111 protein-coding genes, 2 riboswitches and 1 other annotated feature (2 of these 114 cut by a window edge) are annotated in these 115,343 nt (G+C 44.4%); of the genes, 101 read left to right on the top strand and 10 right to left on the bottom strand.

Annotation, left to right across the window (positions count from 1 at the left end):
• The 4 genes from BUB11_RS05185 to BUB11_RS05170 form a co-directional block, all read left to right on the top strand.
• Positions 1-7, top strand: partial view of a lytic transglycosylase domain-containing protein gene (locus BUB11_RS05185; RefSeq protein WP_073028375.1) — the 3' end only. It extends 653 nt beyond the left edge of the window; the window shows 7 of its 660 coding nt (coding positions 654-660); its start codon lies off the left edge, out of view; its stop codon occupies positions 5-7.
• A 274-nt stretch (positions 8-281) separates the two neighbouring features.
• Positions 282-977, top strand: a complete 696-nt coding sequence (locus BUB11_RS05180; protein ID WP_073028374.1) for a GGDEF domain-containing protein — start codon at positions 282-284, stop codon at positions 975-977.
• A gap of 27 nt (positions 978-1,004) precedes the next feature.
• Positions 1,005-1,451 carry a hypothetical protein gene (locus BUB11_RS05175; protein ID WP_073028373.1) on the top strand — a complete coding sequence of 149 codons (447 nt, stop codon included), beginning with the start codon at positions 1,005-1,007 and terminating at the stop codon, positions 1,449-1,451.
• A gap of 206 nt (positions 1,452-1,657) precedes the next feature.
• A complete protein-coding gene (locus tag BUB11_RS05170; RefSeq protein ID WP_073028372.1) occupies positions 1,658-2,251 on the top strand; it encodes an adaptor protein MecA in 594 nt (197 codons plus the stop codon).
• Between the two features lie 143 nt (positions 2,252-2,394).
• Here the strand turns inward: BUB11_RS05170 and BUB11_RS05165 are convergent, their stop codons facing one another.
• A complete protein-coding gene (locus BUB11_RS05165; protein ID WP_073028371.1) occupies positions 2,395-2,598 on the bottom strand; it encodes a hypothetical protein in 204 nt (67 codons plus the stop codon).
• Between the two features lie 222 nt (positions 2,599-2,820).
• On the opposite strand from BUB11_RS05165, the gene selA reads away from it, so the two are divergent.
• From selA to mobB, 7 genes are all read left to right on the top strand, one after another.
• Positions 2,821-4,236, top strand: a complete 1,416-nt coding sequence (gene selA, locus BUB11_RS05160; protein WP_073028370.1) for an L-seryl-tRNA(Sec) selenium transferase — start codon at positions 2,821-2,823, stop codon at positions 4,234-4,236.
• A gap of 226 nt (positions 4,237-4,462) precedes the next feature.
• Positions 4,463-5,533 (top strand): selenide, water dikinase SelD, encoded by a 1,071-nt coding sequence (gene selD / locus BUB11_RS05155; protein ID WP_200797879.1) that lies wholly within the window; start codon positions 4,463-4,465, stop codon positions 5,531-5,533.
• Positions 5,534-5,569: 36 nt separating this feature from the next.
• Positions 5,570-7,144: a bacillithiol biosynthesis cysteine-adding enzyme BshC gene (gene bshC, locus BUB11_RS05150; RefSeq protein ID WP_073028368.1), complete on the top strand. Its 1,575-nt coding sequence runs from the start codon at positions 5,570-5,572 to the stop codon at positions 7,142-7,144.
• A gap of 111 nt (positions 7,145-7,255) precedes the next feature.
• Positions 7,256-8,323: an LCP family protein gene (locus tag BUB11_RS05145; RefSeq protein ID WP_073028367.1), complete on the top strand. Its 1,068-nt coding sequence runs from the start codon at positions 7,256-7,258 to the stop codon at positions 8,321-8,323.
• A 265-nt stretch (positions 8,324-8,588) separates the two neighbouring features.
• The gene (locus tag BUB11_RS05140; protein ID WP_073028366.1) at positions 8,589-10,526 is read left to right on the top strand and encodes a flagellar assembly protein A; all 1,938 of its coding nucleotides are present in this window, start codon (positions 8,589-8,591) and stop codon (positions 10,524-10,526) included.
• 119 nt (positions 10,527-10,645) lie between these two features.
• Complete coding sequence (locus BUB11_RS05135; protein ID WP_073028365.1) at positions 10,646-11,860, top strand: molybdopterin molybdotransferase MoeA; 1,215 nt, start codon at positions 10,646-10,648, stop codon at positions 11,858-11,860.
• Position 11,861: 1 nt separating this feature from the next.
• Positions 11,862-12,389, top strand: coding sequence for a molybdopterin-guanine dinucleotide biosynthesis protein B (mobB, locus tag BUB11_RS05130; RefSeq protein WP_073028364.1), 528 nt, complete (start codon positions 11,862-11,864; stop codon positions 12,387-12,389).
• An 88-nt stretch (positions 12,390-12,477) separates the two neighbouring features.
• Here mobB and BUB11_RS05125 read toward each other — a convergent pair whose 3' ends face one another.
• Positions 12,478-13,392, bottom strand: coding sequence for a Na/Pi cotransporter family protein (locus BUB11_RS05125; protein ID WP_073028363.1), 915 nt, complete (start codon positions 13,390-13,392; stop codon positions 12,478-12,480).
• Positions 13,393-13,637: 245 nt separating this feature from the next.
• Between BUB11_RS05125 and BUB11_RS05120 the strand changes: the two genes are divergently transcribed.
• The 36 genes from BUB11_RS05120 (at position 13,638) to ftsZ (ending at position 50,592) form a co-directional block, all read left to right on the top strand.
• Positions 13,638-14,129: a GNAT family N-acetyltransferase gene (locus BUB11_RS05120; protein WP_073028362.1), complete on the top strand. Its 492-nt coding sequence runs from the start codon at positions 13,638-13,640 to the stop codon at positions 14,127-14,129.
• A gap of 371 nt (positions 14,130-14,500) precedes the next feature.
• Positions 14,501-15,994, top strand: a complete 1,494-nt coding sequence (locus tag BUB11_RS05115) for a TldD/PmbA family protein (RefSeq protein ID WP_073028361.1) — start codon at positions 14,501-14,503, stop codon at positions 15,992-15,994.
• A complete protein-coding gene (locus BUB11_RS05110) occupies positions 15,991-17,310 on the top strand; it encodes a metallopeptidase TldD-related protein (RefSeq protein WP_073028360.1) in 1,320 nt (439 codons plus the stop codon). The genes BUB11_RS05115 and BUB11_RS05110 overlap by 4 nt, the downstream gene beginning before the upstream one ends.
• Positions 17,311-17,334: 24 nt before the next feature.
• Positions 17,335-18,096, top strand: a complete 762-nt coding sequence (locus BUB11_RS05105) for a histidinol-phosphatase (protein WP_073028359.1) — start codon at positions 17,335-17,337, stop codon at positions 18,094-18,096.
• 21 nt (positions 18,097-18,117) lie between these two features.
• Positions 18,118-18,606, top strand: coding sequence for a hypothetical protein (locus tag BUB11_RS05100; protein ID WP_242947477.1), 489 nt, complete (start codon positions 18,118-18,120; stop codon positions 18,604-18,606).
• 90 nt (positions 18,607-18,696) lie between these two features.
• Positions 18,697-19,392: a hypothetical protein gene (locus BUB11_RS05095; RefSeq protein ID WP_073028357.1), complete on the top strand. Its 696-nt coding sequence runs from the start codon at positions 18,697-18,699 to the stop codon at positions 19,390-19,392.
• A 156-nt stretch (positions 19,393-19,548) separates the two neighbouring features.
• Positions 19,549-19,908, top strand: coding sequence for a YlbF/YmcA family competence regulator (locus tag BUB11_RS05090; RefSeq protein WP_073028356.1), 360 nt, complete (start codon positions 19,549-19,551; stop codon positions 19,906-19,908).
• Between the two features lie 142 nt (positions 19,909-20,050).
• Complete coding sequence (gene bshA, locus BUB11_RS05085; protein WP_073028355.1) at positions 20,051-21,181, top strand: N-acetyl-alpha-D-glucosaminyl L-malate synthase BshA; 1,131 nt, start codon at positions 20,051-20,053, stop codon at positions 21,179-21,181.
• A 234-nt stretch (positions 21,182-21,415) separates the two neighbouring features.
• On the top strand, positions 21,416-22,339 hold the full coding sequence (locus tag BUB11_RS05080) for an AAA family ATPase (protein WP_073028354.1): 924 nt from the start codon (positions 21,416-21,418) through the stop codon (positions 22,337-22,339).
• A complete protein-coding gene (locus BUB11_RS05075) occupies positions 22,314-23,669 on the top strand; it encodes a vWA domain-containing protein (RefSeq protein ID WP_084110162.1) in 1,356 nt (451 codons plus the stop codon). The genes BUB11_RS05080 and BUB11_RS05075 overlap by 26 nt, the downstream gene beginning before the upstream one ends.
• A 91-nt stretch (positions 23,670-23,760) precedes the next feature.
• A complete protein-coding gene (locus BUB11_RS27730; protein ID WP_200797867.1) occupies positions 23,761-23,916 on the top strand; it encodes a hypothetical protein in 156 nt (51 codons plus the stop codon).
• A gap of 113 nt (positions 23,917-24,029) precedes the next feature.
• A complete protein-coding gene (locus tag BUB11_RS05070; protein WP_073028352.1) occupies positions 24,030-24,200 on the top strand; it encodes a DUF362 domain-containing protein in 171 nt (56 codons plus the stop codon).
• A 254-nt stretch (positions 24,201-24,454) separates the two neighbouring features.
• Positions 24,455-24,883: a Fur family transcriptional regulator gene (locus tag BUB11_RS05065; protein WP_073028351.1), complete on the top strand. Its 429-nt coding sequence runs from the start codon at positions 24,455-24,457 to the stop codon at positions 24,881-24,883.
• Positions 24,884-25,043: 160 nt separating this feature from the next.
• A complete protein-coding gene (locus BUB11_RS05060) occupies positions 25,044-27,209 on the top strand; it encodes a glycoside hydrolase family 2 protein (RefSeq protein WP_073028350.1) in 2,166 nt (721 codons plus the stop codon).
• Positions 27,210-27,385: 176 nt separating this feature from the next.
• The gene (locus BUB11_RS05055; protein ID WP_073028349.1) at positions 27,386-28,453 is read left to right on the top strand and encodes a methionine synthase; all 1,068 of its coding nucleotides are present in this window, start codon (positions 27,386-27,388) and stop codon (positions 28,451-28,453) included.
• 531 nt (positions 28,454-28,984) lie between these two features.
• Entirely contained in the window at positions 28,985-29,182 is a 198-nt protein-coding gene (locus BUB11_RS05050; RefSeq protein ID WP_073028348.1) for a DUF1858 domain-containing protein, read from the top strand.
• A 391-nt stretch (positions 29,183-29,573) separates the two neighbouring features.
• Positions 29,574-30,107, top strand: a complete 534-nt coding sequence (locus BUB11_RS05045; protein ID WP_073028347.1) for a LysM peptidoglycan-binding domain-containing protein — start codon at positions 29,574-29,576, stop codon at positions 30,105-30,107.
• 309 nt (positions 30,108-30,416) lie between these two features.
• Complete coding sequence (gene lpdA, locus BUB11_RS05040) at positions 30,417-31,799, top strand: dihydrolipoyl dehydrogenase (protein ID WP_073028346.1); 1,383 nt, start codon at positions 30,417-30,419, stop codon at positions 31,797-31,799.
• A gap of 527 nt (positions 31,800-32,326) precedes the next feature.
• Positions 32,327-32,758 (top strand): division/cell wall cluster transcriptional repressor MraZ, encoded by a 432-nt coding sequence (mraZ, locus tag BUB11_RS05035; protein WP_200797878.1) that lies wholly within the window; start codon positions 32,327-32,329, stop codon positions 32,756-32,758.
• 16 nt (positions 32,759-32,774) lie between these two features.
• A complete protein-coding gene (gene rsmH / locus BUB11_RS05030) occupies positions 32,775-33,707 on the top strand; it encodes a 16S rRNA (cytosine(1402)-N(4))-methyltransferase RsmH (RefSeq protein WP_073028345.1) in 933 nt (310 codons plus the stop codon).
• Between the two features lie 29 nt (positions 33,708-33,736).
• Positions 33,737-34,228 (top strand): septum formation initiator, encoded by a 492-nt coding sequence (locus BUB11_RS05025; RefSeq protein WP_073028344.1) that lies wholly within the window; start codon positions 33,737-33,739, stop codon positions 34,226-34,228.
• 53 nt (positions 34,229-34,281) lie between these two features.
• Positions 34,282-36,336, top strand: a complete 2,055-nt coding sequence (locus BUB11_RS05020; protein ID WP_073028343.1) for a penicillin-binding transpeptidase domain-containing protein — start codon at positions 34,282-34,284, stop codon at positions 36,334-36,336.
• Between the two features lie 98 nt (positions 36,337-36,434).
• A complete protein-coding gene (locus tag BUB11_RS05015; protein ID WP_073028342.1) occupies positions 36,435-37,925 on the top strand; it encodes a UDP-N-acetylmuramoyl-L-alanyl-D-glutamate--2,6-diaminopimelate ligase in 1,491 nt (496 codons plus the stop codon).
• Positions 37,906-39,321 (top strand): UDP-N-acetylmuramoyl-tripeptide--D-alanyl-D-alanine ligase, encoded by a 1,416-nt coding sequence (locus tag BUB11_RS05010; protein ID WP_073028341.1) that lies wholly within the window; start codon positions 37,906-37,908, stop codon positions 39,319-39,321. Before BUB11_RS05015 ends, BUB11_RS05010 begins: the two co-directional genes overlap by 20 nt.
• Positions 39,322-39,341: 20 nt before the next feature.
• Positions 39,342-40,343 carry a phospho-N-acetylmuramoyl-pentapeptide-transferase gene (gene mraY / locus BUB11_RS05005; protein ID WP_073028340.1) on the top strand — a complete coding sequence of 334 codons (1,002 nt, stop codon included), beginning with the start codon at positions 39,342-39,344 and terminating at the stop codon, positions 40,341-40,343.
• Positions 40,344-40,658: 315 nt separating this feature from the next.
• A complete protein-coding gene (locus BUB11_RS05000; protein ID WP_084110161.1) occupies positions 40,659-41,006 on the top strand; it encodes a PAS domain-containing protein in 348 nt (115 codons plus the stop codon).
• A 52-nt stretch (positions 41,007-41,058) separates the two neighbouring features.
• The gene (murD, locus tag BUB11_RS04995) at positions 41,059-42,432 is read left to right on the top strand and encodes a UDP-N-acetylmuramoyl-L-alanine--D-glutamate ligase (protein ID WP_073028339.1); all 1,374 of its coding nucleotides are present in this window, start codon (positions 41,059-41,061) and stop codon (positions 42,430-42,432) included.
• A gap of 18 nt (positions 42,433-42,450) precedes the next feature.
• Positions 42,451-43,545 carry a stage V sporulation protein E gene (gene spoVE, locus BUB11_RS04990; RefSeq protein ID WP_073028338.1) on the top strand — a complete coding sequence of 365 codons (1,095 nt, stop codon included), beginning with the start codon at positions 42,451-42,453 and terminating at the stop codon, positions 43,543-43,545.
• 96 nt (positions 43,546-43,641) lie between these two features.
• A complete protein-coding gene (gene murG, locus BUB11_RS04985) occupies positions 43,642-44,751 on the top strand; it encodes an undecaprenyldiphospho-muramoylpentapeptide beta-N-acetylglucosaminyltransferase (protein WP_073028337.1) in 1,110 nt (369 codons plus the stop codon).
• Positions 44,752-45,023: 272 nt separating this feature from the next.
• Complete coding sequence (locus BUB11_RS04980; RefSeq protein WP_073028336.1) at positions 45,024-45,899, top strand: hypothetical protein; 876 nt, start codon at positions 45,024-45,026, stop codon at positions 45,897-45,899.
• Complete coding sequence (murB, locus tag BUB11_RS04975) at positions 45,814-46,722, top strand: UDP-N-acetylmuramate dehydrogenase (RefSeq protein ID WP_200797866.1); 909 nt, start codon at positions 45,814-45,816, stop codon at positions 46,720-46,722. Before BUB11_RS04980 ends, murB begins: the two co-directional genes overlap by 86 nt.
• A 23-nt stretch (positions 46,723-46,745) precedes the next feature.
• Positions 46,746-48,035: a UDP-N-acetylglucosamine 1-carboxyvinyltransferase gene (gene murA, locus BUB11_RS04970; protein WP_073028335.1), complete on the top strand. Its 1,290-nt coding sequence runs from the start codon at positions 46,746-46,748 to the stop codon at positions 48,033-48,035.
• A 98-nt stretch (positions 48,036-48,133) separates the two neighbouring features.
• The gene (locus BUB11_RS04965; RefSeq protein ID WP_073028334.1) at positions 48,134-48,859 is read left to right on the top strand and encodes a cell division protein FtsQ/DivIB; all 726 of its coding nucleotides are present in this window, start codon (positions 48,134-48,136) and stop codon (positions 48,857-48,859) included.
• Between the two features lie 19 nt (positions 48,860-48,878).
• A complete protein-coding gene (locus tag BUB11_RS04960) occupies positions 48,879-49,208 on the top strand; it encodes a small basic family protein (RefSeq protein WP_073028333.1) in 330 nt (109 codons plus the stop codon).
• 192 nt (positions 49,209-49,400) lie between these two features.
• Complete coding sequence (locus BUB11_RS28690; protein WP_282433978.1) at positions 49,401-49,523, top strand: hypothetical protein; 123 nt, start codon at positions 49,401-49,403, stop codon at positions 49,521-49,523.
• 7 nt (positions 49,524-49,530) lie between these two features.
• A complete protein-coding gene (ftsZ, locus tag BUB11_RS04955; RefSeq protein WP_073028332.1) occupies positions 49,531-50,592 on the top strand; it encodes a cell division protein FtsZ in 1,062 nt (353 codons plus the stop codon).
• Positions 50,593-50,857: 265 nt separating this feature from the next.
• On the opposite strand, the gene BUB11_RS04950 is transcribed toward ftsZ, so the two are convergent.
• Entirely contained in the window at positions 50,858-52,483 is a 1,626-nt protein-coding gene (locus BUB11_RS04950) for a methyl-accepting chemotaxis protein (RefSeq protein ID WP_073028331.1), read from the bottom strand.
• Between the two features lie 828 nt (positions 52,484-53,311).
• Here BUB11_RS04950 and BUB11_RS04945 point away from each other — a divergent pair.
• The 35 genes from BUB11_RS04945 to pyrE all read left to right on the top strand — a co-directional run bounded on the left by BUB11_RS04945 (position 53,312) and on the right by pyrE (position 88,241).
• Complete coding sequence (locus tag BUB11_RS04945) at positions 53,312-54,226, top strand: sigma-E processing peptidase SpoIIGA (protein ID WP_073028330.1); 915 nt, start codon at positions 53,312-53,314, stop codon at positions 54,224-54,226.
• Between the two features lie 4 nt (positions 54,227-54,230).
• Entirely contained in the window at positions 54,231-54,956 is a 726-nt protein-coding gene (gene sigE, locus BUB11_RS04940) for an RNA polymerase sporulation sigma factor SigE (protein WP_073028329.1), read from the top strand.
• Positions 54,957-55,013: 57 nt separating this feature from the next.
• Positions 55,014-55,787, top strand: coding sequence for an RNA polymerase sporulation sigma factor SigG (sigG, locus tag BUB11_RS04935; RefSeq protein WP_073028328.1), 774 nt, complete (start codon positions 55,014-55,016; stop codon positions 55,785-55,787).
• Between the two features lie 198 nt (positions 55,788-55,985).
• Positions 55,986-56,261 (top strand): YlmC/YmxH family sporulation protein, encoded by a 276-nt coding sequence (locus BUB11_RS04930; protein WP_073028327.1) that lies wholly within the window; start codon positions 55,986-55,988, stop codon positions 56,259-56,261.
• Positions 56,262-56,458: 197 nt separating this feature from the next.
• The gene (pgeF, locus tag BUB11_RS04925) at positions 56,459-57,265 is read left to right on the top strand and encodes a peptidoglycan editing factor PgeF (protein WP_073028326.1); all 807 of its coding nucleotides are present in this window, start codon (positions 56,459-56,461) and stop codon (positions 57,263-57,265) included.
• A 59-nt stretch (positions 57,266-57,324) separates the two neighbouring features.
• Positions 57,325-58,011, top strand: a complete 687-nt coding sequence (locus BUB11_RS04920) for a response regulator transcription factor (protein ID WP_073028325.1) — start codon at positions 57,325-57,327, stop codon at positions 58,009-58,011.
• Between the two features lie 6 nt (positions 58,012-58,017).
• On the top strand, positions 58,018-59,391 hold the full coding sequence (locus BUB11_RS04915; protein WP_073028324.1) for a sensor histidine kinase: 1,374 nt from the start codon (positions 58,018-58,020) through the stop codon (positions 59,389-59,391).
• A gap of 107 nt (positions 59,392-59,498) precedes the next feature.
• Positions 59,499-60,431 (top strand): biotin/lipoyl attachment domain-containing protein, encoded by a 933-nt coding sequence (locus tag BUB11_RS04910; protein ID WP_073028323.1) that lies wholly within the window; start codon positions 59,499-59,501, stop codon positions 60,429-60,431.
• 65 nt (positions 60,432-60,496) lie between these two features.
• On the top strand, positions 60,497-61,195 hold the full coding sequence (locus tag BUB11_RS04905; protein ID WP_073028322.1) for a YggS family pyridoxal phosphate-dependent enzyme: 699 nt from the start codon (positions 60,497-60,499) through the stop codon (positions 61,193-61,195).
• A 23-nt stretch (positions 61,196-61,218) separates the two neighbouring features.
• Positions 61,219-61,674, top strand: coding sequence for a cell division protein SepF (locus BUB11_RS04900; RefSeq protein WP_073028321.1), 456 nt, complete (start codon positions 61,219-61,221; stop codon positions 61,672-61,674).
• Positions 61,670-61,942 carry a YggT family protein gene (locus tag BUB11_RS04895; RefSeq protein ID WP_073028320.1) on the top strand — a complete coding sequence of 91 codons (273 nt, stop codon included), beginning with the start codon at positions 61,670-61,672 and terminating at the stop codon, positions 61,940-61,942. The genes BUB11_RS04900 and BUB11_RS04895 overlap by 5 nt, the downstream gene beginning before the upstream one ends.
• Position 61,943: 1 nt before the next feature.
• Positions 61,944-62,741 carry a YlmH family RNA-binding protein gene (locus BUB11_RS04890; RefSeq protein ID WP_073028319.1) on the top strand — a complete coding sequence of 266 codons (798 nt, stop codon included), beginning with the start codon at positions 61,944-61,946 and terminating at the stop codon, positions 62,739-62,741.
• Positions 62,742-62,753: 12 nt separating this feature from the next.
• The gene (locus tag BUB11_RS04885) at positions 62,754-63,215 is read left to right on the top strand and encodes a DivIVA domain-containing protein (RefSeq protein WP_073028318.1); all 462 of its coding nucleotides are present in this window, start codon (positions 62,754-62,756) and stop codon (positions 63,213-63,215) included.
• Between the two features lie 86 nt (positions 63,216-63,301).
• Positions 63,302-63,775, top strand: coding sequence for a hypothetical protein (locus BUB11_RS04880; protein WP_073028317.1), 474 nt, complete (start codon positions 63,302-63,304; stop codon positions 63,773-63,775).
• 45 nt (positions 63,776-63,820) lie between these two features.
• Positions 63,821-64,029: a binding site (T-box leader), on the top strand.
• A gap of 166 nt (positions 64,030-64,195) precedes the next feature.
• Positions 64,196-66,982 (top strand): isoleucine--tRNA ligase, encoded by a 2,787-nt coding sequence (gene ileS, locus BUB11_RS04875; protein ID WP_073028316.1) that lies wholly within the window; start codon positions 64,196-64,198, stop codon positions 66,980-66,982.
• A 39-nt stretch (positions 66,983-67,021) separates the two neighbouring features.
• Positions 67,022-67,132: riboswitch (glycine riboswitch) on the top strand.
• A gap of 3 nt (positions 67,133-67,135) precedes the next feature.
• Positions 67,136-67,212: riboswitch (glycine riboswitch) on the top strand.
• 178 nt (positions 67,213-67,390) lie between these two features.
• Positions 67,391-68,545, top strand: coding sequence for a glycine cleavage system aminomethyltransferase GcvT (gcvT, locus tag BUB11_RS04870; RefSeq protein WP_073028315.1), 1,155 nt, complete (start codon positions 67,391-67,393; stop codon positions 68,543-68,545).
• 155 nt (positions 68,546-68,700) lie between these two features.
• The gene (gcvH, locus tag BUB11_RS04865; protein ID WP_073028314.1) at positions 68,701-69,087 is read left to right on the top strand and encodes a glycine cleavage system protein GcvH; all 387 of its coding nucleotides are present in this window, start codon (positions 68,701-68,703) and stop codon (positions 69,085-69,087) included.
• A 1-nt stretch (position 69,088) separates the two neighbouring features.
• On the top strand, positions 69,089-70,429 hold the full coding sequence (gcvPA, locus tag BUB11_RS04860; RefSeq protein ID WP_073028313.1) for an aminomethyl-transferring glycine dehydrogenase subunit GcvPA: 1,341 nt from the start codon (positions 69,089-69,091) through the stop codon (positions 70,427-70,429).
• Positions 70,426-71,889 carry an aminomethyl-transferring glycine dehydrogenase subunit GcvPB gene (gcvPB, locus tag BUB11_RS04855; RefSeq protein WP_073028312.1) on the top strand — a complete coding sequence of 488 codons (1,464 nt, stop codon included), beginning with the start codon at positions 70,426-70,428 and terminating at the stop codon, positions 71,887-71,889. The genes gcvPA and gcvPB overlap by 4 nt, the downstream gene beginning before the upstream one ends.
• A gap of 252 nt (positions 71,890-72,141) precedes the next feature.
• On the top strand, positions 72,142-72,873 hold the full coding sequence (locus BUB11_RS04850) for a 2-phosphosulfolactate phosphatase (protein WP_073028311.1): 732 nt from the start codon (positions 72,142-72,144) through the stop codon (positions 72,871-72,873).
• Between the two features lie 190 nt (positions 72,874-73,063).
• Complete coding sequence (gene pduL / locus BUB11_RS04845; RefSeq protein ID WP_073028310.1) at positions 73,064-73,642, top strand: phosphate propanoyltransferase; 579 nt, start codon at positions 73,064-73,066, stop codon at positions 73,640-73,642.
• A gap of 395 nt (positions 73,643-74,037) precedes the next feature.
• Entirely contained in the window at positions 74,038-74,388 is a 351-nt protein-coding gene (locus BUB11_RS04840; RefSeq protein ID WP_084110159.1) for a DUF5665 domain-containing protein, read from the top strand.
• 35 nt (positions 74,389-74,423) lie between these two features.
• Complete coding sequence (locus tag BUB11_RS04835; RefSeq protein WP_073028857.1) at positions 74,424-75,086, top strand: TraR/DksA C4-type zinc finger protein; 663 nt, start codon at positions 74,424-74,426, stop codon at positions 75,084-75,086.
• Between the two features lie 374 nt (positions 75,087-75,460).
• Positions 75,461-75,937 (top strand): signal peptidase II, encoded by a 477-nt coding sequence (lspA, locus tag BUB11_RS04830; RefSeq protein WP_073028309.1) that lies wholly within the window; start codon positions 75,461-75,463, stop codon positions 75,935-75,937.
• Positions 75,938-75,989: 52 nt separating this feature from the next.
• On the top strand, positions 75,990-77,027 hold the full coding sequence (locus BUB11_RS04825; protein ID WP_200797877.1) for an RluA family pseudouridine synthase: 1,038 nt from the start codon (positions 75,990-75,992) through the stop codon (positions 77,025-77,027).
• Between the two features lie 180 nt (positions 77,028-77,207).
• Positions 77,208-77,768, top strand: a complete 561-nt coding sequence (gene pyrR / locus BUB11_RS04820) for a bifunctional pyr operon transcriptional regulator/uracil phosphoribosyltransferase PyrR (RefSeq protein WP_073028856.1) — start codon at positions 77,208-77,210, stop codon at positions 77,766-77,768.
• A 190-nt stretch (positions 77,769-77,958) separates the two neighbouring features.
• Positions 77,959-78,894, top strand: coding sequence for an aspartate carbamoyltransferase catalytic subunit (locus tag BUB11_RS04815; RefSeq protein ID WP_073028307.1), 936 nt, complete (start codon positions 77,959-77,961; stop codon positions 78,892-78,894).
• A complete protein-coding gene (locus BUB11_RS04810; RefSeq protein ID WP_073028306.1) occupies positions 78,881-80,191 on the top strand; it encodes a dihydroorotase in 1,311 nt (436 codons plus the stop codon). Before BUB11_RS04815 ends, BUB11_RS04810 begins: the two co-directional genes overlap by 14 nt.
• A gap of 128 nt (positions 80,192-80,319) precedes the next feature.
• Positions 80,320-81,426, top strand: coding sequence for a glutamine-hydrolyzing carbamoyl-phosphate synthase small subunit (carA, locus tag BUB11_RS04805; protein WP_073028305.1), 1,107 nt, complete (start codon positions 80,320-80,322; stop codon positions 81,424-81,426).
• Between the two features lie 2 nt (positions 81,427-81,428).
• A complete protein-coding gene (carB, locus tag BUB11_RS04800; protein ID WP_073028304.1) occupies positions 81,429-84,602 on the top strand; it encodes a carbamoyl-phosphate synthase large subunit in 3,174 nt (1,057 codons plus the stop codon).
• A gap of 2 nt (positions 84,603-84,604) precedes the next feature.
• Positions 84,605-84,775, top strand: a complete 171-nt coding sequence (locus BUB11_RS27995; RefSeq protein ID WP_207650026.1) for a hypothetical protein — start codon at positions 84,605-84,607, stop codon at positions 84,773-84,775.
• Between the two features lie 213 nt (positions 84,776-84,988).
• Positions 84,989-85,816: a dihydroorotate dehydrogenase electron transfer subunit gene (locus tag BUB11_RS04795; RefSeq protein WP_073028303.1), complete on the top strand. Its 828-nt coding sequence runs from the start codon at positions 84,989-84,991 to the stop codon at positions 85,814-85,816.
• A complete protein-coding gene (locus BUB11_RS04790; RefSeq protein ID WP_073028302.1) occupies positions 85,803-86,723 on the top strand; it encodes a dihydroorotate dehydrogenase in 921 nt (306 codons plus the stop codon). Before BUB11_RS04795 ends, BUB11_RS04790 begins: the two co-directional genes overlap by 14 nt.
• 88 nt (positions 86,724-86,811) lie before the next feature.
• A complete protein-coding gene (pyrF, locus tag BUB11_RS04785) occupies positions 86,812-87,537 on the top strand; it encodes an orotidine-5'-phosphate decarboxylase (protein ID WP_143187565.1) in 726 nt (241 codons plus the stop codon).
• 98 nt (positions 87,538-87,635) lie between these two features.
• Positions 87,636-88,241, top strand: a complete 606-nt coding sequence (gene pyrE, locus BUB11_RS04780) for an orotate phosphoribosyltransferase (RefSeq protein ID WP_073028301.1) — start codon at positions 87,636-87,638, stop codon at positions 88,239-88,241.
• 105 nt (positions 88,242-88,346) lie between these two features.
• Here the strand turns inward: pyrE and BUB11_RS04775 are convergent, their stop codons facing one another.
• Complete coding sequence (locus BUB11_RS04775; protein WP_073028300.1) at positions 88,347-88,979, bottom strand: DUF6789 family protein; 633 nt, start codon at positions 88,977-88,979, stop codon at positions 88,347-88,349.
• A gap of 183 nt (positions 88,980-89,162) precedes the next feature.
• Here BUB11_RS04775 and BUB11_RS04770 point away from each other — a divergent pair, with 183 nt between their 5' ends.
• The 5 genes from BUB11_RS04770 (at position 89,163) to BUB11_RS04755 (ending at position 93,236) form a co-directional block, all read left to right on the top strand.
• Complete coding sequence (locus BUB11_RS04770; RefSeq protein ID WP_073028299.1) at positions 89,163-90,656, top strand: alkaline phosphatase family protein; 1,494 nt, start codon at positions 89,163-89,165, stop codon at positions 90,654-90,656.
• 113 nt (positions 90,657-90,769) lie between these two features.
• Entirely contained in the window at positions 90,770-91,456 is a 687-nt protein-coding gene (locus BUB11_RS04765) for a DUF1287 domain-containing protein (RefSeq protein ID WP_084110157.1), read from the top strand.
• A 71-nt stretch (positions 91,457-91,527) separates the two neighbouring features.
• On the top strand, positions 91,528-91,707 hold the full coding sequence (locus BUB11_RS26845; RefSeq protein ID WP_143187548.1) for a hypothetical protein: 180 nt from the start codon (positions 91,528-91,530) through the stop codon (positions 91,705-91,707).
• A 195-nt stretch (positions 91,708-91,902) separates the two neighbouring features.
• Positions 91,903-92,292, top strand: a complete 390-nt coding sequence (locus BUB11_RS04760) for an iron chaperone (RefSeq protein WP_073028297.1) — start codon at positions 91,903-91,905, stop codon at positions 92,290-92,292.
• 65 nt (positions 92,293-92,357) lie between these two features.
• On the top strand, positions 92,358-93,236 hold the full coding sequence (locus BUB11_RS04755) for a pentapeptide repeat-containing protein (protein WP_073028296.1): 879 nt from the start codon (positions 92,358-92,360) through the stop codon (positions 93,234-93,236).
• Between the two features lie 68 nt (positions 93,237-93,304).
• Here BUB11_RS04755 and BUB11_RS04750 read toward each other — a convergent pair whose 3' ends face one another.
• Positions 93,305-95,134 (bottom strand): Rqc2 family fibronectin-binding protein, encoded by a 1,830-nt coding sequence (locus BUB11_RS04750; RefSeq protein WP_073028295.1) that lies wholly within the window; start codon positions 95,132-95,134, stop codon positions 93,305-93,307.
• Positions 95,135-95,434: 300 nt separating this feature from the next.
• Between BUB11_RS04750 and BUB11_RS04745 the strand changes: the two genes are divergently transcribed.
• From BUB11_RS04745 to metK, 8 genes are all read left to right on the top strand, one after another.
• Positions 95,435-98,173, top strand: coding sequence for a calcium-transporting P-type ATPase, PMR1-type (locus BUB11_RS04745; RefSeq protein WP_073028294.1), 2,739 nt, complete (start codon positions 95,435-95,437; stop codon positions 98,171-98,173).
• Between the two features lie 207 nt (positions 98,174-98,380).
• Complete coding sequence (dapF, locus tag BUB11_RS04740) at positions 98,381-99,214, top strand: diaminopimelate epimerase (RefSeq protein ID WP_073028293.1); 834 nt, start codon at positions 98,381-98,383, stop codon at positions 99,212-99,214.
• 423 nt (positions 99,215-99,637) lie between these two features.
• The gene (locus tag BUB11_RS04735) at positions 99,638-100,516 is read left to right on the top strand and encodes a YicC/YloC family endoribonuclease (RefSeq protein WP_073028292.1); all 879 of its coding nucleotides are present in this window, start codon (positions 99,638-99,640) and stop codon (positions 100,514-100,516) included.
• 13 nt (positions 100,517-100,529) lie between these two features.
• Entirely contained in the window at positions 100,530-100,805 is a 276-nt protein-coding gene (gene remA / locus BUB11_RS04730; RefSeq protein WP_073028291.1) for an extracellular matrix/biofilm regulator RemA, read from the top strand.
• An 11-nt stretch (positions 100,806-100,816) separates the two neighbouring features.
• Positions 100,817-101,425, top strand: coding sequence for a guanylate kinase (gene gmk, locus BUB11_RS04725; RefSeq protein WP_073028290.1), 609 nt, complete (start codon positions 100,817-100,819; stop codon positions 101,423-101,425).
• Complete coding sequence (rpoZ, locus tag BUB11_RS04720) at positions 101,422-101,628, top strand: DNA-directed RNA polymerase subunit omega (RefSeq protein ID WP_073028289.1); 207 nt, start codon at positions 101,422-101,424, stop codon at positions 101,626-101,628. The genes gmk and rpoZ overlap by 4 nt, the downstream gene beginning before the upstream one ends.
• A complete protein-coding gene (gene coaBC / locus BUB11_RS04715) occupies positions 101,628-102,842 on the top strand; it encodes a bifunctional phosphopantothenoylcysteine decarboxylase/phosphopantothenate--cysteine ligase CoaBC (RefSeq protein ID WP_073028288.1) in 1,215 nt (404 codons plus the stop codon). Before rpoZ ends, coaBC begins: the two co-directional genes overlap by 1 nt.
• Complete coding sequence (gene metK / locus BUB11_RS04710) at positions 102,843-104,033, top strand: methionine adenosyltransferase (RefSeq protein ID WP_073028287.1); 1,191 nt, start codon at positions 102,843-102,845, stop codon at positions 104,031-104,033.
• A gap of 152 nt (positions 104,034-104,185) precedes the next feature.
• Here the strand turns inward: metK and BUB11_RS04705 are convergent, their stop codons facing one another.
• The 4 genes from BUB11_RS04705 to BUB11_RS04690 are packed head-to-tail and all read right to left on the bottom strand — an operon-like array spanning position 104,186 to position 106,902.
• A complete protein-coding gene (locus BUB11_RS04705) occupies positions 104,186-104,902 on the bottom strand; it encodes a hypothetical protein (RefSeq protein ID WP_073028286.1) in 717 nt (238 codons plus the stop codon).
• Positions 104,899-105,633: a hypothetical protein gene (locus BUB11_RS04700; RefSeq protein WP_073028285.1), complete on the bottom strand. Its 735-nt coding sequence runs from the start codon at positions 105,631-105,633 to the stop codon at positions 104,899-104,901. Before BUB11_RS04700 ends, BUB11_RS04705 begins: the two co-directional genes overlap by 4 nt.
• Entirely contained in the window at positions 105,614-106,516 is a 903-nt protein-coding gene (locus BUB11_RS04695) for an ATP-binding cassette domain-containing protein (protein WP_073028284.1), read from the bottom strand. The genes BUB11_RS04700 and BUB11_RS04695 overlap by 20 nt, the downstream gene beginning before the upstream one ends.
• Complete coding sequence (locus tag BUB11_RS04690; protein WP_242947456.1) at positions 106,513-106,902, bottom strand: GntR family transcriptional regulator; 390 nt, start codon at positions 106,900-106,902, stop codon at positions 106,513-106,515. The genes BUB11_RS04695 and BUB11_RS04690 overlap by 4 nt, the downstream gene beginning before the upstream one ends.
• A gap of 306 nt (positions 106,903-107,208) precedes the next feature.
• On the opposite strand from BUB11_RS04690, the gene BUB11_RS04685 reads away from it, so the two are divergent.
• Complete coding sequence (locus BUB11_RS04685; RefSeq protein WP_427846297.1) at positions 107,209-108,471, top strand: phenylacetate--CoA ligase family protein; 1,263 nt, start codon at positions 107,209-107,211, stop codon at positions 108,469-108,471.
• Between the two features lie 2 nt (positions 108,472-108,473).
• Entirely contained in the window at positions 108,474-108,875 is a 402-nt protein-coding gene (locus tag BUB11_RS04680) for an amino acid-binding protein (RefSeq protein WP_073028282.1), read from the top strand.
• 308 nt (positions 108,876-109,183) lie between these two features.
• Here BUB11_RS04680 and BUB11_RS04675 read toward each other — a convergent pair whose 3' ends face one another.
• Positions 109,184-110,407, bottom strand: a complete 1,224-nt coding sequence (locus tag BUB11_RS04675) for a solute carrier family 23 protein (RefSeq protein WP_073028281.1) — start codon at positions 110,405-110,407, stop codon at positions 109,184-109,186.
• A 350-nt stretch (positions 110,408-110,757) separates the two neighbouring features.
• Between BUB11_RS04675 and priA the strand changes: the two genes are divergently transcribed.
• The 4 genes from priA to BUB11_RS04655 form a co-directional block, all read left to right on the top strand.
• The gene (gene priA, locus BUB11_RS04670; RefSeq protein ID WP_073028280.1) at positions 110,758-113,037 is read left to right on the top strand and encodes a replication restart helicase PriA; all 2,280 of its coding nucleotides are present in this window, start codon (positions 110,758-110,760) and stop codon (positions 113,035-113,037) included.
• A gap of 76 nt (positions 113,038-113,113) precedes the next feature.
• A complete protein-coding gene (gene def / locus BUB11_RS04665) occupies positions 113,114-113,566 on the top strand; it encodes a peptide deformylase (protein ID WP_073028279.1) in 453 nt (150 codons plus the stop codon).
• A gap of 121 nt (positions 113,567-113,687) precedes the next feature.
• Complete coding sequence (gene fmt, locus BUB11_RS04660; RefSeq protein ID WP_073028278.1) at positions 113,688-114,659, top strand: methionyl-tRNA formyltransferase; 972 nt, start codon at positions 113,688-113,690, stop codon at positions 114,657-114,659.
• 136 nt (positions 114,660-114,795) lie between these two features.
• Positions 114,796-115,343: the 5' portion of a zinc metallopeptidase gene (locus BUB11_RS04655; RefSeq protein ID WP_073028277.1), read on the top strand. The gene runs 139 nt beyond the window's last position; the window shows 548 of its 687 coding nt (coding positions 1-548); the start codon lies at positions 114,796-114,798; its stop codon lies off the right edge, out of view.

Here is a 115,343-nt window from a genome sequence, read left to right as displayed (position 1 = left end):
AGCGTAGAAAATAGGCTCCTAGTTGACAATCTCTTTAAAATTATATAGAATTCCAATTAAAAGTTAAAGATAAATAGCACTTATGGTTAAATCGGTTTATTAGGGAGCGTGAAATGACACTGCTCCTTTTTGGTTTCGAGATCCACAAAAGAAATTATTAGTAAAAGAGAAGGAGATAAGGGCTCTTTAGCGAACTATATTGTTAAAATCAAAGAATAAAACTAACTTTTAATCAAATGGATAGACACATCTGTGTTAAATCGTTTGGAGGCGATAGAATAATGGTCAAAAGATCTAGATCTACGCTGACACATACGAGGTATAAGCTTCGTGCATTTCTTTTTGCAATAGGTTATTTTATAAGTTTAATTATTCTGCAAGGGATAACGAATTACTGGGTCAGAACAGCGGGAGTTATCTTTATTGCGGCTGGCACGATGTTGGTAATCCATAGAATTGCCTATGACCGTCGCAGGCTTTTAGAATTGGCGACGCTTGATGAGCTTACGGGCCTAGGTAACTTTAAGGCGTACAAGGAACGGATACGATGTGAATCGCAACGAGCTCTTAGAAAACAAAAGCCACTGACGCTGATTCTGGTTGATTTGGACAGGTTCAAAAACTATAATGATACTTTCGGGCATCGTGCAGGGAACGAATTATTGCATTCAACGGGGCAGATCTTTAGGGACGCTGTTCGCACAATGGATGGGGTATATCGTTTCGGAGGGGATGAATTTGCTTTTGTATTGCCCGAAACAAATTATGAAGAGGCTCGTCAAATAGCACAAAGAGTTCGACATTCGTTTGAAACCCTTCCAAATCGTGGAAGGGTAACATTAAGTATGGGAATGGCCATTTATCGAGATGAACCAATCGAAGAATTTTTTGATAGAGTAGATCATTTGCTCTATACTGTTAAAGCAAATGGAGGGAACTGTTGTCTAGTTGAAAGCAGAAAGCATAAGTTTGGGTAAATAACTGGGTTTGTAAAGGGGTAAGAAATGGCAGACTATTATAGTTATCTATGGAGTACGACTTGGCCTAGTTTGATCGTACTCTTTTTGATATTTGCAATGGTACTATCCAGATTGGTTTGGAAGTTAGTTATTACGTGGCGAAATGCCCGTGATGTCTGGGGATTCTTGCTCTTGGCGCTGAAAGTCTCAATCTGGGTTGGGGTATTAGGTGTATATACAGAACTATTTCTGTTTTCTCAGCCAGATTGGTTTGATAAACCTGGTATTATCCAAGGGTCGGTTCAGGGAAAGGCTTTTGACTCTGGTTCAAGCTCCTACAGTTTAGATATCCGCAGCGGAGCGCAACAAATGCAATTCTACGTTGACTTTTTTGTCTATGAGAGAGTGAAAGTTGACGATCAAGTTGAGCTTATGTATTTACCGACGCGTCGAGAAGTCATTCGTTGTGAGCTTTTAGGCAGCTTGCTATAGAATGAATTTGCTAATAAGATAGAGGTATAAGTCGGGAACTGCATATTGTGATTGTGAGTGCAGGGGGTACTATACTATTGGGAAGAGATAATCTTCATTCTCATAGATTTCACAGGAAAAGTATTGGCGTAATATGTTATAATGGGAATAAGATAGAGTATGTATAATCTAAAGTAAGAAACGATGCGGAAAGGAGAGTGGGGGATGTGCGTGTCCAAAAAGTTAATGAGCATACCATCCGCATCTTTATCTCTTTGACAGAATTAAGTGACAGGGATATCACGATGACTGATCTTTTTCAACGGTCAGCTAAGACGGAGCAATTGTTTTGGGAACTCATCGCGCAAGCCAGAGAAGAAGTCGAATTTAATTTAGATCAACCTTTTTGGATTCAAGCAACCGTGGCAACGAATGATGAGTTTGTAATCACGATCATGAAGCAAGAAGATCAGGTTGAGGGTTCTGTTAAAGAGAAGGCGGGTCGAAAAACCCCTAAAGGTCGGGTTACAGAATTGGTCTATGTATTTGCAGATTTAGAAGATGTGATTTCGGCAGTTGCACGGTTACCGGAATTTGCCCAACTTCGTTCGGGACTTTATGAGTTCGAAAAGGAATACTATCTTGTACTCAACCGAATGGGAACGGGTAAGAAAAGGTTTTTGGCAGAGGCAATCCTTGATGAATACGGTGAAATCGTTGGCACGACCGGAGTTTTCCTATCTGAACACGGCAAAGGAATAATCCTTGAAAAGGCCGTTCAAACGCTTAACGCTGCTTTCAATAAGTCGACACAAAGCTAGACACTCTAAAGGGAAGCGATTTGCTTCCCTTTTACAATATTGTTTATTTATGGATGGCGGGTTGGTTGCCGCTTCGAGCCTTGGCTGTGACCGTTCAGGTCATCCATGACCGTCGTCGGATAAGTGGCAATCAAGAATAATGTTTATCCATAGGAGAAGATAGCAGGTATTAGGCGCAGACAGTTTATGCAAACTGTTTTGCCTTTGAATTTATGTACTCTCATAGTTTTACCGCAAAAGATACAGGGAGAGAATTGCTCGTTTGTTTGGGAGCGCGACTTAAAGGGAAGAATAACGGCTTGACGCGCCGGCTGCATGAGTGTGCGAGCTGAGTTGATGTTAGACATTGAATACCTCCTTGAAATAAGAAGTCTGAGGTCAGAGGCCGGAGGCCCGCAGACGGGGACTTCAGCAAATAAGTAAGCTTGTTTCTTATGGTTAGGTAAAACTCAGTGCTTAGGTTTCCTTTATCATATGCTAATCCTACTGTCGAAATCCTAAAAAGTGTGCGGGCCAGATTACGGGAAATTGGTCGATAATAATGGAGGTCCATAAGGAGTTGGCAATTAGTGCAACAAGAGATACATAGACGATTAAGGGCACTACCAGCTGTTCATGAAGTGCTTTCTCGGCTGGAGGACGACATAGAATTCAGTCCGTTTATGACGAATGAGAGGTGGTTGCCTCGTATGACTCAGTGCGTTCGACAGGTTTTACAAAGCGCACGGGAAAATATTAACCGAAGTTTAGCAGATTCGTATGAGGAGTTTGAAGCTTCCCTTTGGACATCTTTGAGAGACAAGCTTCTGAAGAAACTGACAAGTACTGAATATAATTTACAGCGGGTTATCAATGCGACTGGGGTTGTCTTGCATACCAATTGCGGAAGAGCACTGCTTGCGCCAGAAGTGGCGCGTTTTGTTTCGGAACAAGCAGAAAGGTATAGCAACCTTGAGTTGAATATCCAGACTGGTGAGCGGGGCTCACGCTATGTCCATGTTGAAGAGCTTCTTTGCCGTCTCACGGGTGCAGAAGCTGCCATGGTTGTTAATAATAACGCGGCCGCAGTTTTATTGATGATGAATACTTTTGCCCAGGGGAAAGAAGTCATTGTATCGCGAGGGGAATTGGTGGAGGTTGGCGGATCATTTCGCATACCTGAGGTGCTAAAAGCAGGGGGGGCCAGGTTGGTGGAAGTGGGAGCTACCAATAAGACTTGGAGAAAGGACTATGAAGCAGCCATCGGGCCGGATACTGCTCTGCTCCTGAAAGTACATACGAGTAATTATCGGGTTGAAGGGTTTACTCATGCTGTTACAGGAGCAGAGTTAGTGGAACTCGGTGAAGAGCGGGGTCTGCCCGTAATGGAGGATTTAGGAAGCGGCAGTTTCTTTGACGGGGCAAGTCTGGGCTTTCCAACTGAGCCAACTATTAAACAAGCCGTTAAATCAGGTCTGTCTCTCGTAACTTTTAGTGGAGACAAATTGCTTGGTGGACCGCAGGCTGGAATCATCGTGGGAAAGAGAGTTTTTGTTGAACGATTAAGAGCAAATCAATTAACTCGAGCTTTGAGAGTTGATAAATTAACTTTGGCAGCCCTCGAAGGGACTCTTCGCTTATACGAGAATGGGGAAATAGAAGATATACCTGTCTGGAGAATGCTCTCTGCCCCGTTGGATACACTACATAAAGCAGCGTCTGAGCTGGTTATGGCACTTCAGGCGAATCAGAAGATCGCTGCCGAGTTAAAAGAGGATGTTTCTCAGGTGGGTGGCGGGGCTTGGCCGACGGTAGGGCTTCCGACATGGGTGTGTGCCATTCGGCCGGCAGAAGGGAACGTTATTGAATTAGAGGAGTTTTTAAGACTGGGTCCGGTAGCAATACTGTCTAGAATTCACAAGGATCGGGTACTGATCGATGTAAGAACATTGTTGAGTGGTGACAGTGAGGAGATTGTTCTGCGGTTAGGGCAATGGGGAAAGTGAAACGAATTGCACGATCACCACAGCTTCAGGGAGTCTTACTTTGTGGTTGGCTGGATGGTTCTCTTTGCAATATCATTTCACTTGGCTAGGCTGCGATTGTAAGGAAGTGTCTTGTAAGTTGGCGTCGTGTTGACGCAGTATTATATCTGGTTATAATTAATGAATGATATGTCCAAAGATGATTTAGTTTAATGAAGTAATAGGTGGTGCAAAGATGGATCTTAATATGACGCAAGAAAAGGTGACGGATAAGGTCAGGCTGACTCAGTTATCTACGAAGGCTGGCTGAGGATGCAAGATAGGTCCTTCGGACCTGGCGCAAGTTTTGCGCTACTTACCCCCTAATCTAGAGGATGCTAACCTTATAGTAGGCATGGAGACTTCGGACGATGCCGGGGTTTACCGTTTAAATGATGACCAGGCTATTGTTCAAAGCGTTGATTTTTTTACTCCGGTGGTAGATGATCCCTATGCTTTTGGGCAGATTGCTGCTGCGAATGCTTTAAGTGATATTTACGCAATGGGAGCTAAACCGTTGACTGCGATGAACTTAGTTTCTTTCCCTGTTAAAAAATTGAGTATGGAAGTTTTGGCTAAGATTTTGCAAGGTGGAAGCGATAAGATTCGAGAGGCGGGTGCGGTTCTTGTAGGAGGGCACTCTATTGATGATCCTGAGCCAAAATACGGATTATCGGTCACTGGAATTGTGCACCCAGACCATGTCCTTTCTAACGCCATGGCTGAGCCAGGGGATATCCTAGTTTTTACAAAACCGCTGGGAGTTGGAATTATCACAACTGGGATCAAACGCGGAATAGTCTCACCGGAGGCCGAAGCGGAAGTCATTAAAGTTATGGCTGCGTTGAATAAGGGGGCTGCTGAAGCAGCAATATCCGTTGGAGTTCATGCGGTTACAGATGTGACTGGCTTTGGGCTGTTAGGTCATTTGCATGAAATGCTTGAGGCCAGCGGTTGCAGTGCAGAGGTCTATGCTGGTGCTGTACCGGTCCTGGACAGTGTCTGGCATTGTATCGCGCAAAAAGCCATTCCGGGAGGAACTCAGGCCAACCGCCGTCATCTGGAGAATAAAGTGGATTTCGAATCGGAAGTTGCGGAAGAGTTGCGAATTGTGCTCTTTGATGCAATTACTTCGGGAGGGTTGCTAATGTCTGTTCCTGAAGAACGTGTCGCTTCATTGCTTCAACAATTAAAGGAACATAAGACCCTTGCAGCAGCTGTTATCGGCCGAGTTAATAAAGGTGAGCCGGGGAGAATTGCGGTTTCAAGTCGTGCATGATAAAATACCGTGTACTAAGGTAGCGGGGGGATAAAGATGAGAGATCTAATGCAAACCATAGCTACTTGTTTTGAACAAGTAGCTTTATTTTTTCCGAGCGGAGATCCTAAAATTCAGAAGAGTTTTGAACAAAGGGCAGTTTATTTAGACTCCAGAGATTATTCCAGAGAGATTTTAGCAGATACTCTGAAGGAGTATCATAGGAATTTAGGGGCGAATTCCGAAACCCTGCAGATGATTGAAGAACTGAGGCAGAAAGAGACTCTTACAGTGATCACGGGACAGCAAGCGGGAATCCTGACGGGGCCATTGTATACTTTGTATAAAGCCATGACCACTATCCAATTAGCTAAAGAGCAACGTGAAAAACTGGGTCGTCCGGTTGTCCCAGTTTTTTGGGTTGCGGGTGAAGATCATGACTGGCAAGAAATTCGCGAGACCTATCTCTTAAATTCTGAGGGAAAACCGATTTCTTGCTTGCTGCCGGGTGATGGGGGCGGGGAATCTGTGGGGCATCAAAAGGTTCCTGACTGGGAAACAATCGAAGCCCAACTTATAGAGATGCCAGATAGTGAATTTCGATCCTCCGTCTTGAAGCAATGTCGTCAGTTAACTGAACAAGCAGAGAATTTAACACACTGGTTTGCCCTGACCTTACAGTGGCTGGTCCACAAATGGGGTCTGATTTTCTTCGATCCTATGATACCGGAATTTAAGCGCTTAGCAGCGCCAATGTATGAGCAGATCTTAAAAATGCATGCGGATGTAAGGGAAGCTTTGGCCGAACGCACGAATAGATGGGTTGAGCTTGGATTTAATCCACAAATACAACCAACTGGCGGGGAAGTTAATTTGTTTCTTTCTGTACCTGAACGACGTGCGATTCTATATAGTGCGGAATCGTTTTATTTGCGCGGGCAAAAAGAGCCAATGGATTTGGATACCCTGAATGATTTGCTATCCCAAGCGCCTGAGAAGTTTTCCCCTAATGTAGTAACCCGCCCTGTGATTCAGGAATATTTGTTTCCGACTTTGGCTTATGTACCCGGGCCGGGGGAATTGAATTACTGGGCTCAGCTTGGGGGAGTATTTGCCAAGCTTGGCTTCGTAATGCCGATTCTTTTTCCGCGTTTGTCTGCTGTAGCGTTGACAGCTTCTTGGCAGAAATATCTGAAAAAGCAAGGATTAACTCTAGCGGATGTTAACCATGGTTTACAGGAACAGCGAAATCGCCTCGTGCGAGAACAGGATACGCTGGATATTGATGACCACTTTCAACGTATGAGGGAACAAATTGCAAGGGGCTATGCAGAACTGAAACCACTGCAAGAGGTTCATGCCAATGTCAGTGATTGGTTGGATCGAAATGAGGCGAAAGTCAAGTTTCAATTAGACTATTTAGAGAAAAAGGTTTGGCAGGCACAACGCAAACGATGCAGTGATGTACTTAGCCGCTTACAACAGCTTGAGGATGGAATTGTTCCTAATCATTCCAGGCAGGAACGGGTTTTAAATCCCTTTAGTTTTGTTATGCGTTATGGGCTTAGCTTTGTGGACCGAGTGGCAGAAATTCCAATTGGCGATTTTTCCGAACATCAAATACTTCTCTAAAAGTTATTTCATACATTTTAGAATTGAATTAGTTGTTTTCTTAAAGTATTTCTAAAGATTTTGTGATTTTTCTTTTTTAATGAGTAAAGTTGGGTATAATGATAAAAGAGGATGTTACATAATGGAGTTGGTGATGTGCGGCGGGCGTTTAGGTTAATCCTGATGGTTGTTACATTAACGGTAGTTATTGCAGCTGGGGCTGTAGGGTATATGGTATTTTCTGAATCGGGTAAGATATCAGGTGGAGATTTATCTGATCTTAACGATGATGGATTAAAAAATCGGGTCAGCGTATTACTTATCGGGGCAGATCAGCGCCCTGATCAAAAGAAGTTTAGTACGGATACGATTATACTAGCCAGTGTCGATCCGAAAACACAGCGTACAAGCTTACTTTCGATTCCGCGTGATACGAGAGTTCTCCTTTCAGGGCATGGTTATAAGAAAATTAATGAGATTGTCTCCTTGAAGGATTTATCTACTCTGGAAAGCACCGTGGAAGAGCTGACTGGGGAAAAAATTGCAGGGTATGTACAGACTAACTTTGAAGGGTTTAAGAAAATTATTGATACCTTAGGTGGAGTTACGGTTAATGTAGAGAAAGATATGTACTATGAGACGGGTGATGATGAGGATGGGTATATTAATCTGCGTAAAGGCGAACAGCGTTTAAATGGCTCTAAGGCCCTACAGTATGCCCGTTTTCGCCATGACGCGTTAGCCGATATATCGCGGACTGCCAGGCAACAAGTAGTACTAAAAGCAGTAGCTAAGGAGATGTTTCAGCTTAGCACAATCCCAAAACTCCCCTTTCTCGTTCCCCAATTAATGGATGCTGTTAACACAAATTTGTCGGCCAAAGACATTCTTACCCTGTCTAAAGTTGCCGTTGGTTTTGACAGTTCGAATATGGTTTCCCAGACGTTGCCGGGGTCATTTCTTGACCTTGATGGGGTAAGCTACTGGAAAGTCGATCCGGTCGAGGCTAAGAAAGTGGTTAAAGATTTATTCCAAGGGAAGACGACAGATAAAGTAATTGACCAGGAGAATGTGGATTTGTTAAAGCCGGTCCTCCCCACACCTACTAAGCCTCTGCCCCAAGTTCCTGGGAACAGCCAGGATCCGAATGGGTTAAAATCGCCGGGGCATCAGGTATCTATAATGGTAAATAACACCTGATTTTTTAAGGGAAGCATAACGTTCACTAGGCCGGGCTGTAGATAATCTTTTTTATTACAGCCCGGTTTTACTCTAGAATTCCCTAAATTACGGCAATTCTAAATTCATGGAGTATAGTTTAAGGTTGAATATAGAAGCTTAAAGAAAATCACCTAACTATTTTGCACAATATGTACATTAATAGGACTAAAGACCTATAGGGATAGGACGAAATTATGATATTATTTAAAAAATGAAAACTTTTCGAAAAGTGGGGTGTAGCATCATGCCAGAAAAAGTCGTTCAGGCGCGATCCCTTGAAGACATAAAAAAAGAATGGGCACTTAAACTAAATATTTTGCCGGAAGATATCACGCTTGAAGTGATAGATAAACCCAGTTTCTTTTCTCGTCAGTGGAAAGTTCGCCTAATTTGGGAGGAAGTTCAAGTACCAGTATTGGGGCCGAGTCAAACAATTTGGGATGGTACGAAGTATAATATTGTTCTTGGTGAAGGGGTTAAACAGTTTACCCCATATTGGGAGGCCGGGGAAGTTTGGTTTAATGGGGTTCGTCAAGAACAGCCATTTCGTGTGAGCTTTGGGGATCAAGTGGAATTCCATCCGCTGGTCCAACCAGGGGTGTTGACTTGGGAAATGGATGTTCGTTTTCAGGGATTGTCTGTTGTGGCGAAAGTTAAACATGAATTGCCGGGACATTATATCCTTGCTGAAAATCTCCCTCCTGCAGAGGAGATTAATTTGGTTCAGTTTCTTACCTGGGAAAGCTTGCCGGCTCAGGGTGAGATCTGGGATGAGGCTAGGTTAAATGCAGACTTGGAGCAATTGAAGGTTGTTCATGGACGGCGCCTCAGAGTTTGGGAGGAGATTTTAGCGGTCAAAGGCGTGCAAGAGGTTGTTGTTGCTGAAGCGACCCTTCCGATTCCGCCCGAACACGCAAGATTAGAGGACTTTGTAGGTGAGCCTGAAGCGCATTCCGGTCAAGAGGGAAAAAAGATTGATTTTTTTGCTTCGAAGGTAAAATTGGTTGAGGAGGGCGCTGTTCTCGCACGCAAAATCCCTAGCAGCCCTGGGATACCAGGCCAAGATGTATTAGGGAAGGTACTTCCTGCGGCTGCAGCCAAGGATTTTCAATTCCGTCTCAAAAAGAATGTCTATCTTTCACCCAATGAACTTGAAGTGGTGGCTAAATGTGCGGGACAACCTGTACGTCTTGATGAGAAAACGTACTCGGTTGAGCATGTCTATATAATGAATAAAGATGTTGATCTGGCCACTGGAAGCATTGAATTTCCGGGAGATGTGTTCGTGAATGGGAATGTTCAAGATGGGCTCCGTGTTTTTGCCGGGGGAAAGATAGAAATTAGAGGATCTGTTTCCCATGCTGAAATAAGGGCGGAAAAAGGGGCTGTGATTCATCAGAATCTTTTAGGTGGAAAGATCGTAATTGGTGAAAAATTCGTGGTGCGTTCAGAACTTCTTCGCCTTGTCTCAGAAATGCAAAATCGACTAAGCGCTTGCTTACAGCGTACGGCAGAGTTGATTAAGTCGCCGGGGGCTGTTAATCTAAAACAAGGACAGTGTCTCAAGTTAGTGATGGAGAAACAATTTCCTGAACTTCCCAAACTGTCAAATCGCTTAGAGAAATTTGTGACAGATAATAAGGATGACGAAGTGATCACAGAAGGACTTAGTGTTTCTATTAGAACAGCGAAACGTTTTTTGACTGGATTAGGGCCGTTAGAAGCTCAATCTATACCAATTTTATTGCGAGTGAATCAGGCTTTTGAACAATTTACTCAAAGTTTAACCATCGAGATTTCAGATAAGCTCAGTTTTGTTGTTAGTTATGTACAAGGGGCAACCATTGAGTGCGGGGGATCGTTTGAGTGTCAGAAGGGGACCTACAATTCGGACATTCGTGTAGAAGGGGATGTTACGATTGAGGGTGTTTGTCGAGGGGGTAAAATCTTTGCGGGAGGCAAGGTCCAAATCCGCGAACTTGGGGGTTCAGAAGTTAGTTCAACCTTTGTTCAAATCAGTCCCGAAAGCCGTCTTTACGTCAAGTATTGCCATTCGAATGTTGTAATCGCGGTCGGTAAAGAAATTATCCAAATTGAAGAGCCCTACCGCAACTTAGAGATCTATCGCGAAAATGGCAAGGTTCAAATTGAAAAGATAAGGGCCAATCCAATCCCCAATTAAGACCTGTCGCTTTGACAGGTTTTTTTTTGACAATGTTTTGAATTATCGTTACACTTAAAGAGTGCTTTGAGTTAATAATTAAACTTGTAACTACTTGTAGCGGAAGGAATCGAAGAGGCATGAAAATAATGATTGAATTAGAAGAGGCTTTGGAGTTAGTCCTCGCTCGCATCCAGCCGGTGGAAACAGAGTATATTTCCCTTGCAGACGCTAATCGGCATGTGTTAGCTCAGGATGTTATATCACAAATTGCTATGCCTCCGTTTGCTCGCTCACCACTGGATGGGTATGCATATCTAGCCATTGACGTTGACCCTCGACCACTTCAGCTTAACGTTGTAAGTGAAATTCCAGCAGGAACTTTTTCTGAGCGAGTTATTACCAGGGGTGAGGCTGCCAAGATATTTACCGGTGCACCGATTCCACCTGGTGCTAACTGTGTAGTTCGTATGGAAGACACTGAGTTGATGGGCGATAAAGTGACGATTTCTCGTCCGGTGTTGCCAGGTTCTAATATTGTACATAAAGGGGAAGAAATCCAAGAGGGGGATATTCTTCTTAAACGAGGGTTTTATTTAACTCCGCCTGCTATTGGGTTGTTGGCTGCGGTTGGCATAAATCAACTCAAGGTATACCGTCGTCCGCGGGTTGGGTTACTCTCTACTGGTTCGGAACTGATGGATGTGGGGCAACCATTGTACCTGGGCAAGATCTATAACAGTAACAGCTACACTTTGCGTGGAATGCTTCAGGAGGCTGGGTGCGAGGTTCTCGTCATTCCCATTGTTTACGACCAAATAGAGGACACGCTGGATGCCTTAGAAAAAGTTTCGGAGGCTGATGTGATCATATCTACAGGTGGGGCCTCTGTTGGAGATTATGATATTATGCGCCATGCTCTTGCCCAGTTTGGGTGTGATATGCTGTTTTGGAAATTGAATTTAAAACCAGGGACCCCGGTTTCTGTTGGACAAAAAGGAAAGCAGCTCTTTTTCTCACTATCAGGAAATCCCGCAGCAGCGATGGTAACGTTTGAACTCTTGGTTCGTCCGGCGCTTCGCAAATTAGCAGGACGTTCCACCCCCGAAGAAGCGGAATTCCAGGTTAAAATGGCTGGTTGCTTTGGCAGGCCTGGGAAACAACGACGCTTCCTGCGGGCTCAGGCGGTGTTTAAAGATGGAGTAATATGGGCGGACCTGGCTCCTGCTCAGGGATCTGGAATCCTTCGTTCTATGATTGGCAGCCATTTACTAGTGGATGTACCAGCAAATCATGGACCCGTTGAGGTTGGAGAACTCTTAATGGCACGCTGGATTGCGGACTGGGAGAGCTAAGATGGATGCAAAAGAGGAATGTTCACAAATTCCTGTTATTTCAATTGTAGGCGGCAAATCTAATTCAGGGAAAACTACACTCTTAGAAAAGCTTATTCGTGAAGCTAAACGCCGCGGATGGAGGGTAGCGACCTTAAAACATGATGTCCATGGGTTCGAGATGGATCAACCAGGCAAAGACACCTGGCGCCATGACCGTGCTGGGGCGGATGTTGTGGCAATCAGCTCTCCCAAAAGGATTGCCGTTTTAGAACGCGTCTCAGACGATCAGCCCCTCGAAGAGGTTCTGGCCCGAATTCAGGGGGTGGATGTAATTTTTACTGAAGGATATAAGCATGCTGACAAGCCAAAGATTGAGGTTTATCGCTCAGCTGTTCATCAGGAGCTCTTTTCTAAACTTGAGGAACTTATTGCCATAGTCAGTGATGTTGAGTTTGATAACGGGATACCCTGCTTTGGGTTAGATGATGGCCGAGGAATTTGTGACTTAATCGAGAGTAAATTTGGTGTCAAGGGAAGCGCTGGGTGAATTTATTCACTTTTCAGGAAGGTCATGGTCAGGTTATATGGGATACAGGCTGCCGCCATCGCTTGAACGCTTTGGTGAGCAGCTATTTTTAAGGGAGCACTTTTTTGAGGAACCGGGTTGACCAGGGCAATAAAGGAAAGGCCAATAGGGAGGACAAAAGATTAAAGATGGTATGAGCATTAGCAACCTGCCGCGAGAGGCTTCCTCCCATAATAGTGAGTCCATAGGCCATAGGTTCAACAAAAGGTAAGAATAGCAGTACTCCAAATACGTTAAGTAAGACATGGAACAATGCCACCCGCTGAGCGGCTCGGGAGGAGGCCAGAGCTGCAAAAACAGCGGTAAAACAGGTGCCAATATTAGCGCCAAAGATGAAGGCAAGCGCGGTAGGAAGGGTGATCCATCCGTCAGCAGTGAGCAACATAACAATCCCTGTTGTGGCGTTGGAGGAATGTAGCAGGGCGGATACTGCTGTTCCGGCAATTACCCCTTGGAGATGGTTGTCACCCAGCTGTTTAAGGAAATTCTGAATCACAGGTAAGTCGACGAGCGGGGCCATCCCCACTTGGAGTAAGCCTAATGCGAAGAAGAGAACGCCTAAGCCAAAAACCGACTGGGAAAGAAACCGCCAATGAGACGGAATAAAAAGGAAGCCAAGAGAGCCAAAAACCATGATGTAAGGGGTTATCTGGTCTAAGGGAAAAGCAAGGAGCTGGGTCGTTAAAGTAGTGCCGATATTGCTGCCTAAAATCAGCGCGAAGGCGTTGCCAAAAGGGAGGAGTCCGGCATCAACGAAAGATACAGCCATGACGGTTAAGGCAGTGCTAGATTGAAGAAGAGCCGTGGAAATTGATCCGCTCCAAAAACCACGCCAGGGAGTTGCGGTCATCCACAGAAGTGCTTGGTGGAGGCGATGTCCGGCAAATGATTGAAGCCCTTGCCGCAGGATTTTCATTCCCCAGAGAAGCAGGCAAAGGCCCAACGCTAGGATAGCAATATACAGTGGTGTCCCCTCCTTTTCATCTCGTCCCTTTCTATTTCCGTGCTCTCCTAAATATATTGAGCAAGAAAAGTGTCAAGAACTTACTTAGCCAAATCCTTTTAGCACGAAAACTGTCCGACAAATAAAAAGAGCACTATTTTACTAGTGCTTCTGTGGGAATACCTGTCTGAGTGAATCAAGAATATTGTTTGTAGGTGAAAGCGATACAGGGGATGATTGCATAAGTTACCCTAAGAGGTGATTATATGCGAGTTCGTCAAGGAAATGTTCGTGATTGGCCTTTTATTTATGCTCTTGGGAAAATTGGGATTCCAGAGAGTATTTCCCCATGGCGCAGGCAGTCAATGGAGGTAACACTCAAGTACAGAGAGGAATATCTTAGAGGGTTTTGGACCTGGATTGAGCAGTCTGAATCTAAAGTGTTCATTGTTGAGGAGCCGGAACAGGACGAGGATACTAGTGCACGGGCAATCGGATATTTGGTTCTTCATGGTTCATCGCGGGAAGAGTTAACCGGGATCACTCAAGGGTGGATTATGGATATTGTGGTCCTTCCGGAGTGGAGGGGTAAAGGGGCCGGCCAAGTGTTGCTTAAGGCTGCGGAAGACTATTGTCGAGAACATGAAATCCCATACCTAGGCCTTGCGGTTAGCAGTCATAATGTGAAAGCACTTCGACTTTACGAGAATTTCGGTTTTGCAGAGGAACGCAAACTATTGGTTAAAAATGTAGAATAAAAAAAGCTTGCGACGGATTTACTGTCGCAAGTGAAGTAAAGAGAGGAGTGGGGATAAAAAGTAAAAAGTGAGACTATTAAAAATCATGTCCTGAGGCTTTAGTATTTATACTAGCCTCGGGATATATTTTTCCCCAAGGATCACTTAGGGGTTGGCCCGATTTCGAAGTTCGAAGCTCGACACCAAGCAGTACAATCAGAAGGAAAAATGGTTTTTTTTATGGGTAGTTAAAGTTAGCTTCTGTTTTGAAAGCTTTTAAAGTCTTTTTGAAGAGTTTCCTTTCTTCTCTCCGTGGTATAATATCCATAGTGAGTAGTAAAGCTGGTTATTAAGCATAATTGTACCAGATGTTTAATATAGGAGGGTTACTTTTGGAGCAAAAGGAAATCAAGGTGTTGGTCCAATCTGTTTTGGAAGAGACAAAGGGAATAGAGGGCTACTTTATAGTGCGTGCTCAATCTCGTCGAGAATGGAGCATGCGTTTAAGTAATGGGCGGTTTGAAAGGGTATCAACAGGGGAAGACAGCGGGTTTGGAGTCCAAGCTTTTACGGAAAAAGGGGCATCGGGCTTCGCCACTTCGGATGTTTTCGAAGAAGGGGTTGGCCGCAAACTCGTGGAAAAAGCGATTCAATTGGCTCGCAGAAATGAAGAAATAGGGTCGAAGAGAAATCGGCAGATTTGGGAAGCTCCTCAGGTTCAGGAGGAGGTAGAGAATTCCGCTCAAAAAGGATTTGAAGAAATTCCTTTAGCTGAGCTTGAAGAGATGGTGATGAAGCTTCATGTTCGTTTGCGGAGCTCTTTCCCTGAGGGAGTGTGGCAATCGAGTTATCGCCAGGTTGAAGAGACGTGGTGTATCGGAAGGTCGGATGGGACGTTGGTGTCTTTTGTCATTCCTCGAGCAGTGCTGATGCATCAAGGAACGGTGCGAAATCAGGGTAAGGCTCAGAGTACGTTGATTCACCGCAGCGGAGTGGATGCGACTCTGCTTATTGAGGAACTCGAAGATCATGTACTAGAGAAAAAGGCGATGGACCGGGCTGAATTTGCAATGGCAGTCTGTGGTGCACCCCAGTTACCGAGCGGTCATTATCCGCTGATTATTGATTATGGGTTGGCAAAAGGGCTGGCGCACGAGGCATTTGGACATGCCGTAGAATCTGATCATATGAACGAATCTGTACTTGGTGAAGCAGGAAAACTGAGGCAGGGACTGCGTGTAGCAAGGCCGGGCGTGAATATTATCGATGGTCCGCTCGTTGGGGACTGGGCGAATCAACCTTATTCGGCCAATGGCCTTCCCAGACAGACTGTGACAATAGTGCGAGATGGAGTGTTAGAAGCCGGGCTGGGGGATATCTTTTCGGCTGTAGAAGCAGGAATGCCGATAACAGGAGCTGGGCGTGCGGAGAGTTACGGGCATATTCCATTGCCTCGCATGAGCAATATCCGTTTGCAAGTTGACCGCATGCTTCCGTTGACACCAGCTGAGCATCTGATGGATGAAGTGAAAGCTGTCAGGGAAACCCTCCTGGAGCACGGCGAGTTACGTGAAGGGGAAAAGAATTTACTACTGTTAGGATATCGCGGCGGGCAAGTGAATCCCAAAACAGGGGATTTCGTCTTCCAATGTGACGGGATTATTGATGTTGCAAACCCTGATCTGCCGATTTACCAGCCTTCGATTTTTAGTGGAAAAATTCTTTCTGCTTTAGAGGCAATCCGTGGCGGGTTAGGTGAAGGGTGTTACGATGCTATAGGTACTTGCGGAAAGGGTGGGCAATCCGTGGCATCAAGCGGCGGAAGTCATCGATACCTGCTCATGGATGCGGATCAACAAGTGAGTTTAGGAGGTGAACAGGCATGAAACTTATAGCGCAGTTAGAGGATCTGCTCTACCAATCCCAGCAGTCGCCGAAGAAGGAGGAGCTCAGGCTCTCAGCTTGGCGGATTGTGGTTCATGAATCAGAAGTGGTGGCCTTGGGAATAAAAGATAATTCGCCGGGCAGTGTCTATACTCCCCCAAGTTATCGTCAAGGGGAGAGCGGGGATGTTTTTTTAGTATGGGCGGATGGGACATGCAGTCAGGCTATGGTTCAACTTCCGTTTTCAAGCAGTCAGGAATATTGGACTAAGCAATTGGAACAATGGAGACAGGCCTCCTATGAAGACCCGGATGCTGTACATATACCATTTCCGGAATCCTTACCCCTTGTTGCGGTAGAGGACAGAGCTATTAAAACGATCATTTCCGGAGATGACAAGCTTATATTTGACCAAGTAAATCGTTGGCTGAGTGATAAACCTTCACAAGCTAAAATGCAGGGAAGTATCCAGGCGGCTTGGGGTTATCGGCATGTTCGTACTTCAACTGGGCTGGCTGTTACCTATCAGCAGTCTCAATTTATGTCCTGGTTTTCCTTTGATAGTCTGATTGGGAGTGGGTTTGCTAAGCGCCGACTAATTCTGCCGAAAGAACAGGAGGAGTTATGGGCTCAGACGGTGAATCAATACGAATGGATGCAGAAGGAAGCAACTCCTGTCGGACCTAAGACTCAAGTTATTCTTGCACCTTCTATGACGGAAGACATGCTCAGGCAGTTTGTACTTCCAAGTTTTTCCGGAGATCGAGTGATTGAGGGACAAGGGGCTTTTTCGAAAGAGAGTTTTCTAGATCACACACAAGTATTTCACGAACAATTCTCTTTAATAATCGACCCGCTCCGTCCGTTGGAATTGGGGTCTTATCTGGTTACGCCTGAGGGGGTCCCAGCAAATCAAACAGTATTGGTGCAGGACGGCCAATTACAGACTCCTTTTCTGAAAGTTAAAGATGCCGTGCGATGGGGGGCTAAACCAACGGCTGTTCCGCAAGGGACGGCGGGACTGTACCTTAAGCACCAGGCTGAGGCTCCTTGGGTTGAAGCTTTGCAGGGGATTGACGATGGAGTTCTTGTCTTGTCTGTGCTGGGGTTACATACGCAGGACTCGGTTTCTGGCTCGTATTCTCTTAGTTCCCCTCACAGCTTAAGAATTTTAAAGGGTCAAATCGCAGGAAAGACGGATGTAAAATTATCCGGTAATTTCTTTGCGGATTTGGCAGCGCCAACCACAAAGACGGCATTGTCTGACCTCGATACGCATCCATATCTAATTATAAGGACCGGAGTACAAACTCTTTAGAGACAGGGGAGGAACCGTTTAGAGATGTTGGATTTACATGTTCACCTTCTCGGGCATAACGATCGGGAGGCTAACCGAGAAAATATTCGGGCCTTTTTGGATGAAGCGACCCGACGGGGGTTAAAAGAAATCGGGTTTGCGGATCATGACTATTATTGGGATCAAATGAACTTTCCCTTAATCTTGGAAGTTGCCAGAGATTATCCTAATTTAGCCGTGCGAATTGGATTTGAGGCGGAATATCGCCCTCATGAAGAAGAAAGAATTAAGAACCTGATAAATCAGTTTCCCTTCGATTTTGTGATAGGGTCGGTCCACGAGTTTGACGGCTGGATCTTTGATATTCCGGAAGAAGAACACATGCATCGCAAGAAAGATGTTGATGACTTTTATGCCAGGTATTTTGAAGTAGTGACGCTGGCCGCTAAAAGTGGGTTGTTTACAACGATCGGGCACCTAGACCTTATTAAAGTATTCGGAGCCCGGCCTGGGAAGGATATCTTAACTTTAGCGGATGAGGCGTTAACGGCGGTTGCTGAACAGGGTTTAGTTCTGGAAGTTAATACTAACGGCCGATATAAACCAGTTCAAGAATTTTATCCAGAAAGACGTTTAATGGAGGAGATTCAGCGGCGAGGGATTGGGTTCACCTTAGGGTCAGATGCCCATTGTGCGGAAAATGTGGGACGGGATCTGGATGAAGTGAGTCTGTTGTTACGTCAGATTGGTGTTCAATCGGTCGTTGGATTTGCCAAATTCGATAAAGTAAGTTATTCGCTAGATTAGGGGTGACACACTTTGGCAGATGTGCTTGATGAGAAATGGCTCATTGAAGAAAGTGCGGCTCAGGCTTTGGTGGAAATATTAAGCAGACAACAAGGAGAAAATTATAAAGTTTTCATGCATTCAGATCGGCCGGACATTGTGATTGAAAATCAAATAGATGGCACACGCCTAGGTGTGGAGGTGACTCACCTTTTTTACGATTCTGAGGAAGCACGGTATGTGTTTGGACGATCTCGTGAACCAGATCATCCTCCGGCTCCCGAATACATTGAGGGGTACGTGCGAAGGCTTAATGCTTTGTTACAACAAAAGAGCGAGAAAGCTAAAGGATACAATCATGAGTACCCTTTAGCCCTCTTAATTAGGGTAGTTTCTCCGCTGTTTCACATGTGTAATTTCCAGGTTTACTCCTCAAGTATTGTTGTGCCTCCTTCTGATTTTCAGATTATATGGTTGCTGTTTTATGACTTTGTGCAGAGGCGTTGGACCCTGTTAAAACGATTACGCTAAAACTTGGGATGGACTTGGATAGACTTCACACTTCGGTGAAACACTAAATAAGTATATATGTGTTGAGTCGGTTGTGAAGGAGATAAGAAAATGCCTTGGATAGAGATTGCGCTTTCTCCCCGTTCAGAATGGAATGAAGACGGCCTAAAGGATTGGGCCTTAGCTCTAGGCACCTTTCTGACCGAAAAAGGAACTGGGTTAAATCCACAAATCCAAATGTTGCCTGGTTATAATGTGGTTCAATTGGGGGATGCGGGAATTGGAGATCTAACTTTAAGCAGCGCTGAAAGGCTTGTTATTTTAGACGGTCTGTCCTTAAAGGGAAATGTGGAGTGTGATTTTGCTCGTTTTGTCGTTCGTTTCGCCTTACAAATGGGAGCTTTGGGGGTATGTGTTTCTAATGCCAGTCTCTCTGAAAAGAGCTTTTGGCAGAAACTTGGCGGCGTTATCCAACCGGACCCGGTTCCTTTAGAGGGGGCGATTAGTCACGATAAAGTAGGGATAAGGCAGCTCTCTAAGTTCAGTTTATCAGTTACCTATGAAAGTGAGCCAGTGTTGTGCTTAGAACCGATAACCTGCAATGCTCATCCGCCCGGACCTATAAGCCTCGCCCAACGCCGTTTGGAAAAAATGTATGGCGGATGTCCACTCGGGTTTGCCAGTCGAGCGGCTGTGCATAGTCCCTGGATTATTTCCCGAGAACAATGGACAGACTTATTGTCGTTTAGCCGGTTACAGGCTTTTGACTTGTTGGAACATATTGTGAATAAGGCTCAGGATGTTTGACTTTCTAGATTTTGTCAGAAAATAAATCCCCCCCTTAGCACGTTGGCGTAGGTGGGGGAGTGTTCAAATTTGTCTCTTCCAATAAAATTCTATATAATGAGATATTAAGAATAAATACATAGATAGATAGGTACGGACAGAGGAGAGGGAAGGGATATGGCTACTACTGATTTGGCCCACGAGTTAGCTCGTACACTTAAGGAGTCTGATCAATTCAAGCAGTTCCTTAAATCAAAAGAAAAGGTTATGAGTGATGCTAATAATCACAAGATGGTTCGCGAATTCCAATTGAAACAATGGGAGATCCGCGAAGCTCAAATGTTAGAGCAAGAGGTTAGTGAGGAAAAGCAGCAAGAATTAGAACGATTATATAGTTTGGTAAGCATAAACCCGACTGCCAGGGAGTATTTGGAAGCTGAATTTGAAGTATCTTGCATGGTTAATGATATTCAAAAGATTATTGGCGAGGCAATTCAAGATGCAATGCCCATAGGTTTTGAGGAAATTAATCCCTGAACAGAAGAGATCTTGAAGTTGCTCGATAGCAAGGACTTCCTTTACGTTAGGATGGCGTAATGGTAACGCGGGAAGTCAGACTTGGAGTACCTTAGGCATCCAAGCCCTTTGGAGCATGCTAATTAAAAGAGGTGCGAATGAGTTGAAAATCGGAATGGTTTGTTACCCGAGCTATGGTGGGAGCGGTGTGGTCGCAACCGAGCTAGGGTATGCACTGGGCGAACGAGGACATGAAGTCCATTTTATTTCCTCGGCTCGACCTTTTCGTTTACGTCGGTTTCATGAGAAACTTTTTTATCATGAAGTAACGGATGTAAGCTATCCAGTATTTAAATATCCTCCCTACACACTTTTACTTGCTAATAAAATCGTAGAAGTAGCTAATTATGTAGGGTTAGATTTGATTCATGCCCATTATGCAATTCCACATAGTATTAGCGCATATTTGGCCAAACAAATGATGATGAAGCCAATTCCTCTGGTGACAACTCTGCATGGTACAGATGTTACATTAGTGGGTGCTTTTGAAGAATTTAAGCTCTTAACTTGTTTGGCGTTGCGGGTTAGCGACCGTATTACAGCTGTATCCGATGCGCTGGCGAAAGAAACAGCTGTTGCTTTTGGGTCGCTGGAGCAAAGCATTGAGGTTATTCCAAATTTTATTGATCCTAAGATGTATTTACCAAAGGGGGGACTGATGTCAAAATGCAAGGATCATTTTGCCCCTTTAGGAGAAAAGATATTAACACATATTTCAAATTTCCGAGAAGTTAAAAGGGTTGTAGATGTCGTTAATATTTTTGCTTTGGTGGAAAAAGTAGTTCCCAGTCGCCTTTTACTCGTTGGAGATGGGCCAGAGATGGCTAGGGTTGAACGGGAGGTCGTTAAATTAGGGCTTGAGAAAAAGGTTCTGTTTCTTGGTAAACAGGAAAATGTTCAGGATATTTTACAGATGGCCGATGTTTTTCTACTCCCTTCGGCACAAGAAAGCTTTGGTCTCGTTGCGCTTGAGGCGATGGCTTGCGGGGTTCCGGTAGTAGCCAGTCGGGTTGGAGGATTGCCTGAAGTTGTGCGGCATGGGGAAACAGGCTTTCTGGCAGACGTAGGAGATATCCGAGGGATGAGCGAGGCGGTTCTTAAACTGTTGACCGATCAATTACGGTATATGGCTTTTTCTGAACAAGCTACAACTTGGGCCAGAGAATCATTTCCAATTGAACGGGCCGTGAAAAGCTATGAATCGGTATACGAAAGCGTAGTTCTTGGTTCGTAGTTCGATACTGGAAGTCTCATATTGCAGTTTGAAGTTTTATTATATTAGTTAGTAGTTATAGAAGGAGCATGTCCTAGGGCGATGTTTCTATTAATACTGGACACTATCGTCTAAGGCGGCTTTCGTTCTGAAGCCTGATCAGCTTTAGCTGAAGGAATTCAATGAAACTGTTGTTCATGCTAGAGTTTCGAATCACGAATATCGAACATCGAATATCGAGTTTGGGGGGATTAGATGCAAAATCGAAGGACGCTGGATCAGTTTGAGAATGAGTTAGAAGCCATTGGTTACATTACCGAACGGAATGATCGAATTGCGCTTACGGCCTACTTAGCGACTGAGTTAGGCAAACCGCTTTTGATCTCTGGACCGGCTGGGGTAGGCAAGACAGAAATTGCCAAAGTGTTAAGCCAAGTATTAGATGCTCCTCTGATTCGCTTGCAATGTTATGAAGGGCTGGATGAGACGAAAGCACTTTACGAATGGAATTATCAACGTCAACTCTTAAAAATCCAGATGGGCCGTGAGCATCTTCAAGAGGCAGACCTCTTCTCTACAAACTATCTGCTTCCTCGCCCGTTGCTGCAGGCACTTTTAAGTGAGAAAAGGAGCGTCCTTCTGATCGATGAAATTGATAAGACGGATTCTGAGTTTGAAGCATTTCTCTTTGAGCTTTTAGGAGAGTTCCAAGTGACAATACCTGAGATGGGAACAATTAGGGCTAAAGAACGCCCCATGGTTGTCTTAACCTCAAATGGAGAAAGGGAGCTCTCAGATGGATTGAAGCGACGCTGTATTTTTTTGTATGTAGAGCCGCCTTCGGTCAACAAGGAAGTCCGCATTCTCAGAGCCAAAGTTCCGGATTTGCCGGAACAATTAGCGTTAGAAGTGGCTCGAGCTGTCAATGTTCTTCGGGAACGCCTCTCTCTAAATAAAATCCCTTCTGTCTCGGAAACAATGGACTGGGCAAAAGCCCTGCTCGTGATGGGTAAGACTGGTCTCGATCCGGCCTGGGTCGATGCCACATTAACCTTGTTGCTTAAGAGCCAGGATGATGTAGAGCTTTTCTATCGTGAGATGGGAGCAGAACGCCTCCTTTTTGAGTCGAGTAAAATGGCACAAGGAGAAAGGCATGTACATGGACATCAACAGCGATAGAAAAGTCAGTGAATTAGATCGTCATTTAGTGGAATTTGCGCAGTTGTTAAGAACCGTGGGACTTAAAATTAGTCCTTCTGAGATTTCTGATGCAACGGAAGGTTTATCCCTTATCGGTTTAGTGGATCGAGATAAAGTTGAGGCCATTCTGCAAGCGACACTTGTTAAGAACGTTCAACATATTTCTGCTTTCCAAGAAGCCTTTCGGGCTTACTTTGCTACTTTGGATCAAAAAGAGGCCTGGCAGAAGGAGGCAACCCAGCAAACAAACCAATGGAAACAACAGATCGAGAGTACTTATCAAGATCTGCGCTTTCAGGACAATGAATTGGATATTAGTGAGGAACAGCGGGCAGTTTATGCCAGCTTGCCCGAAAAGGATAAACAACGCTTGCGCGATTTTCTGGAGAAATCGTCGAATGGGACACGGAGCGGGGTTCCGGTGGATCATTCTTATCAGCCTATGGTGGAACGGGTTCTCCGGGGTTCCTTGGAGTATTGGCGCAAGAAATTAAACGAAGATGTGCCAATTCTTTCCCCAGGTTCGACGAACGGGGTTCTTTCTGAGGTGGAACGCGCGTTGCGTGACCGGGAAGTTGAGGTTCTCAGCAGGGATTTGAAGAAGATTTCTCCAGAAGAATGGCCAGAAGTTATCCGTTTAATTCGTCGTCTCAGTCAACGTCTCGCCAGTCAAGTTACTCGTCGCTATAGGGCAGCTCGGCGAAGAGGCGGCTTAGATATGCGCTCTACTTTGCGAAAAAATCTGCGCTATGGCGGAGTGCTTGTTGATAGAAGCTATCGAAGCCGCCGCAAAGGAAGGCCCAGAATTGTGTTGCTGTGTGACATATCAGGATCTATGCACAAATACACAGAGTTTATCTGGCAATTCGTTTATGGACTTTCGACCGTTGTAAGTGGAATAAAAACATTTGCCTTTGGGGAATCGTTGATTCCTTTGAACGGCAAGTTCAGAAAGGGTCAGACATTTGAAGCAATGGTTAAGGAAGCGCTCTTAGTATCAGGGAAAGAGTGGGGAGGCGGGACTAATCTTGCTAATGCTTTAGAAACTTTGCAGAAGAAGTATCCAGATACGTTTACAAAGCAAACCTTGTTGCTTATCGTCAGTGATGCACAGACCCTTGAAGGTGAAAAGGCTGCGGCCTTACTAAGCGGGGTTCGCAGACATGTTCGAGAGGTGTTGTGGCTAAATACTCTTCCTGAACGCCGCTGGTCGGAAACTCCTTTTGTAAACGCGTTTCTTCCTTTCTGTCAAATGTATGAGTGTTTCACCCTCGGCCATTTAACCCAGATTTTAAACAAGCAATTCTAGACAAATTGCTTGTTTATTTTTCGGTTAAAAGGAGCATACTATAATTAAAGTATTTGTACAGAAACACACAAAGGTGTGAGGGGGTAAATTTATGTTGGAAAAATGTCGTGCTTGTGGTTTTGAACATGAAGATTTAGGGCATATTCTTTTCCGTAGAAATCATGTAAGTAATCGAGTATTGCCTTATTGTTCTCATTGTTTGCGCAGGCTTTATCAAGTGCCTTACAGACCGGGACGTGATCTTTAATCCAAGAATAATTTGTTATGTAATGGGAGATGCTAATATTTTTTTAGCTTGCCTTTTTTCCGCGGCTTTGGTATATTGATTTTGAAGTTCGGAGAAGAGGGGATGTTTTTGCTATGGCATACGTTATTAACTCAGAATGCATAAGTTGTGGTGCGTGCGAAGGGGAATGTACAGTATCTGCAATCAGCGAAGGTGACGGTCAATACGTTATTGATGCAGAGCTTTGTATCGACTGCGGTTCATGTGCTACTGTCTGTCCAGTTGAAGCACCAAATCCTGCTTAATATTTACCTGAATCTTATTTTGAGCAGTATCAAAAAAGAGGAGAGTTATTTAACTCTCCTCTTTTTTGATTGCTACCTTATGGGGCATTGGAATGTGTAGGCTTATCGTCGGAAACTTAGCCTGAAAGGCTATTAATTAAGAAAAACTATTAAGAACTTCTCTAAACAGCAGTTCTTTGGTTGACAAATTTATTATATTGACTTAAAATCTAATTAAAAGTGATTTCAAAATACCTAAGAAAGAGGATACGGACATGAATGCAATCGGAATTCTCAAACAATTAAAAGACAAAGGTGTCCGTTTTACACCGCAGAGACAAGCAATTTTAGAATTCTTGCTTGAAACTCAGTCCCATCCCACGGCTGATGAAATTTATCATCACGTAAAGGCAAAATTTCCTGGGGTTAGCTTGGGGACGATTTATAATACACTAAACATGCTAAAAGAGCATGGACATCTTTTGGAGTTGTCTTATGGGGATATGGCTAGTCGTTTTGATGGCAACCCCAATAACCATTATCATATCGTTTGTTCAAAGTGTGGTAAGGTAGCAGACTTTCATGGACCTCTAATAAATATGGAAAAAGAAGTAATGGAGAAATCCGGTTTTCTTATTTTGGGACATCGTATGGAGTTTTATGGGGTTTGCCCGGACTGCCTCAAGGATGAGCAACTTAATTAAGGTGCACACTATGCAAAAACTCGTTTGGTAAACGTGGTCCTTCGTTAGGGCTGGTTTGCCAAATGAGTTTTTTTATTGCTCGCAAGGGTTTTAGTAATCTTTCACGAATATCTTATTTATCAACGGTATTAATTGAACAAATGTTAGAAGGGGCCGTTTTATGTTTAATCGTCGCTTCATGTTTTTTATTGTCTTATGGTTACTAACATTGGGAACTCTGTGGTGGAGCTGGCAAGGTTCTATAGGAGAGTCTCTTTATGCTGAGCAAAGCGGTATAAGTTCTGCACGTTTTACTCAGAATTTAAATGGGAATTGGAGTCGGTTTTCGTCATTGCGTCAGGCCTGGACAACGGAATCCGAACGTTCCCAAGGAATAACTAATCAATCCTTTTTAACTAAAGGAAGCTCTCTGGCCCTTCCCTCAAGTGCGAGATTTTCGGTCGTAACTAAACGGCTTCAAATCCCCGGGGAGTGGAGTTCGCGGACTATGTTGCTTACTTTTAATGGAGTTCAGGGGCATGCGAATGTTTACTTAAATGGAATCTCCAACAGTCAGAAAATTGGAGAATTTGAAGGAAGTGGAGGCGCGAACGAATTAGAGATCTTCCCTAAGGCATTTCGCTATGGAGAAGATAATATTCTCTTAGTAGAGCTCACGGGAAGTGCCGAACAGCGCGCTACATTATTTGGTTCCTCTTGGCCAAAATCTGGGTATATTAAGGGCGATATTCGTTTAGATGCGGTAGTAGAAACGACAATTGTACCCCCGCAAGTAAGTGTTAACTGGTTTGAGAATGCCGCGCAAATAACTGTATCTACGGATTTGTTGCATCGAGGGTTTGCGCAGGAAGGACCTTGGACGGTTTACGGTGTGATCTCAGATGGTTCTGCAGGTTTAGCTGAGCAGACACTAATAGTAGATCCCCAGGAAAGCGCTGATCGCCAACCTGTGACATTAACCTTTACACTGCCGGATGCCCGGCGTTGGACGATTGAAGATCCTTTTCTCTATCAACTACATCTAACGGTCACGAACAATAAAGGAGACCTTGACGATTTGTCATTGCCTCTGGGTCTCCGTACGGTCTCTCTTGAATCTGGAAATTGGAAATTGAATAATCAAACTATCATAATCTCAGGAGAGGCCTTGACTCCTCAAGAAGAATATCGTCTTCGTAACTCTGGGGAGTTGGAGTCGTGGTTAATATCAGAACGGCAAAAAGGAAAAAACCTTATCTATTTTATTGGGCAACTTCCAGATGAGATTTGGTTGAGAACTGCTGATCGCGTAGGGATAGGAGTTTGGGCTGAATTGCCTGTCGAGTTGGTACCGTCTAAGAGACTTCCACAGCCGGATGTTTTTCGGAACGTAATCAAAGAGAAAATGTTTCATCCATCTCTTTGGGCCTGGACGGTAGGGAAAGGTTTAGATTCTGGTGAATTGGCCCAAACGTATTTTCAACAAGCCGAAAAAGAAGTTCAACCCAATTTAGCCTTTGCCCTAAAACTAATCCCCAACCTTCGCTCAGGACTGTCAGAGGAACAATCGATTTTTATCGAAGGTCCAATGATTAAAGGGGTTTGGGGAGAAGTAAATGTTGGAACTCCTTCTAGCGCAGGTGTTCGTTGGGATAAGGAACAAATTTTCGCTGGAACTTGGGCTATTCTGATGGTTTTTCTAGCCTGGATGAATATTCGGTCGGTAACTTGGCGCTACAAGGAGATAGGAGACAAAAAGCCTAAACGCCGTTTGCGCAATGCATGGCTATGGAATGGATTGTTTGTGATTGCCCGTGTATGTATGGTGGCAGGGCTATTAACTTCAGGACTATTTCGGATTCCGATTCACGTTAATCCCTGGTTTTCGCATTTATGGCCCGGAATTCAATTGTTGCAAGCACAATCCCCTTGGCTTATATGGGTGATGTTTGCGGAGTTAATTATTTTCATTCGACTGCTCCAGATTGGAGTAGTTATCCCTCATTTACCGGATACACCACATGAAGTTGGTCTTATTTATTGGTTGGAAAGGCGTTACCGTTGGGCCGTATTTATAGCAATTGGCTGGGCTTTGATGCCCTGGGGGATTCCATATTATGTACCGATTCTTGGATACATCCTTCTTGTCTGTCTATTTATGCCTATTCGTATTCATGATATCCACCGGATTGGAGGGCATTATCGGCAGTTCTTATGGGTGCCGGGAATTATTGTTGCTTCCTTATTTGTGTGTGCTCTCTTTTACCTTGCGGATTGGTTCTTTCTTTGGAATATGTTAAAACCTCTGACGGAATCAATAATCCAACAGTTACAGACGTTATGGTAAAATAATTCATATACCTATACTGATTTTTGCCTCCCGCTTCTTTCTGGAGGGGGGCTCCTCAGATACCGGGCAGTGAATCTCTATCAAAGCTTAAGATGAACAAGTTAACTTTGGTTTTCGTACTATAATGGGAGCAGCAGAGTTTTAATTTATTTTAGATGGGCAGGTTGAATTAAATGAAGAATGAAGGATTTATACCTCATTTTTTAGCAACGGGCGTAGGAAGTGTTCCTCAAACTAACAGTGAAGAGGCTTTAGATTTAATTTGGAATAGTGTTCCTTTTGCGCCGCATTGGCCTCAGCTTCCTAACCTGGGGGCTGAGAGTTCTTTTATTGGACAGTACCTCAATGCCTTGATTGAAACTGGAGTTATTGGCCATGTCACGAATCCGAAGTTTCAGATAGAGGAGACAGATTGGCTAGAGCGTATGACTGAATTTTATTCGCTTTATTTACAGGGCATTGAGGGAGATGAACAAGCCTTGGATCGCTTTGGCTTCAGCTCACAGGGGGGAGAAGGATTCGAAGCTTTCTATCGCAGTCTAGAACGTTCAGGGACACGAGAAGCTGTAATACTTAAGGGGCAACTCAGCGGGCCTCTGACGCTGGGAATGCAAATCACGGATAAAAATAGACGATCAAGTTATTATGATGAGAGTTTGCGAGATATGTTGGTTAAGACCCTTACTTTGCATGCTGAGTGGCAAACGAAACGACTCCGAAAGTTTGGTCTGCCTGTGATTATGACAGTTGATGACCCGGGGCTTTATGGTTTTGGTGCTTCAACTCATGTAACTCTAAATCGAGAGAACCTGATAGCCGAGTTAAACTCGATTTTCGAGGGGATTCTCCGCCAAGGGGGGATTCCTGGCGCACATGTCTGTGCAGGGATGGATTGGACCCTTCTTTTTGACTCGAGGGTGGTAGTCGTGAATTTTGATGCTTATGACTATATGCAGAGCATGATGGTTTTAGCTGAGCCTATCAACAGATTTTTGATGCGCGGGGGTGTCCTTTCTTGGGGTATTGTTCCTACTAATCCAGTCGCCTGGGAAGAGACCGCGGAAAGTTTGATAATTCGGTTGGAAGATAATATTTCGGAACTTGTGAAGCGTGGGGTTGATGAAAGTCTGCTTCGTCAGCAAAGTATGATAACGCCGAGCTGTGGGACGGGTACGCTCCAGAAAGAGTTGTCAGAGCACATTTATGGGCTTTTGGCTGAGATCCAGGGGGGGCTTGTGTGACACAGCGCTCGGTGCTTACGACGCAGAGCAAACTAACCGTTTAAGCGACTGGCTTTGGGGAGCGGGGCGGAACACGGGTGAGTGTTCCGCCAGATGAGCCGGCAGTGTGCGATGCCGTCCATGGCGCACCCTGCACTAGGCACGTCCTGTGCCGTCGTCCTACGACCATGGATGGTCTAGTGTCCCTGTAGCCCACGAAAACACTGTTTTCGCACGGATTAGCCTTTTTGCAGGACGGCGGGACCCTGTACACTGCCCCGCGTTTGGGGTCGGTCGCTTAAACGGAAGTTTGCGTTTCTGCTTACGTAAAGACGTCGCGCTCGTGTCACACTGCACCTGGGCCTGGGGGCGAGGAACGTGCTAGGGAGAAGGCACATTTCATGTGCGCCTTCATTCCTCTGGCGTACTGCCCGTGTCGACGTCACGCTCCTGTGCTAGGAGAAAAATGTTTGCATGAAGTTGCATATCCGACAATTTTGCTTTATAATAAAGCCGAGTATTTCACTAAGGAATACGGAGGAGGAATTTTATATGCTAACAAAAGAAATGACTGTGGGCCAAGTATTGAAGCAATATCCTCAAACAGTTCAAGTTTTCTTGGAACTTGGGATGCATTGCTTAGGATGTCCGTCTTCCGCGATGGAGAGTGTTGAAGGGGCAGCTTTAACTCATGGGAAAAATCCAGATGAGTTAGTTGAAAAACTTAATAAGACAATTGCTGCTGTATAGAATATCCTTACATTTATGCGGGGAGAAATATACTTCACGTTAATTTTAGTTAATGAAGCTGGTCTAATTAAGGACCGGCTCTTTTTTTGTCTCAGTAGAAACAATCTTTCCATAGTTTTGGACAGGATTTTTTAACCTAAATCATTAATGGATTATTATTATAGGTTAGAGTACAAGTCGGTTTACAAGGAATTGCTTTTGTTTAAATTAAGATACATGCTAAATTCATAGCTTTGGGTAAAGTTGAATGCATCAAAAAATAAATTTGCTTTATTTGATGTACATACACATTATAACATTAATGCCATATATTGTTATTAGTTAAGAGCAAGAAATTAAGCCTATGATGATTGAATAAATAATCTTGCTATATTGAAGGAGGAAAATTGATATGGAATTACGTTCCGTTGCTTATAACCCTACTTTTACACCGGGTATGCAAGGTATGCAAGGTATGCAAGGTATGCAAGGTATGCAAGGCATGGAAGGTATGGAAGGCATGCAGGGTATGCAGGGTATGCAGGGCATGCAAGGTATGCCGGGAATGCCTGGTATGCAAGGAGGTATGATGCATGGTGGTCCTTGTATGTATCCGCCTGGAGGGTTCGTTAATCTAGATGTTGACATGGATCCTGGTTTTGTTTCGCTTGATCTTGAAGGCCCAATGCCTTGTTCACCATGTGGTTCACCTGTGATGCAACAACGGCATCATCATCATGAACATCATTGTCCTGTGCCAACGCCTACTCCCTCACCTGAAGTTTATGTTGTGAAAAAAGGGGACACCGTTTGGAAAATTGCTAAACGCTATGGCACGACAATGCAAGCTATTATTCTTGCAAACAATCTTCGTAACCCGGATCTTATCTATCCAGGGCAAATCCTGTTTATACCTGGAGCATCTACTGAAGAGTTTTACGGCTAATTGCAAGCATTAATAAAAATTGCGATGTTATAAGGATCTAAACTCTGAGTGCAAACTTGGAGTTTAGATCCTTTTATAATGACGGAGAAGGTTTCTTTGATACATTCGTATAACCAACTATTAACTATTTAATCGGCGGGCATGATATCTTAAGGTGACTTGGTATCACGACCCCTTGGAGATGAATGCATACGATCGAATTGTGATGGACATATTTGTTTTGAGGTTTCGTGTCATTCGTATGATTAAGCAGGTAAAGTGATTGATTGAATAGAATAATGGATAATTGAATGGAAGGAGAGAGGTAACGTGGATTATCAGGTTGGTATACTTGGTGGAGGACCTGGAGGATATGTATGTGCTTTAAGAGCTGCCCAATTGGGTTTATCGGTACTGTTGATTGAGGGTGACCGATTGGGTGGTACGTGTTTGAGCCGTGGGTGTATCCCCACTAAGGCTTTGGTGAAGAGTGCAGATTTATGGCGTGAGATAGGACGGGCTGAGGAGTTTGGCTTATTTGTGGGTGAAAAACGGATGGATTACGGGGCTGTAGTCGCTCGAAAAGATCAAGTTGTCAATTCGCTTGTTACTGGTGTGGAGAAGTTGATGAAAGTTGCGAATGTTCGTGTGGTGAAAGGTTGGGGGGAATTCAAAAAAACGGGGCAGATTTCAGTGACGACCGAAAGTGGTGTGGAACATTTTGATGTGGAAAATGTTATTTTGGCTACCGGATCTGTACCTGTTCGTATCCCCATTCCAGGGTCTGATCTCCCAGGGGTAGAAACTAGTGATGAGATTCTTGAGGGGACAGATCTGCCCGAACGCCTGGTTATTATTGGCGGAGGGGTTATTGGTTTAGAATTTGCTTCAATTTATGAGGCTTTTGGAGTGAAAGTAAGTGTAGTGGAAATGCTTCCAAGTCTGTTACCTACGATTGATGAGGAAATCCCAAAGAGGTTAACTCCTTTGTTAAAACGCAGTGGAATGGATATTTTGACGAAGACGGCGGTAAAGCAGATTCGCCAAGAAGGGGAAAGCCTGGTCGTTCAGATTGAGGATGCTAAAGGAGTAAGAGACATTCCTGCCGATCGTGTCCTTTTATCTACGGGTCGCAAGCCGAGTATGAGGGGGATTGACGCAGATAGTTTAGGTTTGGAATTAGACAGAGGAGCTATTAAGGTTAACGCTCAGATGCAAACGAATCTTCCCAATGTTTATGCCATTGGTGATGTCGTCGGGGGAATCATGTTAGCCCATGTGGCTTCTGAAGAAGGAATTATTGCAGTAGAACACATCGCTGGACATTCAGTTGAAATGAGTTACAGAGCTATACCTAGTGCAATTTTCACCCATCCTGAAATTGCTGTAGTTGGCTTTACTGAGCAGGAACTCAAAGCTTCAGGAAAGGATTACAGTGTAAGCAAGTTTCCTTTTTCCGCTAATGGTAAAGCCTTAGCCCTAGGTGAAAGTATTGGAATCGTTAAAATTCTGGCAAATGCTGAAGGAGTGGTTATAGGAGCAAGTATCATGGGACCGCAGGCGAGCACCTTAATCGCTGAATTAGTAATTGCAGTAGAAAAAGGACTTCGAGCCGAGGATATTGCACGGACAGTCCATGCCCATCCGACATTGCCGGAAACCATTATGGAGGCAGCGCATGGAATTGACGGTAAACCATTGCATTTAGCTTAGTCTTTTTGGACTTAGGCTAATAGACTATCTTTAGAAAACATATGTTTGAACAAATCCTTCTTTGGATTTTGGTTAGAGATTAATGAACTCGTTTCAACTAAAGTTGAACAACGAAACATGAACAACGAAACTCGGTGGGGAGTCTGCCCCGCCGAAGCGACTGCAGGGTCTCGCTTCCACTTGTAAAAGTGGGAGTGTTGAGATTAATTGAGTACTTATTGATCATGTTGCAGTAAATACTTGAGCCTTTTGACACACTTCAAATTTGCGGTGTGTCAAAAGGCTCTATTAATTTTCATGCCTTTTAATCGATGTTCAGCTTTAGCTGAACGAGTTCACTAGACGAAAACAGCTATATTGCCTATCTTATTAGGTGGTCAACACTGATTTAATAGGACCTTCCTCCTGTTTTTATGTTTTTTATTTGAAAATGGGAATTTTGTAGCAGGATTATCATCACGAATGGAGAATAGTGGGATGAAGTGGGGTAAAGTGGGGTAGAAAACCACGTCAGTGGGGTGAACGCTATGTTTATGGGGGAATACATTCATACGATTGACGGAAAAGGACGGTTGATTATACCAGTTAAATTCCGGGAGGCCTTAGGTGAACAATTTATTGTGACCAAAGGCTTAGATCACTGTTTGTTTGTTTACCCTCGTGCAGAATGGAACACCTTGGAACAGAAACTGCGTGAGTTGCCGTTTACTCAACCTGATGTGCGTGCGTTTGTTCGTTTCTTTTTTTCCGGGGCAACGGAATGTGAACTGGACAAGCAGGGAAGAATTCTATTGCCAGCTAATTTGCGGGATTATGCGCAATTAGAGAAAGATCTGGTTCTGGTGGGAGTATCAAGCCGTGTCGAGATTTGGAGCCAGACACTTTGGACAGAATACAGTCAGCAAGCAGAAAGTGCTTATGCCAGTGCTGCTGAATCCCTGGTCCAGCTTGGAATATAGAAAGGAACGGATTAATTTGGAGTTTCATCATGTAACAGTGTTGTTAAAAGAGACGGTAGATTCAGTTGTTACGGACCCCGCGGGCAGATACGTTGATTGCACCCTAGGTGGTGCCGGACATAGTCAAAGGATTTTATCAAAGCTTGGACCTTCTGGGAAATTGGTCTGTTTTGATCAAGACGGGCAAGCCATTCGTCATGCAGAAGAAGTTTTTGGGCAGGATGAGCGGGTTACCTTAATTAATCGAAACTTTGAGTCCTTGGAGGAAACTCTAAGAGAATTAGACTTACTTCCGGTTAATGGAATCATATTTGATTTAGGAGTCTCGTCTCCTCAATTGGATGAAGCCGAACGGGGTTTTAGTTATATGCAGGATGCCCCATTGGATATGCGCATGGATCCTTCGGGTATTCTGAATGCACGTGAGATTGTAAATTCGTGGACTGAAGAGGAATTAGCGCAACTTATTTGGGACTATGGAGAAGAGAAATGGTCGAAACGGATTGCGCAATTTATTGTCCAAAATCGCAAGGAACGGCCGTTGGAAACTACAGGGGATTTGGTTCAGGCCATTAAAGCAGCGGTTCCGGCAGCAGTTCGACGCAGTGGACCTCATCCGGCAAAGCGAACATTCCAGGCTATTCGGATTGTAGTGAATGATGAACTAGGGGTCTTGGATAGAGTGTTGGATCAAGCACTTAGTTGTTTGGATCAGGGAGGACGAGTCGGTGTAATTACCTTTCACTCGCTTGAAGATCGCATAGTCAAGGACAGAATGAAATCATGGCTTGGACGGTGCACGTGCCCTCCAGAATTACCGATCTGTCGGTGTGACGCAAAAATGATTGCCAACGTGTTGACAAGAAAACCCATTCTTCCATCAGAAGAGGAAGTAGAGCAGAATCCTAGATCAAGAAGTGCAAAATTACGGGTTGCCGAAAAAATATAACGTCTAAAGCGATAGGAGGAGGAATACCCATGGTAGTGGCGCAGGAAACGGTTGAGTGGCAGGAGGCTTTGACGCAAACCCAGGCCGAGAGAAATCCTCAACCTGTGAGAAAAGGGAAAGGGTACTCTAAGATTAAAAGTATTATGGTTTTGGCATTCATTGTTGGTTTAACTGGTGCAATTGGAGCGGAAACAATTCATCTGACAGTTGTCCAAGGAGCTCAGATTCGGTCCTTAGAAAATGATATTTCCGCAATTAAAACAAGAAATGATCTGCTCCAAATGGAGGCCGACAAACTTCGTTCAGTAGGACGAATTGAGAGTGCAGCTCTAGCCATGGGTATGGAAAAGCCTACGGGGAAAGTGTATATGGCAGGTGTAGTACCTGCGACCAAAATTCAAAAGGGGGCTCCGTTGACCCAAGCCGAAACTCAAGCATCAGAGGCTACAGAGGCTAAACCCTCGACACTTAAACAATTTTCTCAAAAATTTACAAGCTTTTTTGCTTCAACACAACGTTAAGAGAAAGGCGCTTTGGGTACGCGGAGACCCCAGAGAGGTGGGGGTGAGGACTTGTGAGTCCTTATGTCGTCATGCGTAAACGAATCGCTTTTCTTTTTTTGTGTGTCAGTATCTTTTTGGTCGTCTTAATTGTTCGATTGGGTTTCGTGCAACTCAGTCAAGGAGCCGATTTGCGCAAAAAAGCGGATGATTCTCATTTTCGCGGTGTTCCAGTGGCTCCCAAACGTGGAAATATCGAGGATCGTGAAGGGAATGTCCTCGCTATGAGCGTCAGCACTGAAACAGTGTATGCGGTTCCGGCGGAGGTTCGGCAGTCTGGCCGAGCCAAAGAGATGGCAGCAACTTTGTCCCCTCTGCTTGGGAAACCTGCCACAGACATTGAAGCGCGTATTACGAAACGTTCAGCCTTAGAATATGTCCAAAAACGGGTTAGCCCGGAGGTGGCGGCCCAAGTAAGGGCGTTAGCGCTTCCTGGAATAGGAACTACGGAGGATAGCCAACGATATTATCCAAATGGAACCATGGCTGCCCATATTATCGGGTATGCGGGAATTGACAATCAGGGTCTTGAAGGAATAGAGTTGACCAGGGAATCCGAGCTAAAAGGGATTCCGGGAAGTATCCTCCAAGAATTTGGGGCCAATGGAATTCCCTTGCCTCAGGCTGAACATCAGTATTTAGCGCCCAAACAGGGAAACACTGTGAGATTAACGATCGATAAGAATATCCAAGCTTTTGCGGAAAGGGAATTGCAAAAGCTAATGACGGGTCAGGGAATCAATATGAACGGACAAGTGCCTAAGAGCGCATCGATCTTGGTGATGGAGCCTAATACCGGAGAGATGCTGGCCTTAGCTTCTGCCCCGACCTTTGATCCTAATCGATATCAGGAAGCGGACCCTAGCACGAGGCGTAATATTGCTATTCAAAACGGCTATGAACCAGGATCTACCTTTAAGATAATTACTCTGGCGGCAGCTCTTGAAGAAAAGAAAATCAAGCTTGCTGAGCATTTTTTTGATAAAGGCGCTTATACCGTATTGGGGAAGAATGTACGCTGCTGGAAAGCAGGAGGGCATGGTGATCAAACCTTTATGGAAGTGGCCGAAAATTCCTGTAATCCGGGTTTTATCGAAATGGGACAACGTCTCGGAATGGACAATTTCTATAAGTATCTGCGGGATTTTGGGTTCGGTCAAAAGACTGGAATTGAAATGTCCGGAGAAGCACTGGGCATTTTGGCAAATAAAAAAAAGGCCACAGCGTTGGACTTGGCGACTATGTCCATTGGTCAGACGAATAACGTTACCCCTATCCAGCTATTAACTGCAGTTTCTGCAGTGGCCAACGGTGGGACGTTAATGAAACCTCAGCTTGTCAAAGAAATCGTTGGCCCAAGTGGAAGGGTGGTTACCCCCTTTGAAAAAGAAGAAATCAGGCGTATTATCAGTGAAGATACTTCAAAGCTGGAACGCGAGGTTTTAGAATCTGTCGTAACCAATGGAACCGGACGTCGTTCTTTTCTTCCGGGATACCGTGTGGCAGGAAAAACAGGGACTGCGCAAAAGGTACAGAATGGCGGGTACATTCAAGGGGAATATGTTGCCTCTTTTGTAGCGTTTGCTCCTGCTGACAAGCCGAGGTTGGCCATCCTGTGTGTAATAGATGGGGTGCCTTTTTATGGCGGTGTAGTGGCATCTCCTGTAGTCCAGACTGTTCTGCTCGATTCCTTGAGATACCTAGGTGTTAAGCCGGATTCTAAGGCGCCGTTGACACCTGGCAAGCCTATGCCCGGACTTGAATTCCCGCCTATTAAGAAGGCGGCTACCGTTCCTTCTGTCTTAGGTCTGCCTTTAGCCGAGGCGGAAAGGATTTTAGCTCAAGCCGGGTTCAAGACAATGACTGAGGGCCAAGGTGAGGTAGTGCTGGATCAGATTCCTCATGGGGACTCGCAAGTAGAAGCTGAATCCAATATTCTCCTCTATCTGGGGGCAGATGCATCCAAGCCAACTCTCACTCCTTGGTGGGAAGATGCGGATGAGGATATTGAAGCCATTCGCAGTTTAACAGGACGTTTGCCGATTGCAGTCAGTCCACTGGGGCACTAATCGCGGTCCAAGGTCTGTTGAAGGGTTAATTTGTCAATAATATTTTTACGTTAATATTTTGAGTTGAGATATTATAAAGTCGAAAGGAAAGATGAGGAATGCCAACAGCGCACAAATCATTAACAGACATAATCAGCGGAATTGAGATTCAGGCATCTTCGGGGGATTGTCGAGTCATCGTCCGTGGGATGTCAATGGATTCGAGGCTTGTTCAAGCAGGTGATCTTTATGCCTGCGTACCGGGCTTTCAAGTAGATGGTCACGACTTTGCGGCCAGTGCAGTCGCCTCTGGAGCTGTGGCATTAGTTGTGGAGCGGTTTTTGCCACTCGATGTTCCTCAAGTTAAGGTTTCGAATGTGCGCCAAGTTATGGGAACGTTAGCGGCTATTGTTTATAGTCACCCTAGTGAGCAACTGGAGTTGGTAGGCGTGACTGGTACAAATGGCAAAACAACCATTACCTACCTTATTGAGAAAATAGGGATAAAGCAGGGTAAGAAGGTCGGCTTGATTGGAACCCTGGGGTCCCGAATCAACGGTAGAGATATCCCGGGAGACAGAACAACGCCGGAAGCTATTGAGGTCCAAAGACTTTTAGGGGATATGGTTGCTGAAGGAGTAAGCTTGGCAGTGATGGAAGTATCATCTCATGCTTTGGACCTCGGAAGAGTCGCTGGGTGTGAATTTGATACAGGAATTTTCACAAATTTGACACAAGACCATCTGGATTATCATAAAACAATGGAGGACTATCTTTCTGCAAAGGCTCTCTTATTTGCAAATTTAAAGGGGAGTAAACCCCTTAATAAAATTAGTATATTAAATGGGGATGACCCTGCATTTGGGGAATTGAGCAGGGCATCAGCTGCCCCGGTAGTAAGTTATGGGATTAACAATGCTGTGGATTACCGGGCGGAGAATGTTGACGTTACCCCAGAAGGGGTACAATTTCAGGTCCGCTTTAGAGAAAATGTGCAAGATATTTGGTTTTCGACTCCAGGGTTTTTTAGTGTCTATAATGCCTTGGCTGCCTTTGCATGGGGAGTTGAACGAGGGTATCTGCCATCTGCTGTTGCAGAAGCTCTCGCAGAAATTCCAGGTGTTCCCGGACGCTTTGAAAGTGTTCGTCAAGGGCAACCTTTTCAGGTGATTGTGGATTATGCTCATACACCCGATGGTTTAGAGAACGTTGTTCGGACGGCTCGGGATTTTACTGCGGGGAGACTTTTGACGGTCTTTGGTTGCGGAGGCGACCGAGATCGAACTAAAAGGCCGCTCATGGGGAAGGTAGCTTCGCAAGGGAGTGATTTCCTCTTTGTGACATCAGATAACCCTCGTACAGAAGATCCTGATCAAATTATCGAAGAAATTCTAACCGGAGTCTCAGGAGAAGATTATGTGACTTTGCGAGATCGGCGGGAAGCCATTTGGAGGGCTTGCCACCTGGCGAACCCGGGAGATACTATTTTGATCGCCGGTAAAGGACACGAAACTTACCAGATCTTTGGGACTCAGGTTCACCCGTTTGATGACAGGGAAGTAGCACGTGAAGCACTGAGGGGGCTAGGCTATGCGCAATTGGACAGCTGAAGCAGTTGCACGAGTCACAAAAGGGAGTTTAATTGGATACCCAAATTTAGAGGTTCAAGGGTGTATTCTGGATAGTCGTCAAGCCCGGGGGGGAGAAATGTTTTTTGCTCTGCCGGGGGAACGAGTGGATGGGTATGATTATATCGAAGTTGCTTGGAAAAATGGAGCAGTGCTGGCAATCGTAGATGAAACCCGTTTTAAGAGGGCGGAAACGAAGCTTAATGTTCCGGAAGGAAAGGCTCTTTTGCTTGTAAAGTCTGTCTTTATCGCACTTCAAGAACTGGCTCAGAACTGGCGTACAGAATTAAAGGCCAAGGTGGTCGGAGTTACAGGGAGTAACGGAAAAACCACCACGAAGGATATGATCTACGCAGTATTGGCAAAACAGTTTCGAGTCTATCGCAATAAAGAAAATAATAATAATGAATTAGGTCTTCCGTTGACAATCCTTAATGCGCCGCCTGGTACAGAGATTTTGATTCTAGAGATGGGTATGCGCGGCTTAGGAGAGATTAAAAGTCTATGTGAAATTGCAAAACCGGATATCGGGGTAATTACCAATATTGGCACAACTCATTTAGAATTGCTGCTTACCCAGGAACGAATTGCCCAAGCCAAGTGGGAGCTTGTTGAAGCTCTGCCCAATGATGGAATAGCCATAATTAACGCTGAGGATATGTTCTCAGTTCAGAAGGCCAAAGAGGATTCCCATTCAATTTGTTTTTATGGTATTGAAGGTGCTTTTGCAAAGCCAAACATTAAAGGAATTCAGCTTCGGTCTTGGGGAAAATTGGGGACGACCTTCGATGTAAACTATAAAGATCAGAAAATGTCGGCCAATCTGCCGTTGCCGGGTACTCACAACGTATTGGATGCTTTGGCGGCATTGGCAGTGGGTACGGTTCTTGGAGTTTCACTGGATAAGGGATGTATAGGACTGAGTGAGTTGGAATTATCTAAAATGAGGTTGGAAGTCCGACAGGGAGTACTGGGAAGCGTCCTTATTAATGATGTTTACAACGCGAATCCAGTTTCTATGCAGGCCTCTCTGGAAGTACTCAAAGAGCGGGCAAACGGGAACAAGACCTTAGCAATTTTGGGCGATATGTATGAACTCGGTATCTCTGCAGAGTCGGGCCATCGAGAAGTGGGGCGAACCCTCGCAGGTTTAGGAGTAAGCTGGCTAATAACCGTGGGGAGTTTGGCGGCAGAGATTGCACAAGGGGCGCAGAAGGCTGGATATGGTGAGGATCAGGTTACGGTAACGGGATCACATAACGAAGCGGTCGAGAAGGCACTGGATCTGCTCGCGTCGTGGGGTACGGGGACCTGGGTTCTCATTAAAGGTTCACGAGGAATGCGAATGGAAGAGATCACTGCAAAACTTGAAAGATAGAGTAAAGGATGGAATAGCACATGTCTGAGCGTTTGGTCTTGGCGGCAGGATTAGCCCTGATTATCACGTTGGTCCTAAGCCCTTTTTTGATACCGGTCTTAAGGATTCTTAAGTTCGGTCAAAATGTACGCGATGATGGCCCTAAGAGACACCTGAAAAAGGCTGGAACTCCTACAATGGGCGGCATAATTTTTCTTGTTGGCATTATTGTCAGTGCATTGCTTACTGCAGAACAACCCACATCGCTCGAAATGGTGACCTTAGTCGGAATTACACTCGGATTTGGCTTGATCGGATTTGTTGACGATTTTATTAAAGTTGTGATGCATCGTTCTTTAGGCCTTCGGGCCTACCAAAAACTTATAGGGCAGTTTAGCTTGGCTTTCATTCTGATGTGGGTGTCTGTTCATTGGTTAGGACGGGGAACGGATGTGGCAATTCCATTCACATCCATTCACTTAGAATTGGGCTGGTTTTATTACGTCTTTGTTTCATTAGTCATCGTGTTAATGACTAATGCCGTTAATCTCACGGATGGCTTGGACGGTTTAGCCGCAGGGAGCACGATGTTTGCAGGAGTTGCCTATGTCTTGATTGCTCTTTTGGCGGCTATCCATGGGGTTGCAGTTCTGGCGCATGAGACAGATATGGCAGTCTTTGCGGCTGCTTTAGTGGGTGGAACTCTAGGCTTTTTGCGCTTTAATACGTACCCTGCTCGCATATTTATGGGAGATACAGGATCTTTGGCGTTAGGGGGAGCTTTAGCGAGTTTGGCGGTACTAACAAAGAGTGAACTTGTTTTTATAGTAATCGGTGGACTATTCGCAGCAGAGGCCCTCTCTGTGATTATTCAGGTTATTTCGTTCCAAACGACAGGGAAGCGGATTTTTCGCATGAGCCCGCTTCATCATCACTTTGAGCTAGTAGGTTGGAGCGAATGGAAAGTAGTCATTGTCTTTTGGTCTGTAGCGTTGATTTGTGCTATTATGGGAATAATTGGATATATGCCTACGCTGGGTTAGTGAGTAAATTTCCTTAACCATCTTTGGTTGAGTCTTTGCGGGGCTTGGGGTCACAGGGGTAGGGGAATGGATGTTTAGGTTTTTTTGCGTTATGCGAAGCATGAGGGGCTCATAGAAGCTTTGGGACGGTTCTCTTGCTTCCTTCCTACCATGTGAGCATGGTAGGAAGGAAGCAAGTTTGGGGAAAAAATTTGATGGAACTAAGAACCGTCCCCAGGTTGGCGTAATAGCTGCAGCATCCTGAGAATGAGTAAAAGGAACTTGTGTGAGTATGCAATGGCCGCTTACTTTAAATGATTAAAGGAGGTACCTTTTGTGGATAGAGAGAAAATGTTGTCTTATATTTTAGACTCATACCCATATTCTATTGTATTTGTCGATTGTGACCATGTTATTAGATACCTTAACAAAAGGGCAGAATATCATTATTATCAAGAGCGTGGTTATCGTGATTTAATTGGAAAATCAATTTTCGATTGTCATCAGAATCCCAAATCAGTGGAAATGATTAAATCTGTAGTTGAGCAACTTAAGAATCACGCTAATGAAGTCTTTCTGAAGGTTAGTCCGAGAAATGAAAGGATTTATATTGTGCCGGTCAGGGACGAGAATGGAGATTTGATCGGATATTTCGAAAGGTTTGAAATGAATTTACAAAAGTAGAATTAAAGATAATTGGGGAATATATTGGTTTGGAAATGGAGGATAAATTGACGTGGAATGGTTAGATAAACGTGTTCTGGTGATTGGTGGAGGTCTAAGCGGTCAGGCAGCAGTTCGGAAGCTTCAGGGTTTGGGGGCAGAGGTTTTTCTGACAGACAGTCAATCGCTCGAGAAGCTTTCTGGTGTAGAGGAGACAGGGCTTGATGCTAAGCATTTGTTTTTAGGTCAGGTGCCTGAATTAGCTGAGATTAATCCTGAATTGATAATTTTGTCTCCGGGGGTGTCTCCCAAGCTGTCCTTGGTCCAGGAGGGAATTTCTTATAATGTGACAATATGGAGCGAAGTAGAGTTGGCTATGCATGATTGTCCTGCGCTTTGTGTTGGAGTAACCGGTACAAATGGCAAAACAACAACCACAACTTTAATTGGCGAACTGGCCAAGCTGACGGGCAGACCTGCAATTGTCGCGGGTAATATTGGTGTGGCTTTGAGCGGCCAAGTGAAGGGCTTGGAAGATAACAGCATAGTTGTTGCTGAATTATCCAGTTTTCAATTGGAATTTGTCGATAAACTCCATGTTCATATTGGAGTTTTGCTCAACCTTACACCGGATCATTTGGATCGGCATGGCACTTTAGAAAAATACCTCGAGGCCAAAGGCCAAATTTTTAAGAACCAAGGTCCAACAGACTTAGCAATCTTAAATTGGGACGACCCTTTAGTACGTAACTTGGGATCTGAATTAAAAAGCCGAGTCATATATTTCAGTCCGACCACCTTTTTGCAAGATGGGATAAGTCTTTGGCGCGACGAGATTGTCTATGCTGAAAAGGAAAAAAGGACAATGATTCCGATTATTTCCCGAAAGAATCTCCAACTGCGCGGGTCTCATAATCTGGAAAATGTTATGGCTGCGGCTGCAGCGGCGCGGGCATTTGGTCTTTCTTGGACTGAGATTACTGAAGGGCTTGCTCAATTCAAAGGAGTAGAACATCGACAGGAAATTGTGGGTTCTTTCGAAGGGATCCTCTTTGTGAATGATTCCAAAGGAACTAATACGGATGCTGCTAGCAAAGCTTTGTTAGCTTTTGATGAGCCCTTGGTTCTAATTGCCGGGGGAAAAAACAAGGGACTTGATTTTCACGAATTCATGAAAGTTGTTCAGAGGAAGGTGAAAAGCCTGATCTTACTGGGACAAGCGGCGGACGAGATGGAGCAAGCGGCAAAAGACGAAGGGGTTCAGAGGATTATTAAGGTTACCAGTTTCGAGGAAGGGGTAGTGAAAGCGATCTCTGAAGCGATAGCTGGCGATGTAGTTTTATTATCTCCTGCTTGTACAAGTTGGGATATGTTTAAGAATTATGAGCAAAGAGGGGAATTGTTTAAGGAGTTAGTGCGTAGGCATTATAGGGAACCCATTCAATAATAAAAGGGGGATCTATATATGCGAAAGTACCATCGACCAGATTTGGTCTTGCTTGGAGCGATTTTGGCTCTGTTAGGGATAGGTTTTGTTATGGTTTACAGCTCGAGTGCTGTAAGGGGGTACATACAGTACGATGATCCCTATCACTATCTTAAGATGGAGATACTCTGGGTTACGATGGGACTTGTGGCTATGTTTATCAGTACGGTAGTAGATTTGCGATGGGTGCGGAAATTTGCGAAACCCGCCCTAATTTTAGCAATTGTCTTATTGATTGCGGTTAAAATCCCAGGGATTGGGCGCAGAGTCAATGGCGCAGATCGTTGGATCGGGCTTGGGCCGTTGTCGATTCAGCCCTCGGAAGTGATTAAACTCTCGATGGTGTTGATGATGTCCCATTTATTAGCTCTTAATCCGCACAAGATTGAATCGTTTCGTAAAGGGGTTCTGCCAATTCTTGGCTTGATGGGAGTGATAGCAGGGCTGATTATGCTCCAACCCGATCTGGGTACGACCTTAGTGATAGCGGCGACAACATTTTTTATGTTAATTGCTGCTGGAGCAAGGGCGGGGCATATTCTAGCCTTAGCTGGAACCGGTTTAGGATTGGTGGTAGCTGCAATTGCAGCTGCTCCCTACCGAATGCGGCGTATTTTTGCCTTTTTGGACCCTTGGGCTGATCCTTTAGGGAATGGATATCAGACAATACAAGCGCTTTTGGCGTTGGGCCCAGGAGGATTATTTGGATTAGGCTTAGGGCAGAGTCGCCAGAAGTTTCTTTATTTGCCGGAAAATCATACAGACTTTATCTTCGCGATGATTGGGGAGGAACTTGGTTTTGTCGGTGCTTCTTTGGTGGTCTTAGTCTTCTTCCTCTTTGCTTGGCGCGGATTTCGGGTGGCAATGAGGGCCCCAGACCCATTTACGGGCTTTCTGGCAGTTGGAATAACCGCCATGGTGTCTATTCAGGCAATGATTAACATGGGCGTTGTCAGCGGGGTATTGCCAGTTACGGGGATCACCCTGCCGTTCATAAGTTATGGGGGCACATCTCTTGTATTTACAATGTTAGGTGTTGGAGTGTTGCTGAATATTTCAAGGGAAGTAAGGTGACTCCAAGCTCTGTATTGGAAGCACGAGGTTCGAGCGGATGCGCGTTTCTGAGCCTTGATAGCGGAAGTATTAGAAGTGGAGAAAGGGGTACATGTGGTGCGTGTTATTTTAACCGGTGGTGGGACAGGTGGACATATCTATCCGGCTTTAGCCATCGCTAAAGGGTTGCTGGCTCGTGATGCCAATACTAAAATTCTCTATGTAGGAATCCAGGATGGTATGGAAGCACGTCTGGTGCCGGAGGCAGGGATAGCCTTTAAAGGGATTTCCGGTAAAGGGCTTCCACGCAGGTTAAGCCTGGAAACGATAAAGGTTATCGGCAAAAGTTTTAAGGCTCTTTGGGAAACAAAAAATATTTTGCGCGAATTTCATCCGGATCTGGTGGTTGGGACGGGTGGCTATGTATCTGGTCCCGTGGTCTTGACCGCTTCCCTGTTTAATGTTCCAACGCTGCTTCACGAGCAGAATGCATTGCCTGGCATTACAAATCGTATTTTAGCACGCGTTGTGCGGAGGGTGATGGTGACATTTCCCGAGAGTATCGCGCATTTTGGAGTTAAGAATAAGTTGGAATTGGTGGGGCTTCCGGTTCGAAAGGAAATTGGGCAAATTTCTCGTGAAGCAGGGGCAAAGCGCTTTGGGTTGAGGCCTGATCAGTTGACCTTGCTTGTAACAGGCGGAAGCAGGGGAGCCCGCACGTTAAATCAAGCTATGATTGCGGTCTTGGAGTATCTGGCAAAACGCCCGGATATTCAAGTGATTTGGGCAACTGGAACTGTGACGTATGCAGAAACTATTGATGAATTTGGGAAAAGGGGTATTTCTTGGGAATGTCCACAATGGCGCGTTTTAGAGTATTTAAAAGATATGCCTGAAGCTTTAGCCTGCGCAGATTTATATGTCGGCAGGGCGGGGGCAGCCTCTCTGGCTGAGTTAATGGTTGCTGGCATACCCAGTGTTTTAATCCCTTATCCTTTTGCAGCCGAGAATCATCAAGAACATAATGCCCAGGCCTTAGTTCAAGCTGGAGCAGCTCAAATTATATTGGACTCAGAGTGTGATGGGGAACGACTGTGGAAAGAAGTTGACAGGCTTATTTCCCAACCTGCGCTTTTGGCCCAAATGGGGGTTGCTGCCAAAGCCATAGCCCAGCCAAAGGCTTTAGATAAAATTGTTGACCTTTGCCAAGCCAACGCATGGCGATAAATCGTGGTTCGTGGTTCGACAACGAATGCAAGCAGGGGGGAAAGTCTCGGCTTGCACTTGGTGATTGGTCAGGCGAGTAGCCAGATGCCTTAAAGGGCAATATTTTGACAGGCGTCGATGTGGAGTAAAGATTTATTCCATCCAAGAGAGACGAGGAATCAGTCGGTATTTTCGGTTCAAACCACGAATATCGAATATCGAACATCGAATACGCTCACACCTTTTTACTCCGATGCATAGCATATGGCAGTGAACAAAGGAAAGGAGTGAGCATGGTGTGGCCAAGGCGAAAAATACAACTGGTTGCTTCTTCTGCGGCTCCAGGAATTGGTGGAGTTCGGGCCGTACTGAAGGGGATACAGCTTGATTTTTCCGAGGTTGAACCGACTAAGGAGGATTTAAGCCAAGAATTCGCGGGGGATTGGATCGAATTGCCTTTTGAGCTTAATCCTAATTCTGGGCCCGATAAATTTAGCCCTGTAACGGAATTAGTATACTGGCCTGAGAAGCATGAACATGATTACTGGCGAGAAAAGGCACTTGCACAAGGGATAGAACAGCAATCTGTTCAATCGTTAATACATAGTCTTTTTGAGGATGAACTAATTATATGGGTTTCAGAACCGACAGTTCTTATAGAAGAACGCCCTTTGTTAGCGCATATCTTAAATGAGGCTGGTTTCGAACCAACTGTTCTCTGGCCAACTGTTGATGGACGATGGCAATGCGAGCGTAAGCAGGGACTTCATTGGCTAATACCGGAGTCTTGGTTAGAAGGTCTTATGGAGAAAAGCTCATTGGGAAGAGAGTCTGCATGGGATGAAGGAAAAGAAAAAGCTTCATGGGTGGTTCGTGAAAATCGGATTGACTTTTATCGTTCGCAAGATGGTCAGAAATTTGCAGGACATTTGCCACGGTGGCCTAAATTGTCGGAAGAACAAACAGCTGCTCAAAACATAGCAATGTGTATAGATTTAGGAGTTTCTTGGCTTGATATTAGCTTGGCCCTTAGCTCTATTTGGAAGAACATAAGAATGGCAGATAACTTGAGGTGGAATATTAATGATTTTGGATGGAATGCAGGGGCGTGTGGAGAGGAATTATCCGCTCCATCTATTGAGCACATGGAGGATTGGTGGGCCCGCTGAGACTGTGTATTGGCCTGAAAGCGTGGAAGACTTATCAAATGTATGGATGCGCGCCCAAGAGGCAGAAATCCCGGTTCGGTTAATCGGACGAGGATCGAATGTTCTCTTTCCGGATGAAGGGCTCCCAGGGATAACCTTAGTGACTACGTCACTTCGTGGAATTGAATGGGGTGATTACACGGTCAGGGTTGAGGCTGGGTACACATTGGCTCGTTTAGCACAAGAAGTTGGAGAACGAGGGTGGAGTGGCTTGGAGTTTGCCCGAGGCATACCCGGGTCTATTGGCGGTGCCATCATGATGAATGCTGGTGCTCATGGCTACGATATGGCTTCTTGCGTACTAAGTGTTTCCACCCTTTGGGCGGATGGCACTATTAAGAAACTAGAGCGAGATGAATTCGAGTTTGATTATAGGTTCTGTTCTTTACGCAGCCATGCGTGGATCTTGGAAACTCAGCTTATATTTAGACCTGGAGAACGCGAACAGATTTTGCGCAGCATGAAAGAGAACTTGACAAAACGAACTGCTAATCAACCACTTGAGGAGCCAAATGCAGGAAGTGTTTTTCGTAATCCGCCGGGTGATTCTGCTGGGCGTTTAATTGAAGCAGCTGGTTGGAAAGGAAAAAGCATTGGCGGTGCAAAAGTTTCAGAGAAACATGCAAATTTTATAGTGAACACCGCTCAGGCTAAATCTGCGGATGTATTAGCCTTGATAGAATCCATCAAGTTGGATGTTCAATTGAAATATGGCATTACGTTACAAACGGAAGTAGAAAGTATCTTGACGGGCAATCGTGGAGTCACAAAGAAAGAAGAATGACACACGAAAAGGGGGAGCAGATTATGGCGATGGATCGCTATGTTATAACAGGAAAACAGAGGTTAGAAGGAAGTATCCGAGTAAGCGGGGCGAAGAACTCTTCCCTTCCCTTACTGGCCGCAACATTACTGGCAGAAGGAACTTCCAGTTTGTTAGGAATTCCTGTATTAGCTGATATTAAGCATATGATTGAAGTGCTTGAAAGCCTGGGTTGCAGGGCTGAGCGCCAAAATGAGGCAATGCTTATCAATGCTGGAGGGTTAGAGTCCTGTGAAGTTGATGAAGCACTAATGCGGCAAATGCGTGCTTCTAACCTTATCTTGGGTCCTTTATTAGCTCGATATGGACGGGTAAAAATCTCCAGACCCGGTGGATGTGCTATTGGTTCCCGTCCGATGGATCAACATATAAAAGGCCTGCAACTTCTTGGAGTAAGAGTTAAAGAAAAACATGGGTATATTGAAGCATGGGCGGATCATCTTCAAGGAGCTGACGTTTACTTAGATGTTCCCAGTGTTGGAGCCACGGAGAACATTATGATGGCCGCAGTTTTAGCCAAAGGGACTACAGTCATTCGAAATGCTGCACGTGAGCCGGAAATAGTGGATTTGCAAAACTTCTTAAATAAAATGGGAGCAAAAGTGCGCGGAGCCGGAATGGATGTTTTAAGGGTTGACGGAGTAGGTGCGCTCCATCCCGCTGAACATACAGTCATACCAGATCGAATCGAAGCAGGGACCCATATGATAGCGGCGGTCATGACCAAAGGAGATGTAGTCATAGAAAATGTTATCCCAGAACATTTAGAACCTGTAATTGCAAAATTGCGGCAGGCTGGAGCATCTGTTACACTTTTAGATGATTCCGTTCGCGTTAAGCAACAGGGAGGAATTCGAGGTGTGGACCTTAAAACAATGCCTTATCCGGGATTTCCCACGGATATGCAACCACAGTTTATGGCCATGCTCTCCAGTGCGGAGGGAACAAGTATTATTACCGAAACAATCTTTGAAAATCGCTTTCAACATGTAGATGAGCTACGTCGTATGGGAGCTCAAATTACTGTTGAAGGAAGAACAGCCATTATTCGTGGAGTTAAATCGCTTGACGGGGCTTTTGTCGAGGCGACGGATCTTCGGGCAGGAGCGGCGCTCTTCTTGGCAGCCTTAGCCGCAGAAGAAGCAACTGTTCTCGAAAAGGTGGATTATATTGACCGTGGTTACGAAAAATTAGAAGAGAAATACTGTCATTTGGGGGCAAAGTTGCTACGTGTCTCTAAAAAAGGTAGAAGTGAGACACCTTTGGATCTATAATTTAAAAGAAAATTTTATTTTGCTAAGAAAATATTCAAAAAGACATAGCAGAATAGGATTGTATTCGTTATACTTGGAACAAGGAGGAACATACCAATATGGAACCCAAGAAAATGAATACGTCCTTTCTCTATGTCACAGTCTTGACGATTCTCCTTTCCCTGGGTTTGGCGCTCTTTTTGCGCTCTAATGCTTTTGCTGTTCAACGAGTTAGTGTGCAAGGGACAAATCTGATCACAGAGAATGAAATTCTAAAATTATCTGACGGGATTCAGGGGCAAAACCTATTACTCTTTGATCGAAAGGCCCTCGAGTATAAAATTTCCTTACATCCACTCGTAAAAAGTATCCAATTTCAGAGAAAGTTACCTCAGACCCTTGTTATACAAGTGACAGAACGAACCCCCGCTGCCTTGGTCGTAGTCCCCAAGGGAGTATTAGAGGTGGATTCTGAAGGGACCTTTTTACGCCGTTTAGAGAGTTGGCCTAAAAGTGATTATCCGGTGATTAGTGGAATCGAGCTTTCGGATACAGTTGGACCGGGGCAAAATCTAGCGAATCCTCTTCTTACCGCAGCCTTGCGCTTGCTTGGACAAGCTCCGCCAGAATTAGTTATTCAGATTGGGGAGTTAAACGTCAATGCTATTGAACAAATAACGTTGTTTCTGACTAGTGGTGTGGAAGTCCGACTAGGACAAGCCAATGACTGGGCAGATAAATTACAGGCCCTTTATCAGCTTATAAGCGATAATGGGTATACTTCAATTCAACAAGGGGTGCGCTATATTGATTTTACGGCGGCAAAACCAGTAATCGGCCGCTAAGTCAGGAGGATCTTTGGAAATGTGGTTACCCTTATTAGGCTTAGTTTTAGGATTGGCGATTGGGTATGTAAGCCCGTTTTCAGTCCCAATTGAATATGCCAAATACCTATCTGTTGGAATCCTCGCAGCATTAGACTCCGTCTTAGGGGGGATACGCTCTGCTCAAGAGGATCATTTCGACAGCACAGTATTCTTGACAGGTTTCTTTAGTAATATGCTTCTTGCAGCTCTATTGGCGTACGTCGGAGACCGCATGGGTGTTGATCTTTACTTAGCAGCGGTGGTCGCATTTGGGGTGAGAATATTCCAAAATTTAGGAAGTATACGACGTCATCTCATTAGAAAATAAAGGCAATTTACTGTCTTATATTGATTGCTGTTCTGCTTGAAGAAGATGCCAACAAACTTCAGAGAAATTTTTATCTTAAAAAAAAGGGTTACGGCATATGGATATAGAATTTGTAATGTTGTGTGTATTAAAAGAAGCTGTTTTATAATGTTTATGAGCGTGTTTAACGCACATGTTTTTTATCAGTAGAAGTTGGATTTTTTAGCAGTAACAGAGGGTGGACTTTACACATGGGGCGTTGGGACGGCACAGATGAATATTAAGATAACCTGTATTGTTAAAGATATTGCAGGTAAGAATGAGCGAGGGGGTTAAAGCCTAAATGCTGGAATTTGATACAGACTTAAACCAATTTGCAGAAATTAAGGTTATTGGTGTTGGCGGTGGTGGAAACAACGCGGTTAACCGTATGATTACCGCTGGCTTACAAGGGGTAGATTTCGTTACAGTAAACACTGACTCACAGGCTTTACAACTCTCCCGTGCAGGGGAAAAAGTCCAAATAGGGATAAAATTGACCAAGGGGCTTGGGGCTGGAGCGAACCCGGAAATTGGTGCTAAAGCAGCAGAAGAAAGCCGAGAAGAACTGGCTAAAGTCTTAAAGGGAGCAGATATGGTCTTCGTCACTGCAGGAATGGGAGGAGGTACTGGTACTGGGGCTGCGCCTATTGTTGCAGAAGTTGCTAAAGAAATGGGAGCTCTGACGGTAGGGGTAGTCACTCGTCCATTCACCTTTGAAGGGCGTAAACGTGCTATGCAGGCGGAAAAAGGGATCGCCGAACTTAAGAGTAAAGTGGATACGCTTATTACAATCCCAAATGATCGTTTGTTGCAAGTGGTGGACAAGCATACTACAATCCATGAGGCTTTTCGTATTGCAGATGATGTTTTGAGACAAGGGGTTCAAGGTATCTCAGATCTAATTGCGGTTCCGGGTTTAATAAACTTGGATTTCGCTGACGTGAAGACTATTATGTCCAATACGGGTTCAGCCTTAATGGGGATTGGTCAGGCAACGGGAGAAAATCGTGCAGCTGATGCGGCCAGAAAAGCAATTTCCAGTCCTCTGCTGGAAACTTCGATCGAAGGTGCCAAAGGTGTACTGCTCAACATAACGGGAGGAACAAATTTAACTCTCTTTGAGGTGAACGAAGCGGCAGGTATTATTGCGGAAGCGGCTGATCCTGAGGCGAATATCATTTTTGGAGCGGTTATCGACGAGGACCTTAAGGAGGAACTCAGAGTTACAGTTATTGCCACCGGATTTGATCAGCAGTGGGCTGGTTTTGGTTCGGCACCCGGAAAGGTTCAAGAGAATATCATCAAGACGGTATCAAAAGAAGGGGATGTTGATATCCCGGAGTTTCTTAGACGCAGACGTTAATTTAAATCATGCAAAACGAGATGCAATTTTGTTAGGAGCGTTACATTGTATTTAAAGACGCGAATTATTATTGCGCCTCGTTTTTCACTTTATTCGCAGAGGATATGGTTTTTATAGGCAGACTGGAGCTGACTTCAATAATAAATAGACGGTAAAATTGAGGAAGAGCTCAATAAGATCCTTGAAAATCAATATTTAGGGTTAAATAAACAGCGGGGCAGATCCATTCGATGGATCTGCCCCGCTGTTTAAAAGCTCTAAATTATTAAACTTCAAAACGCTGGATAACTTGGTGCAAGTGAGCGGAAGTTTTGGCTAATTCTGTAGAAATCATGGCGATTTCTTTAGTTGAAATCATTTGTTGTTCTACAGTTGCCGCTGCTTGAGTTGCTCCTTCGGCGAATTGAGTTGCAATTGTTGTAGCTTGCCGTTGAGTTTGAGCTAAAAGTTCACTCTGGTTTAATAAGCGATCGGCATTTTGTAGGTTTGTTTCTACTTTATAAGAAGTCGCATTGATCACCTCGTCAAGAGATGTGATTGCTTGTCCGGCCTTTTCGATTACCTCTTTCCCACGGTTGACCTCGCCCATGCCTTGACTTATTTTATCTACAGTTGTATCGACCATTCCTTGAACACTAGAAATGAGCTCCATAATTTGACGTGAAGAATAAGCAGAGCTGTCTGCCAGCTTTCTGACCTCTTCTGCAACAACGGCGAATCCTCTGCCGTGTTCTCCTGCTCTGGCAGCTTCAATCGCTGCGTTCAAGGCTAATAAATTGGTTTGGTCAGAGATGCCATTAATCACAGAAATGATATCCCCGATTTTTTGCGCCTGCTCAGCTAATCCCAGTATAGAATCATTGGCTTGCTCGGTTACTTGATAGATAATGCTCATCTCGCGAATCGCTTCATTAACCGCGAAGGTTCCTTCCTGACTTGTTGTTTTAGCTGATGTAGTCAAGGAAAGAACTTCCTGAGTACTTGTTAAGATGCATTGGGAAGCGGATTGGATCTCATCCACTTGCTTTTGAGACATTTGCATCCCCTGAATTTGATCGGTAGCCCCTGCGCTGAATTCTTCTAAAGTAGCCGCCAAAGTTTCTTGGTTTTCGGCGGATATTTGGGCATGGGATGCTTGAGTATGGCTCATTTTTTGGGCGCGTTCAGAAAAGGAAGCTAAATCCATGATGATAGACTTCATGCCGAGGGATACTTTATTTACTTCATAGGATAGATTTCCTAATTCATCGTCGGTATGAGCTTTGGCCAGAACTTTTAAATTCCCTTTTGCGATGGCTTTAGTCACTTTAAAGGTTTCACGCAGGGCAGTTGCAACTCTGTTTTTTAGCCATGCACTATAAACAATTTGGGCTCCTAGAGCTATGGCAGAAGAGATGACGGACACCGGTGAAAAAGAGCTTAAGATAATCCATGCTCCACCGAGAAAAAGAACGGGGAGTGTTCCGGAAAACACTTGTTTGCCAAGTTGTACTTTATGTAGGGGCATACCTAGACGAACGGCATAGATATGATCTCCTTTGACGAAAACTGGACTTGCAACGTCAAGTAAAACCTCTCCAGTGTTGCGATGATAAATCTGAGTAATGGGTTGAGTGCATTGAGCGGCTTTTAGTTCAATATCATTGTTAAAGATAATACCTTCTCTTAAACGGTTTGAGTGAATTAAGGCCAATCCATTTAAATCACAAAGCAATAAAAACTCATTGTTTTCAAGATTCCGATCGATTGCTTCCCTTAGTGGTCTCCGGGCACTTTCCCAATCATTAGATTGGTCTAAGACGACCTCTAATTCTTTTGCTATACGATTGATGGTATCTAATCCACGTTTCTTCTGAGTAAAATTTACTTTTATATTTCCAGCCACGATCATCTACCTCCTTTAAATTAATCGTTAATTACTAACTCTAACTAAGAAAATGATTTAAAAAGTATAATGAATAGTTAAAAGATTATAAATTTACAATAACACGTACTCGATTATATTTCAATAAGATGGTTTTAAGGTTAACTATTCTAGGTCGAAGTTAATGAAAGAATCTGATGTTGTCATCATTTTTGGGGGGGAAGAGGAGAACTACTTAACTCTTATGGACAAAAAGTTATTATATATAGCTTGTTCACGGGCGCTTCATCGACTTGTTATTTATTACTTATAATTTCAGGGCACATCTTTAGCCAGCTGCCTTTCTGAGGATAATTTAAGCTGAAATAATTGGTGTGGATCAGCAATTATGTAAACTTACCTGTTTGGAATAGACCATTAGGTTTTTCTAAACAGGTTTTTCGTCAATTCAAAGAAGGCTCATGTTTCTATAAGTGGAGTTCCTTGTTCAGCTTGAGTGAAGAAAGCCTCCAGTGGAGGCTTTCGCTGAGCCGCCGCCCTCCCATTAGGAAACATTTAGTGGCTAATGAGTAGAGCCCATCCTACGGCGCGAATGTATTCGTCTATGGAGCATAAGTCTATCCTCAGCGCAATAGTATTCGTTACGGGCCGTGCGCTTTCGGCGATAATCTCCACTAGAGACTATCTTACGCGCAAGCTTGAGTATCCTGTCGACGAATACGCTTCATGGGTAAAAAACTACACCACTCGTACTGTTTTTCCTAAAATATCCATTTATACCTCCCGGAAAGCGACAGGTTTTACTTCACATTTCAGATATAATTTTTAGAGAAGCGAATGGAAAGGATGTACCAGATGAGCGTTGCAGAGACCTATCTCGATCTGGTTATTCTCATCAATGGAGGAATGGACACTCTTCTGCTTAACGTTCTCGGTCGACTTCTCAACATTAGGATCCGTCCAAGCCGAATCCTGATGGCGGTTTTGCTCGGCGAAATTCCAGTAGTTTTAACCGGTTATTCAGCTCCACAGTGGACCGTTTTGATTAAATGGATCATTCCGTTTCTTATGATTTTAGTTGCTTTTCCGACAAGGAGACTAAATGTGTTTCTTAAGGCGCTAACAGGTTTTTGGCTTCTTTCGGCAGGGCTTGGCGGATTTGTCTATGCTTTATGGGGGTGGACCCAATTTGATGGCGGGCTAGGTGGAGAACGATTAACTCTGGTTATCAACAATTTTTGGATTATTCCTTTAGGGGCAATCGGTTGGTGGTTTTTACAACGTCTTTGGCAACGTTGGCAGGAAAGGAAATCTATTCTAGGGCGAAATATCTACGATTTGGAGATCAACTTTGGCGGAGAAGAACATGGGGTCGTGCAAATAAAAGCGTTACTGGATACTGGCAATCATTTGAGAGATCCATTAACAGGGTCCCCAGTGATTCTTCTGGAAGAGGAGGTCGCGGTAGGTGCTATGCCGGATAACATCAGAGCATTCCTAGATATTCCTTGGAAGGATTACGCAGATCCATGGCCATTATTATGGAAGGTCAATCCTATTTTAGTAAAACGTCTTGTTTTCATCCCCTTCCAAGCTATTGATAGTCAAAGCTGGCTGCTAGGGATAAGACCTGAGCGTGTGACGTGTTTTAGTAACAAAGGATCTCGGCAAATCCATGCTACCGTGGCACTTGTCAGGCAAGTGTTAAGCTCAGAGGGTGAATACCAAGCGTTACTACACCCAGAACATGTGCAGAGAGGTGGAGATTAATGAAATGAAGTGGTGGAGAAGTTTTCAAGGTAAGGCAAGACGCCTATGGGTCATGCTTCTTCAAAAGGTCTTTGGAGTTAGTGGAATCTATTATGTTGGAAGCAGTGAAGCCCTACCCCCACCACTTAACTCGGACGAAGAAGGGGTTCTCTTAGAGCGCTTGGAAATGGGAGATGGTTCAATTCGAGATATTTTGATTGAACGGAACCTGCGTCTTGTGGTTTATATTGCTCGTAAATTCGAGAATACAGGCATTGGGATTGAAGATCTTGTGTCTATTGGCACCATTGGACTAATTAAAGCGGTTAATACATTTGATCCACAGAAGAAAATCAAGCTGGCGACCTATGCTTCACGGTGTATTGAAAATGAGATTTTGATGTATCTTAGACGTAACAATAAAACACGGTCAGAAGTGTCTTTTGATGAGCCTTTAAATATCGACTGGGATGGAAACGAATTACTTTTATCAGATGTATTAGGTACTGAAAATGACATTATCTCGAAGCCCATTGAGGAACAGGTGGACCGCCAACTGTTGCATTTAGCAATGGGCAGGTTGACGAATAGAGAAAAGGTCATCATGGAACTAAGGTTTGGTCTGGATGATGGTGTAGAAAAGACTCAAAAAGAAGTAGCCGATCGTTTGGGGATCTCTCAGTCCTATATTTCAAGGCTCGAGAAACGGATAATTCGCAGATTGCGTAAAGAATTTTGCCGATTGGAATAACCTAAACTGTCTTAGGGCATACTTCCCAACAGAATTTGCTGGGGAGGTGCTCGTAGTTTGGCATTGAATAAAGTTGAGATTTGTGGAGTGAACACCTCAAAGTTGCCTGTGTTATCCAGCGTGAAAATGAAAGAGTTGTTTGTGATTTATCAAGCTGGAAATCGCAGTGCCCGAGACAAACTAATCCATGGGAATCTCCGCCTTGTTCTTAGCGTGATTCAGCGGTTTACGAATCGTGGAGAATATGTGGATGATCTTTTTCAAGTCGGCTGTATTGGGTTAATGAAAGCTATTGACAATTTTGATCTGGGTCAGAATGTAAAGTTCTCTACTTATGCTGTTCCCATGATTATTGGGGAAATCCGACGTTACTTAAGAGATAATAATCCTATTCGAGTGAGCAGGTCCCTGCGTGATATTGCCTACAAGGCGCTTCAGGTACGGGACCAGTTGGTCAGCGAGCGATCATGTGAACCGACGGTTGCAGAAATAGCCCACAAACTGGCTTTGCCTCGGGAAGACGTTGTTTTTGCCTTAGATGCTATTCAAGAACCTATTTCTTTATTCGAGCCCATATATCATGATGGAGGGGATCCTATCTTTGTAATGGATCAAATAGGAGATGATAAACAGTCAGATACTGGCTGGGTTGAAGGGCTTGCTGTGCGGGAAGCATTGCGTCGCCTCAGCGAACGAGAAAAACTTATCCTGTCTTTGCGCTTTTTTCAAGGTAAAACCCAAATGGAAGTCGCTGATGAGATCGGGATTTCCCAGGCTCAGGTTTCTCGCCTTGAGAAAGCAGCCATGCAACACATGCGCAAGTATGTGTAAAAAACGTGGCCCGATATTCGTAATTCGTTTATGCTAGACAAATCTAATATATCTAAACTGTAGCCTATTTTTAGCCTCTCCCTCATATGATGACATATAAGGCACTAAGCTCGATGAGCGATGTGCAAGTATGATGAACGATATTCGGACTTCGAACCACGAACTTCGAACATCGAACCTCGAATAGGGGGGCTAACAATGCGGGTCTCGGATTTAAGATTATTAGATATTGTAAATGTTAAAGATGGGCGCAGGTTAGGGCCAATTAAAGACCTGGATTTAGATTTGGAACGGGGCACAGTTAAAGGGATTATTGTGCCTGGACCTTCGCGCAGTTGGGGGCTTTTTGGCGGTGGGAAGACGGAAGATTTTTTTGTCCCTTGGGATCATGTCAAAAAGATAGGGGTTGACGTTATCTTAGTAGATGTTAATGATCTGCCCGAATTTAATATCGAAAATGATGATCGTCGATAATGTTCACTAAATCGGAAAAAGCATAAGGCTTTGTTCTCCTTAGAGCAAAGCTTTATGCTTTTTATATTATTAGGTGTGATAATAATCAATTTAAACCCTATTTGTTACTGAAAGTACTATATGACTAGGACCTTTGGAGGTTTGTCCTAAAGGTTATTAAATGATATTATTAAATGTAAACCAAAGGAGTTAGAAGGATGAGCTGGAAGTGGTATAATACTGGAAGTTTAACCTGCCTAACTGTTCCAAAGTGGCAAGATGCAGGAATCGACTTAGGATTTTCAACTCGCGTCGGGGGGGCGAGCATGGTTCCCTATGATGCGTTGAATTTAGGCCTTCATGTTGGAGATGACCCTAATGCAGTTTTGGAAAACCGCAAACGTTGGTTTGATCATTGGGGGGTTCCGTCGACTGGGGTTGCAGTCGGAGAACAGGTTCATGGGACAAATGTAATTTGGGTTAAGGAAACAGATGGCGGACGAGGGTCGAAGGAACTAGGGACGGCAATTCCAGCTGTCGATGGATTAGTGACACAAAGTACTATAGGGCTAATGGCCTTTTTTGCTGACTGTGTCCCGCTATATTTTTACTACCCAGATCTACAAACAGTGGGAATTGTACACGCTGGTTGGAAAGGGACTGCCTCGAAAATTGGGCAAAGGGCTTTGGAGTGTTTTGAAGAAGTTGGTGGGCGGACTGAAAATGCTTGGGTGGCAATCGGGCCGAGCATTGGTCCCTGCTGTTATTCTGTTGACGAACGTGTCGCTGAGCAGTTTCGCTCCAATTATGATAAGACTCCTTTTCTTTTTCCCCAAGAAGATGGTCACTACTTGCTTGATCTATGGGAGGCTAATCGAACCTTGTTCTTAGAAAGAGGAGTTCGCCCTGAAAATATAGATGTCGCGGCAATCTGCACCGCAGACAATCAAGAATGGTTTTTCTCTCATCGTCGAGATGGTGCTCGGACAGGGCGAATGGCAGGATGGATTCGACTCAGAGGTTAGTGGTTCGTAGTTCATTGTTCGAACATCGAACTACGAATATCGAGTAGGGGGTGGGTTAGGTGGCAACAATCTTAGTGGTTGATGATGAGGAACCGATCCTTGAACTCCTTAGATTTAATTTGGAGAAGGAAGGGTATCTTGTCTGTGTAGCAAAGGATGGTCAGGAAGCCTTGGAGCGTGTTGAAAAGGAACAACCTGATCTTGTAGTGCTGGATCTCATGTTACCGGGGATGGATGGACTAGAGGTTTGTCGCAGAATCAGGTTAATTCCAAAGTACCAGCAAATTCCCATCATCATGTTAACTGCCAAGGGTGAGGTAATTGACAAGGTTTTAGGGCTTGAGCTTGGTGCGGATGATTATATGACTAAACCATTTAGTCCTCGTGAACTATTAGCTCGAATTAAAGCCCGTTTGCGCCGGATAAATTTGCCTGAGGAAGCTGATTCTCAGATTATTCGTGGAGAGCTAAGAATCGATGTAAAAGGGTTTCGGGTCTATGTTCGAGGGGCGGAGACTGAGTTAACCCCCAAAGAGTTTGAACTTCTGCGTGTTTTAGTAGCACATCCTGGCAGAGTTTACTCACGGGATGATTTATTGGAACGAATTTGGGGATATGAATACGATGGAGATACCCGTACGGTTGACGTTCATGTGCGTCATCTGCGTTTGAAAATCGAAAAGGATCCTTCGAATCCTGAGTATATTGAGACATTGCGCGGAATCGGCTATCGCTTTAAAGGATAACCAATGATGAGCATAAAATGGCGGCTAACCGGACTCTTTTTAGGTATGACAGGGCTTTCTATACTCCTTTTTTGGGTGGGGGAAAGTGTGAGGCTAGTGTCTGGGGAACAACGGATTGATGTGGGAGTTATTCTTCTTGCACTGCTTCTTCCTGCTGGGGTTGTTTACTTCTACACTAGTCAACTTATACGGCGGATGGAGAAACTTCACTTTGCAACTCAGCGAATTGCGAGGGGAGACTTTGAGCATATTCATTTATCGGATTCAACGGATGAAATTGGACAATTCACAGTCGAACTTAATAGTCTTTCACGTCACGTCGAAATGATAGTTCAAAATGGTACTCAAGAAGCACAAAAGATGGAAGCCATTTTAGCCGGGATGCAAGAAGGTGTCGTGGCTGTAGATCATGTGGGGCGGGTCGTCTTAGTGAATGCTGCAGCAGAGAGGATTTTTGAGCGACAAAAAACTGTTCGAGATCTGGAATATCTGCTAGAGCTGACCTATGACTCGGAACTGGAGCAACTCACTCGCAAAGTGCTTTCAGGCCAACCTTCGGCTATGCGAGAAATACAGATTGCTCAAAGGATCGTGCAAAGCAAGATTAATCCGATTTTAAGCGGACAGGGCCAGTCGCGAGGCGCAGTTATTGTATTTCATGATGTTACAGAGCTTAGACGACTTGAAAAAATGCGAACGGAATTTGTGGCTAATGTCTCACACGAATTGAGAACTCCACTGACGTCTATCAAAGGGTTTGTGGAAACACTTCTTGATGGGGCGGCAGAAGACCCCTCTCTGCGAAATCGATTCTTGGAAATAATTCAAGCTGAGACTTTGCGCTTGCAGCGGCTTATCGAAGACTTGTTGACGATAGCTCATTTAGAAGGGCACGAAAATCGTGCGGAAGTGAGAACCGGTAAAGTTAGTTACGTACAAAATGCCTATGATAAGATTAAACCAGTGATTCAAAGCGTGGCACAGGCCAAAGGAATTGAAGTGGAAGTTGATCTTCCGGAAAACTTGCCGCCGCTTATCATGGGGGAAGATTTGTTAAGTCAACTTCTCCTGAATCTTTTGGAAAATGCGGTTAAGTATACAGCTGCAGGTCGTGTCTGGTTGCATGCACAAGTTGGCCCCAAATTCCTTCGCCTGGAATTTGGAGATACCGGTTGCGGCATTCCTAAGGATATTTTGCCAAGAATCTTTGAGCGTTTCTATCGAGTGGACAAGGCTCGTTCCAGAGGACAAGGAGGGACGGGGCTTGGACTGAGCATCGTAAAACATATGGTAGAGGGTGTAGGCGGAGATATTAGCGTAGATTCCAAATTAGGAGTTGGAACCGTCTTTACGTGTAATCTGCCCAGAGCTAAATTATAGTTCGTTGGTGCGCTCTAATCTCGAATGTCCTGTTCGAATCATTCCCAGCGCATATGGCACTATGGCGATATCCGAGTTTTCTAATCTCGAACTAACAGGAGGTTAAAATGGAGGGGAAGAGAAGGAAAACGAATTATTGGTTTTGGGGTATATTGTTTATCGTTTTAGCCGGAGGGATTGTATGGTGTTATCGCTCAACTCTTATTGCAGGGAGGATAAAGTTTGCCGTGGCTGAAACTGGAACCATTAGGCATGAACGTTCAGTGGCCGCAACCTTTGCTAATCAAGAGCTGACAGTACTTACCCCGCTTTCGGGCAAGGTTCAGTATATAGGAGAAGATGGTCAACGTCTTAGACGTGGAGAGACAGTGGCTGTAGTTCAACCTGAGGGGGCGGCTCCCGGGACTATGGAGAACGCCCAGAATCAAACGATTACGGCGGCTATGGGAGGACTGTTTTTTCGCCAAAGCGACGGCTTGGAATCCGTTTTAACGAGTGAAAATCTAATTTCTATGGACCTTAATAAATTATTAACTCAAACGTCCAGCCTGAAAACTAGCGAAGCTACGGTTCAAAAAGGGGAAGTTTTGGGCAAGATCGTGAATAACCTCATTCCGACTATGGCCTTTCTCGAGACGCCAAATATCGATGAACTTACTGTTGGTAAGACAATGCGTGTTACTGCCGGAAATCAAACGATAAGTGCGAAAGTTTTGCGTAAATCAGATCAACCCAAGGGAGTAATTGTTCAGTTTCCCCACTATATTGACGGCACTGCGGCCCAAAGACGCCAGGAAGTGTCCTGGATCTATCGTCCACCGACCAACGGAGTTCTTATTCCGAAATCTGCACTGTGGACACAGGGAGAGGAACTGGGAGTCTTTCTCTGGAGTGAGGGGGTTGTACAGTTTAAAAAGGTGAAAGTGCTTGATGAAGATGACAAAATGGCCTGTATCATGGATCTGCCAAACGGCATTCCTGTTGTAATAACACCGCGGGATGGCTTAGAAGGATTAGTAGCCAACGTAAAAAATATCTAGACGAGGCTTTATTAAGCAGGAAACATGCGAAACGGCGTAGAATTCATTGCGAAGGAGATATTCTGATGTTGGCAAAAGCGGGTATTGAACAGCGCTTGATGGAGGTTCGTCAGCGTATAAACCAAGCGGTAGAACGAAGTAATAGAGATCCGAGTACTATCCGATTATTGGCTGTTTCTAAGACCCAACCCGTTTCAGGTTTAGAGGAGGCATATCAAGCGGGGCAAAGAGCCTTTGCAGAAAATCGTGTTCAAGAATGGTTGGAGAAAGCGCCTAGTCTTCCAAGTGATTGTGATTGGCATCTGGTAGGAAGGCTTCAAACCAATAAAGTGAAGTATTTAGATCAAAATGTTGCTATGATTCATTCGCTGGATAGGTTTCCATTGTTGGAAACACTAAATAACCAAGGTGAACGGCGTGGTATTATCTGGACGGCATTAGTTCAAGTAAATGTCGCCCGGGATCCCGCCAAGGCGGGACTTATGCCAGAGGAAGTTCCAGACTTTTTAAACTCAGTTGGGGAGTGTCCCTATGTTAAAGTTCAAGGGTTGATGACCATTGGCGCTTTGGGTGCTAGCTTAACGGAGACTCAAGGGTATTTCCGACAACTTCGGGAGTTGCGTGATACTCTGCAATCTCAGAAATGGCCTGGAGTTGATTTGCAGGAGCTTTCCATGGGGATGAGTCAAGACTTCGAACTGGCTATTGAAGAAGGGGCAACCCTTGTTCGTGTAGGTCGTCAGATTTTCGGCGAACGTGAATAGAGACCTGAAAGGGGAGGAAAGATATGGCAAAGTTAATTGATAAAGTCATTGGAATTATGGGGTTCGCAGACGATGAACCTGAAGAGGATATCTTTGAAGAGAATGAACGTGAGAAAAATTCTCAAGAAGAGGTTCGTACCAGCCGTAAGAATGCCCAAGTCGTAAGCATTCATACTCAAAAGCAAATGAGAGTTGTAGTCATGGAACCGAATTCTTTTGAAGAAGCCCAAAACATTGCGGATCAGTTAAAAACCCGGCGACCGGTTATTGTCAACCTTGAAAACGCTGAAAAAATGTTAGCCAAACGCATTGTCGATTTTATTAGTGGAACAACTTATGCGTTAAATGGCAACATGCAAAAAGTCGGGAACGGCATCTTCCTTTTTGTTCCAAATAACGTCGATATTTCAGGAGAAATGCGAGACGAACTAAAAGATAAAGGCTTGTTTTGGCCCAGTTCAAAAATAGGGAGGGATTAACATTCTATTCGTTGTTCAAATTATTGATAAAGTAATTACAATCCTGATATACGCAATTTTTGTGAGAGTTATTCTATCTTGGTTCGGGCCTAAATTATCGCCGACCAGTAATAAATTAGTTAGTGCTCTCTATGACGTAACTGACCCAATCCTTAAGCCGTTTCGACGGTTTCAATTCGGAAATTCCGCATTACCATTAGACTTTTCTCCAATCTTTGCAATTATCGCGTTGAATATCGTGCAGTGGCTTGTGTGGAAAATTTTATAGGATGAAGCATTCAATTGATCGAAGTGTTCTAAAATATTGGGATGATAAAGAAGCTCGTTTGGAAGCAGCGCATTTATTAGATCAAGTAAATGGTGTGCTTAATGAAGAGGTTAGACAAGTCACTCCATTTTTGAGCTTTGCCATGAGGGAGTGGGCTGAATCAATTTTACGTAAGGAACATCTTGAGTTTTTAGCGGAGGGCGGGTTCTCAGAAGCGGAACGGGTTCGAATTCTAATGGGGTCTAAAGGAGAAACCTTAGACTTCAAAGATGCAGACATTGCCCTGTTATGGGTACGATCTACTGATGCTCGTGCTCAGCTCGAGCATCGACAGATACTGGGATCCCTCATGGGATTAGGATTTAGACGGGATGTCTTTGGAGATATCAGACCTGGGCAGAGCGGTTTTTATGTTGCTGGAACCCGGGAAATAGTCCCGTATTTATTAAATCATTGGACACATGCGGGGCGTGAAAAGATTGAAGTTTCACTCATTAACGGAAAACCAGACGTGCTTCCTGAATTGGGTGAAGAGCGCCGGATAACGGTTAATTCATCACGCTTGGATGCGGTAATCGCTAATGCTTTTAAGGTTTCGAGGGGTATGGCCCAGGAGTGGATAAGTCATGGCAAGGTGAGAAAAGCTGGCCTTGTGGTGTTTAAAGCGGAAGCAGAAGTACAGACTGATGACATAGTTTCTTGCCGAGGGTATGGGCGCATAAAGCTTTTGGAGAGTTCCCAGACTCGCAAGGAACGAATAGCTTGGCAAATCCTAATTTTTCGGTCACGACGGCACTAGGAGGGAAATATTATGGAGATGACTCCTCTTGACATACGAAACAAGACTTTTCGCAAAGGGATTCGGGGCTATCAATGCGAGGAGGTGGAGAAATTCCTCGAGAATGTCAGTCAGGAATTTGAATTAGCGTATACAGAGAATTTCGAGCTGCGAGAAAAGACAAAAGGGTTGGAAACGGAAATTGGGCATTATCGCCAAATTGAGAACACCTTACAACAGACCCTGGTGTTAGCTCAACAAACTGCTGAAGAGGTTAAGGAGACCGCTCGTGAAGAGGCGGCACTTATATTACGGAAAGCAGAACATGAAAAGTTAACTAAGGTGTCTGAAGCGCAGAAAAAGTGGGAAGAAATACAAGAGGAGATCCAAGAGCTTGCTAGAAAACGTGATTTATTACGTACACAACTTAAGTCTTTTCTTCTAGCGCATCTAGATTTGGAAACCTTACAGGAAAAAAATGAAGGCATCGCTTAACGGGATTAGAGTCAGGATGTTGCGAATCTGTCTAGTTTCGTGGTAAAATATTCTATAGATGACTTTGAAGGAGAAGGGTTTCATCAATGTATAGATTAATTAGTGAGATATCTCCGGACTTTCTCATTCAAGGATTTGGTTTGCATCAGGATGAGAATGAGATTTACGTTGGTAAAGTAGGGGGCCAAGAGGTTCAACTTTTAACTTCCATAGATAGTTTGAATTCCGATGAACAGGATATCAAGATCTTTAGTGTTGGGTTTGCTGAAGCGGATCATCATTTTCGCTCAGGAGATGTCTTGATGACAGGGAGTGATGATTTACTTGACCGCGCGTTCAGGGCAATGGATGAAATGGAGCAACGCGGTGTTGTGGTCAGTTTGACGCCTTCTCAAGATTCTAAGCACTTATACGTATCTAAAGAACAGATGGATCCCTTTGTTCAGGAGTGGAAAAGCAGGAAACTATCCTTTCTCTGTCTGTGGATGGTAGACCCAATTGACTCGGAAGGACAAGCCAAACTTATCACCATCCTTCGTAAAGTTATTTTAAAGGATTAATAAATACTACTTATTAAACTTGTAGTTTTCCGAGAATTTAAATTTTTAGACACGTTGAAAAGGACAGTCTTTGTCAAGTAAGCTCATCAGCGAGCGGGGTATGGTGTGAGCCCGTGGAGAAGTGACAAAGAAAATCCCCTTGGAGTGAATGGCTGAAATCTCAGTAAGCTTTATTCGGTTTGTCTCCGTTAAAAGACTTCCGAGTGGCTATATATAGCAACATGGGTGGTACCGCGAGTAATCTCGTCCCTTTTTAGGGGGCGAGATTTTTAGTTATACTGGTTAGAGTCAGGGCCATCGCCTTAACGCTTGGCGTTAGTCAAGTTTTCTAATATCCTTTACAAGCAGAAGCATACTAACATAACTAATGTTAAGCCAGAACTTTCAGCTTGTAAGATTATTCAAAGGAGGAAATTATTAATGGACTATCGTAATACATTGAATTTACCTGAAACTGATTTTCCAATGCGAGGAAATCTCCCCAAAAGGGAACCTGAAATCCTCAAATCTTGGGAAGAGAAAAAACTTTATGAAAAAGTCCAGAAAGCACGTGAGGGGAGGCCGAAATTTATCCTTCATGACGGGCCGCCCTATGCTAATGGGGACATTCATCTGGGGCATGCTATCAATAAAGTATTGAAAGATATCATTGTTAAATACAAGACCATGATGGGCTTTGATGCGCCTTATGTGCCGGGATGGGATACTCATGGCCTTCCTATTGAGCAACAAGTTATTAAGAAATTGGGAGTCAACCGTCATGCGGTATCTGCGCTGGAATTTCGGCAGAAATGCAAAGACTATGCGGAAAAATATGTTGGGATACAGCGTGAGGAGTTTAAGCGGCTTGGAGTGAGGGGGGATTGGGATCACCCTTACCTGACTTTGCAAAAGGAGTATGAGGCTGCTCAAATTGGGGTTTTTGGGGATATGACCAAAAAAGGTTATATCTATAAAGGACTAAAACCTGTCTACTGGTGCCCTTCCTGTGAGACAGCACTTGCGGAGGCTGAAATTGAATATGCAGACAAGCCTGCCACTGCTATTTATGTCAAGTTTGCTGTGCGTGATGGAATGAGTGCTCTCGCCGAAGAGAATACGTTCGTAGTTATTTGGACCACAACTCCTTGGACCTTGCCAGCAAACCTGGCGATCAGTGTCCACCCGGAGTTAACCTATGCTGTGGTCACCGCTCAGCAAGAACATTGGGTGGTTGCTGAGGGAATGTTGGAGTCCTTACGTTCCTTGTGGAAGCTGGAACTTCCGGTTGAAAGGACTCTCTCCGGCAAAGAACTTGAAGGCGTAATTTGTAGAAATCCGCTCATGGACAGGGACTCCGTGGTAGTTTGCGGGGAACATGTCACTTTAGAAGCCGGTACAGGTTGTGTTCATACCGCACCAGCCCACGGGGAAGATGACTTTTTAGTTGGAAAGAAATACGGCTTGCCTGCTTTATGTCCTGTTGATCATCAAGGGAAATTTACCGCGGAAGGTGGGGCCTATGTTGGCCTTAAAACCGGGAAAGCGAATCCTGTGATCGTAGAGGATCTCAAGAACAGTAACGATCTTGTCCTTGAGGAGACAATCGAACATAGTTATCCTCATTGTTGGCGTTGCAAGAGCCCGATCATCTTCCGCGCAACTGAACAATGGTTTGCCTCCATTGATGGATTTCGGCAGGCAGCCTTAGATGAGATTGAGAAGGTTCGTTGGATCCCTGCATGGGGAAGAGATCGGATCTTCAACATGATAGCGGAACGCGGAGACTGGTGTATTTCTCGGCAAAGGACTTGGGGGGTTCCAATTCCCATCTTCTACTGTGAAGATTGTGGAAAAGTCTTGGTGAACGACCAGACTATCGCCAAAGTCCAAGACTTTTTCCGTCAAGAAGGGTCTGATGCTTGGTTTGCCCATTCTGCCATGGAATTGTTGCCAGAAGGGACAGCTTGTGAGTGTGGAGGTACGAAATTCCGCAAAGAGACGGACATCATGGACGTTTGGTTTGATTCCGGCACAAGCCATGCCGGCGTCTTGAAGCAACGGGCTGAATTATCTTGGCCGGCAGATCTATACTTAGAAGGTTCAGATCAGCATCGCGGCTGGTTCAATTCTTCTTTGTCCACTTCGGTGGCTGCTTTTGGTCAGGCTCCTTATCGGAATGTTTTAACCCACGGTTTCGTTGTTGATGAACAAGGGCGAAAGATGTCAAAATCGCTGGGCAATGGGGTTGATCCTCTTAAGGTTGTTCAAGAACTGGGTGCGGACATTTTACGGCTTTGGGTCAGTTCTGTGGATTACAAAAATGACGTGGCAGCTTCTCCGCGTATTATGAAGCAAATGTCTGAAGCTTATCGTAAAATTCGTAATACCCTGCGTTTCTTATTGAGTAACCTCAATGATTTTGATCCTGCCAAGGATAAAGTGAGTTATCAAGAGCTTCAAGAAATCGACCGTTGGGCTTTACTTAAGCTTTCCAAAGTGGTTGAACGCGTTCTTCTTGGGTATGAGTCTTATGAATTCCATTGGGCTTATCATACGATTCATAATTTCTGTACCATCGAATTAAGTGCCGTTTATCTGGATATTGTCAAGGACAGACTTTATGTTGAAGGAAAAACATCACTTCTTCGTCGTTCCGCTCAGACGGTTTTATATGAAGTGCTTGATTCACTGGTACGCCTCTTGGCTCCAGTTTTATCGTTCATGGCTGAAGAAATCTGGCCGTATATTCCTGGAGAAAAGAGTGCAGAGAATGTCCAAATTGCAGAAATGCCTAAAGTAAATGCTGAATGGATGGACGAGGAATTAGCAAATCGCTGGGATCAGATACTGGCTTTACGCACGGATGTAGCTAAAGTATTGGAAATAGCACGTCAGGAAAAATTAATTAATCATCCTTTGACAGCTCAGGTTGATCTCTACCCTACGGATGAACAATATGAATCCTTGCAACAAGTCCCTAATTTGGCAGAAATCTTTATTGTTTCTAGCCTAGTCATGCATCAGCCAAATGAAGAAAGACCTGAAGGGGTACAACCAGCAGAAGTTCACAAGGGATTAGGCATTCTTGTGCAACCAGCTAAAGGGGAAAAATGCGAGCGCTGTTGGATGTTCCATGAAGAAGTTGGCAAGAATGAAGAGCATCCGACGATTTGCCCTCGCTGTAGTGATGTAGTTTCAGAAAATTCCAGTAGACTTATTGACTAAAAGGGCATATTATATAGTAAAGAAATAAGCTAATACCGAATGACGCTAGCAGGAGAGATCTGATTTATTTTTCAGACGCCGAAGGAGAAATTCCTTGAAATCGCTCTTTCAAGGAGGGAAACTCTCAGGCAAAAGTACTGCTAGAAGACGGGACTCTGGAGAGTTTCTTGTAAAAGAGAACACCAAAGGGGAAGCCGAAGACGGCGAATCTCTCAGGTTAAAGGACAGAGAAAGTGCGCGATTGCGCACTTTCTCTGTCCTTTTATTTTACAAAAAATTACAAGGGAATTTTGGAAGTATTTTTCTAGGGTGCGATGTCTATCTATATGAAACACTATACTAGATGCTGAATTCTTCCAACCAATAGTTTATTCTTCTTTATGAGTCAAAATTAAAGGAGGTTTCAATATGAATGAATTAAAACGTACTCCTCTTTATGAAGAACATTTGGTTGCAAAGGCTAAACTAATTGATTTTGGTGGATGGGAAATGCCTGTTCAGTATGCTGGTGTCATTGATGAACATCATACTGTTCGCACAAAGGCGGGTCTTTTTGATGTCTCACATATGGGTGAGATTGATGTTCGCGGGGAAGAGGCTTTGGCTTTTGTCCAAATGCTGATTACCAACGATGTAAGTAAGCTTGAGGATGGGAAAATCCTCTATTCTCCTATGTGTTATCCAAATGGTGGAATAGTTGATGATTTGCTGGTATATCGATATAATTCACAACACTTTTTTATTGTCGTTAATGCCTCTAATGCGGATAAGGATTATGCTTGGATTACAGAACAAGCCAAAAGATTTAATGTGATTGCTGAGAACCTATCTGAGCAGTATGCCCAACTTGCGTTACAAGGTCCTTTGGCAGAAACTGTTTTACAACGTATTACGAACTATAATCTTTCACAAATAAAATATTATAGTTTTGCTCATGGAGAAATTGACGGGGTTAGCTGTCTTATCTCCAGAACCGGTTATACCGGAGAGGATGGATTTGAAATCTATGTTGCTCCTGAATATGGACGACAATTATGGCGAAAAATATTAGAAATTGGAGCTAATGACGGTGTAAAACCGATTGGACTGGGAGCCCGCGACACATTGCGATTTGAAGCTCGCCTTCCTTTATACGGGAATGAGCTAGGCGCGGAAATCACTCCGCTTGAAGCAGGACTTGGAATTTTTGTTAAATTGGATAAAGCAGATTTTATTGGCAAGGAAGTACTTCTAGCTCAGAAAGAACAAGGAATACCGCGCAAGTTGGTAGGACTTGAAATGATTGATCGTGGAATTGCTCGATCTCATTATCCTTTACAAAAAGACGGACAAGAAATTGGCTTTATCACTTCAGGGTCATTTTCCCCAACCTTAAACAAAAATATCGCACTAGGACTAATCCGAGCAGATTTAGATATTCTAGGGGAAATTCTTGATGTAATGATTCGCGGAAAAGCTGTTAAAGCTAAGATCATTCCTTCCTTATTTTATAAATGTGATAAACAAGGAGGACACTCAGCGAAGGAATCTGGTGCAATGTCCGAAAAAATAAGTGCGAAGTGAACTCGTTCAGCTAAAAGCTGAATATCGAGACTTCAGTGGACTCTACCCCAATTGAGTTTGAAATCATTAGATAACTTTGTTCAAGTTGATGTGTCAGCGGATGCTCATAATTTCCTTGGGTAAGATAATTAAAAAATATGAGGAGGATGATTTTAATGAATCCAGTAGAGTTAAAGTATAATAAAGAACATGAGTATGCTAAGGTTGAGGGGAATATAGTGACGTTTGGGATTACAGACCATGCCCAGGAAAGCCTCGGGGATGTAGTGTTTGTAGAGCTTCCTGATGTAGGAACAACAGTAACGGCTGGAAAATCTTATGGTACAGTGGAATCTGTAAAAGCGGTCTCCGACATTACGGCCTCAGTTAGCGGGAAAGTTGTGGAAGTCAATACTCAAGTCATGGATTCACCTGATTTACTCAACTCTGAACCCTATGGGGAAGGCTGGCTGATTAAAGTCGAAGCGGATGATTTATCCTCTCTCGACAGTTTGATGACGGCTGCTGAATATGAAGCGTTTTTAGCACAGGAGGAACATTAGAATGAACTTTATACCGAATACGGACAGCCAAAACGAACGGCTCTTAGCCCGTATCGGGGTTAAATCTGTTGAAGAGCTGTTTGCAGATATTCCAAAGGAAGTCCGCTTGCAACGTCCTTTGGCTATTAACGGAGGAATGTCGGAGCAGGAATTGGTTAAACATGTCAAAGGGCTGGCAAATCTTAATCAAACCGTAGAAGGGTATAGGTCTTATCTCGGAGCAGGGGCTTATGAACACTACATTCCGAGTTTTATTGATCAATTGCTGTTGCGTTCAGAATTTTACACTGCCTATACACCTTATCAACCTGAGATTAGTCAAGGGACCCTTCAGGCGATTTATGAATATCAGACCTTAGTCTGTGAATTAACTGGAATGGATGTAACTAATGCTTCTATGTACGATGGTGCTTCGGCCTTAGCGGAAGCAGCTCTGATGACCTGTGACGCAACTCGGCGGGAAAAGGTGCTGGTATTGCAAACGGTGCACCCTGAATATCGTGAAGTTCTAAGAACCTATCTGCCGCCCCGCGGCGTAGAGCTTGTGGAGATTCCTTTCAAGGATGGTGTCTTGGATCAAGCGGCATTGGAAGCGGCACTCCAGGAGGACATTGCAGGCGTGCTTGTTCAAAATCCTAATTTTTTTGGCAGTATTGAAAGAGCTGAAGAAATTGTCCAGTTAGCTCATGCCAAAGGGGCTCTAGTAGTCATGTCAGTCAACCCGGTTTCTTTAGGCTTACTAAAGCCTCCGGGAGAATGCGGTGCAGATATCGCGGTTGGCGAAGGACAGCCCTTCGGTAATGCTCTTAATTATGGAGGCCCATATTTGGGTTTTTTGTCTTGTCGGGACAAGTTCGTCCGCAGGATGCCTGGTCGAATTGTAGGAGCAACCACAGATAAAAATGGCAAAAAAGGATATGTCTTAACCCTTCAAGCCCGCGAACAGCATATACGGCGAGAGAAAGCTACCTCAAACATATGCTCCAATGAAGCACTTTGTGCGCTGGCCTTTACGATGCATTTGAGTGCTCTGGGAAAAACAGGAGTTAAAGAATTGGCCTATCTAAATTTGCAGAATGCTCATTATGCTGCGCAGGAGATTGCCAAAATCCCTGGGATGAGTTTGGCTTTCTCAAGCCCGTTCTTTCATGAATTTGTGATTAAGTCCAAGATTGAACCAGCTAAAATTAACTCAGCGCTCTTAGAAGATCAGATAATCGGCGGGCTTGATCTGGCTCGTTTTTACCCAGAGCTCGACCATCATCTCCTTTTCTGTGTGACTGAAACGAAGTCTAAAGCTGATATTGACCGGCTCGTGGCCAGATTGGGGGCGATCCAATGAAAGTATTAGAACCGCTTATTTTTGATCTTAGTGCCAATGGGCGAAGTGCGGTCAGTTTACCTATGTGTGATGTTCCAGAAGTTTCTATCGAAACGCTGATTCCAAGGGATTTGTTACGTCACCAGGAGCCGTCACTTCCGGAACTTTCCGAAGTAGATGTGGTGCGCCACTTTACACATCTTTCTACTTTTAATCATGGCGTAGACACCGGGTTTTATCCACTGGGGTCGTGTACGATGAAGTATAATCCGAAGGTTAATGAGATGTTGGCTCGTCTCTCTGGTTTCACAGCTCTTCATCCCTATCAGCCTGAGTCGATGACTCAAGGGGCATTGCAGCTCATGGCGGAACTTCAAGAGGACCTCTGTGAATTGGCAGGGATGGATGGCTTTACTCTTCAGCCAGCCGCCGGAGCTCACGGAGAAATGACTGGAATTCTGATCATCAAAGCCTATCACGATCACCGTCAAGACACTAAACGCAAAAAAGTGATTGTTCCGGATTCGGCCCATGGAACGAATCCTGCAACGGCAGCAATGGCTGGATATGAAATTATCCAAATACCATCCAATGACCGTGGCGGGGTTGATTTGGAGGCCTTGAAAAAGGTCCTGAGTGACGAAGTCGCTGCACTGATGCTGACAAACCCTAATACAGTAGGGCTCTTTGATGAAAATATTCTAGAGATTACTAAGTTGGTTCATGATGCAGGCGGTCTATTGTATTATGATGGAGCGAATACAAATGCTGTAATGGGTATTGCCCGCCCCGGAGATATGGGTTTTGATGTTGTCCATCTTAATTTGCACAAGACATTTGCCACGCCTCACGGTGGTGGAGGGCCAGGGTCCGGACCGGTTGGAGTTAAGGAGTTTTTGATGCCGTTTCTCCCTAAACCCATGGTAGATCGGAGTGAGGACGGAACTTTCACCCTGCAAGAAGATATGCCGCTCTCGATTGGTCGGGTGCGCTCGTTTTATGCGAACTTTTCGGTGGTTGTCAGGGCTTATGCCTACATTCGAAGCCTGGGCGGGGAAGGGTTGAGGGCAGCCTCAGAAAGTGCCGTGTTAAACGCCAACTATCTGATGAGTATCCTCAAAGAACATTATTTCTTGCCGTTCGATCGCGTCTGTATGCATGAATTTATTATTACTCCGAAAAACCTTAAAACAACTGGAGTGCATACCTTAGATATCGCCAAACGTCTATTGGACTATGGCTATCACCCACCAACCATCTATTTCCCGATCATTGTCGAAGAGGCCATGATGATTGAGCCGACTGAAACCGAAAGCATCGAAACGCTGGATGAATTTGCTCAGGTCCTTATCAAGATTGCCGAGGAAGCCCAAACTGATGCGGATCTTGTTAAGAATGCACCATACACTACGCTAGTGACACGATTAGATGAAGTGGGCGCAGTACGGAAGCCTAACTTGCGGTGGCGCAAAGAGTCATAAATCAAATAAGGTGGGGAAGACAGGGATTATCCCTGATTCCCTGTTAGGGATGAACAGGATACAATATGTATTTTGTGTCATCCCCTTTTCTCTTTTATTTAGCATTACTATCTGAAGCTTGTTCTAAAAGACATTAGAATATCAACAATTTAAACAACTAGCAGGATTTAAGATAAAAAAGTTGAATATAAAAAAGGCTGAGCATAACATATAATAATATTATCTTATTAATTTCAGGAATGGGGTGATCGCATGCAAATCGAAGTATTACCGAGTACAGGTTCTCCGAGGATTCCGTACTTAGAAGATAGATTAGTCATCGTGATTGATGTACTGAGGGCGACAAGCACAATAGTCACAGCTTTAGCTAATGGTTGCCAAGCTATTATTCCGGTTCTCACGGCAGAAGAAGCCTTGGAAACACGTTTAACCCTTCCTGGATCATTATTAGGAGGAGAGCGAGATTCACTGATTATTGAAGGATTTGATTTAGGGAATTCTCCTTTTGACTATGTTCCTGAAAAAGTGGGGGGCAGAAGAGTCATTATGACGACAACTAACGGTACTCGAGCTATACGTGATTCTATTGCTGCACCCATGATCTGGATGGCTTCTTTTATAAACATGCAGAGCATTATTTTAGCTGTGCTAAGAGAATTCGAAAATAAAAATAGACTTAAGGGGATAGTAGTTTTTTGTGCAGGTACAGAAGAACGTTTTGATCTTCCGGACACGCTCTGTGCAGGAATGTTTGTTGATGCCTTAGGGCCGGATGTTTTGCTAAACGACTTGGGTGAAGCCGCGCGTATACTGTATCGCAGTTCGAAGAATCATCTTGCAGATAAAATTCGCGATTCAGTTCACGGAAGAAAACTTATTTCTCTAGGATTTGAGCGTGACTTAGTTTATTGTTCCACTCCAAACATGTTACCGATAGTTCCTGTGGTTCAAAATGGTGAAATTGTTTGGTTGACGGGGGAATAACAGATATAAATAATTCCATTCTTCCCTACTCTTTTATATGGATATCCGTCTAAATTATATGAATAAACTATAATTTGTCGTAATGATTCGAAATAGAGTATAATAGCAGAAATGTTAATTGTGAACTTGAAAGTCAGGTTTTTTCTGTTTCGCACGGTGGCATACTATTAGATAGGGAGGGATGTACTCAATGGAAACTTTCAAAGTCCCCGTTGGTATTTCTAATCGTCACATTCATTTATCTCAGGAGCATATTGAAGCGCTATTTGGAGTGGGGTACTCTTTAACAAAGATGAAAGATCTGAGTCAGCCTGGCCAATATGCCTGTGAAGAGACGGTTACTCTCATTGGACCAAAAGGCAAAATATCGGGAGTCAGGGTCTTAGGACCTGCTAGGAAAGCTTCTCAAGTAGAGCTTACGGGAACGGATACCTTTAAAGTTGGTTTAAAACCTCCGGTTCGAGATTCTGGTAAGCTTGAAGGATCACCAGGCATTGATGTCGAAGGCCCAAAGGGACGTATCCATATGGATCAAGGTGTTATTATTGCAGCTCGCCATCTCCACATGACTCCAGAAGATGCTAAGAAATATTCGTTGAAAGACGGACAACATATCCGTGCCATTGTACAGGGTCCTCGGGGTGGAGTGTTAGATCAGGTACTGGTTCGCGTTAATCCCGAGTACGCTCTTGATTTACATGTAGATACGGATGAGGGTAATGCATTTGGCTTGGCAAATGGTCAACAACTTGAGGTTTATTTGAACTAGAATAGGGACTTCCTAAATATTTTTTATCTTGGCAGTGAGGTAATAGAACTGGTACGAGTAAGAAACTCTTATAATCAGAATTGAAGATGCGGTTTGAAAGTTCTTAGAATAAAATAATAACCTTTTAAAAAGGCTATAATAATCACTTCATAAAAGTGTCTATTATAGCCTTTTATTTTTGCATTTCATCAAAATTAAAAAAAAGTTATACATATATGTGTAACGAAGTTATACTATTCTTTAAGGGTTTATTTCGTAAGTCTCGATACATTAATTGTTTAGACACCCACTCTGAAAGTGGGTGTTTTATACACTGTTTATAAAATTTGTTGATCAGTGTAAATTTTTAGGACGTGGGAACACTAAAATAGATGTTTTAACGTGAGGTGGATAACATGGCCGTTCCAAATGAAGAAGATAAATTGACCGTGAAACTTTCAGCAAACAAAGAAAGCTCAGATCTCGTAAATGAGCAGGAGTTGGCTGGGTTAAGACATCAGGTTGTTTTATTGGCAGAGACTCTGGAAAAAATGAGATTAGCCGAATATATCGGGTATTTGAATCGTCCAGGACGCATGCTTTGGTTTAATTTCCTGGTTGGTCTCATTCGAGGATTGGGAACAGCGCTTGGGGCTGGGCTACTCGCAGGATTTGCTTATTTTCTGTTAAAAAGGATAGTGGTCTTGAATCTACCAGTTATTGGAGGGTTTATTGCAGAACTTAGTAAATATGTTAATCAGCCCTAGATAGGATTAGGAGGCGAGTTTAATTGAAAAAGCAAATGCATTACGATAAACTAATCAAAACGCTTCGTGATGAAAGAGCTGAGATAATGGAAACTGCGGCAGAACTATTTAGCGGGGATATGAAAGATTCTTTAGGTGAATTGTCGCTTGTAGACAATCATCCAGCAGATGTTGGAACAGAAGTATATCAGCGGTCTCGTGATGTCGCAGAACATGATCGGTTAAAGCATAGAATCGGAGCAATTGACGGCGCTTTGGAACGTTTTGAAAAAGGGGAATATGCAAAGTGTGAACATTGCGGTCAAAAGATTCCATATGAACGACTCGAGGTACTGCCATATACTACGGTATGTGCTGAATGCAGCCGCGAAGAAGAGAAGGAAGAGCAACATTCATTATATCGTGATCCAGTAGAAAATGAGATCTTGAATCGGCCCTTTTCCAGAACCTTTAATGACGGTACGGATCGGGTGGAGTTTGATGGTGAAGATTCTTGGCAGGCAGTAGCGCGTTATGGAACCTCGGATTCCCTTCAAGATTTAGGGACTAACAGAGATATCTCAGATCCAAACAATCTTTATGAAGACTCAGATGAAACGATTGGGGCAGTTGAGTATATTGAAACCATTGAAACCCAGAGAGAACAAGAAGGACGAGTAAATACTATTCATTATAGCAAAGAGCATGGACGAACTTAAGATTAAAGCATATGAGAGCACACTTTATGAGGAGGAGTGTTCCTATGGGTCAGCTCCTTTGGAGATAGCGTTCCTTCAGGCGTTAAGTAGTTTAAAGAGATTGCGTCCACGGCGATAGTGTCCCCCGGACACTATCGTACCGGAACATAATAGACGAAACTATCATGTTCGTACATCTTGGGCCAGTAGGTATCTTTTAAGATAGAGGCTTAAGTCGGTATGTAGCCTTGGCGCATCCGACACGAACTCCATTGCAGTCCACTTGCGCTCATTGACGCAATGCAATGTATTTTGTCTTTATATGTCCACTCATGATTAGTTTGCCCCACTTTGAGCCCTGTGTTAAGATTAGGGGAAAGAGGGAGGTTGGACGGTTGTTGGTTTGGCTTACAATCATCGGGGTATGGGGTATTGATCGTTATATAAAATTTTTAGTTCAGACAAACTTTATTCCTGGCGAGACGCTGAAAGTTATCCCTAAAGTTTTTCATTTGACATATGTCCTTAATCCAGGCGCGGCGTTTGGTCTGATGGCCGGCCAAACCTGGATTTTTATTGTTACTGCAGTCCTGGTAATTAGTGGGATAATTTATGGGCAGTTTCGTATTCCGCGTAAGGAAAGGATTACACGACTGGCGTTAGGAATAATCGGAGGGGGAGCACTGGGGAACCTGTATGACAGGCTCGTCATCGGACGAGTTGTAGATTATCTTGATTTTCAGATTTGGCCTTATGTATTTAATTTCGCAGACAGTATGATTGTCATAGGAGTGGGGTTACTGATGCTCGCCATTTATCGGGATGAAAAAAAAACTCCAAGTAAATCAGAGTTCGACGTATCCAATAAGTGAACTGTTTAGATAAAGGTACATCGAAAAACTATAAATCAATGTATTGGCGGTTATAAAAGTGGAAAAAGAGTTTATAAAATCTACCATTGAGTCTGAAATTGAGGACCTTGATTTTGAATTTGATGAGCAAGCATCCTTTAGCGAGGAAGCCTTGCCTACAGGGTCAGGCATTTCAGTTGAAGAGAAAGTTATTGAGCTTCCTGAAGGAATACGTTTGGACGTTGGAGTAACTGAAATTTTAGGGAAGAGCAGGTCTTTCGTTCAAGGACTCATTACACAAGAGTGTATTAGGGTTAACGGGTTACCTAAAAAGGCAAATTATAAAGTGCGCACAGGGGATAAGATTGAAGTGATGATCCCTGCTCCAAGAGAGTCAACGGCTGAACCTGAAAATATCCCCCTTGAGATCCTTTACGAGGATGAGGATGTTTTGGTTGTGAATAAACCTCAGGGAATGGTGGTCCACCCTGCTCCCGGTGCCTGGACAGGAACGATGGTTAATGCCTTGTTATTTCATTGTGAGAACCTTTCCGGAATTAACGGAGTTTTACGTCCTGGTATCGTACATCGTATTGATAAAGATACTTCGGGGATTTTGGTGGTTGCCAAGAACGATACAGCTCACCAAGGGCTTGCTGCGCAACTTAAAGCGCATACGATGGAGCGAAAATACTTAGCGCTGGTTCACGGGGTCTTGCTTGAACCCTCTGGGACGGTTGATGCACCGATTGGACGTGATCCATCAGATCGTAAACGTATGGCTGTGGTAATGCATCATTCCAAACTAGCTGTAACACATTATACTGTTTTGGAACGTTTTAGTGAGATTTCATATTTGGAAGCTCGCTTAGAGACCGGCAGAACTCATCAGATCCGTGTGCATATGGCCTATATTAAGCATCCTGTTCTGGGGGATCCTGTATATGGACCCAAACGAAATCTTTATGGGCTTAAAGGACAAATGCTCCATGCCGCACATCTGGGTTTTGTTCATCCGCGCAGTGGGGTATGGATGAAGTTCGATGCCCCTGTGCCCAAAAGTTTTTCAGCTCTCATTGAAAAATTACGCATCTCCCAATCATCTCATTGACTTTTGGTCAATCCTAAAGTAAACTTAGTGACAAGTGTTATGGCCTTTAATGAAGTCCCGAGAGGCTTGGGAAGGCAGACGGAAATGTGAGAGAACTGTCTGCTTTTCAGACGGTTTTTTTGTTACATTTTTTTAGATCTGCAGAGCGAAGATGTCCCAGGGAGAAAGGAGTTAGTGGCCTTGGAAGGAACAATTAAAAGTAAAATTTTAGATGCGGATGGAATTCGCAGGGCGGTAACTCGCATTGCTCATGAAATTGTAGAAAAGAATAAAGGAACTGATAAACTTGTCTTGGTAGGGATTCGTCGCAGAGGGGTGCCGCTGGCAGAACGGATTCAAAAGTATATTGAAGAATTCGAGGGGGTAAAAGTACCTTTGGGAATTCTGGATATTACCCTTTATCGCGATGACTTAAGTACTATCGATATCCATCCAGTCGTTCATGAAACGGATATTCCGGTAAGTATTGAAGGTAAAGCCGTGATTCTGATTGATGATGTACTCTATACTGGACGGACGGCGCGTGCGGCTTTGGATGCAACGATGGATATTGGAAGACCTGAACGAATTCAGCTGGCCGTGCTTGTGGATCGAGGACACCGAGAATTGCCTATTCGAGCAGATTATGTTGGGAAGAACCTGCCCACTTCGCGACGAGAAGTCGTAGCTGTACGGCTCAAGGAAGTGGATGGGGAGGAAGACATACTTCTTCTGGAACGAGATGATATTAATATAAAATAAACCAACGTTACCCTTTAAATGTTATCCAGAGAGATGACCAAGGGGCGAGCGGATATAGGTTATGCCTATGTTAAAATCCTCTCCCTCTCTACGGGACGAGGATTTTTATGTTTTATGGATGTAAGGCGAGGGATAATCACAAATTCATTAGAGATAATAAGAGATGGAAAAAATTAGGGAGGTTTACTTGATGAAATGGCAGCGTAAAGACATTCTGGCGATTGAAGATATGAGTGTGGAGGAAATTCGTCATATTCTGCATACGGCGAAGGTGATGAAAGAAATTCTGATGCGCCCAATTAAGAAATTGCCTACATTAAAAGGAAAATCGGTAGTTAATCTATTCTATGAAGCAAGTACACGGACTCGAACCTCCTTCGAAATGGCTGCCAAGGTATTAGGGGCGGATACGACAAGTATAGCTGTTGCTCAGAGCAGTGTAAGTAAAGGTGAAAGCTTATATGATACCGCTAAGACTATTCAGGCGATGCGCGCTGATGTGGTAATTCTGCGCCATCCCAGTTCAGGGTCTGCCAAATTTTTAGCGGATATCCTCGATCCTGCGGTGATCAATGCTGGAGATGGCCAGCATGCCCATCCAACCCAAGCTCTATTAGATATTTTCACGATGCAGGAGAATCTGGGGAAATTAGAAGGAAAGAACGTCGTCATCGTTGGGGACGTATTGCATTCCAGGGTAGCTCGCAGTAATGCTTGGTGCCTTCAAAAAATGGGAGTCAATGTGACTTTTGCAGGTCCTCCAACTTTAGTTCCTGTCGAAATGGAGGGTCTCGGAGTTAAAATAACTCATGATCTGGACAGCGCTTTACCAGGAGCGGATATTGTCATGGCTCTTCGTCTCCAACTTGAACGGCAGAAAAGCGGGCTATTTCCCAGCCTGCGTGAGTACAGCCATCTCTATGGATTGACGACAGAGCGTCTTAAGAAAACCGGAAAACAGAGCATTGTATTACACCCTGGACCGATGAACCGAGGCGTAGAAATCTCGGATGACGTAGCAAACAGTGTAGATGCTCTAATTGAACGTCAAGTCACGAACGGCGTGGCGATTCGTATGGCGCTAATTTATTTACTGATAGGAGGGTCTAGCAATGTGGTGGCTTAAAGACGTCTGGGTTATAGATCCAAGCCAAAAAATTTCTGCTTCCCGGGATGTTCTAGTCAAAGGTGGGCAAGTTTTAGAAATTTCATCTTCATTAACAGAAAAAGAAGTTTTAGAAAAAGCACAGGGTGAATCACTGGAGACGATAAACGGGAAAGGCAAATTTCTTTTCCCGGGGCTTATAGATGTACACACTCATTTACGTGAACCTGGGCAAGAAGATAAAGAAGATATTTTAAGCGGATCACGAGCTGCAGTACGAGGCGGGTTTACGACGATAATGGCTATGGCTAACACCCAACCGCCGATTGATAATCGGGCTTTGATTGAATTCGTATGCAGACAGGGAGAACGTGCCGGATATGCCCATGTACTGCCGATTGGGACGGTTACTAAAGGAATGCTGGGCAGCGAACTGGTCGAGATGGCAGATATGAAAGAGGGTGGAGCCGTTGCCTTTTCCGATGACGGCAAAAATATTCAGAACTCGGAAGTGATGCGGCTTGCTTTGGAATATGCTAAACTCACCGGATTTCCGATTATCAGTCATTGCGAGGATAAAGATTTAGCTGGAGAAGGTCTGATGCGCCGTGGAGTTGCTTCCGGGCGGATGGGGTTAAGAGGAATTCCAGCCAGTGCAGAAAGCGTGATCGTTGCCAGGGATTTAATTCTAGCTGAGGAAACTGGCGGGAAACTTCATCTGGCCCATATTTCGACGACGGAGAGTGTAGAGTTAATTCGAAAAGCTAAAGCGCGAGGGGTTGATGTCACGGCAGAAGTCAATCCTCACCATCTGATTTTCTGCGATGAAGAGATAGGTATCACTGATACAGCTCTTAAAGTTAATCCTCCACTGGGTTCCAGAGGAGATCGTGAAGCCCTTATTGAAGGACTTAGAGATGGAACTATAGACATGATTGCCACCGACCATGCCCCACATACTCAGGCAGAAAAAGCGCGTCCATTTGCTGAAGCACCCTTTGGAATTGCTAGTTTAGAGACCGCATTAAGTGCGGTATGGCAGTATTTAGTCTTACCAGGACGCCTGTCCTTAGATCGGGTGATTGAGGCTTGGAGCGATACGCCAGCGCAGAGATTTGGTCTGCCCGGGGGATCATTAAAGCCTGGAACTTTGGCAGATATGGTGCTCTTTGATCCCGATTTCTCGGAGGTGATTGAGTCAGCTAAACTGGTTTCAAAAGCGCGCAATACTCCGTTCTTGGAGAAAACTATGCAAGGATTCCCTGTGATGGTCTGGGTAGAAGGCAGGCTTGTTCAGAGAGATAGAACAGTTATTTAGTGCGCTTTGTACGTCTTCGATAAGAAAATCAATAGAGTAAAGTGTTTAGAATTAAGTGCTAGTGCTAGATAAGTGTTAGCTAAAAGAATGTGCGAATGAAGACTACGCGGAGAGAGGAAGTGTCGAAGGTGGCTTATCTCGTTTTCAAGGATGGGACAACCTTTGAGGGAAAAGAGTTTGGGGAATGGTCGAAGAGTTCTGCACAGCTGAAAGAGCAGGAAGTCGTCTTCAATACGTCTATGAGTGGTTATCAAGAAATGGTCACAGATTTATCTTATGCCGGTCAGATACTGGTCTTAACTCAACCTCTAATCGGAAACTATGGCTGGCACCATGAAGAAAATGAAGCAGATAAAACTCGCTTGCAGGGACTTATCGTTCGAGAACTTTCTGAAGGTGAGGGGAGTCTGCATGGTGAGGGGTCTTTAGAGGATTATTGCCAACAGCATGGGGTTCAGGGCTTAAAGGGTGTAGATACACGAGCTTTGACCAGGTATTTAAGGCAATTTGGAACACTTCCCGGCTTATTAGTTCAAACGCAAGAGGCAGGAATAGAGTACTGGGCTAATTCCCAAAGGAAAATAGAGGATAAAAGTGAACACTGGGTCTATCGGTCAACGGTAAAAGAAGCTTATGAAATTCCAGGATCTGGTCCCTTAATCGCGGTATTGGATTTTGGAGTGAAACGAAATATTATTCGCAACCTGCAGAAGAGAGAGTTCCGAATCATAGTACTCCCCGCCAGGTCAACGGCTGAAGAAATTCTAAGACATCGGCCAAGTGGATTGGTTTTAAGCAATGGCCCCGGAGATCCGGAAGAATTGTCTGAAGGAATTGCCATGGTGCGCAAGTTGTATGATAAGTTGCCGGTTTTGGGTATCTGCTTAGGGCATCAACTCTTGGCCTTGGCCGCAGGTGGAAAAACCTATAAACTTCCCTATGGGCATCGCGGAGGAAATCATCCGGTCATCGATATTCGTTCGGGAAAAGCAACTATGACCTCCCAAAACCATGGCTACGCTGTGGAGGAAGCTTCTTTGACAGGGTCCGGTTTTGAAGTCACCTTGCGCAATCTTAATGATGGAACCGTAGAAGGGATGGAGCACTTAACTTATCCTGTTCTGTCCGTACAATTTCATCCGGAAGGCGCTCCAGGACCAGAGGAAAACGCGGAAATTTTCGACCATTTCAAGGATATTGTCTTGAGAAGTTCGACACAAAAAGGGAGACGATAAGCATGCCCAAGAAAGAGTGGAAAAAGGTTCTGGTAATTGGATCTGGCCCCATCGTAATTGGGCAGGCGGCTGAGTTTGACTACGCCGGCACGCAGGCCTGTCGAGCTCTGCGCGAAGAAGGAGTAGAGGTCATTCTGGTAAATTCCAATCCTGCCACGATTATGACGGATCGAGAAACAGCTGATAGAGTCTATATAGAACCATTGACGGTGGAATCCGTGGAACGGATTATTGAGCGGGAGCGGCCGGACGGGTTGATCCCTACTATGGGAGGGCAAACCGGGCTGAACTTGGCTTATCAGCTTGCTAAAAGAGGGGTATTGGAACGTTGTGAGGTCACCTTGATGGGGACCTCGCTTAAAAGCATTGATCAAGCAGAAGACCGAGAGAGTTTTCGGGCCTTGATGAAAGAGCTGGGTGAACCAATTCCGGAAAGTATGATTGTATCCCATGTTGAAGATGCGCTAATATTCGCCGATAAAACTGGATACCCTCTTATTGTACGGCCGGCCTTTACCTTAGGTGGAACCGGCGGAGGAATTGTCCAAAACGTTGCTGAACTTAAGCAAATTGCAGAAAGTGGCTTGCAGGCAAGTCTTATCAGTCAGATCCTCGTGGAACGGAGTGTGGCTGGTTGGAAGGAAGTTGAGTTTGAAGTCTTACGCGATGGAGTCGGAAACTGTATCACGATTTGTCATATGGAAAACATGGACCCGGTAGGAATACATACGGGGGACAGTATTGTTGTTGCGCCCTGTCAGACCTTGACGGATCGAGAGGTTCAAACCCTGCGCAGTGCGTCTTTGCGAATTGTAAATGGCTTGGGTATTGAAGGGGGCTGTAATGTCCAATTTGCACTTCATCCCTCACGAATGGAATATGTCGTGATCGAGGTCAATCCCCGTTTAAGCCGTTCCAGTGCCCTAGCTTCTAAAGCGACAGGGTATCCGATCGCTAAGGTCGCAGCTAAAATAGCTTTGGGTTATGCGCTGACAGAACTTAAAAATGCGGTTACAGGAAAAACATCAGCTTGTTTTGAACCGGCTCTAGACTACGTAGTAGTTAAATTCCCACGCTGGCCTTTTGATAAATTTACAGATGCTGACCGTCATTTAGGAACCCAGATGAAGGCAACCGGTGAAGTCATGGGTATCGGTCGGAACTTAGAAACTGCTCTGCTTAAAGCCATCCGTTCTCTCGATATAAAAGTGTATGGGGTCCGTTTGTTTGAGCTTGAGAGTCTTTCAGATGCCGAACTTAAAACTGCCTGTCTAGAACCCGATGATCGGCAGCTCTTCGTTTTTGCCGAGTGCTTAAAACGCGGCTGGACGGTGGAGTGGCTGGTTCAAGAGACAGGCTGGAATCGCTATTATTTGAATATACTCAAACGCTTAGTCGATGAGACAACGTCCATAGAAAATACCCCTTGGGATGAACAGGCATTGCTCCGTGTCAAACGGCTTGGATTTTCAGATCAAGAGATTGCTTCCCTCTGGAAGAGTACCGAAGAAGAAGTACATCAGTTTAGAATGAAGCATAGCATTCGACCCGTTTTTAAAATGGTCGATACCTGTGCAGGAGAGTTTGAAGCGACGACACCTTACTTTTATTCCAGCTATGACGTTGAGGATGAAGGGGAAGTTCATAAACTGCCCAAAGTAGTTGTCTTAGGGTCGGGCTCGATCCGAATTGGGCAGGGTATAGAATTTGACTATTGCTCCGTACATGCCGTGCTGGCCTTGAGAAAAGCGGGCTTCGAAAGTATTATTATTAATAACAATCCTGAGACGGTTTCCACAGATTTTGACACAGCTGATCGGCTCTATTTCGAGCCCTTGACCTTAGAGGATGTTTCAGAGATTTTGGACAAAGAAAAGCCCGATGGTGTAGTCGTTCAATTTGGCGGGCAGACAGCAATAGGTTTAGCAAGCGGCCTGGCAAGTCGCGGATATAAGATTTTGGGTACGACGGTTGAAGACATTGACCGGGCAGAGGAGCGCGGAACCTTTGATCGTGTTCTGCAAGAACTTGGAGCTAAGCGACCACACGGAGGCGGGGCAACGAATATGGAGCAAGTGCAACGTATTGCTCAAGAGATAGGGTTTCCTTTGGTAGTTCGCCCTTCCTATGTTTTAGGTGGACGGGCTATGGACATTGTGTATGAAGAGAAGGAATTAGAGCCTGTTATCAAGCGTGCCTTGTCCGCATCCTCAGATCAGGAGATCTGGATGGACCAATATCTGCTTGGGACTGAGGTGGAGGTTGATGCCATCTCGGATGGAGAAAACGTCTTTATCCCCGGGATTATGGAACATTTAGAGCGGGCCGGCGTTCATTCCGGAGATTCTATTGCGGTCTATCCGCCTCAAACACTGGACATAAGTATGCAAGACCGTATCATTGCTTTAACAGAATCGTTAGCACGATCCTTAAAAATCAAAGGGTTACTGAACATCCAATATGTTATTTATCATAAGGAACTCTTTGTCCTGGAAGTTAACCCTCGCTCAAGCCGTACGGTTCCCTTTTTGAGTAAAGTCACTGGAATCCCCATCGTAGACTGGGCGACCCAAGTAATCTTAGGCAGGAAATGGGAAGACATAGGGATCCCTCTCGGCCTCTGGCCAATTGGTAATCGGGTTGCCGTTAAGGCACCTGTGTTTTCCTTCTCCAAGCTTCAACGGGTCGAACCGTCCTTAGGTCCTGAGATGAAATCGACTGGTGAAGTGATGGGAATGGACAGGACCTATGAAAAGGCTCTCTACAAAGCTCTGCTAGGAGCGGGACTCTCCTTTACAACTTACGGTTCTGTGTTGATAACCTTGGCAGATCGTGATAAAGCGGAAGGGGTGGCTCTTGCTCGGCGGTTCGCTGAAATTGGGTTCCGCATCTTAGCGACAGAAGGCACAACTCGTTATCTAAAGAGTGAGGGAATAAGGGTTGAAACGATTGCTAAGTTGCATGACGGCTCGAATGAAATCATTGATGGCATCCGCAAACAAAAGATTCAATATGTCCTTAATACAACTACCCATGGTCGAGCACAGGCAAGTGACGGTTTCGCGATCCGAAGAGCAGCCGTGGAACATGGAATTCCTTGCTTTACAAGCTTAGATACCGCTGCAGCCTTGCTCCAAGTGATTGAAAGCATTTCGCCGGGTCTTTTGCCGCTGTAGAGATGTACGTGGTTCGATTATTCGTGGCCCGAATCACGAATATCGAATTGCAAACGATGATGAACGATATACAAGCTACAAGTAAGAACTATAGAACTAACGACAACGAACTGCATTTTGTATCGGATACAGTGAGGGTACGTTATCCGATCGTAAGACTCCTACTTCTTTAAGTGGGAGTGGGTCCTAGTGATCTGCTTCGGTGACGAAAGCCTCCAGTGGAAGGTTTCTCCGAGCTACCTTCCCAATAGGAAACATTTAGCGGTGAAGGAGGTAGAGTCCCCCACCGAAGACTCGATGTTCAGCTTTAGCTGGACTAGTTCACTTTAGGTTTGCGGATTTCGAACCACGAACCAAAAATATCGAACCACGAAAAGGAGGTCGCCATGCTTACCGAAGGTCAGGTAGTTGTTCACGAAAGCTTGGGGGATGAGGAGCAAAGACTCAGGAGATTGGTTCTGAAGGGACCGATCGCCCGAACTGCGCATGCAGGGCAATTCGTTGCGATCCAAGTTCAAGATTCATCCATCGCCTCATTTGATCCCTTATTGCGGCGACCCATTAGTATAGCCGGAATCTCTTCTGAACGCGACGAAATTACTTTGCTCTACCGGATTCAAGGTCGGGGAACCGAAATTCTGGCGAGAGCAAAGTGTGGAGAGAGACTAAGTGTTATGGGTCCCTTAGGAAAGGGCTTTTCTTTACCGGAAAAAGGGGAGTTGTGGTTGGTTGCCGGTGGAATTGGGATATTCCCGCTTTATCCTTTAGCTCAAAGCGCGCTGGCTCAGGGTTTGACAGTACGTTTGTTTTGGGGAGGAGAAAACAAGTCCTTTCTAGAGAGTGCTGGTCTTTCTTCCTGGAAAGACCTGGGTATTCCTCTGCAACTGAGTACGCTTGACGGAAGTCTTGGGCAGACGGGCCTCGTGACTGAGCAGGCCCAAGAGCTATTAGAGAAGTCTACTGCGAGCGGAGGCCAGATTAGGGCAGCTGCGTGCGGTCCAAAGAAGATGATGCAGGCCGTGACAGAGCTGTTTAAAAACTATAAAGTATCTGTGGAGGTTTCGCTGGAAGAACGTATGGGTTGCGCAGTTGGAGCCTGTTTGGGGTGTGTTTGCACCTTAATCGATGAAGCTGGTGTGTTGATTCATAGAAAAGTATGTCAGGACGGGCCGGTTTTTCGGGGGGAGGAGGTTGTCTGGGATGAGTCCTGTTAATTTATCAACTCAGCTTGCAGGTATAACATTAAGAAATCCAATCCTGACTTGTTCCGGTACCTATGGGTTTGGAGAGGAGTATGTAGCCTATTGTCCGCTGGAGGCATTAGGGGGAATAACCCTAAAGGGGATTACTCCCTTGCCTCGCCTGGGAAACCCTGTTCCCCGGCTGGCGGAAACACCGGCAGGGTTACTAAATGCTGTCGGGTTGGAAAACCCAGGGCTGGAAGAATTCCTAAAATCCTATCTGCCTAAGGTTCGGAAACTGCCTACTGCGGCGATTGCTAATATTTCTGGTTTTTCCCTGGAGGATTATGTGCTATTGGCTCGGGCGTTACAAAAGGATTCTGGATTAGCTGCACTGGAGGTGAACATTTCCTGCCCTAATGTTAAACATGGCGGAATGCATTTTGGCACGGATCCTCAGAGCGCGCAAGAAGTAATTGCGGCAGTGAAGGCCGAAACCGACCTTCCAGTTATCGCCAAGCTCTCGCCCAACGTCACAGATATTGTGGGGATGGCGCACGCGGTCCAACTTGGCGGAGCAGATGCTCTATCTCTCATCAATACATTGTTAGGGATGCATATTGATATAAATCACCAACGTCCTGTCTTAGCCAATACGTTTGGAGGACTTTCAGGGCCGGCCATTCGACCAGTTGCAGTGCGAATGGTTTGGCAAGTCTTTCAGGCCGTTGATTTACCGATCATTGGAATGGGCGGAATTACTACATGGCAGGATGCTGTGGAATTTATGCTTGCTGGGGCGACGGCTGTAAGTATTGGTACAGGGAATTTTGTCAATCCTCTGGCCCCCTTGGAGATTCTGCAGGGAATCCAAGACTACTGTGAAAAACGCGGACTTGCGTCTGTGCATGATTTAGTGGGATTAGCGCATAGAGCTTAGCGTTAAATAAGTATAAATTTTAGAAAACATATGTTTAACTGTGAATTACAGTATAATGAGGCCAGCCTTTGAGCTGCGGAAGTTGGAAATGGAGGGTTATCGTGTGGAAGTGATATCTAATAATCAGCGCGTCATGGCAGCCCTGGATGTTCAAGGGCGCGAGGAAGCATTAGCCATAGCTGGGACACTTCAAGGCAGCGGGTGTTGGCTTAAAGTAGGGTTGGAACTGTACGCGTATACTGGGCCGGCAATGATCCACGAATTGAAAGCTATGGGTTTCCCCATCTTTCTGGACTTGAAGCTTCACGATATACCTACAACGGTGGAACGAGCGATACGAGGATTCGTTCAATGCGGAGTTGACATGATCAATGTCCATTGCAGCGGTGGATATGACATGATGGCAAGGGCTGCCAGCGCTGTACAAGAAGAAGGAAGTAAGCTGGGAAGTGTTCCCAAGGTGATCGGAGTTACAGTTCTGACCAGTATGTCGGAAAATCAATTCAGACTAGAAATGGGAGTTCAGCGGAACATTCGTGAGCATGTTGTTGAACTGGCGAAACTAGCAGAGAAGGCAGGGCTGGATGGAGTCGTCGCTTCAGCTAGGGAGGCGAGCGATATTAGGAAAAACACAAAAGCGAATTTTTTGATTGTCACACCGGGAATTCGTCCTGCTTGGAGTGAAGCACAGGATCAAGCGCGGGTACTTACACCTACTGAGGCCTTGGCAGCCGGAAGTTCGTATCTTGTCGTTGGGAGACCCATTACCCGTTCTAAGGATCCTCGTCAAGCCTTAGAGCGACTTTGGGAATAATTAAATAGCAGGTTGAGTTAGGAATTTGCTTGCCAGAGTTCAGGATGTAGTACAGGTGAAGATTAAGGTACAGTAGAAAAAGGAGAGATTAAAAAATAATGGCGCAACTATCAAACAATAACAATATGCCACTCACACCGGATGAGTACCTGGATATATTTAGAAAAAGTGAAGCGCTGCTCGATGGACATTTCCTTTTAACCTCAGGTAAACACAGTGCTCAATATATGCAGTGTGCTCAAGTACTCCAATATCCGGATCGAGCAGCAATTCTTGCGGAAGGCCTAGCCTCTCAATTTCGGGATATGGGCGTCCAAACTGTCATAGGACCAGCAACAGGAGGGATCTTGGTGGCGCATGAAGTCGCCAAGGCCCTAGGAGTCCGCTCTCTGTTTACAGAGAGGGAAAACGGAATTATGCGTTTGCGCAGAGGTTTTACGATTTCTCCAGGGGAACGTGTTCTGGTGGTGGAAGATGTAATTACAACTGGTGGATCCGTTCGTGAGGTATTGACAGTAGTCCAAGAATTTGGAGCCACGGCGGTAGGTGTCGGGGTGCTTGTTGATCGTACAGGAGGTCAAGTTGATTTTGGGTTGCCACAGTGCTCCATTATTCAGTTGAACATCCAAGCTTTCGAAGCTCAGGAATGCCCACTGTGTGCAAAAGGTACTCCAGCTGTAAAACCAGGAAGTCGAAAAATTTAATTGTAAGTTGAAATAAAACAAGGAACAGGCTGGAAGTAATATTCCAACTGTTCCTTATCTGTCTATCCGATAGTTATTGCTTAGCTTAATAGAATCCCAGTTTAATTAAGCAGTGGGATACTTGAATTGTAGCATTTGAGAATTGGGCATTGTTGGCTCGATTTCGGATGGCAAATAAGGTTGACCATACTTGAGGTTGCTTTCGCCAGTCGTGATTTTACTTTTTGTGATCGAAGGTTGTTGGAATGCAACAGGGTTAGAAAAGTATTTAATAACTGCCGAGGTGGATATCCCATAAATCAGGTGTTGAATTAGGGCCATATAGTGGCCTTTGGTAGAGTAAGGCTTAATACTAAACAGATCCATTCTGTTTCCCAAATTATGCAGTCCTACCCAGGCTAATAAACTTATGAATGTGCCTTTAATAATAACTAAATCTTTCCCTGTTTTCTGAAGAAGTCCAGCAATTATTGACCCAATACCAGCCCCTACGGTTAAGTGCATTATCTCCCCGAACAGAGAATTTTTGAGTCTATTGCTGCGCAAGGGATGGATAACCATTGAAGATGCAATTTTCCCGAACAACAGCTTTTTCCCTAATAACACATTAAGCAATTCCATGACAATTGCCCCTAATAATCCACCGAAAAGCCCGATAATCATAGGATCTTTCATAGAGTTATTCTTCTTAAATTGGTGCAGACCGTTAACTGTTCTATTGAACCAATTGGAGTACATTTATAATTCGACCTCCTTTAACTTAGATCCTGTTTTCATATATTGCCCCAATGAGTCCGATATAATTATAAAATCCATACTCTTGGAACTCGTAAATTAGCAAGTTTTTACATCCACTAGTATCTAAAAGCGGGACAGTTTGATATACTTTATTTTATATGAAATTGATGAAGGGAGTCGATCATGAAAAAGGTAATCTTATTTGTGGTAGACTCCCTTCATCCTTCTGTTTTGGGCAGGATCCTTTCGGAAGGAAATGCCCCTGCGTTTCGTTTTTTGGTTAAACACGGGACCTGCATTGACAGGGTTATCTCCTCCTTTCCAACGATGACTCCGGTTGCTACGAGTTCCATGATCACAGGAACTTGGCCTAATCAGCATGGAGTTCCTGGGTTTATCTGGTATGATGAAGAGATAAGGAAGATCGTGGATTACGGAGCTACTTGGCAAAGCATCCTAAAGATTGGTTTAGAGAAAGTTCTCCGCAACTTATTACTTAGTCTCAATGAAGATCACCTGAATACCAAAACCCCAACCTTGTATGAAGAACTGGAAGCAGGCGGTTACAGTACAGGGAATATTAATTTTTTTATGCATCGAGCGAGACACACTTACCTAACGAAAGTTCCATTTTCATTAGCCTTAGGGACTGGGTTTCGTCTCAATCGAGAAGATGTTTCGGGTCCCTCGCACTTAACCTTAGGTCAGCTTATCCATCCCCCTTTCTCAGGAAGGGCAGGAGCCTATCCGAGAGGGCCTTTTCATCGCTTTGGTTTTAATGATACCTTTTCCGGAACAATTGCGGCACAACTTGTCCGAGAACGACAACAGCCTGATTTCATGGTTGTTTACTTTCCGGATAATGATAAATATTCACACCAACATGGCCCTTTGCGCTCGGGATTTTCCATTGAGTATGCAGACCAACAAGTGGCATCAGTCCTAGATGAGTTCGGTACTTGGGAAAAAGCATTAGAGGAAAACGTAATTATTGTCACGGGAGACCATGCCCAGTCAACTGTTGGCTTAGGAAAAGAGTACCTGATTGATTTAGATAGTGCCTTAAAGTCGTTTAAGCGATTAAAAGCTACGGAAGAAGCAAGCGGAGAAGATAATAGGCATGAGATTGCCATTTGTCCAAATGAGCGGATGGCTTTTATTTACATTCTGCAGAAAAAAGATGATCTTTTGCCAGAGGTAGTGGGTATCTTGGCAAAAGATCCACGCAACGCTCAAATTAGCTGGAAAGTCTCTGAAAATAAATTTTGCGTTGTTCAAGGCGGGACGGAAAAACAACTTTCCTTTTCTCGCAGGGGTCCTTTTCGAGATGTTTATGGTCAAACCTGGTCCTATGAAGGGGACATATCTGTGGTTGATGCTCGAGTATTAAGCGAACAAATTATATTCGGGAAGTTTCCGGATGCATTTAATCGTTTAATATCAGCCCTTGAGGCGCGAGGGGGAAGCCGAATTGCCGTTTCAGCGGTCCTGGGGTATGAATATTTTGCCGTCGGGGCACCTATTCACCCAGGAGGAGGGAGCCATGGGTCACTAGAGGAAGAAGATTCGACGGTGCCGATGATCGTTGCGGGCATGCCGGTTGAATTTGACCACGCGAGAATTATTGATCTGTACCCTATGATTCTTAATCATTTTGGATTAGGATCCAAGATATAGTTACAGCGTCGTACAATCCTTGGCGGGCGTTCTAATCTCGAAAGTCCCGTTCGAGTTGTGGCCAGCGGTCAAGGGTTTGGTGTTAGCCAAGTTTTCTGGCAGGAGGAGAGATTTTGAGGAAATGGTTTTATTGGGTACCGCTGATTTTGGTGATTGGCGGTGTCGTGAACGGGGTCTTGTTGTTAGGGAAAACACCCCATTTTAAAAGTTCAATTCCTTTCTTGCCCACCGTTAAAGTTCCTGTCATTGCTTGTCCAATTGACAAGGATGAGGATGGTTTAAACGACCTGGAAGATATTGTGGCTGGTGCAAAAGCCGAGGTAGAAAGAAAACCGCAGTATCGCAGTGCCTATTATCAAAAGGGCTATCCGCCAGAAAGTGAAGGCGTCTGTACGGATGTTGTATGGCGAGCATTTCGAGATGCGGGCTATGACCTGAAGGGGTTAGTGGATCAAGATATTCGGGCCAATATTGGTAAGTATTCTCGCATAGAGGGTAAGCCAGACCCGAATATTGATTTTCGTAGAGTACCTAATCTCATAGTCTTTTTTCAGAGAAATGCCCAGGAATTAACTCTCGAGGTCAAGCCAGAGGATGTAGAGAATCTAACGCTTTGGCAGGCAGGGGACATTGTGACCTACGGTCCGCCCCATGAGCATATTGTCATTGTATCTGATAAACGCAGACCTGACGGCGTGCCATATATTCTCCATAACGCGGGACCTATACCTTGTGAATCCGATCAATTACAGAGCTGGCCTTCTCAGATGACAGGGCATTTTCGCTTTCCGAAGTTCTAGACTTGACAGCAACGAAATCTGGGGTGGTGGACAAACAGCTGATTTAAACCCTTCCATTTTAAACTTGGCAATTGCCAAGTTTAAAATGGAAGGGTTTAAATCAACAGGAATTTGCTTATGCCAACGTCTATCCGGAACAAGTTGGTTGGCAGGAACCCCAGGGAGAAATGATCTTCAACTCGAACCATCCTTGGGAACCAGCTACTGGAGCCAATTCGGACAAAAGTGACTTCCAGCTTGTATCTTGCTAATTACTATTAATCATGAGACTCTTGGGTTACCTCCTTAGAATATTCGAATCAGAATGGTATTTACCTTAAGATTATTATAGACTACATAGCGGGAATACTAAATAAGTTACATTCTCCGGAGAAAATTGTTTCTTAAAAGATGCTATATCTAAGAAGATTGTTAAAACTGCTGAAGGTTTATGAAAAGGAGAAATCATGGAAGCGAAAAAAACGGCCTATGAATCCATTGACGAATATATTTTGAAATTCCCTCCCGAGATTCAGGAAATTCTTAAAATCCTAAGAAAAGTTATCCAAGACTCAGCACCAGATGCAAAAGAAAAGATAAGTTATCAAATGCCTACTTTTTTCTTACAAGGAAACTTAGTACATTTTGCTGCTTATAAAAATCATATAGGATTTTATCCAGCTCCTAGTGGAATTGAGGCGTTTAAAGAAGAATTATCGGAATATAAACTTTCAAAAGGGTCAATACAATTTCCGATAGAAAAGCCGCTGCCTTATCAATTAATTAGCGAGATAGTTAAATTTAGAGTCATGGAGAATATAAAACGAGCAGAGAGCAAATTGAAGAAGACGAAATAATTGAGAATAGAGATAAATCTATATAATTAAAATTCGTACAAAATAAGTTAAGGAGGGAAGAATAGTTGTCCGAGAATCACGAGTATTCAGTATCCTTCCCAGAAAAGAATCGCCAAAATTTGCGAGCTGACTGCGAAACCTGTTTCGGTTTGTGCTGTGTGGCTTTGTACTTTTCTGCTTCGGAAGGCTTCCCAAACAACAAAGAGGCAGGTCAAGCTTGCCTTAACCTGCAACCAGACTTTCGTTGCAACATTCACAAAAATCTCAGAGAGCTAGGCCTTAAAGGGTGCACTGCATTTGACTGCTTTGGAGCTGGTCAAAAGGTTTCGCAAGTCAGCTTTGGTGGACACGACTGGCGGAAAGTCCCGGAATCTGCGAATCAAATGTTCAAGGTGTTCTTAATCATGCGGCAACTCCATGAGTTACTTTGGTATCTGACTGAAACGCTAACACTACAACCAGCTCGTCCTATTCATGGCGCGCTCAGTTCAATGCTCGCTAAGACGGAACTCCTCACTCACCTCAGTCCGGATTCTCTCGAAGAACTGGACGTTTCAGCACATCGAGCTGAAGTTAATACTCTGCTTTTAAAGACCAGTGAACTTGTGCGAACCGAAGCTCGTCGTGGGCAGAAGGTTCATTCGCAACGCCGGAAGACCTTCGGTCGAGGAGCTTGTCTTATTGCTGCTGATCTTAGAAAAGTGGACCTTAGAGGAGCCAACTTGAGAGGAGCCTGCCTTATTACGGCTAACCTTAGCGGAACAGACTTGAGTGGAACTGATTTAATCGGGGCTGATTTCCGAGATGCTAATCTCAGAGGAGCTGACTTCACCAAGAGTATCTTTCTCACGCAAGCTCAACTCAACGTAGCGAAGGGTGATACTGGCACAAAGATACCCTTGTCACTCAATCGCCCAGAGCACTGGGAACATCCATATGTATGAAGCATTCAGATACAAGGAGCAGAAATCAGTACTGATTTCTGCTCCTTGTATCTCTTTATGATCTAAATCTAAAACTCTTCACTGTCCAGCAACCGCTCCAAGATCTCTTGTTTTGGCGTGAGGTATAAAGTCCAGTTCTGGTCGTAAACTACCATTCCGGGTTTGGCAGAGTTAGGCTTCTTAAGCTGTTTGACATGAGTATAATCGACAGCGACTTGAGATGAACCGCGTGCTTGGCTGTAATAGATTGCCAGGGCGGCTGCCTCTTCGAGAGTAGCATCGTCTGGGAACTCTTCTCCTTCCTCGAGGGGAATCAGAACGTGAGAACCGGGGATCACTTTGGTGTGTAGCCAAAGATCGTTTGGTTTTCCTTTGCGTAACGATAACCAATCATTTTGAGCGTTGTTTTTTCCGACAAAAATGACACGGTCTTGGCTGGAACGATAAACTCGGGGCTGAGGAGATTCCTTGGGGGATTTTGCTTTGGCCTTGGCATTCAATTTTGTGCGGCCTTTTTTAGCGGGGATTTCCTTTTTTAGATGTTTGCCAGCAACATACCCTTGTCCCGCAAGTTCGACATGAATTTCATCAAGCTCTTTAAGAGAAGAAGCTTGATCTAGATTGTACCGCAAGGTCTCGAGGTAGTTAATCTCCTCGAGCGTGTTTTCTTTGAGCTCTTTTGTTTTAAGCAAAGTCGTCTTAGCTTTGTTATAGAGTTTGTAATAGCGTTGAGCGTTGTCAATAGCACTTATATGAGGATTAAGAGGAATGACTGCGGAAGGTGCTGAGGGATCATAGTAGTCCTCTAGGATGGCCTCGGACGCTCCGGACGGAATTCGGTAGAGGTTTGCGGTAAGGAGTTCGCCCCATCTTTGATACGCTAAACCGTTTTGCGCATTGGCTTCTGCTTCATTGTATATTTTAAGCTTCTTGCGGGTGTGGGTGTACTGTTCCTGGACAATCTTTCGCAAAGAACCTCTTTTAGATTCAAGGGAGTTGTTACCGGATTTAGATTGATAAAAGCTCTGGATAGCATCATTCAAAGATGGAAACCGTTCGATTCTTAACTCCTGGTATTGCTGGAAAGGGACAAAACTAAAAGCGACAAGTTGGGGTCGGGGTGCCGAGTTGTAATACAAGCAAGGCTGGGTCTCGGGAAAACCCTCGGGGTTGGATAGCCTTCGATAAGCTTGGAAAAGCCTTGAAAGATCAATATCCCCGCACTGCTGGAGAAGGGTTTCAGTGTTCGATCCGGCTTGGATGACGATTTCCCGTGCCAATTCCGGGCTGATCCCTGCAAAACGAGCGAGGAGTATGCCGGTTATGGGTCGATCTATCGCTTCCTCGTAAAGGGTTTGTCGCCAAAGCTCTTCATCTTCTAGCGGAGGTTGTTTGCCTTGAGAGGGAGGAGTCAGATATGGTCGACCGGGCAATACTTCTCGATAGTGGCTGAGGGCGTGTGAATACCTTTTTAGACCATCGAGAATGGTATTTGTCGAGGGGTCAACCAAGATAAGATTGCTGTGTTTTCCCATGATTTCTAAGTGAAGATGCAATGAGACTAAATCCCCTCGGTCGTTGTAATTTTGGAACTCAAAGGTGACGACACGTTCTAACTCACTTTGTTGGAGACTGACGAGTTTACCGCCTTCGAGGTGCTTGCGCAAAATCATGCAAAACATAGGCGGGGAGGTTGGATTTTTTTTGTTTTCCTGTGTGAGATGGAAGCGGGGGGATGTGGCACTTGCACTAAGCAGGAGCCGCCTGGATCCCTGCTGTCGTAATTGGAAATGGACTTCTTCCTTTTCTGGTTGAAAAATTTTATCAATACGTGCTCCGATCAGCAGTGGAGCAAGCTCTTTAACTAAATAGGCGAGGGTTACACCATCTAACGCCATCCTGATTACATCCTTTCAACATTGAGTCACTTTTTAGTATAACACACTTGTTTTGCTGAGGCATTTTTCCATACTTTTAGGAATAAGCATGTACTATAAAAGGGACAAAGCCTCTTATCAGTTGACTAATCCTTAAATTGAAGTTCAAAGTTCGAAATATGGGGTGCAAATACGAATATCAATGAGGAAATATAGTCACCGGTGAGCTCTGCAATGCTGAGGCTTCTGATGAAGTTTTATACTCTTGCAGAAGAAGGTTTCCTTTATAACGGTTTATTAAGCAAAAGGAGGAAAAAGGGCATGCGGCAACAGGCGTGGCATGTGTTGCCTTGGCTTGACGTGGCCAAGGCATTGGAGGTACATCCGACAAAGGGGTTAAATGTTAAAGAGGTTCGGCGTCGGTTACAGGAGTTTGGAAACAATGTCCTGGCGGTAAAAAAGGGGACTCACCCAGTATTTTTGTTTCTCGGACAATTCAAAGACTTTATGGTGTTAGTCTTACTAGCGGCCACAGTAGTCTCTGGACTTTTAGGCGAGATCGCGGATGCTGTCACGATCTTAGCAATTCTCATAATTAATGCAGTTTTAGGTTTCGTTCAGGAGTTTCGTGCGGAACGTTCCATGGAATCCCTCCGTTCCCTTACTGCTCCTGAAGCGCGAGTGTTACGGGAAGGCATGGAACAAAGGATTCCAGCTTCAGATGTTGTGCCGGGAGACATTGTGCTTCTGGATACGGGAGATCGCATTCCGGCAGATGTTCGTTGGATTCAGGCAGTTAATATGCAAGTGGAAGAGTCTGCTTTGACTGGAGAGTCTCATCCTGTGACTAAAAGTATTTCCCCTCTTCAGGATGAATTCACACCCATGGCAGATCGGCAAAACATGGGGTATATGGGGACAGCAATCGTCAATGGCCGAGGAGCTGGCGTTGTTGTGGCTACGGGAATGGATACGGAGATGGGCGTCATCGCCGGAATGATCCAGAGTGTGGAAGACGAAGAAACTCCTTTGCAAAAACGTTTGGCAGAGCTGGGCAAATGGTTGGTGCTGATCAGTTTTCTGGTCTGTGCTGCTGTAGTGGTTACCGGGATTTTAAGAGGTGAAGATTTCTATAAGATGTTTTTCACTGGCGTGTCTTTAGCAGTGGCTGCTATTCCAGAAGGCCTGCCAGCTATTGTCACAGTCGCTTTGGCTGTTGGGGTACAACGCATGGTTAAACGGCAAGCAATCATACGGAAACTTCCCGCTGTAGAAACCTTAGGTTGTGCGACGGTAATCTGTTCTGATAAGACGGGAACATTAACTCAGAATGAAATGACCGTACGCCAAATCTATTCGGATGGACGAAGGATTTCAGTTTCTGGAGAAGGGTACGACCCCAAAGGGGAGTTCCAGGGCGCGGATCCAGAAAAAGAACGTGATCCGCTTAATGCAGCGTTAAAGATTGCAGCACTTTGCAATAATTCAACCTTGACCAAGAAAGGGGTTCAAGTTGCCGGACTCTTTCGGTCTAAAGGTAAGGATGCTCCTTGGGGTATTGAAGGAGATCCGACAGAGGGAGCAATTTTGGTGGCTGCGGCTAAGGCGGGGATATGGCGTGAAGTTTTGGAACGAAAGCAAAAGCGAATCGGCGAGTTGCCCTTTGATTCGGACAGAAAACGTATGAGTGTTGTATATGAGACGAAACAAGGGCGCAAGGCTTATGTCAAAGGGGCCCCGGACATGGTGTTGCGACTTTGCCAGCAAGAGATGACCCGGCAAGGAGTTGCAGAACTGTCTAATGAACGTAAGAAAAGTATCATGCGGGCCAATGATGAAATGGCTAGGCATGCTCTCCGAGTCTTGGCTGTTGCCGAAAAACCGTTGGCAGATTCGGAATTGCTCGATGAGAATGTAGAACAAGGATTGACGTTTGTCGGACTGCTGGGAATGATTGATCCACCGCGAGCCAGTGCAGTGAAAGCAATTAGAGTTTGTCGGCAGGCCGGAATTAAACCGGTCATGATCACGGGGGATCATCGTTTAACCGCAGAAGCCGTCGCTCATGAATTAGGGATTTTGCGTGGAGCTGGCGGCGGGGTTATATCAGGAATGGAACTTGAGCGAACGTCTGATCAAGAATTAAGCGAGCGGATCATGGATATTTCAGTGTTTGCTCGAGTGACACCGAAGGATAAGCTTAGAATTGTACGTGCCTATAAAAAGCGAGGTCAAGTAGTCGCTATGACAGGGGACGGAGTTAATGATGCGCCGGCGGTTAAAGAAGCCGATATTGGGGTTGCCATGGGAAAAACAGGGACGGATGTAACCAAGGAAGCTTCATCAATGGTCTTGGGAGATGATAACTTCGCAACGATCGTGGCTGCCGTGGAAGAGGGTCGGGGAATTTACGACAATATTCGGAAGTTTATTCGTTACTTACTTTCTTGTAACCTTGGAGAAGTGTTGACAATGTTTTTGGCAACACTTGTGGGCTTACCCCTCCCGTTGCTTCCTATTCAGATCTTATGGGTTAATCTAGTCACAGATGGATTGCCTGCTATGGCATTAGGGGTGGATGGTGCTGAGCCTGGCATTATGAATCGTCCGCCGAGGAAACCGGGTGAGAGTATATTTGCACGGGGATTAGCTTCGAAAATTGCTGTAAGAGGGACATTTATCGGACTTGGTACGCTCTTTGTCTTTGTAGCTGCGCTCTTTATGGGGGTCAATATGTTAGGTGCCCGAACAATGGCCTTTTCAACTCTGGTGTTTTCCCAATTGTTTCATGTCTTTGATTGCCGATCTGAAGAACGAGGTATCTTTGAAGTGGGAATCTTCACAAATCTCTATCTTGTGGGAGCAGTGCTTGTCTCAACTGTCATGCAACTTTGTGTGATATATGTGACCCCGCTGCAAGCGATCTTTAAGACTGCACCCTTAGTGGGGTGGCAATGGGTTCTTATTCTGTGTGTAGCAGGTGGACCGTCCGTTTTGATCGGCTTTGCAAGGCTTCTAAAAAACAGTTGGCAAGGAAAGACGGTCATCGCCAAGGGATAATTTCTTGGTTCAATTGGTTGACCCACTTCAGCTTGCGTAGTATTCTTTTAGGGAGGATATTACATAGGATATAAAAACATACTTTAGATGGAGTTTTTACTCCATCTAAAGTTTTGGCTGGATCTATTTAAACGGATTACGTTTGATTCGATATGGCTTTCGAACGACGAATATGGAATATCGAACATCGATTTAGGGGGCGAAGGTATGGAATTCATAAAAATGCACGGTTTGGGGAATGATTTCGTTTTTTTGGATTATTTCGCTGTTTCAAATGTGGAGGTGGATTATCCTGAATTGGCAAAGAAGCTCTGCCACCGTCAATTTGGAATAGGAGGGGACGGATTAGTCGTTGTATTACCTTCGAAAGTTGCCGATGCCAGGATGCGTATATTTAATCAGGATGGCTCGGAGCCTGAAATGTGCGGTAATGGCATACGCTGTTTTGCACGATATGTATATGATCAAGGGATTGTAAGTACTAACCCAATGCTGGTGGAAACTGGAGCGGGTATCTTAAAGCTTAATCTATATATTAATGAGGGCCAAGTACAAGGAGTACAGGTCGATATGGGTGAGCCCATTTTGCGGGCTGATCTCATTCCAGTGCTAGGAGAAGGAGAGCCGGTAGTGGGGCAGTCAATTGAAGTGTTAGGCCAAACCTACCTATATACTGCCGTTTCTATGGGGAATCCTCACTGTGTTGTCTTTGTAGAGGATTATTCTACCCTGGACTTTGAACATGTTGGTCCGGCGATTGAAAAACATCCACTCTTTCCACGTAAAACCAATGTCGAGTTTATTCAAGTCAATTCTTCTCGGGAGCTGACCATGAAAGTTTGGGAGCGGGGGGCGGGACCAACTCTGGCCTGTGGGACAGGCGCCTGCGCTGCTGCAGTTGCCGCTGTGCTTAACAATAAGACCGAGCGTGCTGTGACCGTCCATCTGCCTGGTGGAGACCTGCTTATTGAGTGGGACACAGATAACCATGTCTACATGACGGGGCCTGGAACTTATGTATTTAAGGGTGAATGGTTGTAGTTTGCAGATCAGCAGAGCAACTATAACCTGATTTTACCTAAAATCCAAGTAAATGAGGCTGTTAACAAACTACTTTTTCTGTTTGTTACAGTCTCATTTTTGTCCAATTGTAAGACTTCGACTTCAAGTGGAAGTTGGCCCCCGTACTCTGCTTCGGTTGGGGGAGAGTTCCCCGCCGAAGACTCGATGTTCAGCTTTAGCGTGATGAGTCACTTACTAATCTGACTGTCATAGGTTATGAATTTTGTTTTGGTTTTCTAAAGTTAAGCAACTTGGAATAATTTCGCTCAGATTAATAATTGATTACTGGGGCAGAAAATGACTCGCAAACGGATATATGTAAAATATGGTACAATGATATAATCAATTAAATTAATTAGGAGGTGACTAACCCAGTAGAACGATAATTAAACTGGGTTACATATGGCGAATAGTATGACTGGATTTGGACGTGGAGAGGCTAGTGGAAGCGGTTATCAAATTTCTATTGAGCTTAAATCCGTGAATCATCGGTTCTTGGAAGTTATGGTTAGAATGCCAAGAAATTTTAGCAGTTTTGAGGAAAGAATTCGTAAAACGTTACAAGAAAAGTTCCAACGCGGTCGGATTGAAGTGCATGTTAATGTGGTGGAAACAGAAGAACGAAAGAGATTGGTGAAGGTTGACAATGATTTAGCGCTGTCGTATGATAAGACATTGAAAGATCTCGCTTTAGCTCTACATACAGTGTATGAAACCGATATTTATCGTTTAGTCAACTTTCCAGAGGTTCTTTCGGTAGTGGAGCCTGAAATTGATCTTGATGCTTTATGGGAGACGTGTGCTAAGGCACTTTTGAAAGCAACTGATGGATTTGGGCAAATGCGTCGTTCTGAAGGAGAAAAATTAACGACGGATCTTCTGCAAAGGATTGATTTTCTTACCGAGTATTTGCACACTATTTCCGAGCGAGCACCATATGTTGTAACAGACCACCAAGAACGCTTACAGGAACGCCTCCAGACGCTTCTTGGTGAGGTTGAATTGGATGGGGTCCGATTGGCGAACGAAGTAGTGTACTTTGCGGATCGCGCATCAATCACAGAAGAGTTGGTTCGATTTGACAGCCATCTGGCTCAAAGCCGAGAGGCCTTGCGAAGCAGCGAGTCCGTGGGACGGAAACTTGATTTTTTAGTTCAGGAAATGAACCGGGAGATTAATACCATAGGTTCAAAGGCTAATGATTTAAAGATTGGGCAACAGGTGATAAGAGTCAAAAGTGAACTGGAAAAAGTGCGCGAGCAAATTCAGAATTTAGAGTAATGGAGGATTCAGCTTGGACATAAAGCTCATTAACATTGGGTTTGGCAATATTGTATCTGCCAACCGTATTATCTCGATTGTCAGTCCGGAATCCGCCCCGATCAAACGTATTATTCAAGAAGCGCGTGATGCGGGCATGCTCATTGATGCTACTTATGGTCGGCGTACACGTGCCGTGATTATCTGCGACAGCCATCATGTAATTCTGTCTGCAGTTCAGCCTGAAACAGTGGCTCATCGTCTTTCGGCTAAAGAGTCAAGCAGTCACGTAGAAGACCCGGCAGATTAGAGGTGGAGCGTGTGGAACAAAGTCATGGATTATTAATAATCCTTTCAGGCCCTTCTGGGGCAGGAAAGGGGACACTTTGCCAAGAGTTGCTCCGTCAGTTGCCTGATTTAAAATATTCCGTCTCGATGACGACTAGGTCCTCTCGTCCCGGTGAAGTGGATGGAATTCATTATTTTTTTCGCGAGAAGGCAGAATTTGAAGCCCTGATTAATGGGGATGAGCTGTTGGAATGGGCACAGTTTTGTGATAACTATTATGGAACACCGCGCTTTGCAGTTGAACAAGCGATTCAAGCAGGGCAAGATGTTATTTTAGAGATCGAAATTCAAGGGGCATTACAAGTCAAAAAGCGGTTTCCTCAAGGGGTTTTCACCTTTATCGTCCCGCCGTCTATGGATGTTCTCGCTGAGAGAATTCATAAACGGGGAACGGAGAGTGAGGAAGTCATTCAGAAACGGTTAGCTACTGCAATACAGGAACTGGAATATGTAAGTGAATATGATTACGTCGTCATTAATGATGAAGTTCCTGCGGCTGTCGATAAACTAAAGAGTATTCTCGTAGCAGAAAAATGTCGAGTTAAACGAAAACCGTTTGTTTTTAAGGGGGAAGCGATATGAAACAACCTTCACTGGATATTCTAATGAGTAAGGTGGACAGCAAGTACACCTTGGTCAAAGTGGTTGCCAAGCGGGCACGCACGATAATGGAAGAAGCAAAACACGAGGATTTAGCCAAGGGGGTAAAACCAGTAAGTATTTCACTTGAGGAGATTTCTCATTCAGATCTCAATTACGAATGTACTCCTGAAGAGAGTGTGTAATGTTTGCAGGAAGAAAGATCCTCGTGGGAGTCACAGGCGGGATCGCAGCCTACAAGGCAGCTGAAGTTGTCAGTCGTTTGCGTAAGTTGAACATTGAAGTACACGTCGCCATGACGAAGTCTGCTACTGAATTTATTGCCCCTCTTACCCTGCGGAGCCTCTCCGCAAATCCAGTATATGTGGATCTGTTTGACGAGCCTAAATTGTGGAATGTTGAGCATATCGCTTTGGCAGAGCATGTCGATGCAGTCATCGTTGCTCCTGCCACAGCCAATATATTAGCCAAGATGGCAACAGGGATAGCGGATGATTTTCTTTCGACGGTTCTTTTAGCGACTCGCTCACCGATTTACGTAGCACCGGCCATGAACCATGCAATGTATCATCATCCAGCTACACAAAAAAATCTGACCCGGCTCGAAGAACGCGGGATCAAGATTATTGGCCCTGGCACAGGGTTTCAAGCGTGTGGCACGGAAGGAGACGGACGGATGAGTGAAGCGGTAGAAATCGTAGAAACGATAACTCAGTTGTTCTCTAAGTCGGATTGCTTAAAGGGGAAGAGGGCTCTCGTGACAGCTGGCGGTACTCAAGAACCGCTTGATCCGGTTCGCTATCTTGGGAATCGGAGTTCGGGACGAATGGGATATGCTGTCGCTCAGGCGTTACAGGAAGCTGGTGCAGAGACCATTCTGGTCAGTGCACCTACAGATTTGCCTACCCCGCATGGAGTTTCACGCGTCTCAGTACAGACGGCTCTTGAAATGTATGATGCAGTCCTTGCGAATTTCCCCAACATGGATGTTATCGTTAAGGCAGCGGCGGTTGCGGATTATCGTCCGGCAAGTCAATCGGAGCAAAAAATTAAAAAGGATGGGACAAATCGTATGATTGAGTTAGTCCCCAATCCAGATATATTAGCCGAACTTGGGCGAAGGAAAACCTCCCAAGTTCTGATTGGGTTTGCAGCTGAGACTGAGAATCTCTTAGCTAACGCCCAAGAAAAAATGCACAGGAAGAATGTCAACCTCCTGGTAGCTAATGATGTCACCAAGCCGGGTGCCGGCTTCGGCAGTCCAACGAACATTGTCAGTTTTCTCTTTCCCGATGGAAGAAGAATAGATTTCCCTAAAATGAGCAAACTGGAGGTTGCACGGAATCTCGTGGGTGAGATTGCCAACCTCCTCGGTGACTGCAACAAAGGAGTGAAGTAATTGGTTAAAAAATTATTTACATCTGAATCTGTGACAGAGGGACATCCCGATAAGATCTGTGATCAGATTTCCGATGCTATCTTGGATGCAATTTATGCGTTAGATCCTAATGCGCGAGTAGCTTGTGAAACGACTGTAACGACAGGATTAGTTCTTGTCAGTGGCGAGATCACGACTTCGTGCTATGTGGATATTCCACATGTAGTGAGAGAGACAGTGCGAGAAGTGGGTTATACTCGGGCCAAATATGGCTTTGATGCAGATACTTGCGCAGTTTTAACTTCGATCGGAGAACAATCTGCGGACATCGCTTTAGGTGTGGATCGGGCCTTGGAAGCAAAAACCGGCGAAATGACTGAAAGTGATATTGAGTCAATAGGAGCCGGTGATCAGGGTATGATGTTCGGCTTTGCGACGAACGAAACTGAAAGCTATATGCCCCTTCCTATTGATTTAGCTCACCGTTTAGCACGGAGATTGAGTGAAATGAGAAAATCAAATCATTTGAACTACCTGCGCCCAGACGGTAAAACTCAGGTTACTGTGGAATATGAGGATAACAAACCGATTCGAGTGGACACTATCGTCATCTCCACTCAGCATCACCCGGATGTGACAAATGAGCAAATTCGCAGAGATTTACTGCAATATGTGGTGTACCCCACTGTTCCTAAAGAGCTCTTAGATGAAGAGACTAAGTATTTTATCAACCCAACGGGACGTTTTGTTATTGGAGGTCCACAAGGGGATTGCGGGCTAACCGGCCGAAAAATTATTGTTGACACATATGGCGGGATGGCTCGTCATGGTGGAGGTGCATTCTCCGGAAAAGACCCCACAAAGGTAGACCGTTCCGCGGCTTATGCAGCTCGTTATGTGGCAAAGAATGTTGTTGCAGCAGGGTTGGCAGACCGTTGCGAACTTCAAATTGCTTATGCCATCGGTGTAGCGCGGCCAGTATCTGTCTCGATTGAGACGTTTGGCACAGGAAAGCTTCCGGATGAAAAAATCGTTGAGTTTATCGGACAGACATTTGACCTGCGTCCCGCGGGTATTATTAAAGCATTAGATCTGCGTCGCCCGATTTATCGCCAGACGGCAGCTTATGGGCATTTTGGAAGAACGGATCTCGATCTCCCCTGGGAAAGAACGGATAAGGTCGAAGTCTTGAGAAAGCTTGCTGGTTTGTAATTAACTGTTTGAGGCTGTAAGTTAACAATAGTTGCTTTATAAATAAGTGAATAAATACAAAAGAAGGTAGGTGAAGAATAATCACCTACCTTCTTTTGTGCCTAATTTTGGAAATTTTTATTTCAAATACAGGACTCAAGCCTAAATTGCAACTAGATTATTTGAATTCGATCCCCTAACACACCTCTATTAATCTCCAAACTTTGGGGAACACGTATAAAGATAATATGGTTAGCAAAATGTGAAGACATTTCATGGATACTTGAATTTTGGTTATTAAATTGAGCCATCGTAAAGTCGACGTTCAATTGTTTGAATTCGAACGTCTGTCTATCAGGGGCTCTTAGAGACAACATCCCATTTTCAACTGAGATCGTAGGGGGTAAAATCCGTTTTGTAAAATTAACTTCCCCCACATATTGAGCTGTGACATAAGTAGAAACATCAATTTCTCCGTCATCAAGATCTTTCCGCTCTATTAAAACATGGTAGTTTTCTGTACCAGGCTGTAGGTTAAAGGATAATTTGCTTGAATCAAGCTTGAAGGTTTGGTCGCTATTTTTGTAAATCCCTTTGAGCTTATCTAAATCTCCTTCTGTTGGGAAATGTTGATTATACAAATTATTCATAAGGTTTAAAGAGGATGCGATTGGTTGATCTTTATCCTCAGCTGTTTTAATAAAGTCTTTAGCTGGCAACATATATAATATTGGAACAAGCATTATTAAAACTCCAAGATATAGCCCAGTTGCCAGAACGCTTAGTTTCCAAGATAAAGGTCTATAAAATTTAGGCCTTTTGAATTTAAACATGAAGACTATTGCAATACCAATCAGAAATAATAATAGTTGAGACAGTACTCTGCTCATTGGCTAACCTCCCCTCTGTTAGAAAGTAAAATACTAACTCCAAATATAAGAATCGATGTAATAATGACTTTCAAAGCAAACAGAGGCAATGAAGACTCTAATGTAAAAAACTTAATAAGAGACTGAAAAATTTCCGTATAAGCTTTTGATATTCCGATAATTACGGCTGGAATAATTATAACAAAGGCCATACTTACCTTAGTCAACACACCGGTTAAATATCCCATCCCAGAGATTAAAACCATGTATAAAATCGTCACAGAGATACCAAGCAGGAGATCGGAAAAAGCTAGGATAAATTCGTCTGAAATGATTTGGGATCTGTCAAACGTAAAATACATAATGATTCTTAGGAGCACACCAACAAGTGATGAGGTAAAGCCTCCAAAAACACAGGCAGTCATCAAAAAACCTATGTTTGAAAGATTTCCTGAGATGCTATTAGTTACAAGCGGGTTTTCGATTTTCTTATATTGCTTCGTTGTTAGCTGTATGGCGGCAAAAAGTATCCAAAAAAACGAAAAAACAATTACTAAACTAGCAGAATAAGTATTTACAGAAACTGATAATTCCCCATTACCCGACGACATATGACTTATTCCGTTCAACGAGAAAAAAAGAGCAATAATTTGAGCTAGTAGAAGAACATAAAACAAAGCTGAATAGGCTTTAAGTTTGTAAACATATTGTTTTAAGGAAATTGATAGAAGATCAACCTCTTTTAAAGACATCATCAATACCTCCTCCAGTTTTTCCCGTTAGATAAACGCACAGATCATCTAGTGAAATGGGGAGTACTTCAAGACCGTTTTGCCTTACATGTTTGAATTCTTGTTCTATTAATTCTTTTTTTATGACAACGTATAAGCTCCCTTTAGCAAACTCTTCCTTATAGATCAGTTCTTTGCCTTCTACAAAAGTTAGTAAAGTTTGTTTGTTTCCCCTTATACCAACAGCTAATTCTCGTAATTCCATGACGGGGAGATGAAGGCATTTTGATCCGTTATCGATCAAAAGAATATCTTCAAGTATTTCTTCAAGTTCACTTAGTAAATGACTTGAGAGGAGGATGGTCCGGGGGTGTTCGAGATAATCCTTAAGTAATGCCTTATAAAAGTCCTTCCTCACGGCAGAGTCCATGCCGGTCGTTGGCTCATCAAATATCGTGAGCGGACAGCGTGAGGCAATACCGATTATGCTGTTAAAGGTACTTTTAGATCCTTTTGACATATTACTGTGGGCTTGATTTGGGTCAAATGAAAAATAATTAAATAAAGCATTGGCGAGGTTGCTGTTCCATGCAGCATAAAAGGGTGCAACTTCTGATAATATATCTGTAAGTCTAAACGAATCAGGAAATGTCATGTTGTCATCAATAAATATTGTCTTAGCAGAAACATCCAAGTTATTGAAGGGCTTTCTGGTAAAGACTTGGAGTTCTCCTTGAGTAGGTTTTATATATCCAGCTATCATCTTTAACAGGGTTGTTTTTCCTGCACCATTTCTACCGATGAGGCCTGTGATTTTGTTTTCTCCTATTTCAAAAGATAAGTGATCCAGGGCCTTATTTTGGCCGTAGGATTTCGTTACATCACGACACTGTATGACATTCACAGTTGCTCTTCCTCCTTGCCATCTTGTCTGAAATTATGGATCATCATAATAAGTTCACTTTCACTTACATCCAGCCGATTAGCTTCAATAACTAACTCTTTGATCATTTGCTCTAAGTTTTGTTTTCTCCGCTTAGTCAAGATAAACTGCTTCGCATTCGGAGAAACGAACATACCAAGGCCTCGTCTTTTATAAACAATGTTCTCGTCAGCTAAGAGATTTAATCCTTTGGCAGCTGTGGCAGGGTTGACTGTAAACATATCGGCAAGCTGATATTGTGAATAAATACGCTCATCTTCCTTAATATTGCTATTAAGGATTTCTACCTCAAGCCACTCAGCAATCTGGACATATATTGGTTTCATACTATCTGTATTGAGGATCACATTTTTTTACCTCCTGGCATCCTTAGGTAATTGGTGCATTAGCTATGTAATGTACCTGCTTATTATATGCGTAAATTTACTGATTGTAAACTGGAGTAATTAAGATCTTTCTGATGAGATTTATTTACAAACGTGATGAGACTCTCGATAAATGTCCCTCAAAAGCAACTTGGCAAAGCGGATAAATAAGTGGTATGATAACCAAAACTGTAGTATATTAGTTGATATAATTGCAATTTCCGTGAAATCTGTTACAGGGAAACTACATGATTAGTAGACAAATTGGAGAAGTAGGGGATGGAGTTAATGGATCGAACAGAGGAACAATGGCTAGAGGGTCTTCGTAAAACAGTAGATAAAGTGTTGCCTATTCGCCATTATCAAGAAAATTATGGAGCAATAGGAATTAAACGTGCAGAGGATATTAAGTCACTTAAGGATTTCCAGAGACTTCCTTTAACGACCAAGGAGGATTTGCGTAAGAATTACCCGTTTGGGCTTTTTGCCGAACCTATGGAAAACATCGTGCGACTTCATGCCTCATCAGGGACAACGGGTAAGCCGACGGTTGTAGGATATACTCGCCAAGACATCACCCTTTGGGCTAAGATCGTGGCCAATGAATTAAAAAGAGTCGGTGTGACAAAGAAGGACGTCGTACAAATTGCATACGGATACGGCTTGTTTACCGGCGGTATGGGACTGCACTATGGTTGCGAAGAACTTGGTGCAATAGTGGTTCCTATTTCAGGTGGAAATACGGCGCGTCAACTGATGCTTATGCGTGATTTTGGTTCTACTGTTTTGGCTTGTACCCCGTCTTATGCCCTTTATCTAGCGGAGAGTCTAGAGGAATCACAAATTTCACGGGATGAACTGAAGCTCAAGATTGGAATTTTTGGTGCAGAACCCTGGACCGAAGGCATGAGAGAAGAAATTGAAGCGCGACTGGGCATCAAGGCCTTTGATATCTATGGGCTCAGTGAAATCATGGGACCGGGTGTGGCTTTGGAGTGTCCTGCGCATCAGGGGTTACATATTGATGAACATTTTTATCCTGAAATTTTAGATGAAGAAGGAAATCCCCTGCGCGATGGAGAACGTGGGGAATTAGTCATTACGAGTATTAAAAAAGAAGGTTTTCCAGTTCTGCGCTATCGAACCAAAGACTTGACTACGTTACATTATGGTACGTGTTCATGCGGGCATGTTGGATGGTCGATGGATCGCGTCTCGGCTCGAGTTGACGATATGTTAATCATCAGGGGGGTTAATGTCTTCCCAAGTCAAGTGGAAGAGGCGATTCTCCTTGAAGGATTTGAACCGCATTATCTGCTGGTCGTTTATCGGGTTGGAAACTTAGACCAACTAGAAGTCCAAGTTGAGGTCAGTGAAGCGACTTTCTTTGACGAAGTGCGTGAATTGGAAGGTCGTCAGGATCGTCTGAAAAAGAGGATTGAAGACTCTTTGGGAATTTCCGTTCGTATTCGTCTAGTAGAACCTAAAAGCATTCCACGGAGTGAGGGAAAAGCCATTCGGGTCATCGATAAACGTAATAAGGAGGGTTAAGCATGCTGCAATTATCTATTTTTCTGGAGAATGCTAAAGGAAGGTTAGCTGAAGTAATCAGTCTTCTCGCCGAATGCAAGGTGAATTTACGGGCCTTGTCACTAGCGGATACTAAGGATTATGGGGTATTGCGAATTATTGTGGATAACCCTGAAGAAACAGCTGTAAAATTACGTGAACGAAAAGTGGTTGTTTCCTTAACTCCTGTTTGGGTACTTAAGGTTCCTGATCGCACTGGCGGACTGGCAGAGGTACTCAATCAATTAGTCCAACAGGATGTGGTAGTGGAGTACATGTATGCCTTTGTAGAGAAGGAGAATGAGCAGGCTCTTGTTGTCCTCCGAGTACAGGATAAGGCTATTATGGAAAAGGCTATGCAGACGCTCAATTTGCCAGTGAAGTAGAGAAATCATTTACGCGATTCCTCTCCCATGCTCTCCAAGTAAGGAGCTTTCTCTGGCTGAGGTCGTACTCAACTTGCAAATTTGTGTATCTTTCAATTTCTAGGGTTATTATTTGTGAGATGAGTAGAGTGTATTTTATCGTAAATTCGCTTCGCTTTGTGTCCTTTAAAAGTTCTCAGTTGAACGCAAAAAGAGCCTCTCGCCTAATTTAAAGACGAAAGGTTCTTTTGTTAAAATAGGAAAGAACTGCCCCCAGTGCCTCCCTGATCATAAGAAAAAGGACGCTTTCGCGTCCTTTTAAGCATTGTTTACTTTCCTAACTTTACTCCTGTGTTCTCGGAATGTCCTCTCAAAACGAGGTTTAAGACGATCCCGACGACAGTTGCCCAGGCTACTGCATGTTCTGGTAGCCCGATCCCGAGAGCAAAGATGACGGAGGCAATGATGAGGTTTTTTGTTTCGGAAAAATCTATTTTAGCTTCGATAAGAGTTCGTAAGCCTGCTGCGCCAATCATACCGAAGAGAAGAATGCTGACCCCGCCCATTACGGCTGTAGGGATAGACATGATTGCGGCTTGTAAAGGGTTAATCATACTAAAAATAATAGCAAGGATTGCAGCCACCCAGATATTAAAGGTACTGTAGACTTTTGTCACAGCCAGCACTCCAATATTCTCACCATAGGTAGTGACAGGAGGACCACCTATGAAGCTGGCTACGGTGGTAGCTAGACCATTACCAAAGAGGACTCGGTGAAATCCTGGGTTTTTGATCGGATCGGAATGAGTAATGTTTCCCAGAACGATCATATGTCCCAGATCTTCGATCACCGTTACCAAGGCCAGAGGTGCCATTGCTAAAATTGCCAATTTATCTAAGCTGGGAAGTTTGAAATCGCTTCCGAGTGCAACAGGGAACACAAATAGATCGTTAAAAGTGGCTAAGACAGGCTTGAAATCAACTATGCCCATGATCGCAGCAACAATATATCCTGCGACAATGGCTACGAGGATCGGGATAATCTTCATGAAACCTTTTGCATATACGGAGAGTAATGCGGCAACGGCTAAAGTAAAAGCCGCAATCGGCCAATTGCCAGATGCCATATCCGTGGCCACTGGAGTCAGACTCAGTCCGATGATGGCAACGACGGGTCCTGCAACGATGGGGGGGACTATTGTATGAATCCATTGGGTTCCGAAAGCGGCCATAAGCAGGTATAGAAGGATATATACCACGCCGACGGCTAAAACTCCGCCCATGGCTCCAGAAGTATTACCCGACTGAACAAAGGAGGTTAAAGCTGCAATGTAGGCAAATGAAGAGCCTAGATAGGCAGGAACTCGACTTTTTGTCAATAATAAGAAGATTATGGTACCGATCCCTGAAGAAAGAAGAGCTACTGACGGGCTGAGACCTGTTAAAAAAGGAACTAGGACCGTGGCGCCAAACATGGCAAAAACGTGTTGCAAACCGAGGGGGATCGCTTGGGCAAGGGGGAGCTTCTCGTGAATCTGAACTTCTGTAGACATAATTTAACCTCCTCTTTCTAACAAAAAACCTCTTCCCCGCCCGCAAGCAAGAAAGAGGTGTCCATGTTAATATCATGGTTCGCCATTCCCTTCTTAGTCTCACGGGACTAATTTAAAGGTAAGGGATTTAACTGTCCTAAAGCATATCACAATTCCTGTTGTTTTGACAAGAGGGTATTTATTTCTTGTTTGTGTTATGGTCAGCAGTCCATTCTACCCAATCTTTTGTTTTGTTTTTTCAATCAAGAATATGATAAATTGTAATGAAAGGCTAAGATTTGATATAATGTATTTGACCAATATTGACATTAGCGCTATTGATATTTTTTCTATATAAGGAGGACCGCATCATGTTTCGCTATGCTGAAGTATTGGTTGATGTAGCAAATCGGCGCTTAGATCAAAGTTATCATTATAGTATTCCTGATTATCTAAGTTTAAAGATAGGAATGAGGGTGTTAGTTCCTCTTCAAAACCGAAAGGTACAGGGGCTTGTAGTAAATGTGACGGATGATCTGCCAGAGGGAATGGAAGGTTTTAATCTCAAACCTGTGTTAGAAATTGCCGACAAGGATAGTCTGGTTCCTCAGGATCTGATTGAACTTGCTCATTGGTTGGCGCAAACGACTATTTGTTCGGTTGCACAAAGCCTGCATACGGTTTGGCCACTTCTCAAGGGGAAAATTGAAGAGTGGATCGTTCTTTTGGCTTCAATTGAGGATTCAGATGTTCAGACCCTGCAGTGGCTGGATGTGGAGGCCTTTAGAGCACTTACTGTGCTCAACCGGTCAAGGAAAAAAGCGGTTTCCCTGAAAATTTTCTTGAAACGAGCGAATATTTCTGCGGGAACACTTGAGAAACTCATCAAACAAGGATGGGTAAGTAAGGAAGTTCGCTTCGTCACGACAGGGGAAGATTCATCCCTCAAGCAGGCACCTTATGGCGGGCAAAATAACAAGGTCAAGGATTATGGTGCTCGAACGGATAGAACCTATGAATTAACCAGGGAACAAGCAACAGCTGTGAGAGGTGTTTTGACTGCCTTAGAAGAGGGCTCGTCCCAAACTGTATTACTGCATGGTGTGACAGGCAGCGGAAAAACAGATGTCTATCGCGAGTTGATTGCCCAAGTATTAGCGCAAGGCGGAGACGCTATACTGCTCGTGCCAGAGATATCCCTGACGTCTCAAGTTGCGCGTTATTTCGAAAGACAATTTGGTGAGCAAGTGATTATCTTGCACTCTGGTTTGCGACAGCGAGAAAAAATGAAAGCCTGGGCGGATATATTGTCAGGGCATAAGCGGATTGTCATTGGTGCTCGTTCAGCGGTGTTTGCCCCATTGCCAAACTTGAGACTCATTATCTTGGATGAGGAACATGATGGGGCATATAAACAAGATGAGAATCCCAAATACCATGCAAGAGATGTTGCCCGCAAAAGGATGGATCTACGCAAAGGTGTCGTCTTACTTGGCAGTGCAACTCCCTCCTTGGAAGCCTATGCTGCAGCCCAATCAGGAAAAATCCGGATGCTGACGATGCTTTCGAGGATTGGAAAGAGTGTTCTGCCACCAGTGGAAATCGTAGATATGCGAGACGAACTCCGGCAGGGAAACCGAAGCATATTTTCTCTGCCCCTGCAGCAAAAATTGCGGGAAAGGCTCACTAGAGGTGAGCAATCCATGCTTTTTCTGAATCGCAGAGGGTATTCTACCTTTGTGGTTTGCCGAGAATGCGGGTATGTGGTAAGTTGCTCGAACTGCGATATTGCCTTAACCTATCATACCCAAGGGCAGGCGATGCGTTGCCATTATTGTGATCATAAAGAGATGCCGCCTCATACATGCCCAAAATGCGGAAGCCGATATATTAGGTTTTTTGGGCAAGGGACCCAACGCGTAGAAGAGGAACTTCAAGGTCTCTTCCCTGAGGTGCCAATCTTGCGTTTGGACTATGATACGACGCGCTCAAGCGAAGCGCATGACACGATCTTGGATAAATTTCGCCGCCAGGAAGCTTCAATACTAGTTGGGACGCAAATGATGGCTAAAGGACTGGATTTCCCGAATGTCACATTAGTCGGGGTAATTGCCGCAGATCAAACGCTCAATATGCCGGATTTTCGGGCCAGAGAACGGACGTTTCAACTCTTGACTCAGGTCGCAGGGAGAGCTGGCCGGAGCAACAAACCGGGCGAGGTTGTGATTCAAACTTATTCTCCACAGGATAGTGCTGTTATGAGGGCTGCTCACCACGATTTTCAAGGTTTTTTTTGGGAAGAAATTCGCTATCGTAAAGAGCGGAAGTATCCACCATATACCCACATCATAAGGGTTTTACTGCTGCATGAGAAAGAAGATCGAGTCATTAAAGGAGCTAATGAATTAGGCGCATTTTTACAACAAGGAATGCAGGAACCTAAATTTGGAAATACTGAATTGGATGTTCTTGGCCCCGCTCCTGCCGTCCTATCCAGGCTTAGAAACCAGTGGAGATGGCAAATATCTGTCAAGGGAACGCGGCAGGATATACTTCGAGCATTTTTACACCAAGGAGTTAAAAGGTTTTTTAAGAGCCCGACTAGCAGTGGTATTATATTGAATATTGAAGTGGATCCACTTTCAAGTTAGAATATGTAAATGCGTGAAGGTGAATGTGTGATATCAAATCAATGAGTTATGGTTTTATCGAAAGGAGTATTTAAGAATGGCTGTTTATCAAATTGTAGAAATTGGTGCAGATGTACTGCGTGAAAAGGCTAAAGAGGTTAAAGAGGTTAATTCATCAATAATAAAACTCCTTGACAACATGATCGATACATTACATGCTGCCGAGGGTGTAGGGCTGGCTGCTCCGCAAATTGGAGTCTCCAAGCGTGTAATCATTGTCGAAGTTGATAATGTGCTGCTAGAGCTCATTAATCCTGTTATCTTGGAAAAAGAGGGAGCGAACTCTGCTGAGGAAGGGTGCCTTAGTATTCCTAATATGACAGGAGATGTCGTGAGGGCAGCGAAGGTTCGTGTTCAGGGTTTAAATCGTGAAGGGAAAATGCTGGATATTAAGGCAGACCGTTTATTAGCCCGCGCCTTGCAACATGAAATTGATCATCTTGAAGGAGTTCTCTTTGTCGATGTTGCTAAGAAAACTTATCGAAGCTAAAAATCAATAATTAGATATTCGATATTCGCGATTCGAATAAGAGCATAGTATAAATGCACCGACAATAGATTATGTTGAAGTACGAACTGCGAATATCGAACCACAAGTGGGGGGATTGAGTATGCGTGTAGTTTTTATGGGTACCCCTGATTTTGCTGTACCTACTTTACGAGCCTTGGCGGATAGCGGGCAAAATATTGTGGGGGTCTTTACTCAACCTGATCGCCCAGCCGGCAGAGGGAAAAAGCTAAAACCCAGCCCTGTGAAAGTTGTAGCTGAAGAATTAGGTTTGCCAGTTTTTCAACCTGAAACCATAAAAACGGAGGAGTGGATCCGACAGCTAAAGGACTTAGCCCCGGAGAGTATTATTGTTGTCGCATACGGGCAGATTCTCTCAAAGGAGATATTGCAATTGCCCGTAAGAGGGTGTATTAATGTACACGCTTCATTGCTCCCAGCCTATCGTGGAGCTGCGCCAATTCATTGGGCAATTATCAAGGGGGAAACCATTACCGGAGTGACCACAATGCAGATGGATGAAGGCCTTGATACAGGGGATATGCTTTTAAAACAGGAAATAATGATCTCTAATGAATCAACCACAGGCGAGATTCATGATAAGTTGGCAACATTGGGTGCAGAACTCTTGATAGATACTTTAAATCAGTTGGAAAAGGGGAGCTTAATTCCAACTCCTCAAACGGGAGAATCAAATTATGCCCCGCTTCTGAAACGTGAACATGAACGCTTAGATTGGTCACGCAAAGCAACTGATTTACATGATCAGATTCGTGGGCTAAACCCATGGCCGGGCGCATTTGCTACCTTTAGAGGAGAAAACCTTAAAATTTGGCGAAGCATACCCTTTTTGCCGCAAGACAGTGCGACAACAATAGAAATGGGATCAGAGGCACCTAACACGGCGTCAGCTGACCCGGGTCAAATTATTCAAGTGCTTGGGGATGGGTTACTTGTGCAAACTGGGGAGGGAATCCTTCGCTTGTTAGAGGTCCAACCCGCAGGGAAACGCTCTATGCCTGCCCGGGACTTCTTTAATGGTCGCCACGGGCAGGTTGGAGAACAATTTATCTGAAAGATTTGGACACTTCGCGTCGAAGGAGGACTTTGCTACTCCTGAAGCTTATGTGAACCCAGCCCACTTATAAAAACGGCATTTTTTTTATAAAGCGTATAAGAGCTAAGTCAAGTTGTGAAAAGGAGGTTAGCTTATGTATTTTGATTCCACTATGGTTCTTTTAATTCCTGCGATATTACTCTCCTTGTATGCACAATTTAAAATTTCCTCATCATATAAACGTTACTCTAAAGTCCGTGCACAGTCGGGGCTTACGGGAGCCCAAGTGGCTCGGGGGATCTTAAATAGTAATGGTCTTTACGATGTGCGTGTAGAACCGATTGGAGGACGGCTTTCCGATCATTATGATCCCCGTACCAGGATAATTAGGCTTAGCGAGGATGTCTATCAGGGCAGTTCACTGTCATCGATAGCAGTAGCGGCTCATGAAACGGGACATGCGTTGCAGCATGCGGCCGGTTATTTTCCAATGCAACTCAGATCATCCTTTGTACCTGTCGCCAACATTGGCAGCGGAGCGGGTCCGATTTTAATTATGGTGGGTCTTTTTATGCCGGCCTATGGCTGGCTGCTTGAACTGGGTATTTTTGCTTTTGCCTTTGCGGTACTCTTTCAGGTAATTACTCTTCCTGTAGAATATAATGCCAGTAGCAGAGCTTTATCCCTGCTTCAGGAGGGCCG

The organism is Desulfosporosinus lacus DSM 15449, assembly GCF_900129935.1.
Lineage (GTDB): Bacteria > Bacillota > Desulfitobacteriia > Desulfitobacteriales > Desulfitobacteriaceae > Desulfosporosinus > Desulfosporosinus lacus.
The sequence above is the reverse complement of the archived record's forward strand: the minus strand, read 5'-3'. Positions and strand labels throughout refer to the sequence as shown.

Bases quoted from the DNA above. Each gene is read 5' to 3' on its own strand.
- BUB11_RS05180 (WP_073028374.1), top strand. From the start codon at position 282: ATGGTCAAAAGATCTAGATCTACGCTGACACATACGAGGTATAAGCTT.
- BUB11_RS05175 (WP_073028373.1), top strand. From the start codon at position 1,005: ATGGCAGACTATTATAGTTATCTATGGAGTACGACTTGGCCTAGTTTG.
- BUB11_RS05165 (WP_073028371.1), bottom strand. From the start codon at position 2,598: ATGTCTAACATCAACTCAGCTCGCACACTCATGCAGCCGGCGCGTCAA.
- bshC (WP_073028368.1), top strand. From the start codon at position 5,570: ATGAGAGATCTAATGCAAACCATAGCTACTTGTTTTGAACAAGTAGCT.
- BUB11_RS05145 (WP_073028367.1), top strand. From the start codon at position 7,256: ATGTTACATAATGGAGTTGGTGATGTGCGGCGGGCGTTTAGGTTAATC.
- BUB11_RS05140 (WP_073028366.1), top strand. From the start codon at position 8,589: ATGCCAGAAAAAGTCGTTCAGGCGCGATCCCTTGAAGACATAAAAAAA.
- BUB11_RS05135 (WP_073028365.1), top strand. From the start codon at position 10,646: ATGAAAATAATGATTGAATTAGAAGAGGCTTTGGAGTTAGTCCTCGCT.
- mobB (WP_073028364.1), top strand. From the start codon at position 11,862: ATGGATGCAAAAGAGGAATGTTCACAAATTCCTGTTATTTCAATTGTA.
- BUB11_RS05120 (WP_073028362.1), top strand. From the start codon at position 13,638: ATGCGAGTTCGTCAAGGAAATGTTCGTGATTGGCCTTTTATTTATGCT.
- BUB11_RS05110 (WP_073028360.1), top strand. From the start codon at position 15,991: ATGAAACTTATAGCGCAGTTAGAGGATCTGCTCTACCAATCCCAGCAG.
- BUB11_RS05105 (WP_073028359.1), top strand. From the start codon at position 17,335: ATGTTGGATTTACATGTTCACCTTCTCGGGCATAACGATCGGGAGGCT.
- BUB11_RS05095 (WP_073028357.1), top strand. From the start codon at position 18,697: ATGCCTTGGATAGAGATTGCGCTTTCTCCCCGTTCAGAATGGAATGAA.
- BUB11_RS05090 (WP_073028356.1), top strand. From the start codon at position 19,549: ATGGCTACTACTGATTTGGCCCACGAGTTAGCTCGTACACTTAAGGAG.
- BUB11_RS05080 (WP_073028354.1), top strand. From the start codon at position 21,416: ATGCAAAATCGAAGGACGCTGGATCAGTTTGAGAATGAGTTAGAAGCC.
- BUB11_RS05075 (WP_084110162.1), top strand. From the start codon at position 22,314: ATGTACATGGACATCAACAGCGATAGAAAAGTCAGTGAATTAGATCGT.
- BUB11_RS27730 (WP_200797867.1), top strand. From the start codon at position 23,761: ATGTTGGAAAAATGTCGTGCTTGTGGTTTTGAACATGAAGATTTAGGG.
- BUB11_RS05070 (WP_073028352.1), top strand. From the start codon at position 24,030: ATGGCATACGTTATTAACTCAGAATGCATAAGTTGTGGTGCGTGCGAA.
- BUB11_RS05065 (WP_073028351.1), top strand. From the start codon at position 24,455: ATGAATGCAATCGGAATTCTCAAACAATTAAAAGACAAAGGTGTCCGT.
- BUB11_RS05060 (WP_073028350.1), top strand. From the start codon at position 25,044: ATGTTTAATCGTCGCTTCATGTTTTTTATTGTCTTATGGTTACTAACA.
- BUB11_RS05055 (WP_073028349.1), top strand. From the start codon at position 27,386: ATGAAGAATGAAGGATTTATACCTCATTTTTTAGCAACGGGCGTAGGA.
- BUB11_RS05050 (WP_073028348.1), top strand. From the start codon at position 28,985: ATGCTAACAAAAGAAATGACTGTGGGCCAAGTATTGAAGCAATATCCT.
- BUB11_RS05045 (WP_073028347.1), top strand. From the start codon at position 29,574: ATGGAATTACGTTCCGTTGCTTATAACCCTACTTTTACACCGGGTATG.
- mraZ (WP_200797878.1), top strand. From the start codon at position 32,327: ATGTTTATGGGGGAATACATTCATACGATTGACGGAAAAGGACGGTTG.
- BUB11_RS05025 (WP_073028344.1), top strand. From the start codon at position 33,737: ATGGTAGTGGCGCAGGAAACGGTTGAGTGGCAGGAGGCTTTGACGCAA.
- BUB11_RS05015 (WP_073028342.1), top strand. From the start codon at position 36,435: ATGCCAACAGCGCACAAATCATTAACAGACATAATCAGCGGAATTGAG.
- BUB11_RS05010 (WP_073028341.1), top strand. From the start codon at position 37,906: ATGCGCAATTGGACAGCTGAAGCAGTTGCACGAGTCACAAAAGGGAGT.
- mraY (WP_073028340.1), top strand. From the start codon at position 39,342: ATGTCTGAGCGTTTGGTCTTGGCGGCAGGATTAGCCCTGATTATCACG.
- spoVE (WP_073028338.1), top strand. From the start codon at position 42,451: ATGCGAAAGTACCATCGACCAGATTTGGTCTTGCTTGGAGCGATTTTG.
- BUB11_RS04980 (WP_073028336.1), top strand. From the start codon at position 45,024: ATGGTGTGGCCAAGGCGAAAAATACAACTGGTTGCTTCTTCTGCGGCT.
- murB (WP_200797866.1), top strand. From the start codon at position 45,814: ATGATTTTGGATGGAATGCAGGGGCGTGTGGAGAGGAATTATCCGCTC.
- murA (WP_073028335.1), top strand. From the start codon at position 46,746: ATGGCGATGGATCGCTATGTTATAACAGGAAAACAGAGGTTAGAAGGA.
- BUB11_RS04965 (WP_073028334.1), top strand. From the start codon at position 48,134: ATGGAACCCAAGAAAATGAATACGTCCTTTCTCTATGTCACAGTCTTG.
- BUB11_RS04960 (WP_073028333.1), top strand. From the start codon at position 48,879: ATGTGGTTACCCTTATTAGGCTTAGTTTTAGGATTGGCGATTGGGTAT.
- ftsZ (WP_073028332.1), top strand. From the start codon at position 49,531: ATGCTGGAATTTGATACAGACTTAAACCAATTTGCAGAAATTAAGGTT.
- BUB11_RS04950 (WP_073028331.1), bottom strand. From the start codon at position 52,483: ATGATCGTGGCTGGAAATATAAAAGTAAATTTTACTCAGAAGAAACGT.
- BUB11_RS04945 (WP_073028330.1), top strand. From the start codon at position 53,312: ATGAGCGTTGCAGAGACCTATCTCGATCTGGTTATTCTCATCAATGGA.
- sigE (WP_073028329.1), top strand. From the start codon at position 54,231: ATGAAGTGGTGGAGAAGTTTTCAAGGTAAGGCAAGACGCCTATGGGTC.
- BUB11_RS04930 (WP_073028327.1), top strand. From the start codon at position 55,986: ATGCGGGTCTCGGATTTAAGATTATTAGATATTGTAAATGTTAAAGAT.
- pgeF (WP_073028326.1), top strand. From the start codon at position 56,459: ATGAGCTGGAAGTGGTATAATACTGGAAGTTTAACCTGCCTAACTGTT.
- BUB11_RS04915 (WP_073028324.1), top strand. From the start codon at position 58,018: ATGAGCATAAAATGGCGGCTAACCGGACTCTTTTTAGGTATGACAGGG.
- BUB11_RS04910 (WP_073028323.1), top strand. From the start codon at position 59,499: ATGGAGGGGAAGAGAAGGAAAACGAATTATTGGTTTTGGGGTATATTG.
- BUB11_RS04905 (WP_073028322.1), top strand. From the start codon at position 60,497: ATGTTGGCAAAAGCGGGTATTGAACAGCGCTTGATGGAGGTTCGTCAG.
- BUB11_RS04900 (WP_073028321.1), top strand. From the start codon at position 61,219: ATGGCAAAGTTAATTGATAAAGTCATTGGAATTATGGGGTTCGCAGAC.
- BUB11_RS04890 (WP_073028319.1), top strand. From the start codon at position 61,944: ATGAAGCATTCAATTGATCGAAGTGTTCTAAAATATTGGGATGATAAA.
- BUB11_RS04885 (WP_073028318.1), top strand. From the start codon at position 62,754: ATGGAGATGACTCCTCTTGACATACGAAACAAGACTTTTCGCAAAGGG.
- BUB11_RS04880 (WP_073028317.1), top strand. From the start codon at position 63,302: ATGTATAGATTAATTAGTGAGATATCTCCGGACTTTCTCATTCAAGGA.
- ileS (WP_073028316.1), top strand. From the start codon at position 64,196: ATGGACTATCGTAATACATTGAATTTACCTGAAACTGATTTTCCAATG.
- gcvT (WP_073028315.1), top strand. From the start codon at position 67,391: ATGAATGAATTAAAACGTACTCCTCTTTATGAAGAACATTTGGTTGCA.
- gcvH (WP_073028314.1), top strand. From the start codon at position 68,701: ATGAATCCAGTAGAGTTAAAGTATAATAAAGAACATGAGTATGCTAAG.
- gcvPA (WP_073028313.1), top strand. From the start codon at position 69,089: ATGAACTTTATACCGAATACGGACAGCCAAAACGAACGGCTCTTAGCC.
- gcvPB (WP_073028312.1), top strand. From the start codon at position 70,426: ATGAAAGTATTAGAACCGCTTATTTTTGATCTTAGTGCCAATGGGCGA.
- BUB11_RS04850 (WP_073028311.1), top strand. From the start codon at position 72,142: ATGCAAATCGAAGTATTACCGAGTACAGGTTCTCCGAGGATTCCGTAC.
- pduL (WP_073028310.1), top strand. From the start codon at position 73,064: ATGGAAACTTTCAAAGTCCCCGTTGGTATTTCTAATCGTCACATTCAT.
- BUB11_RS04840 (WP_084110159.1), top strand. From the start codon at position 74,038: ATGGCCGTTCCAAATGAAGAAGATAAATTGACCGTGAAACTTTCAGCA.
- BUB11_RS04835 (WP_073028857.1), top strand. From the start codon at position 74,424: ATGCATTACGATAAACTAATCAAAACGCTTCGTGATGAAAGAGCTGAG.
- BUB11_RS04815 (WP_073028307.1), top strand. From the start codon at position 77,959: ATGAAATGGCAGCGTAAAGACATTCTGGCGATTGAAGATATGAGTGTG.
- BUB11_RS04810 (WP_073028306.1), top strand. From the start codon at position 78,881: ATGTGGTGGCTTAAAGACGTCTGGGTTATAGATCCAAGCCAAAAAATT.
- carB (WP_073028304.1), top strand. From the start codon at position 81,429: ATGCCCAAGAAAGAGTGGAAAAAGGTTCTGGTAATTGGATCTGGCCCC.
- BUB11_RS27995 (WP_207650026.1), top strand. From the start codon at position 84,605: ATGTACGTGGTTCGATTATTCGTGGCCCGAATCACGAATATCGAATTG.
- BUB11_RS04795 (WP_073028303.1), top strand. From the start codon at position 84,989: ATGCTTACCGAAGGTCAGGTAGTTGTTCACGAAAGCTTGGGGGATGAG.
- BUB11_RS04790 (WP_073028302.1), top strand. From the start codon at position 85,803: ATGAGTCCTGTTAATTTATCAACTCAGCTTGCAGGTATAACATTAAGA.
- pyrF (WP_143187565.1), top strand. From the start codon at position 86,812: ATGGAGGGTTATCGTGTGGAAGTGATATCTAATAATCAGCGCGTCATG.
- pyrE (WP_073028301.1), top strand. From the start codon at position 87,636: ATGGCGCAACTATCAAACAATAACAATATGCCACTCACACCGGATGAG.
- BUB11_RS04775 (WP_073028300.1), bottom strand. From the start codon at position 88,979: ATGTACTCCAATTGGTTCAATAGAACAGTTAACGGTCTGCACCAATTT.
- BUB11_RS04770 (WP_073028299.1), top strand. From the start codon at position 89,163: ATGAAAAAGGTAATCTTATTTGTGGTAGACTCCCTTCATCCTTCTGTT.
- BUB11_RS04760 (WP_073028297.1), top strand. From the start codon at position 91,903: ATGGAAGCGAAAAAAACGGCCTATGAATCCATTGACGAATATATTTTG.
- BUB11_RS04750 (WP_073028295.1), bottom strand. From the start codon at position 95,134: ATGGCGTTAGATGGTGTAACCCTCGCCTATTTAGTTAAAGAGCTTGCT.
- BUB11_RS04745 (WP_073028294.1), top strand. From the start codon at position 95,435: ATGCGGCAACAGGCGTGGCATGTGTTGCCTTGGCTTGACGTGGCCAAG.
- dapF (WP_073028293.1), top strand. From the start codon at position 98,381: ATGGAATTCATAAAAATGCACGGTTTGGGGAATGATTTCGTTTTTTTG.
- BUB11_RS04735 (WP_073028292.1), top strand. From the start codon at position 99,638: ATGGCGAATAGTATGACTGGATTTGGACGTGGAGAGGCTAGTGGAAGC.
- rpoZ (WP_073028289.1), top strand. From the start codon at position 101,422: ATGAAACAACCTTCACTGGATATTCTAATGAGTAAGGTGGACAGCAAG.
- coaBC (WP_073028288.1), top strand. From the start codon at position 101,628: ATGTTTGCAGGAAGAAAGATCCTCGTGGGAGTCACAGGCGGGATCGCA.
- BUB11_RS04705 (WP_073028286.1), bottom strand. From the start codon at position 104,902: ATGAGCAGAGTACTGTCTCAACTATTATTATTTCTGATTGGTATTGCA.
- BUB11_RS04700 (WP_073028285.1), bottom strand. From the start codon at position 105,633: ATGTCTTTAAAAGAGGTTGATCTTCTATCAATTTCCTTAAAACAATAT.
- BUB11_RS04685 (WP_427846297.1), top strand. From the start codon at position 107,209: ATGGATCGAACAGAGGAACAATGGCTAGAGGGTCTTCGTAAAACAGTA.
- BUB11_RS04680 (WP_073028282.1), top strand. From the start codon at position 108,474: ATGCTGCAATTATCTATTTTTCTGGAGAATGCTAAAGGAAGGTTAGCT.
- BUB11_RS04675 (WP_073028281.1), bottom strand. From the start codon at position 110,407: ATGTCTACAGAAGTTCAGATTCACGAGAAGCTCCCCCTTGCCCAAGCG.
- priA (WP_073028280.1), top strand. From the start codon at position 110,758: ATGTTTCGCTATGCTGAAGTATTGGTTGATGTAGCAAATCGGCGCTTA.
- def (WP_073028279.1), top strand. From the start codon at position 113,114: ATGGCTGTTTATCAAATTGTAGAAATTGGTGCAGATGTACTGCGTGAA.
- fmt (WP_073028278.1), top strand. From the start codon at position 113,688: ATGCGTGTAGTTTTTATGGGTACCCCTGATTTTGCTGTACCTACTTTA.